The sequence below is a fragment of the Mesorhizobium sp. M0119 genome (genome assembly GCF_040322615.1).
Classification (GTDB): domain Bacteria; phylum Pseudomonadota; class Alphaproteobacteria; order Rhizobiales; family Rhizobiaceae; genus Mesorhizobium.
The window spans coordinates 112,309-227,651 of record NZ_JAMYTU010000001.1; the positions used below are offsets into that span (position 1 = coordinate 112,309).

Here is a 115,343-nt window from a genome sequence, read left to right on the forward strand (position 1 = left end):
ATTGCTGGCGACAAGGTTCTTGGGATACGCGTGCGCCGGATAGAGGACAAAATCCAGATCGATGTCAGCGACCGCGGCCCAGGAGTCGAACATCCTGACAAGATATTCGAGTCGTTCTTTACGACGAAAGGGAACGGAATGGGCATGGGGCTCGCGATCTCCCGTTCGATCGTCGAGTCTCACGGCGGACGCCTTTGGGCGGAGAATAGCGTGCCGCGTGGGGCGACATTCATCTTCACCCTCCCGGTTGAAGCGAAAGCTGCGCAATAACTGGCGGCGCTCAGTAAGCGCTTGGTTTTTTCGGCTCTCGGTGAAGGGGCGCCGCCGCCCCGTGCAATGCATGGATTTCCATGAGGTGCGGTTGGGGCGTGGCGGGACTAGGGTGGCGACGTGAGTCCGTCAGCCCAGTCCAGCTATCAAGAGCAAGTGCTACACGAAGCGCCGACAATCTCCAGATTTTGTTTGTCCGTCAGGGGCACCCGATGACGACAGCGCCCAACTCATTTGGCGAGACCGATTCCAACGCAACGCGCGCGTTAACGCATGACTTGGACCGATCCGGACCGGGAAGTGGCCGACCTTTCGCGACGAATGAACCGGGCCTGATTCGCGGCAACATGATCAGCGATCTTGAAAGAGGCAGGTTGTCGCGCGTCTGGTCGCACCGTCCCCAACTCTTGCATCTGGGGCTTTTTATTACGGCTTATGTCCTGGGCTGCGGATTCGCCCAGTCGCTCGCAATCATACCTGGAACAGGGATTTCCATTTGGCCTCCGAGCGGGCTGTTCATCGCTACGCTTGTCTTCGCCTCCAGGTATAGCTGGCCGTGGTGGGTGCTGGGGGCCTGTCTGGCAGAACTGTTCAGCAATTTCAGCCCGCGGCTTTCTTGATCTTTGCCGGCAACGCTCTTGAAGCGGTGGCCGGCGCATGGCTCGTGAACCAGACCTGCAAGCGCCCCGTTCGGCTGGAAACCTTGCGCGACGTTCTCGCATTCGTCGTACTGGCCGCTGGAATTGCGCCAGTCGCAAGCGCGACGGTGGGAAGTGCGGCGCTTGCGTGGTTTGGCATACAATCGCAAACCTTTGCGACGGCTTGGCCGCTGTGGTGGATCGGAGACGCGACGGGAGTCCTGATCGTAGCGCCACTGGCGCTGGTCGTATTCCAGAACTGGCGCGGCAAGGCGCAGCTCTCGGCAGCGCGGTGGATGGAAGCTTGCGTCCTGGGGCTGATCTTTCTTGGTATCGCCGCCCTTTCCTTGAGCGGCTATCTGCCCTTCGCCTACATCATCATGCCGCCTCTTCTTTGGGCCGCGGTGCGCTTTGAGTTCAGAGGCGCCGCCGTAGCATTGACCGTCCTCGCTCTGATCACGGCGGTATTCACGATATCCGGCGCCAGCCAATTTGCCGGCGATCCTGAGTCCCAGAAGCACAACCAGATCATGCTGCAGCTTTTTCTGGCCATCTCGGCATTTTCGGCGCTCGTCGTGGCCGCCATATCCCGGCAGCATCAGGCAGCGGTGCTCACCTTGCGTGAAAGCCTTGAGGCATTGGGCGACCGGGAGCGGGAGCTCTCGCAGCTTGTCGACATGGTTCCGAGCCACGTTTGGCGCCTGAGGCCCGATGGCGATCCGACCTTTTTCAACAAGCGCATGGTCGACTTTCTCGGCCTGGACGTAACGGATTTGGACAAACCGGGCATCAGCCGGCTGGCGGCGATGATAAAGGCCGGCGTCCATCCGGACGACGCAGCAGCATTCGGCGATACGCTCAGTCACTGCCTCGCCACCGGCGAGCGCTTCTCCATGAGGTATCGCTTGCGCCGCGCCGATGGCGTCTATCACTGGATGTCGAGCCGGGCAGAGCCGATGCGCGATCACGCTGGCCTGATCGTGCAGTGGTACGGCCTCTGTCACGACATAGACGATCAGATGCAAGCCGAAGAGGCGCTGCGGCGGAGCGAATTGCAGCTTCAGCAGATGATCGACGCTGTGCCGGTCCGCATCTGGAGCGCGGTGCCGACCGGCGGGCCGGTCTACTTCAACAAACGATACCAGGACCATTTCCGCTCGGTGATCGCCAATTTCGAAACACTCGGAGAGCCGCGCATCGAGGAATTGCTGCAAGAACTGGTTCATCCCGAAGATGCTCCCGAGGTGCTGCGCACGTTGCTTAACTGTTTCGAAACAGGCGGCGGTTCCGCGATGCGGTTTCGCTGGCGCGAAACAGATGGCTATCGCTGGGCGGAGTGCAGGGTTGAACCGCGGCGTGATGAAGACGGGGCGGTTGTGCAATGGTACGGAGTTTCCCTCGACATCGACGAAGAGGTGCGCGCGCGGGAAGCGCTGCGACAAGCCTCCGACGAACTCGCGCAAGCCACTCAGGCTGCAAGTCTCGCCGAGCTTTCCGCTTCGATCGCGCACGAGGTGAATCAGCCGCTGGCCGCGATCGTCGCCAATTCCCATGCATGCCACCGTTGGCTGGGCGCCGTCCCGCCGAACGTCGAACGTGCGAAGATTACGGCCGAGCGCATCATCCGGGACGCCAATTCGGCGGCGGACGTCGTCGGCCGCATCCGTGCACTGTTCAAGCAATCCACCGAGACTAGGACCAATGCGACGCTCAGCAGTGTCATCGCAGAGGCACGCGACCTCGTGGCCGAGGAAGCGATGCGGCGGGGCGTTCGCATCAGCGTTGATGTCGGAAGCGACATTCCGCTAATCGCGTTCGATCGCGTCCAAATCCAGCAGGTTCTGGTCAATCTCATCCGCAACGGCATGGAGGCGATGGACTCTGGTGCGGACGACGGAGCTATCAGCATCCGCGTGCGCCATATCGGGGATGTTGTCCAGACCGAAGTCAGCGATCGCGGCCGGGGCGTCGAGTTTCCCGACCGGATATTCGAACCGTTCTTCACCACGAAAGAGCAAGGGATGGGCATGGGACTGGCGATCTGCCGTTCGATCATCGAGTCGCATAGCGGGCGTTTATGGGTCGAGAAGAACGAACCACGTGGAGCGACGTTCATCTTCACGTTGCCGGTTGAAGCGAAAGCGGCGTGATGACGACGGACTGCCAAATTGTCTTCATCGTAGATGACGATGAACGCATCCGGGAGGCGCTCGGTGAGCTGCTGGCCGCACACGGTATGCGTGCCGTAGCGTTCGGATCGGCGGGCGATTATATCCGCGCTGACAAGCCGGACGTCCCCGCCTGCCTCATCCTCGATATCGAGCTGCCGGATATTAACGGCCTCGATCTGCAGCGGCAGATTGCCGAGGGCGATCATCCGCCGATCGTCTTCCTGACAGGACATGGCGATATCCCGTCCTCGGTGCGTGCGATCAAGCACGGTGCCGTGGATTTCCTGACTAAGCCCTTCAGCGATGCAGACCTCATGGCCGCAATCCATGCAGCGATTGCCCAGGATCGGGCACAGCGATCGGAGCGCGCCGAGCTGGGCGTGTTGAAGCAACGTTATCTCGAGCTGACGCCGCGCGAACGTGAGGTGCTGCCGCTGGTGGTCAGCGGCCTGCTCAACAAACAGGCGGCCGCTGAACTGGGGATCAGCGAAGTTACGCTGGAAATTCATAGAAGGAACGTCATGCAGAAGATGGTCGCGGCGTCGCTCGCCGACCTCGTGCGCATCGCCGAGCGATTGGGAATACCGATCACGCACTCGCGCCGGGCAGGGGGGAGCTGAGGGTGAGCAAGCGGAGGCCTGTCGTGGCGATTGTCGACGATGACCCAAGACTGCTCGAGTCGCTGGAGGACCTTCTGGAGTCCGCCGGCTATGTGGCCCGCAGCTTCTCGTCGGCGAGGTTGTTGCTGGTCAGCGGCCTGTCTGGATTGGACATGCTTATCACCGACATCGGGATGCCCGGCATGGACGGCTTTGAACTTCGTGACTTGGTCAAGAAGGCGCGTCCGGACCTGCCTGTGTTCCTGATCACCGGCCGCCACGAGATAGTGGATCAGCACCGCGCCAAGGGCATTGGCGGGCTTTTCCGCAAGCCGTTCGATGGCCAGGCACTGCTTGCGGCGATCGGCGACGCTTTACGCAACCCAGAAACGGAGGCTAAACATGAGAGTTGACCAATTGCCCTTACCGAGATCGACGCCGTCATCACAGCAGCGAAGGGCTGAAGCCGAGCAGCCGCTGGTCATTATTGTCGATGATGATGCCTCTGTTCGGGAGGCGCTGTCTGAACTGATCCTGTCGGCGGGTTTCCTGCCGGTGTGCTTTACCTCAACCCGTGAATTGCTTGACGCCGGCGTGTTGGAGAGCCCCGGCTGCTTGATCCTCGACGTGCGCATGCCGGGGACGAGCGGTCTCGATCTGCAGCACCATCTTGCGAAAAACGGCAACCCCAAACCCATCATCTTCCTGACCGGGCATGGCGACATCCCGATGACTGTCCAGGCGATGAAGGCCGGCGCCGTGGACTTTCTCACCAAGCCGGTGCGGGATCAGACGCTGCTTGACGCCGTGATCGCCGGCATTGCGGTGGACGCCAAGCGGCGGGCGGATGCCGTGATCGTCAAGCGCAACATCGAGCGCGTCGAGACGCTGACGCCGCGCGAGCGCGAGGTTCTGCGTGAAGTGGCGCGCGGGCGCCTCAACAAGCAGGTCGCCTTCGACCTCGGCATCAGTGAAGTGACGGTCAAGCTTCACCGCGGCAATGTCATGCGCAAGATGGAAGCCGCTTCCATCGGTGAGCTGATCCGGGCGTGGGAAACGCTGCCCGCGCCGATGCGCGAGGCCGGCGCGGCCAAGACTTTCGAATAGGGCCGAACCATGCCTCCGTCCGATAGGATCGCCCGGCGGCGGGCGCTTCTTCGCTAAGAAAAGCTTGCCCAGGACGATCCGGACTCAGGAAAACCTTTATAGAGCTTAGAGCGATAACCGCCGCGCGTAATCTGATGTTGACGCTGCACAGCCAAGCTTCTGCCGCGCATCGCCCGCTAGCAGCGACGCATTGGGAAAGCTTTGGAGCGGCCCTATCTCCATCACGACGACTATCGCTAATGCTGTGCCTTCAGGCATCAGCGAAGCTTAGTATGCTGGCGGCAGGAACCCGATCAGGGCCTTGGTGACGGCGGCTGGCTGCTCCTCCGGAACCCAGTGACCTGAGCCCTCGACTACTACGGCGCGTACGTTTTCGGCGACGTGGCGGAGATGGTCTTCGTACATCGATCCTAAGCCACCTGAGCCGCTTATTCCGAGTACCGGCATCGTTAGCTTGTGTTTTGCAAAGGCTTTGTTCTGCTCTTCGTCACGGGGAAAAGCCCGGTAGTACTCGAAGCCTGCGCGCAATGCGCCAGGCTGGGCATAGGAACGGCCGTAGACTTCGTCGGCCTCGTTGTCGAACGCGCGAGTATTTACCCCCTCTGCATTGTGAAACCACTTTAAATACTCAAGCTCGCGACCGGCAATGAGCATTTCCGGTACGTCGCGTACGGAATGGAAGCGAAAATGCCAAGTGCGAGGGCCTTGAATCAATTCGTTCCATGGTTCGATGCCTGGCAGTGGGACGTCAAGGATGGTTAGTGTGGTGACTTCCTCCGGGTGCTGCGCCGCATAGGAATAAACGACCATGCCACCCATATCGTGGCCGACAAGATTGACGACCGGACCAAGGTTCAACTGATTGACGAGTGCGTGAATATCCTCGGCAATCGACGCCTTTTCGTAGCCGGCCGCAGGCTTGGCGGTGTCCCCCAAACCGCGCAAATCGGGCGCAAGTACAGTGTAACCGCGCGCCACCAGTTGTGGCATTACAAAGCGCCACATGTATGAGGTCGTGCCCCAACCATGCAACAACACAACAGTTTTCGGGCCGCCTACCGCAAGCAAATAGTGATAGACCACGCCGTTAACATCGGCCTTGCCGTCGACGATACGTGCCGACAGGTCAGTCGATTGTCCGAGCGGCACGTCTGAGTGCGGAGCGTTGGCAGAAGTCGATGGTCCGGCAGCAAGGACCGCAATGAGGAAACCAGAAAGAAAGTTAAGGCGCATTAGAGCACTCCGGGATTGCGAGGTCCAAAGGGCTCCAAGAGCGGCAAATGCCGCTTAATGTCTATAAAACGAAAGCTAGCAGATCTTTGGCCTGATAATCATACGCAGTATACGTAAGTATATACGCCTCCAACTGGCGGTGAGTTGATTCCTCAATATAAGGACCACATTGGCGAATCTTGTCGCGGTCCGTTCGGGCGGTGACTTGCTCGTGATCAGCCGCTTCTCGTTTTGAGAAGCGGATCCTCATACGGATTGATAGGTTCTGTTTGTAACGGCCGCCGCACGAGCGGCGGGTCGCGCACGACACTAACGTCATGGCAATTTTAGCCCCACCTCGGCGACAGCTCCAGGACCTCGGCGTGCCTGCCCTGCACCTTGGCATCGTATGACAGATGCTTCCGTAGAATAGGCTCGCGGCCCGGATCGATGCATCCTGTTCCTCGCAAGCCATCACGACCGTCGGGTTTCGAGCGCTCCTCGCTCGCTCCTCCCCGAACGCGACCGCACAGGCCGACTCGACGGTCGTGATGGTGAGCAGGATGTTCAAAGCACATGGATGGACATGATGAACAAAGACGGACTTTTCTCCGTCGGCGGATCTCGCCGCGATGTCTTGTTGGCAGGCCTGATCTCTACGGTTGCCGCCGGACTGCCCCGCGCTGCTTCGGCAACGAGCCGAAAGCGAAACCTTTCCTCTTCCCCCTCAATCAAAGGAACCAAGACGATGAGCACCATCACGACCAAGGACGGCACCGAAATCTACTACAAGGATTGGGGCAAGGGTCCTGTCGTCACGTTCTCGCACGGCTGGCCGCTGAATTCCGACGCCTGGGACAGCCAGATGCTCTTTCTTGCCCATAACGGCTTTCGCGTCGTTGCGCATGACCGGCGCGGCCATGGCCGATCGAGCCAGGCCACGTCCGGTAACGACATGAACGGCTATGCCGACGATCTTGCAGCCGTGATCGAGGCGCTGGATCTCCGGGACGCCACGCTGGTCGGACATTCCACCGGAGGAGGCGAGGTTGCTCGCTATATCGGACGGCACGGGACGAAGCGGGTGGCCAAGGCTGTTCTTATCGCCGCTGTTCCGCCGATCATGGTGAAGACGCCGGCCAATCCGGAAGGCCTGCCGATCGAGGTATTCGACGGCATAAGGGCTGGCCTCGTCAAGGATCGTTCGCAGTACTACCGGGACCTCGCACCGTTGTTTTACGGCGCGAACAGGCCAGGCGCCAAGGTTTCCCAGGGGATTCTGGATCAGTTCTGGCTCTGGAGCATGCAGGCGGGTCTCGTGAACGCGTACGAAAGCGTCAAGGCGTTCTCCGAGACCGATTTTACCGAGGACCTTAAGAAGTTCGACGTACCAACCCTGGTCCTGCATGGCGAGGACGACCAGATCGTCCCCGTCAAGGACTCGGCAGTCAAGTCGGCACGGCTGATCAAGGGCGCAAAGGATGTCTATTACCCCGGGGCGCCCCACGGGATCACGGCCACGCACCAGGATCAGGTCAATGCTGACCTGCTCGCCTTCATCAAAGGATAGCACGCCCTCAGTCACGACCGCATGTTCTCCGCAATTCCCTGGAGCCGCCGATGACCACCTTTGGTAGTATTTCGCGCGCCCTGAACCGCATTTCAGGTGGCGCGCCAGGTCAAACCTTGTGCGCTCGCATAGCCGAGCGGTGGCCTGAATGCTGGTTCTGCCGGCTCATGTCCCGGATTGTGGAACCGAACCACTGCGCGATCGAGTTGGAGCGCTGGCAAAGGCGCGAAACATATGCTGCGCCACGGCTGCCATTCGGGCAACTGCGTCAGTGCAGCGCGGAGGCGATCGCCGGCGTTCGACACTACGTCGCGCTGTCGGGGGTCGCTGCCGCGCGCTTGTTCTGCCTTGAAGGCCAAAGCGCTCTCGAAGACGTCAAACTGGCTAAGCGCCGGGAGTTTACCAATCGGTAGCCGTTTGCAATTGCCGCTCATTTTGCGGTCTCAATTCGGCGTGAAATTTTCTTGGCCAGCAGTTGCGACTATCGCAGCAGCACCGGCGCTATTTTTCGAAGGCAGGAACGACATGGGCGCACTATCAGGCAAGATCGCGGTGGTCACCGGCGGAAACAGCGGGATCGGACTATCGGCTGCAAAAATCTTTGCGGCCGAGGGCGCACAAGTCGTCATTACCGGCCGCCGGCGGCAGGCGGTCGAGGAAGCGGTCGCACAGATCGGGGCAGGCGCGCTGGGCATTCAGGGAAATGTGGCCGACGTGGCGCACCATGATGAGGTAGCGCAGCAGATCCTCCAGAGGTTCGGGGCGCTCGACATCTATATGGCGAACGCCGGCATAAACACCATCACGCACTCGGCCGACGTCTCCGAGGCAGAATATGATGCGCAATTTGCCGTTAATACGCGAGGCGTCTTCTTCGGCGTCCAGAAGCTGATTCCGATCATGCGGAACGGCGGCGCAATCATCCTCACAGGCTCGCTGGCCAGCGAGAAGGTTCTGGACGGTCATGCTGTTTACGCGGGCTCGAAGGCGGCCATAAATGCCTTTGCGCGCGCTTGGGCGATCGAACTGAAGGCTCGCGGCATCCGGGTCAACGTGCTCAGCCCAGGTCCGGTGGATACGGCTATTCTCGATAAACTAGGCATACCGTTTGAGCAGCGCGGGCTGTTTGAAAAGGCGATGGCTGAGGCAATACCCTTGGGCCGGATGGGGCAGCCGGAAGAGCTGGCAAAAGGCGCCCTGTTCCTTGCCTCGGACGCGAGCAGTTTCGTCACGGGCATCAATCTCCGGGTCGACGGCGGGATGGCTGTGCTCTGAGCCACGACTGCGATGTCGTCGCGCCAAAAGACTGCCGGTTAACGGCTGAGCAATCGGTCTTCCGCACGAAGATTTTCCGGGACGTGCCGCACGAGTCGCGCCAAACAGGTCGGAGGCGAGACGTTTCGTCGACGTGGTGCAAATTGAGCCACGTAAGCGGCAAGTCGCATTGCAGGGATCGACGCGCAAGAGAGAAGTCGGCTCGCCGATACGGAAGGACCGAGGTCTCGCCCCGGTCCTTCAATTTTCTGTAGGTCGGGATCAGTGACCCCAGATGCCCTGGCCATATTCATCGTTGGGAACAGTCGGCTTGCGTACGGTTTTCGGCGCCCCGATATCGTTGTTCATTTTATTGATCGAGGATGTATACATGTTGTCAGACGCAGTCGCAGGCTGCTGGGCTCCGTTTGATCCATAGTGGTCGCTTCCGGCAATGGCGCTTCCTGCTGTAATAACAAGCGCGGCGACAGCAAGGACTGTCATTTTCATTTCAGTAACTCCATTAATCGCTTGGATGGTATTCACCCATACAAATATAAATGTCGTGACGCAGCGACACGATCAGACGGTCCGGCTGTTTGACCCATACCAAGGCATTGGGCGATGCGGGCCGAAGGCCAGGAACTATGTCGTTGACGAGAGGAGGCTTTTGCTGCCGGGCCGAGCATTGTCAGGCGGAAATCGTGTTCGATCCGGCCGGCTGACCAGCGCTCAACGGATCGACTGCGCCAGGTACTGGCCACGGCGGCAGCGGCGTCTTGCAAAGACAGCTCTCCGGCCGTGCGCCCTCCGTGTCTGTTCAGGCAGGTGCCGACAGTGCACACCCGGCATAGATACCTCAATCATGCTGCAGGGCACCTGATCTCCCTGGTGACCTACCCTGCACCTTGGCATTGTATGACAGACCCTTCCGCACAATAGGTTGGCGGGCCGCGTCGGCGCATTCTCCTGAGCATTGGTCACCACAGGCCACACGGAGAAAGCAAATGCGAAACATAACTCGAGTCCTGGCGCTCACTGCAGCGCTTGCCGCGTCGGGCGGCGGGATGGCGCAGGCCGCGAATTCTCAGCCCAAGCCGACGATCGTACTGGTGCACGGCGCCTTCGCGGAATCGTCGAGCTGGGACGCAGTCATCACCAAGCTCAGCAAAGACGGTTATGTAGCGATAGCCGCAGCTAATCCGCTCCGCGGCGTTGCCAACGATGCGAAAGCAGTCTCAGCCATCGTCCGGTCGGTTTCCGGGCCGGTCGTGCTGGTGGGCCATTCCTACGGCGGGCCGGTCATCACCGAGGCCGCCAATGGCAATCCCAATGTAAAGGCGTTGGTCTACGTGGCGGGTTTCGCGCCGGATACCGGCGAATCGAGCCTTACGTTGTCCAGCATGTTTCCCGGCAGCACCTTGGGGAGCGCGCTTGCTCCAGTCGCGTTGCCGGACGGCGGACAAGACTTCTTCATCGAGCCGGCCAAGTTTCGCGCCCAGTTCGCCGCCGACGTTCCGCAAGAGCAGACTTTGCTGATGGCTGCCACTCAACGCCCTGTTGCACAGGCAGCTCTGGCTGAAACCTCGGGCGTCGCCTCATGGAAGACGCTGCCGTCCTACATGATCTACGGCTCGGATGACCGGAACATCCCGGCAGCCGTCATGAGCTTCATGGCCAAGCGTGCGCACGCGGTAAAGACCGTCGTCATCGAGGGTGCGTCCCACGCGCTCATGGTTTCGCATCCCGACGAGGTCACGTCACTCATCGAGGATGCTGCAGCATCGGTCAGTCAGTAGCAGGCCGGAAACGCCAGCATCCGATCGAGCAACGAAAATAGACACGCAACACCAGGAGACTAGACATGAAGATCGTCGTCATCGGCGGAACCGGGCTGATCGGTTCAAAGACCGTGGAGAGACTGCGAAACAAAGGACACGACGTGCTTGCGGCGTCGCCGAATTCGGGCGTCAACACCGTTACGGGCGAGGGTCTGGCGGCCGCGCTTGCTGGTGCGCAGGTCGTCGTCGACCTCGCGAACTCGCCGTCGTTCGAGGAAAAGGCTGCCCTGGAGTTCTTCGAGGCATCCGGGCGTAATCTTTTTGCGGCCGAAACGGCCGCCGGCGTCCGTCATCACGTGGCGCTGTCGGTCGTCGGTACCGATCGGCTGCAGGGCATGGGCTATTTCCGCGGCAAGTTGCTTCAGGAAAAGCTGATCAGGGAGTCCGGAATTCCCTACACCATCGTTCACGCCACTCAGTTCTTCGAATTCACCGCCGCCATCGCAAACACGGGCGCCGTCGGGGATACCATTCATATGTCGCCGGCCTACTTCCAACCCATGGCGGCTGACAATGTTGCCGATGCGATGGCGGATGTCGCGGTTGCCGCGCCGTTGAACGGCATGATCGAAATTGCCGGTCCGGAGCGTGTTCGCATGAGCGAACTTGTCGAGCGCTTCCTGAAGGCCACCAACGACCCGCGCAAAATCGTTCCGGATCCGGGCGCGCTCTACTACGGCCAAGTGGCAATCGACGATCGAACGCTGGTGCCCGGCGACAACGCGCGCATCGGCGCCGTGCGTTTCGATGATTGGCTCAGCCGATACACGCCGCCGAAATAAGCAAACAAAAGCGAACGCCGATCCTCTGATCCATCAGATCAGCACTCTCTTACCATTCGTATTTCAACAAGGAGACCAGACATGATCAAAACACTTCTCTGCGCGGCGGCGCTCGCCGCCGCTTCTGTCACTGCAGCGATGGCCGATGATGCAAGCGTGAAGCTTGTCTACGACCAGGCTCTTCCAAACGTGCCCGGCAAGAGTATGAAAGCCGTGCTGGTCGAGTACGAGCCGGGCGGAACATCGCGGGCCCACACCCATCCCAAATCCGCGTTCATCTATGCCACCGTCCTGGAGGGAGCTATGCGAAGCCAGGTCAACGATGGCCCGGTGAAGACTTATCGCGCCGGCGAAAGTTTCTCGGAATTTCCGGGCGATCGTCATGCCGTCAGCGAAAACGCCAGTAAGACCGAACGCGCTCGCCTGCTTGCGATCTTCGTCGTCGACACCAGCGAGACGGAACTGACGACGAACGCGAAATGAAATCGTAGCCCCTGGGACCATCGGGGCGTACGCGAAGGGACGGTCAGTGACATGAATTCGATCGCCATCCGCACACTTGCGGGGATTTCGGTCCCCGATACACCGCTTGTTGGCCGGGCGATCGAACATGCCCGCCAGCGATGTGAACCCTACTTGTTCAACCACGTGGTCCGATCCTGGCTTTTCGCGGCCCGGATCGGACAGATTCAGAATATCCAGCACGACGCGGAGGTTGTTGCCGTTGCAACCCTGTTGCATGATGTCACGCTCAATGAGGACTTCGCCGGGCCGCGCCGTTTCGAAGTGGAAGGCGCCGATCTTGCCCGCACCTTCGTTCGGGAGGGCGGCTTCGACGAGCGGCGCGCCCAATTGATCTGGGACAGCGTTGCCCTCAACTCGACGCCGTCGATCGGCCTCTACAAGGAGGCTGAGGTGGCGCTTTGCACAGCTGGCATCTGCCTCGATGTCGTCGGCTTGCAATACAGCCTCGTTTCGTCAGCCGAGATTGCAAAGATCATCGGTGAGTTTCCACGCCTCCAAATGAAGCGACGGATGACCCGATGCTTTTGCCATATCGCCGAGGTCAGGCCGGAAACCACCTACGACAACTTTGCCCGGGACTTCGGCGAGCGCTTTGTTTCAGGCTACAAGGCGACTTCGGCAGTTAATCTTGTGATGAACGCTCCCTTCGAAGAGTGAACGCAGTTTCGATCCAGGTCTCTCGATCGACGCCGCCCAGCTCAGCCGAGCCCTTCATATGATCCAAACGCCGCGCGCCTGCCGCATGCCTGCGGCAAAGCGAATTGCCGAGGGCAGCGTTCAGGGTGCCAATTTCCACCTCCTATACTTCGGTTTAGGCGCCCCAAACCAATCGAGCGGCAATACATATCATAGGCACGATAGCAACAGTGTGGCTCACCGGTCATCCTTACGCTGCAATGGATTGCAAACACCTCAAGGAGATAAGTAATGAATATTGCAGCGTCACCGGTCGCTCCGAAAGGAAAAGCCGTCGCCCAACGCGCGAGTTATGCGGAGCAGTCGCCAGAACTTCTGAAGAAATTTATTGAATTTCTTGGTGCGACGCGAGAGGGGTCGATCGAAGAACCGATCCGCGACCTTGTTGCAGTCCGAGCCGCGCAGCTGAACGGGTGCACCTTCTGCCTCGATATGCACGTCAAACAGGCGAAGATCCACGGCGAGCGCGAACTGCGCCTTTACCACCTGGCAGCCTGGCGGGATTCGACCTTGTTCGTTCCTCGCGAGCGTGCAGCCTTGGCATGGACGGAAGTCTTGACCAAGCTGCCCGAGCAGGGTGTCCCGGACGAGATCTACGATCGGGTCAGGTCGCAGCTTTCCGAGAAGGAAATCTCCGATCTGACCTTCGTCGTCATGGCGGTCAACTCTTGGAACCGTCTTAACATCGGCTTCAAACCCGTCCCGGGCTCAGGCGATGCGAAGTTTGGCCTGAGCAAAGCAGCACTAAGCTAATCTTTGGAATGGGTCAGAATGGTGCTTGTTAGCGCGCCATTCTGACCGGCCAGGCGAAGGCGCCGAACTCGGCGACCAACACCGGAACCGATCCCAACCTCCCGGCCGCGGCCGCGAGGCGCTCTCAGGAGGGCGTCATGCGCATTGACAGTCTGCATCCAGTAATATCGGCCCGTCTCATGGTGATCGATGTCGACGCTCCACTCCGCAGTGCAGCACTCTCACTTTCCAGGCCCGCAATAGGCCTGGTCGTGGTGTGCCACGGCAGTGGGGAGGCGGCAGGCGTGCTGAGCAAGTCCGACCTTGTCCGCCATCTGGCGAATTCAGGGCCAACAGAAGCGCCGATTGCGGCATTGATGAGCCGGTCCATCGTGTCCTGTGGTCCCGATGACGACCTTCATTCAGTCTGGCAGACTATGGCCGCGCAAGGCCTTCAGAATGTGCCGGTACTCGGGGCTGACTCGAAACCGCTAGGCGTCCTCGATATCCGTGATGCGATGAGGGCGCTCTTCAAACAAGAGGAACTGCAGGAACGGCTGCTTGCCAACTATATCAGCGGGATCGGCTATCAATAGAGCATGATCTCGCGATTGAATATACAGAAGTATGTATCGGCGCCTCCTTAGATATAATGGACAATAAATGCCCTAAATTATAGCGTCTTGACGCAATAGGGACTGAGCAAACGGGGAATGAAATGTTTCGTCCGGACATAAAAGAAGATGTCTTCGACGGCCCGCTCGATGGTCCTGGAAGTGGTATGTCCGTGCAAATGTCGACCGCCGGCATCGTCCATGACCTGGGCAATCTCATTCAGGTCGCCTCGTCGGCGTTGAACCACCTGGCCCGCGATCCGATCATCCAGGCGGCTCCGGCGCTTGGGCCTGTAATTGCCGGCGCCAAAACGGCTTTGGAACGGGCCGGGGGCCTTGTCCGGCAAACCATCAGCCTGGCCCGAGAGAGCCACGCGGAAATCGAATACACAAACGTAGGTGCTTGCCTGGCTGAGATCGAAACTCTCGTGCGGAGCGCCTTGGATGCCAATTTCGATCTTGAGCTTCGGGTGGGGCCGGACCTGCCTTTGGTGAGATGCGATCGCTTTGGATTGCAAAATGCGGTTCTGAATCTTCTGTTCAACGCGCGCGATGCAATGCCTGACGGCGGTTTGATCTCGATCGATGCCGGCTTGGCCTCTGAAAGCTCTACCACCGGTCAGGTAGATATCCGTGTCGCGGACAACGGTATCGGAATGACCAGCGAGACAATGGTCTGCGCCTTCGATCCGTTCTTCACCACCAAAAGCGAAGGCCTCGGCGGCGTCGGGTTGCCTATGGTGAAGCGCTTTGCCGAGCAATCAGGCGGAAGCATCGATATTCAGAGCACGCCTGGGGCAGGCACGACCGTCACTCTGCGGTTGCCTGCGGTGCGATAGCGGCCGGCCAATCTGTCTCCGGTGACAGACGTGACATACAATCGAGAGATAAAGATGGATGCACAAGTCGTTGAAAACGTCCAACACCACCGTTTCGAGCTGCCGATCGCCGGCGATATGTTTGCGGCGGCCTACTATCGGCTCGAGGGCGGGAAGGTCGCGCTGATACACACCGAAGTCCCGTCGGAATTTTCCGGACAAGGGATCGCGTCGCGATTGGCCCAAGGGACCTTCGAACTGCTCCGCAAAACCGGCCGTAAAGCGATCTTGAAATGTCCCTTCATGAGCCGCTTTTTCGCCAAGCACCCGGACTATGCAGATGTCGTTGACGGCTAGTCAGGGCACGAATGTTGAGGGTTTCCCAAGGATCTATCCAAATGCCTGACGAGTATGATTTGCAGAGGTTCGTCAGCGCACAGGATCCGGTCTACGACGACGCGCTGGCCATTCTACGTCGAGGAATGATGTGCACTCCCTACATGGAGTTCATCTTTCCAAGGTTGGCCACCAGGCGAAGCGGTACTGCGCTTGAGCCATATGCAATCGCATCGCTCGACGAAGCCAGCGCCTATCTCTCATTTCCGATTCTCGGAGGCCGTTATCGGGAATGCGTTGGCACCCTGCAGCGGCTCTCCGGCCTAAGCGCTCGCGTTGTCTTCGGTGAGGTTGATGCGAAGAAGTTGCACGCGTCCCTCACGCTGTTTTCCGAAGCAAGCAACGACGAGTTCCTGCTCGAGACAATCTTCGACGTCTGGTTCGACGGTTTGCTCGATGAGGAAACGATGAACGATCTCTACTTGTTGTCGTAGTGGTCTGCCTGCGCCACCGGCGTAAAGCCGTCGCGGCGCTGAGGTCACCATTCGCTGCCTTATCCCTTACACGCTGCCATCTGGCAGAGGCATGAGCTCGTGCTCTCCCGGCACGCCGGGGAAGCGGCGTTCGCGCCAATCCGCCTTTGCCTGCTCGATCCGTTCGGCTGAAGAGGAGACGAAGTTCCAATAGATATGACGTGGCTCGGCCAGGGGCTCGCCTCCTATCAGCATCAGCCTCGCCGCATGGAAGGCAGGCGCCTGGAGGACAATCTCAGCGCCGGGCGCCAGAGCTATCAATTCAGCCTCATGAAACGTACCGAACTGGCCGACAATTCCAACCTCACCGGCGACGATGTAGATCGCACGCTCACGGTGTTCGGGTTTCACCTGGTATCGGGCGCCGCTCGTGAGCACAATTTCGGCATAGACCATGTCGGAGAACGTCCTTGCCGGCGAGACCAACCCGTCGGACGCGCCGGCGATCAACGTAAACTCGACGCCGTCGGCACAGATCCTCGGTATTTCGGGAGCGCCAAAATGTGCGACTTCGGCAGCAATTTCTTCATAGCGGGAGGGGAGGGCGATCCAAGCCTGAGCGCCGAAGAGATTGCTTCCCGAGGCCCGGACTTCCGGTGGCGTGCGCTCGGAATGGACGATGCCCGACCCGGCCGTCATCCAGTTGACCTCGCCAGGACGGATGGTCTGCACTTTACCGAAATTGTCCCGATGGACGATCTCGCCATCGATCAGGTAGGTCACGGCCGCAACGCCGATATGCGGATGCGGTCCCATATCGAAACCGTGACCTGCGTCGAATATGGCGGGGCCGAAATGGTCGAACAGGATGAAGGGCCCTATCATGAGGCGATTCGAGGAGGGCAATACACGCCTTATCTTCAGTCCGTCGGCAAAATCACGGACAGCCGGCTGGATGAGTGTATCGATGCCTGTGATATCGCTTTGGCGGGTGGTCATGGATCTCTGTCCTTCTGCATGCCTTGTCAGCCAGGTGCTCGAACGCGCTTGAACGGAGCGGCGCGAAAGACCGTCTGAATGGCATTGAGGAGCGCGAATTTGGAGCTCGCGTGGTGCTGTCCGGCGATGCCGCTTTCGTTAAAAGCCGAAACCCTCATCGACAGGATCGCGGCAAGATCTTCGGCCATTTCGGGCCGGTCGTGCAGCAGCGGCGCAAAGCTTTCCTGGTCTATCTCGTAAACCGTGACAGGGGTCATTGCCCGCAAACTCGACATCTCGCCAATGCCGGCGAGCAAGCCGGTCTCGCCGAAGAAATCGCCGGGTGCAAGCCGGCCGATCTCCTGCAGTTGATCATCGCCCTCGCCAATTTGCCGGACGATGACTCCCGTCCGTACGATCATGAGCGACGGCAGCATCTCTCCCAGTCGTGCGACGATCTCGCCCTTGTGGTAGCTGCGAACCGAAGCCGCTTTGGCGAGCGACTCCTGCTCGGTACCCGTCAGTGCCGAGAATACCGGTATGGAATTAATGAGTTCGATTGGGGTGTAGCCTTGCGACGCTGCCGTCTCGTCGCTCGGCCGGTTGGTCATGGCAATCGAAGCCGAAAGTGGCTGCGCCAGCAGCATGCCGGTCGACTTTGAATGGCGATAAATGAGATCGAAGATGTCGTTCCGAGCGGCACTTCGCTGGTCAATACTTGCGACGCGAAACGACAACTCTATCTCGATAGCTGCGGCATCCAGGCTTCTGATGGTAACCGAAGGCGGAAGGTCCTGGAGGATTGAATTACAGCTCAGCAAGACAGTGCGCATGAGATCTACGATGATCGCCGGCGTCTTCGTTGGCGCCACCTTGACGGTTACGGCAAGTCCATGGCTCTCGTCCGGACCGCTTAAATTTGTTACCCCGATCTTGGCGAGAAGGCTGTTTGGCAGCGCGACGACATTGTGGGTCGGGGTCAGGAGTTGAGTCGACCGCCAATTGGTCTCGACAACCCGGCCTTCGGTTCCGTCGCCCAGAATGATCCAGTTTCCAAGCACGTAAGGGCGGCCGAGGTTAAGCGCGATCCCCGAAAATACGTCACCAAGCGTATTCTGGAGCGCCAGTCCCAGGATGACGGCAAAGACGCCTGACGTGGCAATGAGCGTTCCGACCGGCACTGCAAAGACAAATGCCAGGATCGACAGGAACATTCCAGCGTAGACGACACCGACCACGACGTCCTGCAGGAGACGTGCCTCGCGCGGCTTTCGCTCAAAGACGAGATAGATACGGACAAATCCGATCAGCGCCCAGGCAAGGTGAACCCACCAGAGCAGCTTGACCGAGCCGATGAGGATCGCTCCTCCGCTTGTCTCGTTGTCCCCTACGGCCTCGTATGGCACGACGCGCAGGTCGAGAACCATGGCCGACATCGCGAGGAAAAAGCCAAGTTGGACGACCAGCTTCGCATTGGCGAAGCGTCTGGGGATGAGGGTCCAAACGACGATCCCGGCGAGGCCGAGCAGCACGATGTAGACCAGAGGAGAGTTCCACCAGTTCATGAACGATCACCGCCATGCCCAGTTCAACGTTTGGTCTCCGGCCCGGCGATCGGGCCTCTGCCGCTGGCCTTGTCTTTTTCGAGAACTGCTTCGGTGATCGAATTAGGCAGCCGTCGCGGCTTTTCGATCAGCCCGAGCACAGGCATGGCGATGATGAAGAACGCAAAATAGTAAAGCGTCGCCAGTTGGGACATGACGACGTATGCGCCTTCCGCCGGCCGGGAGCCGAGCCAACCGAGAAAGAGGGCGTTTGCAACGAACAGCCAGAAGAGCACCCTGTACCAGGGGCGATAGACCGCCGAGCGCACCGTCGAGGTGTCGAGCCACGGCACCAGGAACAGCACCGCGATCGAGCCGAACATCGCGAGCACGCCGCCGAGCTTGGAATCGATCGGCCCGATATTGAACGTGATGGCCCGCAGGATCGCGTAAAACGGCAGGAAGTACCATTCCGGCACGATGTGGGCCGGCGTCTTCAGCGGATTGGCGATGCTGTTGTTGTCGGGATGGCCGAGATAGTTCGGCAGGTAGAAGACGAAATAGGCGAAGAAGAACAGGAACACGAGGATGCCGAAGGCATCTTTGACGGTGGCATAGGGCGTGAAGTCCACGACATCGGTTTTCGATTTGACCTCTATGCCGGTCGGATTGTTCTGGCCGACGACGTGAAGCGCCCAGATATGCAAGGTCACCACGCCCGCAAGCACAAATGGCAGCAGGTAATGCAGCGCAAAGAAGCGGTTCAGCGTCGGATTATCGACCGCGAAGCCGCCGAGCAAAAGCTGCTGGAGCCAGTCGCCGATCAGTGGGACGGCCGTGAAGAAGTTGGTGATGACAGTAGCGCCCCAGAACGACATCTGTCCCCAAGGCAGCACGTAGCCCATGAAGGCCGTCGCCATCATCAGCAGGAGGTTGGTGCAACCGAGCACCCACAGCAGCTCACGCGGCGCCTTGTACGAACCATAGTAGAGCCCGCGGCAGATGTGGAGGTAGACGGCAATGAAGAAGAACGACGCGCCGTTGGAATGGAGATAGCGCAGCAGCCAGCCCGAATTCACGTCGCGCATGATCTTCTCGACCGAATTGAAGGCCAGCCCCGTATCCGGAGCGTAATGCATCGCCAGCACGATGCCGGTCAGGATCTGTGAAACCAGCATGATCGTGAGAATGCCGCCGAACGTATAGGCGTAGTTCAGGTTGCGCGGGACGGGATAGACGATGAAGCTGTCGTGCACCAGCCGCGGCAGCGGCAGGCGGGCGTCGAACCAACGTTCGATTCTGGTTTTGGGCGTATAGGTCGAGTGTTTGTCGCCGCTCATCGAAATGCCCCCTGCCTTAACCGATGCGGATCTTGGTGTCGGAAACGAACTGGAACACCGGTACCGCCATGTTCTCGGGCGCCGGCCCCTTTCGGATGCGGCCGGCGGTGTCGTATTGAGAACCGTGACAAGGGCAGAGCCAGCCACCGAAATCGCCTTCCTGGCCATGCGGGATGCAGCCGAGATGGGTGCAGACCTGGACCATCACCACCCAGGCTTCCTTGCCCGGCATAGTTCGGTTGGCGTCGGTTGCCGGCGCATCGGCCGGCAGGTTGGCGTTGCGGGCAATTGGATCCTTGAACTCGGCGAGGCTGACTGCCTGGCCGTCCTTCCTCTCTTTTTCGGTGCGGTTGCGTATGACCACCGGCTTGCCGTGCCAGTCGACGATCAGCGACGTTCCCGGCGTCAGCGAGGAGACGTCGATCTCGATCGCGGCGGGCGCTTCGACGCTCAATGTGTGCTCGGCTTTGGAGGTTTCGGAAAAGTCGGCCATGATGGCGACTCCTATTGTTGGAAGCTGCTTCATCGCGTTGGTGGCAATCGAGCAAAAGCAGGCCACGGCTTTCGCCTTTCCAGTCTGCTTATGTCGCGCGAAATATGCCGGCCGTGGCCGGGTGTGAGCCATCGTGCCAACGGCACGTGCGTCCAATACTTTCGTTTAGGATTTCCTGAGCGAAGGACTGGCCGGGCTGTCGTTGATGCCATCACGGAAAATTCTGGATTCCTCCAGATAACCGTTGGCCACTGAGCTGGGATATGCCCCGGCATTGCGCACGGCGATCCCGAACTTCAGCCCGACCATACCTCGGCATAGGCACGTCTAGCTGTCGGTGTCGTAGTCGTCGTCTCCGCCAAGTGCGAGTTTCTGGAGCGGTTGCCTCGCGTGGCGCGGGGCAGGTTTTCCGCCCGGCGACGACCAATTGCGGAATTCAATCGGGTTTAGAAAAGGGAAAAGCGGTGAAACTCTACTACAGCCCTCTCGCCTGCAGCCTAGCGGACCACATCGCATTGGAAGAGGCCGGTGTTTCCTTCGAGCGCGAAAGTGTGAACCTCAAGACCAAACGAACAGGCTCCGGGGATGATTTCACTACCGTCACGCGCAAGGGCTACGTTCCAGCCCTCGTGCTGGATAGCGGCGAAACGCTGACGGAAAATATCGCCGTCCTCGACTGGATTGCGTCGCAATACCCGCCACTGGGAGTGGCGGGGCCGTTGGGCCGTACCCGCCTTCTCGAAGCGCTGGCCTACGTCTCAACTGAAATACACCGAAGCTTCAAGCCGATGTGGCACCAAAGCAGCGATGCCGAAAAGGCCAAGGCGAGCGTGACGATTACGAGCCAACTCGAGTTCTTCGCTGACGGGCTCGAGACCGACTATCTGTTCGGCGACAAACCCACCGTCGCGGATTTTTATCTTTTCGTGATGCTGCTTTGGGCGGCGCGCTTCCACGTCCCTGTTCCCGCGCCTTTGCAAGCGCTTCGCGCCCGAATGGCTGCCCGACCGGCTGTGCGCATCGCAATGGATCGTGAGGGCCTCGTCTAAAGCCGGGGGTGGCTCCGAGCACAAGATCAGACGCAACATATTCTCTCGCCCCAACAGAAGGTCAGGAGTCATTGTCATGCTGCCGTTTCTGCGGATGCTACATCCAGCCGCTTCCAAGCGCGGGGGTGGCCTACGTCTCGAATTTCTCCGGAGGGAAATCGAGGATACGCTGGACCTTACCGACATTCAGTCAGAGCTCGCCGCACGGCCCCTGGCGGAGTGGTTACAATCCTGGATTCGCCGCAGTCACCGTCGAAATAAGCCCAATATTTCCTGTCGGCCGGTGTGGCGGCCGGTCTAGTCGTTCCCGCTTGTTGGTCATCATAGAGGCTTCATCATGAATGCGAGTAAGGCTCCCGAGACGGTCGATCATCGCCGCCGGCGCATTGTTGGTGCAACAGCAATGACGTTCGCCGCCACCGAACTCGGCTTGAGCGCGCCGGCAGCCACTTGGATGGTCGAGGCGAGGGCATCTGCAACGCAAGCCACGCTGAAATCATTCGGCTCGCTCAGACGGGTCAATGCCGGAAAACTGAGCGTCGGATATGCGGAGCTGGGGCCCGCCGAAGGTGCCCCTGTGATCCTGCTTCATGGCTGGCCTTATGACATTCACACCTACACCGACGTCGCTCCTTTGCTTGCCGCAAAGGGGTACCGCGTGATCGTGCCCTACCTGCGCGGCTACGGCACTACCCGCTTCCTGTCGGACGAGACGATGCGCAACGGCCAGCAGTCGGCGCTCGCCGCGGATACGATTGCGCTGATGGATGCGCTGGGGATCGAAAAGGCCACGATCGCCGGCTGCGACTGGGGCGCCCGAACGGCCAATGTCGTTGCCGCCCTCTGGCCTGAGCGTTGCAACGCGATCGTCTCGGTGAGCGGCTATCTCATCGGAAATCAGCAGGTCGGCATGGTGCCGCTGCCACCGGAGGCGGAGCTTCAATGGTGGTATCAGTATTACTTCGCCACGGATCGCGGCCGCGCCGGCTACGAGAAATACACGCGCGATTTCGCCAAACTCATCTGGCAACTCGCTTCGCCGCGGTGGAATTTCGACGATGCGATCTTCCAGCGTAGCGCCGCAGCCCTGGACAACCCGGATCACGTCAGCATCGTCATTCACAATTACCGCTGGAGGCTCGGCCTGGCGCAGGGCGAACCGGAATATGACGGTCTGGAAAACCGGCTGGCCGAAGCTCCCGTGATCACAGTGCCGACCATTACCCTTGAGGGTGATGCCAATGGCGCACCCCATCCCGACAGCAGTTCCTACGCCAAGAAATTCTCGGGCAGATACACGCACCGGATCATCACCGGTGGTATCGGCCACAACTTGCCTCAAGAAGCCCCGCAAGCCTTTGCCCAGGCTGTCATCGACGTCGGCGAATACTGATCAGGCAAGCTGAGTGAGCTGCTGATGCCTGCGCTGGATGGGCGGCGAGGGCTTGATGGTTGCGCATTGTGCTGAACGTCGAGGCGCGGCGCTGGTCCACATCGATGTTGCGCTTGACTTGTAATAAGTCATACATATTGCCTCGAAAAAAGACGGCAGGTCTGGGAGGACCAATGAAAATCACGGCCATCAAGGCGCGCGTCTGCAATGCGGAAATGCGCAACTGGGTCTTCGTTCGCGTCGAGACCGACGAGCCCGGCCTGTTTGGCTGGGGTGAGGCAACGCTGGAATGGAAGACCCGAGCCGTCGTTGGGGCGCTTCAGGATCTTGAAGCCCTGCTCATCGGGCAAGATCCGCGCAATGTGGAGCAGTGCTACCAGATACTTACGCGGCACGGCTTTTGGCGTCTCGGCGTTGAGGGAATGTCCGCCGTCAGCGGCATCGAGATCGCGCTCTGGGACATCCTGGGCAAGTCTTTGGGCGTCCCCCTCTGGCGCCTTTTGGGCGGCCAGGTCCGCAACTATCTGCGCACCTACACCCATCTCGGCCTCGGGGACATGAAGGCGGTCTATGAGACCGGATCCGTGGATGCCATCGTGGAACGCGGACGCATCGTGACGCAAGCAGGCTACGATGCGGTCAAGGTCGTCTGCATTCCCTACACCCACTACGTATCGCCCGCCAAGGCAGTCGACTCCGTTGCCAACATGGTTGGCTCACTTCGCGAGGCGGTAGGCCCGGATATCGACATCATGGTCGATTTCCACGGACGCCCTGCATCGGTTAACGCGGCGATGGATTACCTCAAGGCAATCGAGCCGGCCCGCATCATGTTCGCGGAAGAGCCCGTTCCACCCGAAGATGTTGCCGGACTGGCGCATATTACGGCGCGATCGGCCGTGCCGATCGCGTCCGGCGAGCGGCTGATCGGGCGCCGCGAATTCACGCACTCGATCGCAGCCCGCGCCTTCAACATTGCCCAGCCTGATATTTGCCACACTGGCGGTCTGCTCGAGACAAAGAAGATCGCGGCCATGGCGGAAACCGCAGGCATCGGCCTTGCGCCGCACAACCCGCTCGGTCCGATCGCCGGTGTGGCTGCTCTTCATTTCGGCATATCGACGCCAAACGTTGTCATTCAGGAGGAGATGTCCGGTGCCGTCTCCTGGTACGACGACGTCGTCACCTGGCCAATTCAGCGTAAACCAGGCCGCTGGGATCTGCCCGAACTGCCGGGCCTTGGCGTCACCGTCAATGAGGACGTGATCGCGCGCCACCCCTTCAAGCAGGAAGTGCTGCATGCCCGCAATGCCGTCATGCCGGACGGCACCGTGGTGGACTGGTGAATGCAATGGCGGGTCGGCTGCAAGGAAAGATCGCAATCATCACGGGCGCCGGCCAAGGCATCGGTGCCGCCACCGCCCGCGCCTTTGCAACACATGGGGCAAAGATCGTCATTGCTGAACTGAATGCGGCAAGCGGGAAAGCGGTCGCCGACGAATTGCGTGCCCAGGGCGCGGACGCCCTGTTCATCGAGACGGACGTCACCGACGCATCCGCAGTCGCGGACATGATCGCGCGGACGATCACGGCCTATGGCGGCGTCGACATTCTGGTCAACAATGCCGGTGCCAACGTCTTCTACGAACCATTGATGATGCCGGATGAGGAATGGGAGCGCTGCCTCAAGCTCGACCTCCAGGCCGCGTGGTTCTGCGCCAAGGCGGTTTTGCCGACGATGCTGGCGAACGGCTCGGGGTCCATCGTCAACATAGCGAGCTGTCACGCGTTCCAGATCATTCCCCATACATTTCCGTACCCGGTCGCCAAGCATGCGCTTCTGGGCCTCACCCGCTCGCTCGCCATTGAATATGCCGCGCGCGGCATCCGGGTGAACGCGATCGCCCCCGGCTATATCGAGACGCCGATCGCGGAAGCCTACTGGAACACATTCCCGAACCCCGCCGAGGAGAAGCGGCGAGCCTACGACCTCCATCCGCCCAAGCGTATTGGCCGGCCGGACGAGGTTGCAATGACGGCGGTTTTCCTCGCTTCGGACGAAGCGCCGTTCATAAATGCCGAGACGATCACCATCGATGGTGGGCGCTCGGTTCTCTACCACGACTAGCAACCACCATAGAGCTCAGGGAGGATCTTCATGAAAACCACAACAAAGGCTTTGGCGACATTTGCGGTACTGGCTGCCGGACTGATGAGTAGCGCAGCAAGCGCGGACGATATCAAGATCGGCTACATCAACAAGATGGGAGACCATCCATGGTTCGTCGCCGAAGTCGGCGGCGCCAAGAAAGCGGCGGAGGCGGCAGGGGCCGCGTTGGTGTCGCAGGACGTCCAGTTCGACGCCAATTTGACGATCACCACCTTCGACACGATGGTCGGCGACGGTGTGAAGGGAATCGCCATCGTCGTCCCCGACAAGGCGCTGGGACCGGTCATCGCGGAGAAAGCAAAGGCCGCAAAAATTCCCTTGGTGGCGGTGGACGACGATATCTACTACCAGGATGGCACCCAGGTCCCCTATGTCGGCATGAATGCCTACAACATCGGTGCGCGGGTGGGCGAAGAGCTTGCCAAGCTCTACAAGGCTGATGGCTGGGCGGGCAAAGAGGTGCGCATCGCTTCGATCGAGGACCGCAAGGCTGATACCTGCATGCAGCGCAACAAGGGCGCGGAAGAAGCGTTCTTGAAGGCGGTGCCCGATTTCAAGCCGGGCAACATCGTTCGCGTCCCCTACGATAACACGATGGTCAACGCCATCGACGTGATGACCACCACACTGACGGCCAATCCCAGCGTCACGAACTGGATATTCTATTCATGCAACGATGATGGCGTGCTGGGTGGTGCGCGAGCACTGGAGAATGCCGGCTATTCAGCAGACCAGGGCATGGGGATCGGCATCGACGGGAGCCGTGCCTGCGACGCTTTCGGATCCGGAAAGCCCTCGGCATTCCGCGGCACGATGTGGCTCAATTCGGCAAATCACGGCGCATTGGCGGTGAAGATCTTGTTGGCCTCCATCAAGGATGGAACCAAGCTACCCGTGCAATCCTTCACCGATCCGGAATACATCACTGCCGACAATTTTGCGTCGGACTACAAAGCCAAGCTCTGCCACTGAACCAGATATGCGTCATGCGCCGCAGGCGCATGACGCTTTTTGGGCCGGCAGTTCGTCCGCAGGCACACGGGATCGATCCTCGGGAGTGAGCTTTGATGCAATCGGATTTCTTCTCGCTCGATAGGATATCGAAGCGCTTCGGCGTCGTGCAGGCGCTCGACAATGTCTCGATTGCCTTTCGGCCAGGAGAGGTGCTTGCCCTGGTTGGCGAGAATGGCGCCGGCAAGTCGACAATGATGCGAATTCTCGAGGGCGTGTTCGCACCGGACACCGGCATCGTGCTGCATGGCTCCACGCCGATCGTTTTCAGCGAACCGCGCGACAGCCACAGAGCCGGAATACGCGTCATCCATCAGGAACCGGAGATCGTTCCGAACCTGACCGTGGCCGAGAACATTTTCGTCGGCGAACTGCCGCGGCTGGCAGGCGTCCTGCTCGACTGGCACAGGCTCGAGGACCAGACCGATAAGGTGCTTGCGACCTTCGGCATGCAGCAGGATATGCGGCCGCGTCAACTCTGCAGCACACTCGGTCCGGCACAGCGCCAGATGATCGAAATCATGCGCGCCATACGTGCCGGCGGCCGGCTGATCGCATTTGATGAGCCAACCTCGTCGCTGACCGACGACGAAGCGCGCCGTCTGTTTTCAGTAATTCGCCGGCTGCGCGAAGAGGGCACTTCGATCGTCTACATCTCTCACAGGCTGAACGAGGTCATCGACCTTGCGGATCGCATTGTCGTGTTGCGGGACGGCCGGCTGATCGATGATTCCCCCGCGGCCGGTGCCAGTGAGCAGACCATAGCCAAGCTCATGGTCGGCCGCGACATTGCAGATCTGTTTACGCGCGAGACGTGGCAATCGGGGCAACCGTTGCTGGAGGTGACGCGCCTGACCACCGACCACGTCACCGATGTGAGCCTCAAGGTCCGCCATGGCGAGGTGCTCGGCATTGCCGGCCTTATGGGTGCGGGTCGATCCGAGTTGGCAAAGGCGATTGTCGGCTATGACAGGCGTCTCGACGGAGGCATAATGATGAATGGGGTGCCCGTTGGCCCTAACAGTCCGCATGCAGCGATCGTGGCGGGCATCGGCTTTGCCCCAGAAGACCGCAAGCACGAGGCGCTGCTGTTGTTCCGAAGCATTCTTGATAACGCCTCGCTTTGCGTGCCCGACAGAACGTCGACCTTCGGCTTCTTCAACCGGCGCAAGGCACTGGAGATCGTCTCACCGCTTGCAGCAAAGATGTCGATCAAGGCGCCCAACCTCGACGAACAGGTTTCCAAACTGTCGGGTGGCAATCAACAGAAGGTCGTTCTCGCGCGCTGGCTTGCGCGGCAGCCGATGCTTCTCATCCTCGACGAGCCGACCCGCGGCATCGACATCGGCGCCAAGGCGGAAATCTACCGCCTGATCGACGAACTCGCCGCCAGCGGCATCGGCATAATCCTGATTTCCTCGGAAATGCCGGAACTGATCGGGCTCGCCGACAGGGTGCTTGTCATGGCTGGAGGTCGGATCACGGCCGAACTTTCCCGCCCTGACATCGACGAGACCACGATCCTGAAATACGCCATGCCGCAATCTGTAGCATCGCTCGGAGGACAAATTCAGTGAACAGCCTTGAGCTCACGACAGCAACAACACAAACCGGAAAAAGGCGCGCTTCCTTGCGCATCGCAGAGCGCATCGGCATTCACAACATAAGTCTTCTTGTTGCTCTCGCCATTCTCGTGCTCATTTTCGGCACCCTGAGAGGCGACGTGTTCTTCTCGAGCCGAAACCTGCTGAACATCGGTCTGGGCATCACCATCCTGGGCGTCCTGGCGATGAGTCAGACCGTGGTCATCGTCGCCGGCGGGCTTGATATTGCGGTCGGCGCAATTGTCGGTCTGACCACAGTATCGACGGCAATGGCCATCCAGGCCACCGGATCACCCGCCGCGGGCATTCTTGCCGGCCTGGTCCTGGGCGGTCTTGCCGGCCTCGTGAACGGCATCATCATCACCTATGGGCGCGTCAACGCTGTCATCGCGACTCTCGGTACGATGGCGATCTTCCGCGGCATCGCGTTCATCATATCCGATGGGCAATCGATCGCGATTTTCAGCGACACTTTCCGCTTCATCGGGATCGGACGAATCTTCGGCCTGCCTCTGCTGATCTGGATTCTTTTGCTGACCGCGATCGTGTTCCATCTCTTCCTTGCCCGCTCGATCGTTGGCCGCAACATCTATGCCCTGGGCGGCAATCCCGTTGTCGCACGCTTCTCCGGCATCAATATCAACCGCTACCGCGTCGGCATCTACATCATGAGTGGAGTGGCAGCCGGATTGGCCGGGATTCTGTTGGCTGCCCGTACCGGCTCGGGCCAGCCCGTATCCGGATCCCAAGGTCTGGAACTCGAGGCCATCACAGCGGCCGTGCTGGGTGGCTGCGCGTTGCAGGGCGGGAAGGGTACGATCATCGGCGCGCTGCTGGGCGTCGCCATCATTGGCGTCCTCAACAACGGAATGATACTGACGTCCGTGCCAACCTTCTATCAGTTGCTTGCCAAGGGCTCGCTGCTGATACTTGCTGTGGTAATTGCCGAGTACCACTTGAACAGGACATGACGATGGACGCGGCGATCGCTTCGACTGGCCAAGGCACGCAGGACATTCCTGCCGCAGAGGGCGCCACGTCATCGCTCAAGGATCGCATCGCACGCGATCTCGGACAGCGAATCCTCGCCGGCTCCTACGCGCAGCACTCCGTCCTGCCGACGGAAGCCGAACTTTGCGTCATCTACGGGGCGAGCCGCACCGCGCTTCGCGATGCTCTTCTGACGCTTTCGGCGAAAGGATTGATCGAGGCACGCAAGCGGGCCGGGACGCGTGTGCGCGTGTCGAGCGAATGGAACAGGCTGGATGCACAGGTTTTGGAATGGATGCGCGATATCGAGCCCGATCTCGATTTCGTCCGCGGATTGATCGAGGCGCGGCTGGTCATTGAACCCGCTGCCGCCCAACTTGCGGCCAAGATGGCGACGTCAGGCGATCTCGCAGTCATCGAAGCGGCGTATGAAGCCATGCGCATTGCTCCGCAGGATGACCTTGCTGCGTGTCTCGATGCCGACGTCAGGTTTCATACGGCCATCCTTCGTGCCAGCCGCAACCCGGTATTCGCCAATCTCGGCAATATGCTTGCGGCCGCCCTCAGCTTCTCCTTCCGCTTGACCACATCGGCCACCGCTAATTACCAGCAGACACTGAGCGCGCATGGCGACGTGCTGGAGGCAATTAGGATGCGCAGGGCCGACGACGCTCACGATCAGATGAAGGCGCTCATCGGGATCGCGTCGAACGACCTTCTTGCAGTGGCTCGCAAAGGCCGCCATCAACAGCCGATCGCCGCTGCCAAGGCCGATACCGTCTGAAGCTGATGGTCGGGACGATCAAGATCAGAAGCGGAGACCTGTCCGCTGAAATCGTCCCGTCGCTTGGGGCAGGTCTTGCGAGACTGGACTATGGGCGCGTGCCGATCTTCCGGCCTTGGCCAAACGGCGGGAGCAGCAACCCGGTCGATCTTGCCTGCAACTTGCTTTTGCCGTGGTCAAATCGCATCTCAGGCGGCGGATTCACATTCGACTCCAAATTCCACGAACTGCCTGCCAATGTTGCAGGCGAGCCATTTCCCATTCACGGCAATGGATTTTCGCGCGAGTGGGACGTCGACAGCGTAGCGCAAGACAACGCAAAGCTGTCCCTCATCAGCAACGGACCCGGCCCATATCGATATCGCGCCGAGGTGAGCTACGCTCTGACCGGACAGGGGCTCGAGCTGAAGCTTCGCATCGTCAATCGGGCATCGATCAGATTGCCGTTCGGGCTTGGCATCCATCCATGGTTCCCGAGAACGGCACGAACCGCGCTTCATGCGCCGGCCTCGCAGGTTTGTCTCGAACTGCTCAACCATCTCCCCGAACGGTTTGTGGATATCAAAACCCGTCCCGATTGGGATTTCGGCGCCCCAGTCGTGTTGCCGAGTGGATGGATAAACAATCTGTTTGCCGATTGGAACGGCGTCGCCACCATATCGTGGCCGGAGCACAGTTGCAGCCTGCGGATCGAAGCTTCATCGCCCTTGAATTTTTACCTGGTCTATTCGCCATCGAAGGAGAGCGACTTCTTCTGTTTTGAACCGCTCAGTCATGCTGTCGATGCTCACAATCGTGGTTCGATCGACAAATGGAATGGACTGTCGGTGCTTGGGCCTGGCGAGAGCCTGGCAGCCCGTTGCAGCTTCGCCGTCCGTTAAACCGATATTGGCTAGCCATCGGCAATCCAATCCGAGAGGCTGCGGGCAAAACTTCGCGGCACGAAGAGTTCGCACGCGGTCTCGCCGGTGCGCAGGAAGAGCACGGGCACGTGATGGAAGGATGTTTGCACGGCGCGGCCCGGAGCGGCGGTCGGCGCGTGCCAGTCGACGGCAATGCAGCCGGACAGAAGCCTTGCGATGTCAAGGCCGGCCATTTTCAAACGAACACGACCTTCGCCGAGGGGAACGGAACAGCCGAGATCGGGGTCGACGATAAGCGCGGGCGCTTGCGCGTCTTCGTCGAGAACCAGCCAGAGGCGGCGAGGTGCAACGCGGATAATTAGAAGCCCCTTGTGGCGAACCGTCTCTCCGACTGAAGCGGGAAGTTTCTTGCCGAGCGACGCCGAGACGCTCTTTTCGAATTGCGTCAGTGTCGCGTCCCAGCCCTCGATCTGGATAAGCGGACAATCTGCCACGGACAGGCTGAAATCCCGAGAAGAGGTCAAGCTAGCCATGCAGCCGTTCTCCCTGTGGATCGACGAATACCGGCGAGACAATGCGGGCGCGAACCGTTTCGGCCTTCATCGGATAGACCGCAACGACCTCGCTTCCTTCTGCCGCAACATCGCCGGCAAGCAGTGCCAGACCGACATAATGGCCGCGTTCGGGGCTGAAAGTGACGGAGGTGACGCGACCGCGCCCATGGCCGTAGGGTTTCTCATCCGGCAGGAACAGGATGGCGCCGCCGCGCAGGCGCTTTCCGTTCTCGACGCATTCCAGTCCGACCAAGCGCTGCCGGTTGGGCGCCTGGAGGGCAGGGCGCCGTCGCAGGACGTCGCCGACGAAGCTGCTGCGCTTGCCGACCATGCGGCCGAGGCCGAGATCGTCGAGTGTCGTGCGCCCATCGATCTCCGGTCCGGCGACATGGCCCTTTTCGACGCGCAGCGCGCCAAGCGCCTCGACGCCGTAAGGCTTCAGGTCGAACGGTCTGCCGGCTTCGAGCAGACGGCTCCAGAGCTGTTCGCCGGCAGTGGCGCCGACATAGACTTCGTAAGCGCGCTCGCCGGAATAACTGAGACGCAGGATGCGGAGCGCACGGTCCTCCCACTCGCTTTCGAGTAGTCTCATGTGCGGAAGTGCCTCATCGGAAACGTCAAGACCAGGAAAAGCAGCACCGAGGATTGCGCGGCTTTTCGGTCCGGCAACCGACATCGCTGCCCATTCGTCACTTACCGAGGTCACTGCCACACGCAAATCCGGCCAGGCCGTGTCGAGCAGGAATTCGAGACGCGACAGCACATCGGCGGCCTTGGCCGTCGAAGTGGTCATGAAGAACCGGTTTTCCGCGAGCCGCGTCGTGGTGCCGTCGTCGAAGACAATGCCGTCGTCGCGCAGCATGACACTGTAGCGGGCGCGGCCTACCGCCAGTTTGGCAAAGCCGTTGGCGTAGACGCGATCCAGGAACATCGCCGCATCCGGGCCCTGGACATCGATCTTGCCAAGGGTGGAAATGTCCATAAGGCCCGCCGCCTGACGTGCGGTACGCATTTCGGCGACATAGGCCTCGTTCACGTCGCGCCCCGACTGCCGGTAGAAATAGGGCCGCATCCAGAGCCCGACCTCGAGCATCTCGGCGCCGTTCGCCATGTGCCAGTCGTGCATCGGCGTGCGGCGGATCGGCTTGAAATGATGGCCGATGGCGCGCCCGGCAAGCGCACCGATGGAAACCGGCGTATAGGGCGGGCGGAAGGTCGTGACGCCGGTCTCGTGAATCGTTGCGTTGCGCAGCGCTGCGATGGTGGCAAGTGCGGGAAAATTGCTGGTCTTGCCCTGATCGGTGCCCATGCCGAGCGTGGTGTAGCGCTTCAGATGCTCGACCGATTCATAGCCCTCGCGATGGGCGAGTTCGATATCCCCGGTCGTCACATCCATCTGGAAATCGACGAAGGCTTTTCCGCGTCCGACCGACGGGATTTCGCGAAGTGAAATCGTGGCGGTCTCGCCGAGATCGAGTCTGGACGGATCGGGCACCGGCGCCGACTTGCCGCAGGAGACTGCCGCGTCGATGCCGGCGCGATGACCGTCCTCGATGGCTTCGGCAGTTGCATGGGCCCCCATCATCGCGCCGGCGCCGAACCGGCCGGCCGGAAACGCGCCCGGCACGAAGCCGCCGATGTCGTCGCGATAGACAGGTTTGACACCAAGGTGCGAGGTGAGATGCACGGTTGGCGACCAGCCGCCGGACACGCAGACCAGGTCGCAGGCGGCCGAGGACGGGCCGTCCGGCCCGTTGAGCGTTGTGTCCCTGACGGCATGGCCGCCACGCAGGTCGACGATCCGCGTCCCGGCCCGTATCATTACGCCGAGCCGTGCGGCTTCTGCGGCAAGTGCTGCGGGCGGGACTGCGCGCAGATCCGCAATCGTCACCTTCGCGCCGGCTACGGCATAGTCGAAGGCGGTGCGCCAGGCACCGTCATTGTTGGTGGCGACGACGATTTTTTTGCCCGGCAGGACGGCGAATCGATTGAGATAGGTCCGGGCGGCCGAGGCAAGCATGACACCGGGCCGGTCATTGTTCGAGAACACCATCGGCCGCTCGATGGCGCCGGTGGCGAAAACGATCGAACGGGCGCGCAGCATGGTGACCGTTTGCCGGGCCTCGCCATTCGGCAGCGGATCGGTTGGATCGCGCTGTTCGACCAGTCCAAGGACATTGCCGTCATAGCTGCCGAAAGCGGTCGTCCGCTTCATCAGCGCGACGGTTTCGAAGCCCTCCAACTCGGCCTCGGCCTGCCTCAGCCATGAGGCCGCTGCGCTGTCGGACGGTTCCGCCAGAAGCTGGCCGCCAAGCAGGAAATCCTGCTCGATCAGCGCGACCCGCGCGCCGGCCGCGGCGGCCGCCCGCGCCGCCGACAATCCCGCCGGGCCGCCGCCGACGATGGCGACATCGGCGAAGGCATGACGAACCTCGTAGCGGTCGGGATCAGCGTCGGTGCCGGCCCTACCCAGGCCGGCCGCCTTGCGGATGAAATGTTCGTAGAACATCCAGGCGCGGCGCGTCGGGCCCATGAAGGTCTTGTAGTAGAAGCCGGCGGACAGAAATGGTGCCAACAGCCCGTTGACGCTTTGCACGTCGAAGGCAAGCGATGGCCAGCGGTTCTGACTCTCCACGACCATGCCGTCGGCGAGTTCCAGTGTCGTCGCCGGCAGGTTCGGCTCGCGCCTGCCGGCGCTCCCGAGCGTAACCAGCGCATTCGGCTCTTCGGGCCCGGCGGAAAAAATGCCGCGCGGTCGATGATATTTGAAGCTGCGACCGACCAGGGTGACGCCATTGGCGAGCAGCGCGGAGGCAAGCGTGTCGCCGCGATATCCAGCCAGCTTGCGGCCGTCGAAAGTAAACTCGACCGGCTGCTCGCGGACGATGCGGCCACCCACCGACAGTCGTTTGCGGTTCGAACTCATGCCGGTGATTTCCTGAGAGTTGATTTCGTGGCCCGCAATTTTCTGGCGAAGTCGACGGCTGTGATGGCGTGGTTGCGTGTGTCGCGTTCGACCACCAGCCATTGCCGGCAACCGGTCACGTGTTGCCAGAATTCACGGTGCAGGCCGGCCGGGTTTGTCCTGACATAGACATAACGGTACCAGGCCTCCGGATCGGGATCGTCATGGGCCGGACGCGTGACCGAGGCATCGCCGCCATAGCGGAACTCGTCATGGTCGCGCGGGCCGCAGCAGGGGCATTCGATGCGCAGCATTTTGTTCCGCCTCCTATTGCAGCCAGGCGGAAGGACCGACGCCGGCTTCGTCGAGCGTGTGGCCGGTGCGGAAACGATCGAGCCCGTAGGCCGCGATCAAGGGATGCGACTTGCCGGTGGCGATCGTGTGGGCGAAGCACCAGCCGGAAGCCGGCGTCGCCTTGAAGCCGCCATAGCACCAGCCGCCGTTGAGATAGAGGCCGTCGATCGGCGTCGGGCAGATGATCGGGCTGGCATCGGGGGTCATGTCCATGACGCCGCCCCAGTGGCGCAGCAGGCGGACGCGCGAAATGCACGGCATCAGCGCAATGGCCGCCTCCGCCACCTCGCGCACGACGCCGAGATTGCCGCGCTGGGCGTAGGAATTGTAGCCGTCGAGACTGCCGCCAAAGACCAGCCCGCCCTTGTCCGACTGGCTGACGTAGAAATGGTCGGCACCGTAGGCGACGACGTGATCTACCAGCGGCTTCAGCGGCTCGGTGACGAAAGCTTGCAGCACATGGCTGTCGATCGGCAGTTCAAGCCCAGCCTTGGCGCCGAGCACGGATGTGTGGCCAGCGACCGCGAGGCCGACCTTGCCGGCGTTGATCCGGCCCTTCGTCGTTTCGACGCCGACGATGCTGTCGCCGTCGCGGACAAAGCCTGTCACTTCGCAGTTCTGGATGATGTCGACGCCATGGCCGTCGGCGGCGCGCGCATAGCCCCAGGCCACGGCGTCATGGCGCGCCGTGCCCGCCCGGCCCTGGAAAATGGCGCCATGGATAGGAAAGCGGGCGGTGTCGGAAAAATCGAGGTAAGGCACCAGCCGGCACACTTCTTCGCGGTCGAGGATATCGGCATCGATGCCGTTCAGCCGCATGACATTGGCGCGGTGGCTGAAGCTGTCGAGCTGATCGGCCGAATGCGCGGTGACGAGCTGGCCGCGCTGGGAAAACATGACGTTGAAATTCAGCGCCTGCGACATGCCCTCCCAAAGCTTCATCGAGAATTCGTAGAACTGGGTGTTGCCGTCGAGCAGGTAGTTGGAGCGGATGACGGTGGTGTTGCGGCCGACATTGCCGCCGCCGACATAACCTTTTTCGAGCACCGCGACGTTGCGGATGCCGTGGTTCTCCGCGAGGTAGAAGGCGGTAGCGAGGCCGTGTCCACCGCCGCCAACAACGATCACGTCATAGGACGGTTTTGGCTCCGCCGCACGCCAGGCGCGCTGCCAGTTCTTCTGGCCGGACAGCGCGTTGCGTAAAATCGAAAATGCCGAATAGCGCGCCATGCGTGCGGGCCTATCGAACGATCGGGCCGGCCGGCGTACGGGTGAGCACTTCAGCACCCGCATCGGTCAACAGCACCGTGTTGGAGACGAAGTCATTGCCGCGACCCGTTCCCATCAGCCACGACAGGATGTGGAAGCTCATCCCGGTCTCGATCTCGAGGTCGGAATCGTGTCTCAAGCCGGTCACAGAATTGCCGCCGGTCCATGACGGCGGCTGGCCGGCGCCGACCAGGTAGCCGCAGTGATGGCGGCGATAGTGGGAAAGACCGGCCTCGTCGGCGACAGCCTGCCAGGCGGCGTAGACATCGCGCGCCTTGGCGCCCGGCCGCAGCGCCTCGATGACCGCGTTGAACGCCTTGGCGGTCACCTCCGCCATTGCGGCGTCTTCGACGCTGATGTGGCCGATCCGAACAAGCCGGCCGAGCGGGGCGTGGTAGCGCGAGATGCACCCGGACAGTTCGACAAAGACCGGCTCGCCCTTGCGGTAGATCCCGTCGCCCCAGGTCGTGTGCTCTTCACCCAGGCGCGCGGCCGGGCGGATGAACGGTCCGAAGCCCGGCGCATGACCGCCGGCGCGGATCATTGCCGCAACACATTGGGCGGCGACCTCCTGCTCGGAAGCGCCATCCGAGATCGCGGCGATCGCGGCGCCGGCGGCGGCGTCCGTCACCTTTGCGGCACGCCGCATCAGCGCCTGCTCTTCGGCGCTCTTCACCCGCCGCATCTTGTCGATCAGACCGGAGACATCGCTCCACTTTGCATCGGCTTGCATCTGGAGCGCCACGGCAAGTCCATGGCTAAGGCCGGCCGTCCAGTATTCGAGGCCGATCCGCTTGCCGGACAGGCCAAGCTCTGTAAGCACCCGTGCGGCAAGGTCGGCCGCCGTTTCGCTGTCCGAGTGGCCACGGAATTCCGCTGCCTTCACCTGATTCTCGATCGTCACCTTTTCCATCGAGCGGGTGACCAGGACAGGTTTTCCCCGGAGCGGGACCATCAGCAGGTGAGGGGCAAAATACCCCCAGTGATCGAGCCCGGTGAGATAGAAGACGTTCTCCGGCGAGGCAAACACCGCTGCGTCGAGCTCGCGCTCAACCAGTGCAGTACGGACCTTTGCCAGGCGGCCGGCGATTTCGGCTTCGGAAAACGGATTGCGGTCCATCGGGCGTCCTCGTGCTTGTTGCCGGCTTGCTGGCGGGCATGGTCTTTTCGGCAGCCGGTTTCCCGGCCGCCATGTCAGTCGATGACGATGAGTTCGCGCGCCACGTCGCAGAGGCGTTCGCCGCCGCGTTCCGTGACGACGAACGATTCCGAAATGGCGATGCCGAAATCGTCGAGCCAAACGCCGGCCATGAAATGGAAGCACATCCCAGACTGCATCTCGGTGGTATCGCCGGGACGAAGACTTGCGGTGCGTTCACCCCAATCGGGCGGGTATGCCAGCCCGACCGGATAGCCGACGCGGCTGTCTTTCTTCAGCCCGCTCCGTCGCAGGACTGCCTGCCAGGCGGCTTCCACCTCTTCGGCGGTGTTGCCGGGGCGCGCCTTCTCGAGGCCAGCATCGACGCCCTCGACGATCACCTTGGCCATGTCGAGGATGGCTTGCGGCGGCTTGCCGAAATGTACCGTTCGGGTCAGCGCTGCATGATAGCGGCGCCGCACGCCGGCGATCTCCAGAATGGCGAGGCCGCTGTCCGGCAGCGGCGCGTCGGACCACGTGAGATGCGGCGTGCTGGTGCCCTCGCCAACGGGCATCAGCGGACAGATCGCGGCATAGTCGCCGCCCGCTCCGGGCACGCCCATGATCTGCGCGTGATAGATTTCCGCAATGACATGGTTCTGAGGCACGCCAGGCCGCATTTTCTCGATGGCGCGTTTCATGGCATGCGTGCAGATCGCACCCGCCTCGCGGATCAGCACCAGCTCGGCTTCGGATTTGACCAGCCGCGCCCAGTTGACGAGATCGTGGTTGTTAGCGAAGTGCGCGTCGGGCAGCCCCTCGACAAGGTGGGCGTGGCAGCGCGCAGTGTAATAGTGCGCGTCCATCTCGACGCCGATGCGGGCCTTTCCCCAGCCGCGCGACCGAATCAGTTGGGCGAGTTCGTCATAGGGGTGTTCGACCGGCTGCTGCACCAGCCGTTCCGAGAACGGCACGATGTTTGTCTCGGGCAGGCCGGTGGTCAGGCGTGCGCTCTTGGCGTCCTGCGCCCTGCCGAACCAGATCGGCCGGTCCTCCTCCAGATGGACGAGCACGCACTGCGGAACGTAGAACGACCATCCGTCATAGCCGGTCAGCCAGCACATGTTGGCGGGATCCTGACAGACGACGAGATCGAAGCCGGCTTTTTGCATGCGTGTCTTCACGCCGGCCAGGCGCTGCGCATACTCCGCTTGCGTGAATGTCCCGAAACCGCTCGCGCTCGCCACCGAATCCTGCCCACCGGTAAATTGTGCACAACTAGAACAATAATCTGTGGTTTGACCACGGATTATCGCCGAGTTTCTATGGTTTTTAGATCTTCACTTGCGAAATGTCTAGGGCAGTTGTATACGTCTGATCAAGCAGGCGTCGACCTCGAAGAAGGCCGCGCCCTGGGAACCATCCATCAGTTGTCCAATGGGAGAAAAGCATGTTCAAATCATCGATATCGCGCCGCATGGTCGTGAAAGCGGCTGCCTGCATCGCGCTAGCAGCGACGTCATTGACGTCGCTGTCCGCTCACGCGGAAACCACCCTCGAACGGGCCAAGAAGGACGGCTACATCCGCGTCGGTTTCGCCAACGAGGCGCCGTTCGGTTACGCCACGCCAGACGGCAAGCTGACCGGCGAAGCGCCGGAAGTCGCCAAGGCGGTGCTCGCCAAGATGGGCATACCGCAGGTCGACGGTGTTCTGACCGAATTCGGCTCGCTCATCCCGGGTCTCAAGGCCGGCCGCTTCGACATCATCGCCGCCGGCATGTTCATCACTCCGAAGCGCTGCGCAGAGATCAACTACTCCGAGCCGTCCTACGGCATCGGCGAGGCTATGCTGGTGGCTAAAGGCAATCCGAAAGGCATCAAGGATTTTTCCAGCATCAAGGACAATCCGGATCTCAAGCTTGCCGTGATGGCCGGCGCCGTCGAAGGCGGCTTCGCCAAGGAAGCGGGCGTTGCCGGTGGACAGATTGTCTCCTTGCCCGACCAGTCAAGCCTGGTCGCCGCTGTCCAGTCGGGCCGCGCCGATGCTGCCGCGCTGACCGCTCTTTCGATCGCCGACATGGCCAAGAAGGCCGACGGCGTCGAATCGACAAAGCCGTTCGGCGAGGTTGCCGGCAAGTCGGTGAAAGGCCATGGCGGCTTCGGCTTCCGCAAGGAAGATACCGATCTGCTGGAGGCGTTCAACGCCGAGCTGAAGAAGTTCCTCGGTTCGCCGGAGCACATCGCGCTGGTCGAGCCACTCGGCTTCGGCAAGGACTATCTGCCCAACAAGACCACCGCAGAGCTCTGCGCTGGCAAATAGGTTCCCAACTGCTGGCGGCGTGAAAGCGCCGCCCTCTTTTCCCGGGGGAATCGCATGGGAATCCGTACGCTCATTGCCATGCTGGTCATCGCGCTCGTCGTGATCGGCGCGTTGGCAACACAGGAAAGCTATAGAGTGTTCATGCCGGGGCTGCTGCAAGGCGCGGTCCTGACGGTCGAGATCGCCGTCCTCGGCAGCCTGCTCGCAATTGTCATGGGCGTGCTTGCAGCACTTGCACGGATGTACGGCCCGACGCCGCTCAGATGGCTGGCCACGGTCTATGTCGAGATCTTCCGCGGAACGTCGGCGCTGGTGCAACTGTTCTGGTTGTTTTTCGTGCTGCCGCAATTCGGCGTCACGATCAACGCTTTCGTTGTGGCGGTCCTGGCGCTCGGCCTGAATGTCGGCGCCTACGGGTCGGAGGTCGTGCGCGGCGCGATCCTGTCGGTCGCCCGCGGGCAGTGGGAGGCATGTACGGCATTGAACATGAGCCGCCCACAGATGTTGCGCCGGATCATCCTGCCGCAGGCCTTTGTCGCGATGATCCCACCCTGGGGCAATCTGTTCATCGAGCTTCTGAAGTCGACAGCGCTTGTCTCGCTAATCACGCTCTCGGACCTCGCCTTCAAGGCGCAACAAATGAACCAGAACACGTTCAAGACCATTCCGATCTTTACGCTCGTCCTTTTGATGTACCTGGCAATGTCGCTGGTTCTCACCATCGGCATGCGGCTTCTCGAAAGGCGGGCGTCGCTCGGACTGGCGCGGGGGAAGGCAGCATGATCTGGGACTGGGCATTTGCTTTTGAAATCCTGCCGGTGCTCGCCCGCGCTGCCATCGTCTCCATCGAGGCGACGCTGATCGGCTTTGCGCTTGCCGCCTCGCTTGGCTTGGTGCTGTCCGTCGTCCGCATCGCCGTGCCGTGGACCGGCTGGACAATTTCGGTGCTGGTCGAACTGATCCGCTCGACCCCGCTGCTGATCCAGATATTCTTTCTCTATTTCGTCTTTCCGAAATTCGGTGTCGTGCTCGACGCCTTCACCGCCGGGGTGCTTGCCATCGGCATCCACTACGCTGCCTATTGCTCCGAGGTCTATCGCGCCGGTTTCGACAACATCCATCGTGGCCAATGGGAAGCCGCGGTCGCACTCAATCTGTCAGCCTGGACGACGTTCCGCGACATCATCATTCCGCAGGCGATCCCGCCGATCGTTCCGGCGCTCGGCAACTATCTGGTTGCCTTGTTCAAGGAGACGCCATTGCTTTCCGCAATCGCCGTGCTGGAGCTGATGCAGACGGCCAAGATCATCGGCTCCGAAACCTTCCGCTACACTGAGCCGATGACGCTGGTCGGCCTGTTCTTCCTTGCCATGAGCCTGGTTTCTGCCGCGCTCATTCGCTCCCTCGAAGGCCTGCTCAACCGGAGGACCATGCGATGACGGAACAACCGATGGTCCGCTTCGACAATGTTTCGAAACGCTACGGCGCGCTGACCGTTCTCGACGGGCTCAATCTGGAAATAGCACGCGGCGAGAAGGTCTCCATCATCGGGCCGTCCGGCTCCGGCAAGACCACGGTGCTGCGCATGCTGATGACGCTGGAGACGATCAATGACGGCGTCATCTGGGTCGAAGGCGAGCCGCTCACCCACATGCAGAGGAACGGCAAGCTTGTTCCCGCCGATCTCGCACACATCCGCAAGATCCGCGCCAAGATCGGCATGGTGTTCCAGTCGTTCAACCTGTTCCCGCACATGACGGCGATCCAGAACTGCATCGAGGCCCCGATAACCGTGCTCGGCATGAAGCGGCCCGATGCCGAGGCGCGTGCTGCCGAGCTGCTCGACACGGTCGGTTTGTCGGAGAAGAAGGACCACTATCCCTCGCAGCTTTCCGGCGGCCAGCAGCAGCGTGTCGCCATCGCCCGCGCCTGCGCAATGCGGCCCAAGATCATGCTGTTCGACGAAGTGACCTCGGCACTCGACCCCGAACTCGTCGGCGAAGTGCTTGAAGTCATCCGAAAACTCGGTAGGGAACATGACCTCACCATGCTGATGGTCACCCACCAGATGGGATTTGCCAGGGAATTCTCCGATCGCGTCTGCTTTTTCCACGCGGGCAAGATTTGCGAGCAGGGACCGCCAAGCGAGTTGTTCGGCGCCCCCAAGAACGAGCGGACACGGCAGTTCCTGCACGCTGTCCTGGAGGCTGGATGACGCTTGAGACAGATGCCACCCCCATGGCCGTGACCGCCGCGCCGCCGCGCCCCCTCTCCGCACGGGAGCGGTTCGAGCGCATTTACCGGATACTGCGCGACCGCATCTGCCTGCTCGACTATGCACCGGGAAGCCATCTCTCCGAGGAAGAACTTGCCCAGGAGTTCCAGATCAGTCGCACGCCGGTACGACGCGTCCTGGCACGCCTTGAATCCGAAGGTCTGGTTCAGTCCGTCCATGGCGTCGGCACGATCGTCACCGATGTCGATATCGAGGAATTGCAACAGGTCTATCACCTGCGCCTGGAGCTGGCGCTGCTCGTCGGCAAGCTCTCGCCGATCCCGCGCACGGCGGACGATCTCGACCGGATAAGGGCGCTCATCGCGCGCTGCGATTCCGATATACTCAATCCCGACCAGCGCGCTTTCCTGCGCCTCAATATGGATTTTTTCTACGAGCTCACCGCGATGACCGGCAACCAGCCGCTACGCGAGATCAGCGAGCGCCTGTATTTTCAAGTCGCGCGCGTCGTCCTGAAGCTGATGCCGCAATTGGGCCTTGTCGAGGAATTCACTGCGTTCCGCCGCGAGATGGAAGAGGTTCTTGCCGCCGCCGAGATCGGCGACTGGGAGTCCATAGGGCACATCAGGCGGGCGCATATCTCAATGAGCTTTCGCCGCATGATGCGTCATGCAGGCGAGGCGAATCTGGATACAGCAACATAGTCAGCCCTTAAGATTGTGCTGGTGGCCTGCCGTCACACTGTCCTCGTTGCTTGGGAAAGCATGGCCGCTCGCCGCCCGATGCCGACAGAATTTGCCAGCGCCGGGGATGACTAACGCGGTTCGAGACTGCAGGCCCGCGCCGCCCTTAAAGAGGATCCTCACTCGGTATGTTGGCGGGGTTCCAGACGACCTCCCACAGATGTCCGTTCGGGTCGCGGAAGTATCCGGCATATCCGCCAAAGAACGTGTTCCTGGCAGGCATGATGATCTCGGCTCCGGCACGGGCGGCCTCATCCATCACTTGATCGACTTCCTCGCGGCGCACAACGTTGTGGCCGATTGTGAACGAGGTCGAGGTAATCGGCGCCTTGGGCAGGCCGGTGTCGTAGGCGAGGTCGTCCTGAGCCCAGATCGCGAGCTTCAACCCGCCGGACAACGTGAAGAACGCGACGGCGCCATGCTCGAACTCGCGGCCGATGATCCCTTCCGTTGGCAAGCCGAGACCGTCACGGTAGAACGCGAGAGAACTCTCGAGGTCGGCGACAGCGATGGTCAAAACCGAAATGCGCGGTTTCATGGCAGTCTCCTCTGATTGTCGGAGACACCAGGATAAAGTCGGGCGACAGTGAAGACTTGAACAAAACGGCCAAAAGCGTGCCGCCAAGTCGAAGAACGCGCCGAGGTTTCACTCGTTGTGCAGCAGGTGATGAATCTGTCGCGGGGTGCTTCCCGTCAGGCGGCGGCTCTCGCGGACAAGATGCGCCTGATCGGAATAGCCCGCCTCGGCTGCCAGCATGGCGGTGGAGCTGTTGGAGTGGCTCGAAAGCCGCAGAAAGCGCTGGTAGCGGAGGATACGGTCAAGCGTCTTGGGGCCATAGCCGAAGCTCTCGTCGAAGCGCCGGCGCAACGTCCTTTCGCTCATCTCGAGCGCGCGAATCAACCAAGGGACGAGCGGCGCGTCGGGTGGCGGCCCGCGCTCGATCAAGCGATATGCCGCCTGCATGGGAACGTCTGGCGAGTGGGAGGCCACCTTCTCGGCAACGACCTGTTCGAGCGAGCAGGCCAGATCCTCGAGATTGTCGCTGGCGCGCACGCGACTGGCGAGGCGCCGAGCTCGCGCCCCCCACAAATCGTCGAGCGACAGCCTCTTGCCGACCAGCTCGACTTGCGGCACGCCGAGCCATGCCGTCGCCGCGGCAGGATGGAAGCGCAAGCCGATCACGACCTCGTCCGCCGCCAGAACCTCGGTCTGCGGCTCCTTGTCGGGGCCGGCAATTCGGAAGCTGCCTCCGATCCATTGCAGATCGATCGTTGCGTCGGGCATGACGACGATCGGCGGTGAGCCCGCCGGGTCCATTCGATGCACCCACACCGAAGCGAAGCTTCCGCGAAGCCGCGCCGACACTGGACGTTGCTGAAATGAACCCGTTGCCTGCGCTGGGACGGGATCGCTCATCTCGCCCCTTCGGATTAGCGGCGGTGAACTTACGGTGCAGCGGCTGCGCCCGGCCGTCGCCCGAGACAACATTCTGCACGACCGACAACGTGTTCCAATCGAGAACGGTTGCAAGAATCGGTCGTTTTCTTCCGGCCGGAACGAAGAGGGCAGGTGAGGGGGGTGATGCCACTTGCATCGCCATCGGCAGCGCCGTGTGCGGCTCATACGTCGATAGCCGTTTTGTTCAATCAGGCAAGCGGAGATGCGTGCTTATCTTTCGGCGTCGTACATCACATGAGAGGTATGCGTCATGAGCAACAACAACGACCAACGGATCGACTACGTCGAATTCAACGTGAAAGACATTCAGCGGTCACGCGACTTCTACGGAAAGGCGTTCGGCTGGACCTTCACCGACTACGGCCCGCAATATTGCGAGTTCAACGACGGGCGCTTGTCAGGTGGCTTTGCCGCTGGCCCAGCGAGGTCGGGAGGAGGCCCGCTCGTCATTCTCTATGCCGATGATTTGCCGGGAACGGTCAAGCGTGTCGAGCAAGCGGGAGGCAAGATCGTCAGGCCGATCTACGGCTTCCCCGGCGGCCGGCGCTTCCATTTCGCTGACCCGGATGGTTACGAGCTTGCGGTTTACACCGAGGACGGCAGCAAGGAATGATCGCGTTCTTCCACCACCTCGGATTGGTTTTGCTCGGCGGCGTCTTTATCTGGGCGGGCGCCGAGCATTTCCTCAGGTTCCGGGCGGTCGCAGCGTCCCTGGCCGAGCGGGGCTTCCCTGCTCCCAGGCCTCTTCTCGCGGCCGGATCGGTGCTGGAGATTGCAGGCGGCTTTTGCCTAGCAACGGGCCTTGGTGGACCCTTTCCCGCCGTGGCCTTGGCCGTATTCACCATTGCGGCGTCTTTCATGGTCAACTTCTGGCGCTACGGCGGCGATGAACGCGAAGCGCTTCGTACCGGCTTCACCATCAATGTCGCCGTCTTGGGCGGGTTGATTGTCGCCGCGACCACTAGCCTGTGATCATCGTTTCGAGGCGGCGGGCCACTGGACCACGACAGAGCCATTCCACGACGCTGCGCTGCTTGAGCAGTTCATTGATGGCTTCCGCAAGGCCGATCTTCCGGCGTGACCTCCCAAACGGCCAGCATTGAACGCGGCGCTCTGTACAAAGCCTGCTTCAAGATCGCGACGATGAATCCCATCCCCTGCGATCCTCCTCTAAGGTAACGGCGCCTTGGCTGTCACGGGTCGCTTAGGCGCTCACGAATGCCTATGGGGCAATGTGGATGAAGGCAGCGCACCTTGTAAGCATGCAAGTTCACATTTTAGCGGCGTGAGCAGGCGGCCTCTGAAAATCCGTGTTCTGATGTCGTTGCCTCCTCGGCACCGTTCGTGCGACCTATTCCTCAAAGCGACCCGTGGCGTCACGATCGCGCTCGTATCGTCTGGTGAGCGGAAACGGCGGCAACCAGGACTCGCGACGGATGATCCAGCTTTCGTAGGTCGGCATCAGCTGGTCAGGCGCATCCAGCGATCCCAGGTTCACTTCGATTTCGTCGGCGGTGCGTCCGAAGATGGAGGAGCCGCAGCGGGGACAGAAAAACCGCCCGGCGTAGTCGCGTGTTTCGCCGTCGATCGTCACCGCATCCTCAGGAAAAATCGCGGAAGCGTGAAAAAGGGCGCCATGATGCTTGCGGCAGTCAAGACAGTGACAAAGCCCGACCCGGTATGGGCGCCCCGACGCGACAATTCGGACTTTGCCGCACAGGCAACCGCCGGTGAATCGGTCCATGCTGCGTCTCCTCCAAAATCAAGCGGCCGGAATGGTTACAACGACCGGCACTGTTGTTGCAATCGCCGCGCCGCGGACACGTCGTTCTTCCGTGACGATGGCATTGCGGCCGCCTCTCTATGCCTTACGCGAGCTTGCCTCCGAAAATAGGCTTTGGTTTGTCATATGGAACGAAACGGCGCGTTCCATTGAGCGGCCAACTCGGCGGCCGAGGCGATCTTGACGCCGCAGTCGGCGAGTATGCGTGCGACCGTCGCTACCGGTTCGGCGTTGGACGAGGCTATGCTGCCGTTCGGAAGGAAAAGATTGTTTTCGAAGCCGACCCGGACATGGCCGCCAAGCAATGCGGCGGCGGTCACGCACGCCGCTTCGTAGCGGCCGAAGGCGCAGACGCTCCAATGGTCGAAGTGCGGCATGTTCGCCGCGAGGAATGGCAGGAGATCGGCAGGAACGGACGTCTGTCCCGGCGTGTAGCGGCCTAGCACGTAGAGAACCGGTATGCTTGCCCAGGCGATCAGTCCGCGCTGCTGCATGTCCGCAAGCCTGACGGCCTCCTCGGGCGAATAGAGGATGATCTGCGGCGCAACCCCCTCGGTGTGCAGCCAGGCCATGAAGCGCACGAAGGCGAGTTCCGATCCGGCATCAGGAACGATTTCGCGAAGCGCCAGCGAGACAGCTTGCGGCTTCACATCTTGTACGACGGCCATCTGTTGGGCCGGCGAATAGATACCGAGCGCTTCGGAGGTGATCTGGATTACCAAGCGGTCGCCGGCAGCACCGCGGATGGCGGCGATCGCCTGGCGGTAGGCGTCGGCGTCGAGCAGATGATTGCCGCTTCTGTCGCGGACATGGACGTGGATCATAGCCGCACCGGCATCGGCGCATTCCGCGGCCGTCCTCGCAAGTTCGGCTGGTGTCAGCGGAATCGCCGGATGGTCGGCCTTGCTGCGACGTCCTCCGTTCGGCGCGACGGCTATGGCGATGCGGTCGAGACCATGGGCCGGCTTCATGGGGACGTTCTGTGAGTGACAAGATTCATATGAATCAATCTTTGATCACACTGAAACAGACGTTGCAATCGCTGGTCTGGCGAGCTAGCAATATCCATGGACCAGGGAGAGCTTGCTGGACAGATCGTCAGTGCCTTCGACGGCATGTCGGCGCAGCTTCGGTCCGCCGCGCGCTATGTCCTTGATAAGCCGTATGATGTCGCGCTGTTGTCCATGCGCGAGCAGGCCCGGCACGCAGGAGTGCAGCCGGCGACGATGACGCGGCTGGCCCAGCATCTCGGCCTTGATGGCTACGAGGCGGTACGCGATATCTACGCCGCCGCGATCCGGGACGGCGAAATCGGTTTCGCCGGCAAGGCAGGTCTTCAGGTGGCCAGCCAAAAGCTCAAGGGCGACCACGCGCTGGCGGCCGATATTCTGGATTCGATTTCCAGCCAGCTTGCCCATCTCGCCGAAGGCAGATCGATCGACCGTCTGGTCGAGACGGCCAGGGCGCTGAGTGCGGCAAGGCGCGTCTATTGCCTCGGCCTGCGCTCGAGCCACGCAGTCGCCTGGCATCTGCATTACATCCTGTCGCTGATCGGCGAGAAGTCGGTGTTGCTGCACGGCATCGGCGGAACCGATGGCGACGCTCTGGCCCATGCGACCAAGGACGACGTGCTGATCGCCGCCAGCGTCCTGCCCTACACGCGCTTCACCATCGAGCTTGTCGAGTACGCTGCCGGCCGCGGCGTACCGGTCATTGCGATCACCGACAGCGGCGTAGCGCCCTTGGCGCTGCTTGCCGATCACCTGGTCGTCGTGCCGACCGGCAGCCCGTCCTTTTTCCACACCATGACGCCAGCTTTCATCGTTGCTGAGGTCCTCGGTGCTCTTGTCGCAGGGCAGGCAGGCGAGGGCGCTGTTGAGTCGCTGCGACGTTTCGATGAGCAGGGCGCCGCCCTCAAGACCCATCTGAACCAGCGTCCGCCGAAGAAAATGCCCATGAGGGACCGTCGATGACACACATTCTTCATCGAACCATCCACTCGACGCTGCCGGTCGCCGCTCGCGGCCAAGGCATCGAACTGTTCGATGCCGAGGGCAAGTCCTATATCGACGCGTCGGGCGGCGCCGCCGTGTCCTGTCTCGGCCACGGCCACCCCGACGTGATCGCTGCACTGCACATCCAGCTTGACCGCATCGCCTACGCCCACACCAGCTTCTTCACCACCGAGGTGGCAGAGCGCTTGGCGGATCGGCTGGTCGAGGACGCGCCGAAGGGGTTGGACCATGTCTATCTGGTCAGCGGCGGCTCGGAGGCGGTCGAGGCCGCGCTCAAGATGGCCAGGCAATATTTTGTCGAGAAAGGTGAGCCGCAACGGCGCCATCTCATCGCACGCCGGCAGAGCTATCACGGCAATACGCTCGGCGCTCTCGCCACCGGCGGCAACGAATGGCGGCGCGCCCAGTTCAGGCCGTTGCTGATCGAGACCCACCATATCGACCCCTGTTACGCCTATCGCTATCAAAAGCATGGCGAAAGCGACGAAGCCTATGCGGCGCGCGCCGCCCAGCAGCTCGAAGACAAGATCCTCGAACTCGGCCCGGACGAGGTCATCGCCTTTGTCGCCGAGCCGGTGGTGGGTGCCACGCTCGGCGCCGTGCCGCCGGTCGCCGATTATTTCAAGCACATTCGCGCGATCTGCGACCGCTACGGCGTGCTGCTCATTCTCGACGAGGTGATGTGCGGCATGGGCCGTACCGGCACGCTGCATGCGTGCGAGCAGGACGGCATCGCTCCCGACCTGCTGACCATCGCCAAGGGACTCGGCGGTGGCTACCAGCCGATTGGCGCGGTGCTGCTCGGCCGGCATATCTTCGATGCCTTTGCCCAAGGCTCGGGCTTCTTCCAGCATGGGCATACCTATATGGGCCATCCAATGGCAGCGGCGGCCGGCCTTGCCGTACAGGAGGTCATCCGGCGTGACCGTCTGCTCGACAACGTCAGCGCAATGGGCGCGCAGCTGGACGAACGGCTGCACCAACGCTTCGATAACCACCATCACGTCGGCGACATTCGCGGGCGGGGGCTATTTAGGGGAATCGAGCTGGTGGTTGATCGCGCCAGCAAGGAACCGTTCGACCAGAGGCTTGAACTCAACGCCCGCATCAAGCGCGAAGCAATGGCCCGCGGCCTGATGATATATCCGATGGCCGGGACGATTGACGGTGTGCGGGGCGTTCATGTGCTTGTGGCGCCGCCTTTCATCATTTCCAAACAGGATATCGATCGGATCGTCGAACGGCTCGGCGAGGCGATCGACGCTGCGATCGCTTCAGCGGCCTGACCCGCACGACGCGGACCGCCTCAACCAGTTCCAACGCGTCATCGGCGACGGGCCGGGACACCCACCAGAGAGGTAACAACCATGTACAGTTCGATGAAAACCCTGATCGGCGCGGCGGCCTGCATGCTGCTGGCGCTGCCATCCGTCGGAGCCGAGCAGCGCTTCGTCACGGTCGGCACCGGCGGGGTCACCGGCGTCTACTACGCCGTCGGCGGCGCCATTTGCCGACTGATGAACAAGGACCGGCAAAAAACCGGCATCCGATGCTCGACGGAGTCGACCGGCGGTTCGGTGTTCAATGTCAACTCCATCCAGACCGGGGATCTCGATTTCGGCTTGACCCAATCGGACGTCCAGTACCAGGCCTATGAGGGCACCGGAAATTTCGACGGCAAGCCGTTCAAGGATCTGCGGGCCGTGTTCTCCGTCCATCCCGAGCCGTTTACCGTGCTGGCGCGGCCGGACGCCGGCGTCACCAAATTCGAGGACTTCAAAGGCAAACGCTTCAACGTCGGCAATCCCGGGTCAGGCACCCGCTCGTCGATGGAGGAGTTGCTCAAGCAGATGGGCTGGACGCTCGGCGATTTCTCGCTTGCTGCGGAGCTGAAGGCGGACGAGCAGGGCAGCGCGCTGTGCGACAACAAGATCGACGGTTTCTTCTACGGCGTCGGTCATCCTTCCGCCGCGATCCAGGATCCGACCACGGCCTGTGGCGCCAAACTCATCCCGCTGACTGGTCCGGCAGTGGACGCGCTGTTGGCAGCTCATCCGTACTATTCGGTCGCCACCATCAAGGGCGGCATGTACGCCAACAATCCGGACGACGTGACGACATTCGGCGTCCGCGCGACAGTGGTGACGAATGCCAGCACGCCCGATGAGGTGGTCTATGAACTGGTGAAGTCGGTCTTCGAAAATTTCGACGACTTCAAGAAACTGCATCCGGCTTTCGCCAATCTCGATCCCAAGGAGATGATCAAGACCGGTCTGTCGGCGCCAATGCATCCGGGCGCGGAGCGCTATTACAAGGAGAAGGGCTGGCTCTGAGGCCTTCAATGCGAGGCGCCAAGGGCGCCTCGCATCGCAAATAATTGTGGGGAACGATGACAGATCAAAGCCAGCGGGCGGCAGCGCCTGACCAACCCGTTATCGACATTGATAAGCTCAGCGAGATCGTCGCCGAGGCCGATACCGGTGGGCGCAAGCCGACCGGCCGCACCGCGAAGCTGATCCTCGGCGTATCGCTGGCATGGTCGCTGTTCCAGCTCTGGTATGCCTCGCCCCTTCCGTTCATGCTCAATTTTGGCGTCGTCAGCGACGGCATCGCCCGCTCCATCCATCTGGCCTTCGCCCTGTTTCTGGCGATGCTGACGTTTCCGGCCTTCAAGACCTCGTCGCGCAGCCGGGTGCCGCTGCCCGACTGGGTGCTAGGCATCGCCGGCGCGGCGTCCGCCCTCTATCTGTTGGTGTTTTACAGCGATATCGCCCATCGGCCGGGTCTTCCTACTACGGCTGACCTGGTCGTCTCGATCACCGGCGTCCTCATCCTGCTCGAGGCCGCGCGTCGTGCCGTCGGGCCTGCCATCACCGTCATCGCGGCGATCATGCTGATCTATATCTTCGCCGGGCCTCACCTTCCTGGCCTGCTTGGCCACAAGGGCGCGACGCTGTCGCGCGCAGCCTCGCAGATGTGGCTGACGTCAGAGGGGGTCTTCGGTGTTGCCCTCGGTGTGTCCACCAACGTCGTCTTCATGTTCGTTCTGTTCGGAACATTGCTGGAGCGCGCCGGCGCCGGCGGCTTTTTCATCCAGCTTGCCTTCTCGCTGCTCGGCAAATACCGCGGCGGTCCGGCCAAGGCCGGTGTCGTGGCTTCCGGCCTGACCGGCATGATTTCCGGCTCGTCGATCGCCAATGTCGTGACCACCGGAACCTTCACCATCCCGTTGATGCGACGGGTCGGATATTCTGCGGTGAAGGCGGGCGCCATCGAATGCGCGGCCGGCGTCAATGGTCAGCTGATGCCTCCGGTGATGGGCGCGGCCGCATTCCTGATCGCGGAATATGTCGGCATCTCCTATGCCGAGGTGGTGAAGCACGCCTTCTACCCAGCGCTGCTGACCTACGGCTCGTTGTTCTACATCGTCGATATCGAGGCGATGAAAACGGGGATGAAGGGCCTGCCGTCACGCAGCACGCACTCCGCATTTCAGGGTGCGCTGCGCGGGCTGATGGGCATATGCGGCTTCATCGTCCTCGCAGGGCTTGTCTATTACGGCATTGGCTGGACGAAGATCGTTTTCGGCTCGGCCGCGACCTGGATGATCACTGCCGCGCTGATCGCCGTCTACATCGGCCTTGTCGCCTACCGGGCGCGCTGTCCCGACCTGCCGCTGGAGGATCTGGAGGGCGAGATCGTCAGGATTCCGCACTTCGGCGAGACGGCGCGCACCGGCCTGCATTTTCTGCTGCCGGTGATCCTGCTGATCTGGTGCCTGATGGTGGAGGAGTTGTCGCCCGGCCTCTCGGCATTCTGGGGCGCTGTCGCCCTGATGGCGCTGATCGTGACGCAACGGCCGCTCACCGCCTTTTTCCGCAAGGACCGCGCGCTGGCACGGCATTGGCTTCACGGTTTCGACGATCTGGTCGGTGGCCTGTCCGCCGCCGCACGCAACATGACGACGGTCGGCATCGCCACTGCGACGGCCGGCATCATCGTCGGCACGGTTCTGCTCACCGGCATCGGGCTGGTGATGACCGAGCTGGTCGAATTCATCTCGGGCGGCAGCTTCATCGTCATGCTTTTGTTCACCGCGGTGATCTGCATCATTCTCGGCATGGGCATGCCGACCACTGCAAGCTATGTCGTCGTCGCCACCTTGATGGCGCCGGTCATCGTCGATTTGGCGGCGCAGAACGATCTTGCCGTTCCGCTGGTCGCCGTCCACATGTTCGTTTTCTATTTCGGGCTGATGGCGGACGTGACGCCGCCAGTGGGGCTGGCGGCTTATGCTGCTGCGGCAATTTCCGGCGCCGATCCGGTGAAGACCGGCATTCAGGGCTTCAAGTACGAGATCCGTACCGGCCTCTTGCCATTCATCTTCATCTTCAACACCGGACTGCTGATGATCGATCTCGAAGGTCCGTTCGATTTCGTCGCGATGGTGGTGACATCGACGCTGGCCATGGTCTCGTTTGTTGCAGCGACGCAGAATTGGATGCTCGTGCGCAACCGCTGGTACGAGACGATTGCGTTGCTTCTGGCCTGTTTCATCTTGTTCAGGCCGGGATTGTTGCTCGATCAGGTGAGCGAACCGTATCGGGCAGTACCCGCCACCGAACTCAGCCGTATCGTCGACGAGACAGCCGAGGGAGGCGCGGTTCGCTTGCGCCTGACGACACTGAACCTCAACGGCGATGAGATATCGAAGCTGGTTCGGCTACAACTCGGGCCTGCAAATTCATCGGCCGAACGCCTGAAGGCTGCGGGCCTGGACGTCAGTGCGCTTGGCGACAGCGTGACAGTCGGGGTGGTGCGACTGGGCAGCCAGGCGGCCAAATTCGGCCTGCAGCCCGGCGACGAAATCAACCAGGTGCTAGTCCCTGCGGAGCGGCCGTCGCGCTATTGGTTCGCGCTTCCAGCCCTGCTGCTGCTCGGTCTCGTCTTCTGGGTCCAGAAGCGGCGAAGGCAGACAGTCGGCCTGTAAGCGTCTTGTGAGCGGAAGAGTCTTGGCCAGCATGTCAGTAACACGAGAACCAAACGGCGCCGCAGAACCGGCTAACGCGGAAATGCGCATGACGACGCGCGACCGCCCCTTCGAACCCGTCGACTACGGGCTTTACGCGCTGACGGTCATTGCCTGGAGCGCATCTTGGTTCGCGATCGAACTTCAGGTCGGCAGCGGCGTGTCGAACGAGGTCAATCTGGTCTGGCGCTTTGCCATCGCCACGCTGCTGATGTTTGCCTGGGCGGGCCTTTCCGGCCGGCGGCTCCGCTTTCCGATCACCGATCATCTGCGCTTTGCTGTGCTCGGCATCCTCATCTTCTCATCGAACTTCCTGTTTTTCTATTACGGCGCCGGCTACCTCGTCAGCGGCTTGCTCTCGGTCGTCTTCTCGCTCGCCTCGGTCATCAACATGCTGCTCGGTGCCTTGATCATCGGCGAGCGCCCGGCGCCGCGCATTCTCGCCGGCGGCATCATCGGCTTCGCCGGAATAGCGCTGATGTTCTTTCCCGAAATCGCCGCCAACGGACTTTCCGGCGGCACCTTGGTGGGCCTTCTTCTGTGCCTCTGCGGCACGCTGAGCTTCTGCGCCGGCAATCTCGTCTCCGTCGCAAACCAGCGCCGCGGCCTGCCGCTCGTTTCAACCAGCGCCTGGGGCATGCTTTATGGCACTCTGTGGTCGGCGTTCCTGGCCTTCCTGCTGGGTGAGCCGTTCGTGTTCGCGACGACCGCCTCTTATATCGGCTCGCTGGTCTTCCTCGCCGTCATATCGACGGTCATGGCTTTCGCCGCCTACCTGACGCTGCTCGGACGCATTGGCGGCGCCCGCGCCGGCTATGCGACCGTCATATTTCCCGTCTTTGCGCTTTTGATCTCCACGGCGCTGGAAGGCTATGCCTGGACCGCTTACGCGATCATCGGGCTCGTCCTCGTTGCCGCCGGAAACGTCCTGGTCATTCGCGGAGGACGGCGCTGACGCATGCGATAGTTCGCAATGCGCCGCGTTCCGGTTGCGCGGGCCGCGGTGCCTATCGAGCTTGACTCTCTGCATCCTCTGTCTAAGCTGCGGTCAATGGGTCAGACCAATGTACCAGGGGTGGCCCGGGAGGGAACTAAACGCGCATGCCGATCCAGGCCGTTGAACCACGCCGGCTTTACCGACAGGTCGCCGATCAGCTTAGGCAGCTGATCGATGCCGGCGAGTTTTCCGTCGGCGACCGTCTGCCGACCGAGCGGGATCTGGCCGACCAACTCGGAATTTCCCGCCCGACGGTCCGTGAAGCGCTGATAGCGCTGGAGGTCGAAGGCCGCATACGCATCCGCGTCGGCTCGGGTATCTACGTTACCGATCCGCCGAGCGCCGCCTCCTCCGAACCCGAAATGGAGGAAGGCCCGTTCGAGCTGTTGCGCGCGCGCGAATTCGTCGAAGGCGCGATCGCCGCCGAAGCGGCCCTCCACGTGCGGCCTGCAGATATCGAACGGCTCGACGACGTGCTGCGCCGGATGGAGGCCATGCGTCACCCCAACAAGATGACCATTGCGCTCGACCGGGAATTCCACACCGCTGTCGCCGGCATTCTCGAGAACGCGGTGCTGGTGCGCTTCATCGGCGAGCTTTTCGACCAGCGCATGAACCCGTACTTCGAACGCCTGTCGATCTATTTCGAGACCAGCGATTCCTGGCAGGTCGCGGCAAAGGAACATCGTGCCGTGCGCGATGCAATTGCCGCGCGCGACCCCGAGCGGGCCAAGGCCGCCATGCAGCAGCACCTGCGCCAGTCGCAAATCAGATTCTCACGCAATTTCGATGAGAGAGCCGCAGCCAGGGAGGTTGCGGAATAGCAGTTGGCCGGGGGGAGATCCGGCCATCAAATTCAACCAGGGAGGAATTAGATGCTGAGAAAATACGCAGTTCTGCTCGGTGCGATCGCCGCAATTGCCATACCCATGGCGTCGGCCTCGGCGGAAACGGTCCTGAAATGGGCACATGTCTACGAGACGACGGAGCCCTTCCACACCGAATCCGTGTGGGCGGCCGACGAGATCAAGAAGCGCACCCAGGGCCGCTACGCCATCGACGTCTATCCGGCCTCGCAGCTTGGCAAGGAAGCAGACATCAACCAGGGCCTGATGCTCGGCACCGTCGACATCATCATTTCCGGATCGAGCTTCGCGGCGCGCGAATATCCACCGATCGGCGTCACCTATTTCCCATACACTTTCCGCGATGCCGACCATCTGCTGAAATACACCAAGAGCGACGTCTACAAGGCCCTGACGAAGGGCTATGAGGACAAGACCGGCAATCACATCGCCGCCACCACCTATTACGGTACGCGGCAGACCACCTCGAACCGGCCGATCGCCAAGTGCTCCGACATGCAGGGCTTGAAGATGCGCGTTCCTGACGTGCCGGCCTATCTGGCCATGCCGCGTGCCTGCGGCGCCAACACCGCGCCGATAGCCTTCGCCGAGGTCTACCTGGCCCTGCAGAACGGCACGGTGGAGGCCCAGGAGAACCCGCTGACCACCATCGAGGCGAAGAAATTCTACGAGGTGCAGAAGAACATCGTGCTGACTGGCCACATCGTCGATCATCTCAACACCATCATATCGGCGTCGCGCTGGGCCTCGCTGTCCGACGAGGACAAGAAGATCTTTACCGAGGTGATGCAGGAGGCCGCCGCCCGCGCCACGGCAAAGATCGTCGCCCGCGAAAAGGAACTGGTGCAGGTATTCAAGGACCGCGGCATCACCGTAACGGATGTCGACCGTGCCGACTTCGAGAAGAATGTGCTGGAGAAGGTCACCTTCGAGGAGTTCGGCTACAACAAGGCCGATTGGGAAGCGATCCGCGCCATCAAGTAGAGCATCGAAAACCGGATGCTCAATCAAGAGGTAGGGCGGCGATCGGATTCGCCGCTTTAACCTGCCCATCCGTCCGGCTTCAAATAGCGCCGGACGGCCTTTCCAATCCTTGACGATCCACCAGCTTCGGGAGTCCGCGCCAATGGCCGAGGAACACCACACCGAGATCACCGTCGAAGAGATTGCTCACGCCTTCGAGGAGGTGCCGGTACACGTCGACCTATCGGACCACGGCATCGAGGACTGGGTCACGCTTGCCGTGTTCTGGGGCATGGTCGTCTGTGTCTTCCTGCAGTTCTTCACCCGTTATGCGCTGAACAACAGCTTTGCCTGGACCGAGGAGATCGCCATCAACGCGCTCGTCGTCGTTGTCTTTCTCGGCGCCGCCATGTGCGTGCGCCTTTCGCGCCATATCCACGTCGACGTGCTTTACCACTATCTGCCGGAGCGTGTCGGCCGCTGGCTGGCGCTCGCCGTCGATATTGTCCGCATCGCATTCTTCGCCTACGGAACATGGCTGATGTGGCGCTACGTCACGATCGTGGCGCATGAGCGCATGGTCACCGTCAACCTGCCGCGGCGCTGGTTCTTCTACGCCGTACTGGCGGGCTTCGTGCTGATGCTTCTGCGCTCGATCCAGGTCTTCATCGGCAATTACCGGCGCGGCTATTCGGTGCTCGAGCGTCCCGGTGCGTTCGAGACGGCGGGGGTCTGAGCGATGCTGCTTCTGGTAGGGGGCTTTCTTGTCCTGATGCTCATCGGCGTGCCGGTCGCTGTTTCGATGGCGGCCGCCTCGATCCTTTACCTCGTCATCTACGGCGTCGCGCCCGATATCATCGCAGCCCAGCGCATGATCGCCGGGGTGGAGAGCTTTCCGCTGCTCGCCGTTCCTTTCTTCATCCTGGCCGGCAACCTTATGAACATCGCCGGCGTTACCGGACGCATCTATTCCTTCGCCCTTGCCCTGGTCGGCTGGATGAAGGGCGGCCTGGCGCAGGTCAACATCATCGGATCGGTGATCTTTTCCGGCATGTCGGGCACCGCGCTCGCCGACGCCGCCGGCATTGGCACGATCGAGATCAAGGCGATGAAGGACCACGGCTATCCTATCGACGCCGCGGTCGGCGTCACCGCCGCTTCCGCCACGCTCGGGCCGATCTTTCCACCCTCGCTGCCCTTCGTCATCTACGGCATGATGGCCAATGTCTCAATCGGCGCGCTGTTCATGGCCGGCATCCTGCCCGGCGTGGTCATGACCGTGCTGATGATGATTACGGTCGCTATCTTTGCCTACAGTCGAGGCTGGGGCTCCGACACACCTTTCGAGCTTCGGCGGCTCGCCGAAGCGGCGGGCGAGGTGCTGGTGGTGGCTGCCTTTCCGATTGGCTGTTACGTGCTTGTGCAGCTTGGCCTGTCGATCAACATCGCGGTCGGCATCGCGCTGCTGGTGCTGATCGCGGCGGACTGGTATTTCGATTTCTCCGCGGTCATGGCGCTGATGACGCCGGTCATCCTGATCGGCGGCATGACGATGGGCTGGTTCACGCCGACCGAGGCGGCGATGGCGGCTGTCATCTGGTCGCTTTTCCTCGGGCTGGTGCGCTACCGCACGATGACGCTGCGTTTGCTTGCCAAGGCCAGCTTCGACACGATCGAAACGACCGCGTCGGTGCTGTTCATCGTCACCGCCGCATCGATCTTCGCCTGGCTGCTCACCGTCAGCCAGGCAGCACATCTGTTTTCGAACTTCATTTTCGCGCTCACCGAAAACAAGTGGGTCTTCCTGATCCTGGTCAACATCCTGATGCTGGTGGTCGGCTGCTTCCTCGATACGATCGCCGCGATCACGATTCTGGTGCCGATCCTGCTGCCGGTTGCCGCCGTCTACGGCATCAACCCGGTGCATTTCGGGCTGATCATGACGCTCAACCTGATGATCGGGCTTTTGCACCCGCCGCTCGGCATGGTGCTGTTCGTGCTGTCACGTGTCGCCAAGCTTTCGGTCGAGCGCACCACCATGGCGATCCTGCCGTGGCTGGTGCCGCTTATCGTGGCGCTGCTTCTGATCACCTTCATACCCGCCATCACGCTTTGGCTGCCGACCGAGATGGGCTTGATCCGGTGAGCGGCCAGGTGATTGCGGCGACGCTGTTCGGCCCGCAGGACCTGCGCGTCGTGGAGCATCCGCTCGAAGCGCTGGCACCAGGCATGGTGCGGGTGCGCTTCGGGGCAGGGGGCATCTGCGGCTCCGACCTGCATTATTTCCGCCATGCCCGTACCGGCGACTTCGTCGTCACCTCGCCGCTTGTCCTCGGCCATGAAATCGCCGGCGAAATCGTCGAGATCAACGGCGCCGCGCCCGGCCTCGGCGTCGGCGACCATGTCGCGGTCAATCCGTCGCGCTGGTGCGGGCATTGCGCGCGATGCCTGGAGGGGCGCGCCAATCTCTGCGAAAACATCTATTTCATGGGCTCGGCATCGAAGACGCCGCATATGCAGGGCGGCTTCGCCAGTCTGTTCGACGCCACGCCCGCGCAATGTTTCAAGGTTCCATCTGACGTGGCCTACCAGGCGGCGGCACTTGCCGAGCCACTGGCGGTCAGCCTGCACGCCGTCGCGCGGGCCGGCGACATCAGGGGCCGCAACGTCATCCTGTTCGGTGCCGGCCCCATCGGTCTCTTGACCATGCTCGCGGCCAGGCTTGCTGGCTGCGCTGAACTGACCGTCGCCGACATCGCCGCCGCGCCGCTCGCCTTCGCCCGCAGGTTGGGCGCCGACAGGACGGTCGACATTTCCGGCGGCGACGCCGAGCTCCAGGCGCTCTCGGCCGGCGGTTCGCTCGACGTGGCGTTCGAGATTTCGGGCAGCGCGGCCGGCCTTGCCGCCGCAATCGCCAGCGTCCGGCGCGGCGGCACGGTGGTCCAGGTCGGCAACCTTCCCGGTGGCCAGATCCCACTGCCGGCCAATGCCGTGATGGCCAAGGAGATCGACCTCAAAGGCACCTTCCGCTTCGGTACAGAGTTCGGTCGCGCAGTCGACCTCATTGTGTCGCGGGAGGTGGACGTCCTGAAGCTGGTGACAGCGGAGCGCACGCTTTCTTCGGCCCCCGATGCGTTTCGACTTGCCGCCGACCGCACTCAGAGTGTCAAGGTCGTGCTGACCGCCGACTGATTGAGGATTTGCAATCCTGGCTGGCGAGGCAAATGGCCTTGAGGCAGCCGCCCTGAATCACGGATGAGGGAAATCACGCCGTGTGCAGTCCGCCAAAGATAGTCCTGGCTGTGAACTGCAGAACCAAGTTGTTATAGGTGGTTGGAAGCGACTGAGTGCCGCGTCCATCTCGGACAGCATATTCGCATCCGTTTTCTTGCAGTTATCTGGGGTGTCGTTACAGACGAGGATAGCGCCCGCGGCACGTTTCGACTGTTGGCCGGCCATCGTGCCGAACGCCGTTGAGAATTGAATTGCGCGAGCGACCGCGCTTTTCCACGAATATATGGGCTCAATCGCTATTGCATGTGTGTCGCTTACGCAGTCGGCTATGGTTTTGTCGCTCAGCCGCATCTGCGTCACCATTCCAGCACAGAATTGCGACTGTAGTTCCGCTTGCTCATCTCCGATTGCGAGCCCTGCAATCTCTGACTTTGCGCGGTCGGACAGTGACACGATGTAAGGAGGCCTCGGGCCGTACCGGTCAACATAAGAAAATTCACAGGTATTCATACCCGTGTCTGAATCGTGTTCTTGAGAACCGGTAAGCTTTCCGAAAGTGATGATCGACTGTCCGGCGTCCAAGGTTGGAAAAAACTTTCTCTGGGATTGGATGTCATAGAAGTCGAAATAATAATCCATGCCGGCGCGGTCAGAGGTCTGCAACGCGCAGCGAAAATTCGATCTGATCGAGGCGGTGGAGTAGCCGGTATTCTTTCCGCCGACGCGGATCAAAGAGATGTATTGCGTCACCCTGTCGGTTTGGTCGCTTACTCCGCGATCGTCCAGACCTACATTGACAATGTCGGGATTAAATAGCTCGGCCGTCACATAGGCTCTGTCTTGGTCGAACCAACTCAGCATGGCGGCGACCGTCGGGGTGAAGAATGCGGTTAGTAGCGCAGCCACGGCAGCAGGAAACCCGATCCAGTCGCGCACGAGTTTTGCGCCAAGTGTCACCTTTTGCCATCTGGTTTCCCCTCTGCCGAGATCTGCCAGGCAGTGAGGGCATCGAATGGCCTTCATGGAAATAGGCTCGTCACATTTCGGACATTGCCTCCCAGAGCCGAGCAATACAGGTCTCGGGTCGGCCGTCGCCGTTGCCTTCTCTGTGCCGTCTTCTGCCATGCTTGCCTCCAAATGATCCCGACGCCTTGCAGCCTTGTGATCATGGTTTGTTTGACACGACGTCGCCGATCTTGATGTAAGCGGGTGGCGGTGGTGGTACTCCTATTGCACGTTTCGAATCTGACTCGCCTGACGAGTCTGACGATGTAAGCACGAGTTCAGCTGGGCGTTTGCTCAGCAGCAACTCGCGTAATTGGCTGCCGGAGTATCGTTTGTTGCCATCGGCAAGTGCCTTCGCCTGAATCAACGATGCCAGGCCTGCAATCAATGCCGATGCGGCCGAGGTTCCGCCGAAGCGGGTGTAGAGAAGCCCGGTCGGCAGGGGTGTTATGTCGTCGATGACGTCCGCATCTCCGGCCAGGCGGGCAGGTACGTCAATCGCCAGAACGCTGAAGGGCGAATATTCGGCTCCGGCCTTCGCAATTGCTGGCCCAACCGAGCTGGCGATTGCCCTGCCCATCTCAGCGGCGAGGTCAATTCGTACGACCTGGTCGGTGATCATAGCCTCGTCGTCACTGGGGCCGTAGATCGTGACGCCAGAAGCGTAGGTGCCGCTTGAATAGGCGGAACGCCACCCCAGCTGATTGCCCGCGCCAACAACGATCAGAGATGTCGCTCCGAACGGTGCGTCCGTAGCAGTCGCCAGTGCCGCGGGGTAGGCCGGTTCGGCCATTCCGTCATTCCCGGCTGCGAGGACGACCGGACGATCCGCTGCGATCGCTGCCAGAAGATGCTCAAAGACCTTCTTGTCGGTGGCCAACGCCTGGTCGTCGTCGAACCGCGTCATGCGAACATCCGTCCCAGACGCGTTCTTCCCTCTGGCCAGCCTGCTGAGGTCGTTCACCGAGCGTGGCAGCAGAATGACATCGGCACGACAGGCGACCGCGTGCAGAAGCGCGGTGACAAGTGGAGCGATTTCATGGCTGTAGGGGGTGGCGACCGGAATAATCGTCGCAAACGGATTCACGCCAAAGTACGGCAGAACGGCGCCATCAAGCGCAGGCGCCGACCCCGCCGGCGTCTTCGTTAATGTCCGGCCTGCGATAAGGCCTGCGCAAGAGGTGCCGTGTCCGGCAAAGTGCTCTGCCGGATCGGCAGCTTTGACAAGCCGGGGCTCCCCTCCGGACATCGCTTTGACGCGCCGGGCAATATCGTCGCGAACGTCGTCGTCCGCGATCGTTTTCAATATTGGCGCCATCGCGGTTTCAAGGTTTTGCCAGCCATCTCGGGCGGCGCGCAGATCCTCTTTGCGATAGACTACTCCCTCGGTCGACACCGCCACGTCCAGCCGGGCTTCGATGCAGGCGGCTGGCAGATTTGGATGCCGTGATGTGCAGCCACTGTCGATAATGGCGACCCGGCTCTCAGGCAGGCCCTTTGACCAGATTGGCGGCACAACGCCTGGTCTTTGCGCGTCGAGCAAGCCAATGCTGACAAGATGCCAGAGGTAGAAAAGAGGGGACTGAGTCCGCTCCTGTCCTGGTGCAATATCCGGTTCCATAGCTTCCCTCCCTCAGTGCCATTCCAAGAGAGCTTGACGCATCTCGCGGCTGCACAAATCCATCAAAAACGGCGCGAACTGCCTGGCTAGGGCCTGTCCGGCCTCGGTATCCGAACGGTAATGTAGCCCCGCGTGCTCCCGGTTTTCGGCGACGCGCTCGGCAACGAAGAATAGTTCGGTTGTGCCGGGATGTTCTGGTATCAGGCGCGTGAGAACCTCTGCGATGCAGAACATTTGAAACGAATGGTTGCTTGGAAATGCTGCATGAGGCGGAACGGGAATGAATGGCCTCAACCGGGAGTCTACCTGGTTCGGTCGCTGGCGATTGAAGACGGCCTTGTAGAAGTAGCCAACGCGCTCGGCGACCTGCAGGATCAGTTCGATCAACCTTTCGGTACTGTCAAACCCGCCGCTTTCGATGCCAAGAGGAGCAAAGATGTCCGACAGATTGGCTGTGTCGGCTTGCGACAGGATCTCTTCCTGCCTGACGCGATCGTTGACAAGGCTCAGCTGGTGAGCATGAAGCGCCGCAATTTCGGTGGCAGTTTCCGACGGACCCCGCGGCGGTTTGATCTGCAAGGTCTCGAAAGGGTAGGTCCCGTCCGCCATCCCCGCAGCGTAAAGCCGCCTCACGATGTCCCAGGACGCGAGAACCTCGCCGACTGCGCCACCGCCCCGCTCCGCCTGCGCAGTTGATCTTGAACGTGATCGCGATCGTGACCTTGACCTTGAGCGGGACCGTGATCGCGAAAGGACTTCGAAGCTGCTGCGGGAACGCGATAGGGGATTCCCAGCAAGGGCCGCAGCAAAGTTGTTCGTATCGGGCAGATGTTTAAGAATATCCTTCAAGAGAGAGTTGTCTATTTGAAGAAAGCCGATTTCTCCACGTCTTGTCAGGATGATATCCGAACTAATATTCCGAAAATCTAGTTGGTCAATAGGTTGAAGTCCCATCTCTTTGTCCCCCATTCGCCCGGCAGCTTTTCTTCGAAGGCTGCCCCCGTGTTTAACTTTCTGCAAGCGATCGTCATGCCGGCTTCTGGAACATTGCCTTCAGTTGGTTGGCCGCATATGGAAGAAAGAGCGATGCGCCATAGAAAAGAAAATTCCCGACACTGGTGACGATTCCAGAAACCTGTTCGGGCCGCACGATCGCAAAGTAGAGGACTACGTTGCTCGCGCCCCAGAACAACGTAACCATCAAGGATGCCCCAAGCATGCCGGCCACACGACTGTAGCTCTCGACAGGAGCTACGCCGTTGTCGTCCGTGATATTCTTCTCTAATAGAATCGATTTATAGTCAATGCTGGTGAATACGGAGCGAAGAAGAAATATAGTCGCCCCGTTGAAAGCGAGCAAAAGTCCCCATACAGGATAATTGTCCATTTTATTTCTCCCACAGAGTGATCAGTTTCGAGTCTGGACGCCATCGCGACCGATGGCGTCCATTGATTTGCGGAATATCAGACAGAAGACGATTGAATGGCATCGAATATCCATCCGCCGCAGTTCGAGCGTCCGTTTCCGTCATCAGTGCCGTAGGCGCGCAATCGGAGAATCCCGTCGGGCCCGATGCTTAGGCGGCAGTCATGCGGCCGGCCTGCGAGGACTAGAAATGGCTTGGCGTCGGGCTGGGCGATTTTTTCGAGCATGTCGAAGACAGTGTCGTCACCGACCTGTTTGACCTTGCGCGCCTGAATGCGATTATTGGCGGCAAACAGCCCATGCTTGCTGTCCGGGAAGTCGAACAGATGCGTGTCGCTGATCGAGAGTCTGTCCTCATTGAGTTCGACGATTATTGTCTCGGGCGAGCCTGGCCTGATCGGCCGAGCTGGATCTTCACAGCGGCTGGAACTGAGTTGGTTCGCCATATGCGTGCGAAAGTTGTTCATTACATCATCTCCTTTGCTTTGGCGGCGAGCCCAGGCCCGAAAGATCCATCGGGGACGATCGCGTGCAGAGGCCCAACGGGGTTGGACTTCATGACGTCGATCAGGTTGCGGCCAAGACGCACACCTTCGACAGCGTCGATCTGCCAATGCACGCCGAGATAAAGACGGCTGACGGCATTCTCATGGATTGCCTGGGCAAGCGTCATTTGGCGGGCGTGGCGGGGACGTACGGAACCGTCCGGGTCGATGGCGCGACCATCATACTCATCGGATACGAAGGCAAAGACAATATCCTTGCCGTGCCCCAGCGCTTCAAGCAGTTCGCTTGCAAGCCCGAAGCAGGTCGAACCGAAGGTCGCGTGCCCCGACGGATAGGCCGGAAACTGCGGCGTTCGTGACTTCGGACCATCGCCGCCACGTGGAACGGAATTGGTCTGCGGCGCCCCGAGGGGGGCCCAGTGCGCATCCGAATCGACCAGCGAAGGTGTGTCGGGCAACAATTCGAGCCATGTCTTGATGGAGGTATAATCCGGTTTGCCGGCCCCTCCGGGAGGCATTGTGAGCCTGGCCTGATCGAAGGTCGGCACGGACGCGGTATCCTCCCTGAATCCGGCCTCGTTGGTGCGAAGCAAGGTTGCCGGCCGTGCGACATGATAGGTGAATTTTTCGCGCCACGCGGCAATGCCGGCATCGGCCATTCCCAGGTTGCAGATGGCCAGCAGAACGGCCAATGCCTCAGTGGAGAAGTTCGCCTGCTCCGCGATCGCGTGAAGGCATTGATTGTAGAGGCGCGGCGGCAAGCCAATCCCGCGGACCCCGTCATAGGCCCAGAAGGTTCCGATGAGCGTTTCCTCGGCTGTCCGTGTCAACCGGCCGGTCCCTGGAGCAGCGCCTTTGCCGGCGACCAGGTCCCGATCCGCCGGCCAGTTCATTGCTTCAAGAAACGAGCCCAGCGGCTCCGTCTGGCCCGGCTGCGGCGGCTGCTCTCCAAGGGCCTCGCTTGGCCCGACAAAACCTATCGTGCCGTCGGGGTATGTGGCGAAGGGGGTAACATCGAAACCCCATGTCGCACCCAGCACTGTGGTGCCCAGCGGCGAATAAGGGTCAGGGCTGAAGGTTCCTGGCAGGCCGAAGGCGCGGTATTGCCTATCCCGTGGTCCCGAACCGTCGACTGACCGAGCGTCCGCGAGCATCCGGCCGATGGCAGCGCCATACTCGAGCCCGGTTTCGATCGCCTGCGCCGACTGGCCCATTTCATAAAGATGCAGTCGGTATTCCGTAACGAGCTGCTCAACGATGGCGTCTTCGAACAACAGCCGGATCGTCACAGACGCAGCTCCGGCGACAGCGGCTTCACGGCTGATCACGGCAGGCGCGGCAGGGAGCATGGGCTGATATGCGGCCAGCCGAGCAAACCGATTATGGCTATTGTGGAATGAGGCCGGATCGGCCATGAGCAGGGCGTCGTACATAGCGATATGTACGATTGCCAGCGCGCGAGACGCACGCGTCGGCCCGCCCACTTTGGGCTCAAGTTTTGTTCGGCCTTTTTTGGCTTCGTCGATGCCCGTTCCATCGCCGAACGTATAGTCCTGGCGTTGCGCTTCGAGCGAAGCCTTGCTCCAGAACAAGATCGGATCAAATTGATCTAACATTTTTTTAGCCTCCATCTTGGTAGCGCAAGCAAGGTTTTTCATTTCAGTGCGCTGCCGACGCGGGTAATGACCATGCCCGCGTCCGAAAACCGTCCGAATTTCCGTCGTTGTTGCGTGAAAAATGCGTGAAAAGACCATCACTAAACGCTCGGCCGGGTGAGATCGTGTATTCTTTTGCGGCCTATGCTATGGAGATGGCCGGGGTTTTCGACGGTAGGCTGGAAATGGCCATGCAACTGATCGCGCGGCTTACGCTGCGGGGCATCTTTCGACTTGAAGATTTGCACGGCCACCAGATTGCCGTGCCAAGCAAGAAGGCACGTGCTTTGCTTGCAATTCTTGCGTTTTCCCGGAACGGGGAGCGCTCCCGCGCCTCGCTGCAGGACATTCTGTGGGGGCGATGCGAGAAAACGGAGGCCCAAAACAGCCTTCGGCGCGAGCTATCATCGCTGCGCGCGCTGCTTGCGGGGGACATGGCCGATCTGCTTCATATTGACCGCGAGACCGTCTGCCTTCGACTCCACTGCTGTGACGTCGACGCACTGCATGAAGGTCAAAGTGCTAAGACGAACGGAACGCTTCTTGAAGGCCTCGACATTGCTGGGGAGGAAGGGTTCGAGGAATGGCTGCGCGAGCGGCGAAGTCAGTTGCAAACGGCCGCGCCGGCAGTGGCCAGTCCAGGGGCAGACGAGACCCGACACAGTGGCGCTCAGCCCGACAGGCGTCTGGTCGTGAGCATCGGCTTGGACGCGTGGCACAACGGTGCGGTCGGCGCCATGATCTTGCCTGAACTCTTTCGGCAGGCAGTCATCTCTGGCCTGGAGGAAACGGGCTGCTTTCGCGTTTCCGTTCCGGATCCCGCTCGCAACGGGCCGCGAAATGCTGCCGATGCGCCGGATTTGGATCTGCTGATCAAGACGGAGAGCGCCTACGATACTTTGGCGGTTGCCATTATGTGTGTCGGTTCGACCAACCGCGATGTTATGGTCAGCATGAGTACGGTGGTAAAGCTTGGCGGCAAGACGCTGGCACTGGAGCGGGATCTTCAGACCTTCGCGACCAATTGTGTTGACCGTCTCTTGCACCGGAACATTCTCTCGCTCGACGCCATGGACGATTCCCATATCAGCCGAAAACGGCTTTTGACGGCTACAGCGCAGATGTTCAGCCTAAGCCCATCCAATGTCAGGGCCAGCCGCGCAACTCTGACCGAAGCAAATGCACTCAGCCGCCAGGGCATCTTTCATGCTTGGCGCGCCTATCAGGCTGTATTTCTCTTCGACCGCTCGCATGCCTACGACTATCGCCTTACGATCGAAGAGTGCAAGGACGACATGCGCGTGGCTATGGACCTTGATCCGTTTAATGGCGCAGCCCTGTCATTATGCGCCCACGTACACGCGTTCCTCCTGCAAGATTTTGCTACTGCTGGAGAATATTTGGAAAAAGCAAGGCAGACGGGCACACAAAGCGTCATGTATTACGATGCATTGTCTATGCTAAACTTCTATACTGGCAATTATTCAGCGGCCAAGACGGCAGCAAGGAAGGCAGAGGTACTTGGAAAGAACGTGACGTTCCGATATTGCTTCGCGACCTCACTGTGCATGATCGAAGCGATGTCGGGCGATTTCGAAGCGGCCGCCCGCGAGGGGCGTCGCGCGCTCGCGCTTGAACCGGGGGGGCACGAGATTTCGTATCCCCCGACACTCCGCTACTGCGGCGCCGCATTGGCGCATCTCGGCCTCAAGGACGAGGCCCGCGAACTGTTCGGCCAGCTTCGGATGAAGGATGCTGATGTCGCCAGCCAGAAAATCAGAAACAAATTCGGGCCATTTCCCAACCCACGAAGCGTAGAATTGATCAGTTCGGGTCTGGCTAGCGTCGGGTTTTAGGCGGCATTTTCATCGACGAGGAATCGACGTCGAACTTGGTTGTTCTGCCTGTGGTCTGACCCTTGGGCCGCCAGGGCGGCGGCGCTTACCGACCCGCTGGCGGCCAGCCTGCAGCCACTGCGCGGGCCGGCGATATGTGCGGCGGCAACGTCGTTCTGTTCGGGGCCGGCCGTGTCGGTTTGTTGACTATGCTCGCAACGAGGCTTTGCGGCTGCAGTAAACTTGCCATCGCCGACATCGCCGCCGCTCCGCTCGCCGGCTTGGCGTCGACAGGACAAACGACGCTTCCAGCAGCGACCTGCTCCTCCGATCCGATCACCCGATGTTTCGAGTTCGGGGTGCAAGATCAGGAGGAGCTGTCTTTGGGGACAGCGGTGAACCATCCGCCACTGCTGGGCCGTCAGATTGCTCGCCATGCTGAACCGATTTCTCGCGGCTCACGCCTTTGTGCAGCTCCGGAATGGTGAAAACCGGCACCTCACCCTTGAAACCCTGGAGCTCAAAGGCGCCCGCCTGGACGACCGGCATCGATGCTCCTTCCGCAAAGCCGGGGCCAAGCACCAGGGGGATGCCCAGCTTCTTGGTCGTCGACTCGAGCCGTGCCGTGCGGTTCACCGGCGAACCGATCGCGGTGTAATCGAAGCGCCGTTCGGAGCCGAAATTGCCTACCGAGCAGATGCCCGTCTCGATGGCGACGCCGATTTGGATGGAGGGGTGGCCATCCGCGGTGAAGGCGGCGTCTTCGCGCTTCACCCGTTCGATAAGGGCAAGCCCCGCGTCGAGCGCGCGCTCGCGATGATCCGGCTGATCGAGCGGCGCGTTCCAGAAGGCGAGCACCGCATCGCCCATGAACTTGTCGATGGTGCCGTCGCGCTTGAGGATCTCGTCGGTCGCAATGCCGAGGAAGTGGTTGACCACCTTTGCAATTTCTTGGGTATCGAGTCGTTCGCTCATCGTCGTGAAGCCGCGTATGTCGCTGAGCAGAATTGTGATCTCGCGCTTCTCGCCAGACAGGATCGCTTCAGTATCCGAGCTTGCGAGGCGCTGCACCACGGAAGGCGACAGGTATTGGGAGAACTGCCGTGCCAGAGTGGACCGGCGCTGCTCGCTACGCCTGTAGAGGACATAACCTTCGAAGCTCGCAACCAGGATCGTCGCAAGCGCCGGCTGCAGCGGGTCATAGAGTGCACCCTGCAGACTGTATTCGAGAGCGCCGAACACGAACGGCGTGACGGCCAGCAGCGCCAGGGCGAGGGCGCCAAGCACGACGCGCCCGGCGAGCACTCCGGAAAGACCGATGAAAACGACGGCACTGAGGACAAACCAGAGCCGCTCGAGCGTACGCGCGTGCGTTGGCTCGGCAAGATAGCGCCCGGCAAGCAACTGGCCGATTGCATCGGCGTGGATGTCCGCGCCTGGTCGCGCTGGACGCGTCGGGGTGGGTAGATACTGCGTCAGTCCCACGGCCGACAGATCGACAATGGCGATGGCGTCCCGCAGCCGCGGATCACTGTGGCCCGAAAGGATAGTGCCGGCAGATATGCGGGGCGTATCGGTGGCGGTTTCCCAGAGGCGGATGCTCCCCTCGGGCTCGAGCGGCACAATGGCGCCAGCCATCCTGAGTGCGTCGAACCCCGCGGCATTCAGGCGGGCTATGTAGCCGTCCTGCCCGGCATAAAGGCGCAGGAGCTCGAGCGCGAAGGACGGCCAGAGCTGCACGCCTTGAGCGGTATTGCGAAGCCAGAGCAGCGGCACATGGCGCAGTACGCCGTCGGGATCGGGCAAGGTGCGAATTACGCCGAGGCCCGCGGCGGCGTTCGAGAATTCGGCAAGCGAGCCGGTCAGGCCAGTGAAGCCCGGAAGTGTGTCGGGTACTTGCCCGACGATCGACCAGCCGGCTTTGGGCTCTGCTTCTGAAACCGTCGCCTCATTGCCCAGGCTGACGGCAAGCGCCGTTCGATTTTTCGCCAGTGCCGCTGCCAGGCGCTTGTCTCCGGCGATGCCCTCAGGCGAGGTGTCGGCCTCGGGCAGCACCAGCGCAAGCCCGATCACCGCGGCGCCGGATTCGGTGATGCCATCGACCAGATCGGCCAAGAGGCCCCGGTTCCAGGGCCATCGCCCATGTGCCTTGAGGCTGGCGTCGTCTATCGAGACAATCACGACAGGATTGCTCGTCGCCTGGCGCGGGGCGAGAAACTGGTAGAAGTCGTACGTGCGTTCGCGCAGCCGCGACAGCGGACTGTCGAAAGCTAAATGGCAAGCGAGCAGCAGGAACACGACCACAAGACCGGATATTTTGCGCCTGGCAGCTTGCCGCCAATCAGCCCAGCTCGACCCGGCCAAGAGGCTCATGTCGTGCCGCCGGGCTTAATTGCAGTAGTAGCAGCAACCCTCACCCTCACCCTCACACCCACCCTCATCCACGCCGCCGCCCACAGGTGGCGTTGGGCTGTCGGGGAACTCCATGACCACTCCCGGCAATGCGCCGTCGGTGGAGTCGCAGACTTTGAGCGAGCCGCCGAGTGCCGACGCACAAATCGCGCTTACGTCCAATCCCGGACCCGGTGCACCTGGCAGGCCGGTGCCGGCTATCCGGTCGATGCTGTCCAATATCGGGAAGGTGTCGATTCCGCCGTAGCCGGTCAGCAGCTTGCCATCTTCCGATGTGCAGGCGTAGCCCGGGTTTGTGATGACCAGCCGTTTGCCATTGATCGTGCAGGTCATGCGGCCCGCGCGCAGAATGCCCACGGTCTGGCCGGCTGCCACCAGCACTTCGATGATGCCGCCTCTGGCCCCGAGCACCATATGCGGCGTCGCAACCTGCATGACGCCACCTTTCGAAACCTGACCGCCATAGAAACGGGCCAGGCCGTTGTTCATCCCGATGTCGATCTTTCCCGATCCGGAGCCCGGATTGTAGACGAATTCATCGATCGTCAGGCTGGTGTTCGGACCAATCTTGGCGCTCGATTCGTCCCGGAACACCAGCATTCCAAGACCAGTGGGATCGCTGCGCAGCTGGTCGCCGAGTTCGACGCCGGCACCGACGTCCATTGTCCCGCCGTTGTTGCGGACGATGTTGGTCTGGTAGGCCGTCATCGACCCGACAGTCTCAGCGGCGGATGGTGCCGCAAAGGCAAGGCAGCCGATAAAAATGGCGATCTGACGGTACGGGGTCCTCATCGCGGCCTCTTTCAATTGAGCGTCAACGTATAGCTCATGAGCATTTCGAACGATTTTCGGTCGCGGTTGGCGATGTCGAAGTTGGTTTCGCGATAGGCGAGATCGACGCTGATCTTCTGCGCCTCCGTCAGCTGAAAATCGCTTTCCGAGGCAATGCGCCAGAAGTCGCTCTTGATACTTGTGCCGATGCCGACGGACAGGTCGGGAGCGTCGCTATGGCCGGCCGAGAAGGCGACCTGGTGCGACCATGCGAAAAGATCCGGTACGTTCATCAACAGGCCACCATAGCGGACCTCGCCCGTGTAGCTGCGGCCGATTTCAGATCCGGAGGCGAAGTCATTCGAGCCGACAAAGCGCAGTCCGAGCGCCTGGCCATTGCGGAAGCGGTAGCTGCCGCCTGCCTCATAGAAAACCCTGCTATCGGCGAAAATGCCTTGCGAGGCGCTTAGATCGATGTAGCCGCCACCGGCGAAGAGCGTCGTCTCGACCGTCGGGCGCACAAGAAAGCGCCCACTGACGCCGACGCCGGTTTCCTGGATATCGCTGTCGAAGCGATCCGTAACTGTGAAGGCGGAAAGCAGCAGGCGCAGCGAATCGATCCCACTATTGGGTAATCCCTTGTCCCAGGTGATCGCTGCGTTGCCGTGGATAAAGGTCTCCTTGCCACCCGGAACCGACAGGTCTGGCGTGAAAAAGCGCTGTGTCGCCGTCAATGACCCTGAAAGAACGAGAGCGTCGGCACTTGGCGTGCCGAGGTCCCATCGGACAAAGCCTTCCGCCCGCCCATAGGGCGAGACGAAGCTGTCGTCGTCTTGCGCCCCGCCGGGCTCAAAATCGGTAAATGCGCTGAACACGCCGCCGGTCAGGGCGAGTTCCCAGGTGACGCCACGCAACGCGCGCTCGATGCGGGCGAGCAGGCGAACAGCTTCCTGCTGCTCACCTGCGGTCAGGCCGCCGACTTCGATGCCGTACTGCACCTGCCGCCGAGCCAATTCATAAGAGCCGAAATGATAGTACAACCGGCTGGCCGCCAGCCGGGCGCGTGCATCGCGGGGATATTTGATCAGATACTGCTCGATTGAGGAGATCGCCTGATCGTACTGGCCGGCGTTGACGGCGACCGTGACAAACTGGGCGAGCGTTCCGTTGTCGGCCGGACTGGCGATGCGGGCCGAAAACGCATCGTCATAGGCCGAAAAAAGACCCTGCGCGCCGGCCGGCAATACGCCGGTACAAAGCAGCGCCGCAGCGCAGCCGACGATCATTCGAAACGAAGATTGCATGCCGAGAACCACCCCAAACCCGACCAGTGCGAAGGACTAGCACGACTACTAGAAAAAAGGCGACTGAACTTTGACGAAATCGTCCGAGTTTTCAACAGCTGTTGCAGCCGCGCAACAAACTATCGGGCTTATTCGTGCTTCGGATACGCCGGTTGGCCAAATATCTTATCAGCGTTGTTGTACATAATTGAAGTATTCGGCACCATTGCCAACTAACTCAAATCATCACCAGTGGCGGATAGCGCAGCCGACAAGATTAATATTGTTTGCGCGGTTCTGCGCATGTCTGGTCACCGCCTGACGCATCAAGCTCTCACATATGGCTCATCCAAAGGTCTTCCGTGGCGTTGCCCGCGCGATTGCGGCCTGGCCTTTGTTATCTCGGTGAGCGCCGACGAGGTTAGCATATGGGAACCCCAACTCACCAGGGCGCCCCCAAACTACAGCACGAGCATGGTGGCTAGCCCCAGCATCAGGCCCATGCCTACGATATCGGTGACGGTGGTGAGAAAGATCGCCGAAGCGACGGCCGGATCGGCGCCGACCCGCCGCAGGCCCAATGGGATCAGCACGCCGGAGATGCCGGACATGAGGCACGATCCGGACATGGCGAGCAGGATCACAAGTGCCAGCATGGGTGCCTGGGCTGCCGACTCCGGTTGCCGCGAGGCGTAGAACCACATGGCCGCAGCCGCCACAAGGCCGACGAGCACGCCGTTGGCGATCCCGAGCGCGCCCTCCCTCATCACCAGGTGCAGCTTCGGTCGTTTGTCCACATCGCCCAGGGCGAGGCCACGCAGCGTCATAGCCAGTGCCTGGCAGCCGGTATTTCCGCTCTGCCCGGCCAAGACCGGGAGGAACGCTGCCAGGGCGACAATCTTCTCGATCGTACCCGTGAACGAGCTGACCACGAAAGCGGCCATGAAGGCCGTCAGCAGGTTGAGCTGCAGCCACGGATGACGCTTCAGGAAGGCTGAAAACAGCGGCGTAAAAGAACGCTCCTCCTTCTGGACACCCACCATCTGGCCAGACTGGGCAGAAATCTCGATGATTTGCTGCTCGAACAGCCGCCAGCCGCGGACCTGCCCGAGCAGCCGGTTCTCCGCGTCCACCAGGGGATAGACAGGGTAGTGACGGCGTACCGCCGCCTTGCATGCGTCGCTCAAAGAGAGATCGACGTTAAGGGCGAACGGCCTGGGCAGCATGATCTGATCGACCATTGCGTCCGGTTCGCTCAGCATCAGATCGCGCAGGACCACCAGGCCAACCAGCTTATCGCCCCCCTCCGTGACGTAGAGATAAGTGAGCTCGGTCGGCACCTGGGTGCGTCTGACGGCCTCCACTGCGGCGGCTACCGTCGTGCCGACAGGAACGCTGGCGGGAATCGGGTCCATCAGCTCGACGAGCGACTCGGGGATCGCGAGGTCCTTGCCATCGCCATGAGGCTTAATAGGCCGCATATGCGGCGGCAAATGCTCCGCCACCTTACGGGCGTGCCGGTCCGGCAACAACTTTAGTGTGTCCCGAATGAACTCGGGAGACTCTCGGGCCAGCAATACCGCCGCGTCATCAGGTGCTCGAGCACGCAGCGTGCGCACCAGCTTCTCAACGTCGTTCTCTTCCTTCATCTGTTCCCCCAAATTGCGAGTGTCTTGCCTCTGAAGGTATGACACGAATCTGATCGCTCCGCCCTGGCGCAGTGACCTAAGCGCCTCGATCCGGGAATCTTCGCCTTCTCCAGGCGCCGAGTAGACCGTACCCAGACAAATCTGAGCCATTGCGGGTGCATACAGGCGGGCTGTAACCTCTGCGTGTCGCCGAGAATTCAACGTGTTGCGAACTTCACCGGTCTTTTCCTGGGCTCTGCGAGCACGCCGCACCAATAAAACTCAAAACCCGGAAACTCTGCAGAGGCAGGGCCTCCGGCGTTCGAATTGATTTGCCTCATCCGGCGCGTCTTGCCAGTTCCACCAGCTATCGACGCCATGGCCGGTTAAGATCTGCGACTGCTTGCACAGAAGTGGAGCACGAGCTCCATCGAGGACGATTCATGACTGTCTTGCACCAAGGCAAAAACTTCGGCAAGTTCGTTGCGTCTTGGGAGAGAGCCAACAACAATGAAATTATCTTGCATTCGCATGATGCCGGTCGCGGCAATGGTGATTTGCGCAAACTCGTTCGTTCCAACCGCCGCCCACGCCAACTCGGTTGCCTTCGATCATGGATATCAGATGGCGGCTTATTTGTTTTGCTCTCAATCGATCTATAACGACAGACGTTTTGGCGACTTTCTTATTGAGGATAGGAAGCATGACAAAACTAAAGAGTACAATCGTGGCGTTGCCGCTCTGAAAGCCGCACTCAAAGGCACCCACCCTAGCAAAGTGTGCTTCGATGCCGCTCGCGCCAGCGGTTGGTGGACCGACCGCTGACGGCTTTACCATATAACTCCAGCCTCGTCGAACTCGGCCTTTAGTTGGTTGCTTATCTGCACGCTTGATTCTGCGTCTCCCAGCGGCACGGGGAAATTACGGTGACAGCGCATTATTTCTTCGCCGCCTGCCTCATTCCTAAGTTTTATCATTGACGGTCTGACTTCACGTCTGGCCCGAGGGCGGCGTTCGCTACTGTTTCGCCCTACCGCGTAATTGGGGTCGGCTGTCTTAAGAGGGCCGCTGCCCAGGGTGCCTACTTCTTAACGCATTGGCGGACTGGTGCGGCCGAGCAAACTTCGCCCACGCCGCAGTCCAGGTCGCGTGAACAAGGTTTCGGCATTTGCGGTGGCTCCAGCGTGACGAAGGGCGTCCTTGGCTCTTCCCCCGGTCTCACCGTTCTCGGGACGAAGGCGCCGGGATCACCGAGCGACTTCACATATCGATAGAATGACCGAATGTCGCTCTCCGGCATGACGCGAACGTTGTACCAAGGCATCGGCGGCAATGTGCGAAGTGTCTTGATGTAGTTTACATACCCGTCTTCGCTAAGGTCTTGCACGCTCCATCTCAGATTGTTTGCATAGGTTGTGCCCCACGGCCCCCGCCAACCTATTGCTTTCCCTCTCAATGCCTTGGTGGGGTCGAGTGCGCCTTCGGCTTCCCTGTAGCCGTCAGTATGGCAGTCGTGACAGCTGCCGATGATGGAAACCAGCCGTCCTCTCTCGACAGACACCTCCTCTGCCGCAAACGCTGCCCCCGATGCTGTCAATATTGCTGAGCCAACCAGGACCTTAATGAAGTGCATGGTACCCTCCAGCGCCCTCACACCGCTCGCTCAAAGCCAATAACAACGTCGAGACTTTACCACAATTTTGAAAGTTGGGGTGGGGGCAGCAACGGATCGTTGGAACCATGGGTTCCTAAGAGGCTCCTGGGACACTGTGGACAATCGCAGCACAGCACTACGTTCGACAACTGGGCGCTGCTCGCCTCCATCGTGGCCACCTGCAGGCTCAACGACGTCAACCCGGTCGCCTACCTCGCCGAAACCCTCGACGCCATCATCAACGGCCATCCGCAGACCCAGATCGAGGAACTCATGCCCTGGAGATTCCGGAAAACGTCAAGCCCAAATCCATAGGCGATCCGCGAGGCGCTTACGCCTCATTTGTGGTTTGACGGGCTTTGCCGATCGCCTCAGCCAGGGGCATCGAAAGTCAGGACGTCGGTGACAGGGAGCTGGGCGTCTTGGTAAGAGTGCACTGTCACCGTAATTCTTGTAATTCTTGGTAATTCTTGCGCGCCTGCACACGGTACATCCAAGCGTAGGTTACGCGCTCCTGGCCGTTCTTGGCTACGGCCATAATAATTCCCGCCATATGGATTGGCCCCAAGGCAGACATCTACCGGTAACTATCTGGGTCCTTGGCCTTCGCGGCCTGGCAATCAACCTTACTCAGAGCAGCCTTACGGTAAGCGCCTTCAAACACGCGGAGAGCCCTCTCGAATTTAGCCGGATTAGGCGCCAAATGTTTATCTAGCCCGTCGTACAAAAGGATGGAGACAGCCATCATGGCTTTTCCACTTTTGCTTGGTCTCAGCGCCGGGCACCTTTTCAACACGCCATAGATGTTACCTGAAATTGCTGCAGCCCGATGCAATTTGCCATCTGCCATACGTGCCAGGTAATTGATGTTTTGCTGCTCTCCCTGCCCGGCTGAAGCAGTCGATATTGTGAAGCAGATTGCTGCGATGACCGTTACCAAAATGCGGCTCAAACGTTTCCCCCTCTTCTTGCAGTCAACTCGCCCTACTAATCACCCCCTTATCATAGCTTAGCCTGAGCTTAAAAAGCTCGCCAGCCGGCGCCAGCGGGGAACAATTTGGGACATTAGATTCGGTCTTAGGAAAAATTTGAGGAGGCATCGACCTTCTGGCTCGCGGGTGCCTCGCCGGTCGTGAACGTCAGCACGAGAGCCACCCTATAGTTCTACGTGCGAACGGCGGCTATGCGCCTCATGTCGGCCGTAGAGGTGATCTTCGCTGTTGCTCGATAGCGGACGTTGCCGGCGACCACCTTGGACATCGTTGTTGCGCCATTTCCAGACATTCCCGACGCGTTTCAGGAGCGGACCTTCGCTTATCGTCCGGTTCTGACCCGTTGACGACCTTGGGCGTTGCAGACTTGAACCTCCAAATCGAGGTCGGGAACCTGACCTTCAGCGCAAGAGCATTCGGGAGTGCGCTCGCGTAAGGTAATTCACCACATTTGGCGGCACCCGCAGATGCTTTTTCGTGTTATGATAGGCAACGCGCGTAATCTCGACCTCGGCAATATGGCAGAGGTCGAAAGCTATTGCCTTGGCACAGGAAGCTTTCGCCCCAGCACTTGATCGCCTCCGAAACGCTGGGTGTGCTGCTTTCCCTGACTGACCCCGGGGCGAGGAGGTTGTCCATGTCCACGAGTAGTGTTGACCGCCCGCTGCAGCCGGGCGACCGGGCACCGAATGTTGTGCTCAATGCGATCTCACGCGAAGGCAAGATCGCGCTCGATGATTTTCGAGGCCGTAGCCCGTTGTTGATCGGTTTGTTCCGAGGCCTGCACTGTCCGTTCTGCCGGCGCCATGTCGCGGCGATGGCGCAACTCAAGCCGGCCCTGCGTGAGAAAGGCGTCGAATGCCTGGCTGTGGTCAATACGCCGGTCGAGCGGGCGCGGCTCTATTTCCGTTACCACCCGGCACCCGATCTTCTCGCCGCATCCGACCCGGAGCGAGCCTCGCACCGTGCTTTCGGCTTGCGCGAGGTCGGGATGGACACGGTCATGGCGATACCGTTCCATCTCCCGGGCGAGTTGCCCGAGCCTATGGACGTCATGGCAATGAATGAATTTCTTAACAAGAAGGAAGGATATGAGATTACGGAAGCCGATCAGCAGGCGATGGCTTCCAGCCAGGCGCAGCTTGTCGGTCAGTTCCTAATCGACCGGGCGGGCATCGTACGCTGGAACTTCACTGAAGTTCTGGAGGATGGCCTCAACACCTTCAGAGCGCTGAATCCCGAGGAATTGATGTCGGCAGCTTCCCAAGTTGCACATTAATAGGCTGCGGAAATGGGCTGCTGAAAACTCGCTCGACGGCCACCGTCCTGTGGTGATTCTTTGGATTTAACAATCATCGAAATGCTCAGCGCAGGAGGCTAAGGTCTGCCCGTGGGCTTCGTAGCGATTTCGATTCAACGGTCTGCGGACCGCCCCGACGCTAGAGTGAGCAAGCCGCATAGGCGGGGCGACGTCCGCTCCATGAACAGGCGATCCTGCGGTGTCAGGCGCAGTTCAAGCGACTCGAAGACGGCCTTCGTATCGACAATGCTTTCTATGATCGCATGTCGGCGCAATGGCGAGTGGAACAGACGCGACTGCTACGCGAGATCGAGCGGCACAGCGAGGCGCAAGAATCATACATGGAGCACGGCCCGCGGCTCCTGGAACTGGCCCGTGATGCCAGCCGACTATTTGCGAAACAGGCCGCGAACGAGAAAAAACGGCTCCTGAATTTAGTGCTGTCGAACTGCGAATGGGATCGCGGCGAAGTTCGCGAAACTTCCGGCAACCTTTTGACTTACTTGCTGAATCGGCAGCTGCATCGGCGCCGATCGATGCCACCGGAGCGATCGTCCACAGGGCATCCAGTTTGGCTGGGGCGCCAGGATTCGAACCTGGGAATGTCGGTACCAAAAACCGATGCCTTACCACTTGGCGACGCCCCAACAGCCGGAGCGTGCCCGCTGTGCGCGCGGCCTTATAGGACGAGCCGCGAGAAAGCTCAATGCCGACATATCGACTATGCACGACCGACCCGCCAGTTTTACAATCGCTACTTTGAACGGATCTATTCACCCCACACCGCCATTTCATTGCCGGCCGGATCGACGAAATGGAACCGCCTGCCGCCGGGGAATGAAAAGATCGGCTTGACGATGGTCCCGCCGGCATTCTCGACGGCGCTCAATGTTTCCTCCAGCCTTTCGGAATAGAGCACCGGCAGCGGCTTGGCCGGCGCATCTTGGCCATCCGCCTGAAAACCGCCGTCCAGCCCTTCGGCAAAGGCTGAATAGGTCGGCCCGTAATCGGTGAACGACCATGAGAAGGCCGCGCTGTAGAAAGCCTTCACGCTGTCCAGCGTTCCGCCTGTCGCCGGCATTTCCAGATAATCGAGCTTTCCGGCCATTCTCATCGTTCTGCCCTTTTGTTCTCGTTATGTTCTACAGCAAAGCTTTCCAAAAAGCAAGTCTTTTCGGCGGAGCTTTTCCTTAATCGATTGTAGAGGCCGGCCGGCTTGGTCGATGCCTTGCCTTTCGCACTGCAGCATCATATCGCTCGATTTGCCAACCTTTCCAATCTCCTGCAACCGGGGAGCAAGCATGACCAAATGGGTCTACACCTTTGGCGACGGCGCCGCGGAAGGCCGTGCCGGCGACCGCAATCTGCTCGGCGGCAAGGGTGCCAACCTTGCCGAAATGTGCAGCCTGGGCCTGCCGGTGCCGCCGGGCTTCACCATCACCACCGAAGTCTGCAACGCCTATTACGCCAACGGCCACACCTATCCGGCCTCACTGGAGACGGATGTTGCGGTCGCCCTCGACCATATCGGCCGGCTGACCGGGCGCCGTTTCGGCGATCCCTCGAAATTGCTTTTGGTATCGGTGCGTTCCGGTGGCCGCGCTTCCATGCCCGGCATGATGGACACCGTGCTCAATCTTGGCCTCAACGATGAGACGGTCGAGGCGCTGGCCGCCGATTCAGGCGATCCGCGCTTTGCCTATGACAGCTACCGGCGTTTCATCCAGATGTATTCCGATGTCGTCATGGGCCTCGACCACGAGGTGTTCGAGGAAATCCTCGAAGACCAGAAGGGCGGGCTCGGCCATGAGCTCGACACCGAGCTGACAGCCATCGAATGGCAAGGGGTAATCGCGCTCTACAAGGCCAAGGTCGAGGAGGAGCTCGGCAAGCCGTTTCCGCAGGATCCGCACGAGCAGCTCTGGGGCGCCATCGGCGCGGTGTTTTCCAGCTGGATGAACAACCGCGCGATCACCTATCGGCGCCTGCACGACATTCCCGAAAGCTGGGGCACGGCAGTCAATGTCCAGGCCATGGTCTTCGGCAATATGGGCGACACCTCGGCCACCGGCGTTGCCTTCACCCGCAATCCGTCGACCGGCGAAAAGCAGCTTTATGGCGAGTTCCTGGTCAACGCCCAGGGCGAGGATGTCGTTGCCGGAATTCGTACGCCGCAGAACATCACCGAGGCGGCGCGCATTGCCGCCGGTTCCGACAAGCCGTCGCTGCAGAAGCTGATGCCTGACGCCTTCCAGGCTTTCGTCAGCATCTCCGACCGCCTGGAAAAGCACTACCGCGAGATGCAGGATCTCGAATTCACCATCGAGCGCGGCAAATTGTGGATGCTGCAGACCAGGTCGGGCAAGCGCACCGCCAAGGCAGCGCTGAAGATTGCCGTCGACATGGCCAGGGACGGGCTGATTTCAAAGGAGGAGGCCGTCGCCCGCATTGATCCGGCATCGCTCGACCAATTGCTGCATCCGACGATTGATCCGAAGGCGGCGCGCGACATCATCGGCGTTGGCCTGCCGGCCTCTCCAGGTGCTGCCACCGGCGAAATCGTGTTTTCCTCGAACGACGCCGAGGAGGCCAAGACACAAGGCCGCAAGGCGATCCTGGTGCGCATCGAGACCAGCCCCGAAGACATCCATGGCATGCATGCAGCCGAAGGCATCCTGACGACGCGCGGCGGCATGACCAGCCACGCCGCCGTTGTGGCGCGCGGCATGGGCAAGCCTTGCGTTTCGGGCGCAGGCTCGCTGCGCGTCGACTACAAGGCCGGCACGCTGATGGCGATGGGAGCGACCTTCCGCAAGGGCGAGATCATCACCATCGACGGCGGCAACGGCCAGGTGCTGAAAGGCGCCGTACCGATGCTGCAGCCGGAACTCTCGGGCGATTTCGCCGCCATCATGGAATGGGCCGACGGCGCGCGCCGCATGAAGGTGCGAACCAATGCCGAGACGCCGCTGGATGCGCGCATGGCGCGGTCCTTCGGCGCCGAAGGCATCGGCCTTTGCCGCACCGAGCACATGTTCTTCGACGGCGACCGCATCGTTGCCATGCGCGAGATGATCCTGGCCGATACGGAAAAGGACCGGCGAACGGCGCTGGCCAAGCTGTTGCCGATGCAGCGCTCGGATTTCCTCGAACTGTTCGAGATCATGGCCGGGCTGCCGGTGACGATCCGCCTGCTCGATCCGCCGCTGCACGAATTCCTGCCCAAGACCGAAGAGGAGGTGGCCGAGGTCGCCGCCGCCATGGACGTGTCGCCGGACAAGCTCAGGCGGCGCACCGAAGCGCTGCACGAGTTTAATCCGATGTTGGGCCATCGCGGCTGCCGGCTTGCCGTCTCCTATCCCGAAATCGCCGAGATGCAGGCACGAGCCATCTTCGAGGCGGCCGTGGAGGCCGGCAGGAAGGCCGGCGCGCTGGTGGTCCCGGAGATCATGGTACCGCTGGTCGGGCTGGTGAAGGAGCTCACCTTCGTCAAGGCACGCATCGATGCGGTCGCCAAAAGCGTGATGGAGGAGACCGGCGTCAAGATCGAGTACCTGACCGGCACGATGATTGAACTGCCGCGTGCCGCGATCCGCGCCCACGTCATCGCCGAGGCGGCCGAATTCTTCTCCTTCGGCACCAACGATCTGACCCAGACCACTTTCGGCATTTCACGCGACGATGCGGCCTCGTTCCTCGAGACCTATCGCCAGAAAGGCATCATCGAGCAGGATCCGTTCGTGTCGCTCGACATAGAGGGTGTCGGCGAGCTGGTGCGGATGGCGGCCGAAAAGGGCAGGGCGACGCGGCACGACATCAAGCTCGGTATTTGCGGCGAGCATGGCGGCGACCCGGCCTCGATCCATTTCTGCGAAAAGGTCGGCCTCGACTACGTCTCGTGCTCGCCCTACCGGGTGCCGATCGCTAGGCTGGCCGCCGCGCAAGCGGCGGTGCAGGCTGCGAAGGAGGGTCGCGGATAGGAACCGCGCGATCCTTTCACGTACGGTTAAGGACGTGGAGCACGCATTGTGACCTCGCGCTTGCCAAAGGTCAGGCCGGCGGTCAAATTGCCGCTGCCGACGCTTTTGCAGGGGCATCGTCCCGATTTCCGCCTTGATGCCGGTCTTGGGGTCGCCGCTTCAACTTTGATCCGGCCGACCTGGAAATAATCGATGCGCCTGTTCCAAAAGTATTTTTGCGCCGTTGCGATATCGCTGTGGGCTGTCTCTCCTGGCAACGCCCAGTTGCTCATCGCACCGACGCTGCACATCAAGGCCGAGGTGGGCAGCGGCCGCGTCGCGCTGACGCTCGATGCGTGCGGCGGAAGGACCGACACACGGATTCTCTCGGCGCTGGTGGAAAACAAGATTCCCGCCACCATTTTCGTCACCGGCGTCTGGCTGAGGCACAACGCCGCCGCCGTCGAGATCATGCGGGCGCATCCCGAACTGTTTGAATTGGAAAACCATGGCGGCCGCCACGTCCCGGCTGTCGACACTCCGCAAAAGATCTACGGCATTCGCAGTGCCGGCAGCCCGGAGGCCGTGCTGGCCGAGGTCAAATCGGGTGCTGCCGCTCTTGCCGTGACCGGCGAACCGGCGCCGAAATGGTTTCGCGGCGCAACCGCCGAATACAGCCCGTCGGCAATCGCGATGATACGCAAGCTTGGCTTCAAGATCGCGGGATTCTCTGTCAACGGCGATGGCGGCTCATTGCTCGGTGCAAAAGAGACCGCCCGGCGCATTGCCGCAGCAAAGGACGGCGACGTCATCATCGCCCACATCAACCAGCCGACCCATGCCGCCGGCGAAGGCGTGGTGCAGGGACTTCTGGCGCTGAAGGCCAAGGGCCTCACCTTCGTGCGTCTCGACGATGCCGACGGCGTCGGCGATGAAGGCACCACCGACTGATCAGTCGAGCGTGGCCTCGATGGTCACCTTGTTTGGATAGAACGCGCCGTGATCGCGGATATCGGCCATCTCGTCGAACGGCCGCTCATAGGCCCACATCGCATCCCTGCCTGCATCGCCGGCGGGCAGCACGCTCCAATAGCTGGCATCGCCCTTGTAGGGGCAATGGGTCGAGTGTTCGGTCTTGCCAAGCTGTTTGAAGTCGATGTCGCCGAACGGAATGTAGAAAACCGGAGGGTAGGGCGATTCGGTCAGCACTTTGACCTTGCTGGACGAAGCGATGACGACATCGCCGGCGCGCACCGTTACGGTACCCTTGTAAGGCTCGACGGTGATGACCTTGCCCGGATTGCGCTGAAAGCCTGGTGCCGGGTTTGCGATCTGGTCCATGTCGGATCTCCTTGCCTCAACCCAAGATGTGTCTGGCAAGAGCCTTGCGCAAGAGCTGCCTGCCACCAGGCGGGTGTCGCCCGCAGGCGGCAGTCTTGCGCTCTCCTCCGGTATCCCGCCTGGAAATCAGGCCGCGGCCTGGAATGCGTCCATCAGCCCGGCATAGGCGGCGGCAATGCCGGCCACCGGGTTGGTGCTTTTCGAGGTGGTCTCAACCTTCAGCGCACCACCGGTGGCCGGCAAGGTGAGCAGCAGGAACTGGCGATTGCCGCCGTCGCCGACGCAGGCGGCAGCGACGTGCTGGCTTTCGCCCTCGTTCTCGACGCACATCTTGAACAAGAGCGTGCCGCCGACCGCCTCGAGGGCGCCACCGACGACCTCGACGAATTCATCTTCGGAAACGGTTTTGGCGTCGGGCACCAGATCGGCCTGCGCGACATCGGCTGCCACCAGATCGGCCAGACTTTCGGCAAGCGTATTTTCGAGGGCTTTGTCGTCGAACTGCGGGTCCATGCGAACCTCTTTCATTCGCCAATCGCGCCCCGCCCGTTAATCAACGTTAACGCCGAGCATGGCCGGATTGTGGCGAATTCCGCCTCATTTCGCTCCATGCACCGCTCCAGCCCCAGTCCTGGCTGGACAATCCGCCGGTTCGTCCCACAATGGCGAAAAAAATAACGGGAGGAACAAGATGCTCGGGCTGATGCAGGAATGGCCGCTGCTTTGCCACAAGCTGATCGACAACGCCGAAAGGCAGCACGGCAGCCGCGAGATCGTGTCGCGCTCGATCGAGGGGCCGATCGTGCGCAGCACATATGCCGAAATCCATAATCGTGCCCTGAAGGTTGCCGAGCGGCTCGAGCGTGACGGTTTCGCGCTTGGCGACCGCATCGCGACCCTGGCCTGGAACACCGCGCGCCACATCGAGGTCTGGTACGGCATCATGGGTGTCGGCGCGATCTATCACACGCTCAACCCGCGGCTCTTTCCCGAGCAGATCACCTGGATCATGAACAATGCCGGGGATAAGGCGATCTTCGTCGACCTGACCTTCCTGCCGCTGCTTGAAAAGATCGCCGGCGCGGTCAAGTCGCTGAAGCAGGTTATCGTGCTGACCGACAAGGCGCATTTGCCGGAGACTGCGCTGCCCAATGTCGTTGCCTACGAAGAATGGCTCGCTGAAGCCGACGGCAACTTCACCTGGAAGACATTCGACGAAAACACCGCCGCTGGCATGTGCTACACCTCGGGCACGACGGGCGACCCGAAAGGCGTCCTCTACAGCCATCGTTCGAACGTGCTGCACGCCATGATCGCCGCGATGCCCGACGCCATGGGCCTATCGTCGCGCGATACAATACTGCCGGTCGTGCCGATGTTTCACGCCAACGCCTGGGGCCTTGCCCAGAGCGCGCCGATGATCGGCGCCAAGCTGGTCATGCCCGGTTGCAAGATGGATGGCGCTTCGCTCTACGAGCTGCTCGACATCGAGAAGGTGACCTTCAGCGCCGCCGTGCCGACGGTGTGGATGATGCTCCTCCAGCATCTGGAAGAGACCGGCAAGAAATTACCCTATCTGCAGAAAGTCGTCATCGGCGGCTCCTCCTGTCCACGCGCGCTTACGACGAAGTTCCAGGACAATTACGATGTCCAGGTCGTCCACGCCTGGGGCATGACCGAGATGTCGCCGCTTGGCACGCTGTGCACCCTGAAGCCGAACTGTGCCGGGCTGAAGGGCGAGGCCCGCCTCGACGTCCAGCAGAAGCAGGGCTTTACGCCGTTCGGCATCGAAATGAAGGTGACGGACGACGCCGGCAACGAACTGCCATGGGACGGCAAGACCTTCGGCAGGCTCAAGGTCCGCGGGCCGGCCGTCGCGCGCGCCTATTATGGCGGCATCGGATCCGAGCAGTTCGATGAACAGGGCTGGTTCGATACCGGTGACGTCGCGCATATCGACCCCGGCGGCTATATGCAGATCACCGACCGCGCCAAGGACGTGATCAAGTCGGGCGGTGAATGGATCTCGACCATCGAGCTCGAGAACCTGGCGGTCGGCCATCCCGATGTGGCGGAGGCCGCCGCCATCGGCATTCCGCATTCGAAATGGGGCGAGCGGCCTTTGCTCGTGGTTGTGCGTAAGCCGGGCAGGGAGCCGACCAAGACGGACATCCTCGCTTTCATGGACGGCAAGGTGGCGAAGTGGTGGATGCCGGACGACGTCGCCTTTGTCGGCGAAATCCCGCACACCGCTGCCGGCAAGATCCAGAAGATTACCTTGCGCCAGCAGTTCCGGGACTATCGCCTGCCGACGGATTGACCGGAGATGCGGCGTCTTTGCGCCTTCAAGCCGCCGCTGAAAGGCATTATGCCTTTGTTCGGGTTGGGGCAGCGCGGAAAACAATGACGGGAATTCCCGAGCGACAAACGTCGAGGGCTGCCGGTTGGTCGCGGCGCACCGGCACTTTTTCGGCGGTCCTGCTGCTGACGGTTCTTATCGGCCACCGATATGACCTCGTCGAGACGCCGGCATTCCTGTGGGTGCTTGGTATTGTCGCGTTGCTGGCCGCGGTCGCGCTTTTGTTTGCCGGGTTTGCCTTTGCGCGACTGTGGAATTTCGGCGATCGCGGCGGCCATGACCTGACCGCCGGCGCCTTGCTGGCGCTTCTGGTGCTCATCCCTTACGCTGTCGCGGCCTATTGGGCGGCGACCTATCCGCCGCTGCGCGACATCTCGACTGATTTTGACGACCCGCCGGCGCTCGATATTTCTACCCGGACAAAGGACATGAACGAGCTTTTGCCGCCGACGCCCGGCGAGCAGCGCCTGCAAATCGAAGCTTATCCGCTTGTTACCGGACGCAGCTACACCTTGCCTTTCGATCGCGTTCTGGAGGCGGTCAAAACCGTGCTCGATCGGCGCGGCTGGCAGCTCACGGCGCCATTTCCAGAGGCAGCAGGGCAAAGCGACGTGACGGTCGATGCGCTAGCCAAGAGCTTCCTGCTTGGCCTTCCCGCCGATGTCGCCATCCGCGTGACCGATGACGGCGATGCGGTCATCGTCGATATGCGCTCGGCCTCGCGTTACGGCCGCTACGACCTTGGCGACAATGCAGCGCGCATCACCGACTTCCTTGCCGAACTCGACCAGGAAGTCGCCGGCCAGGTGGGCGTGGCGCCGGCGGAATGATATCGGAAGGGTACTACTTTGCCGGCGAATAGATGCCGTCGACAGCCGGCGCGCCATCGGTGTGAACCAGGCCGCGCGCCACCAGGTCTTCGAGATGGGCAAGCACCGACAGGCCGGCTGCGCCATGCAGGCGGGGGTCGGTGTCCCGATAGATCGCGTCCACCATGTCCTTGATTGTCCGGTCGCCGCTGTTGATCCGCTCCAGAATTGCCCGTTCGCGCATTTTGCGATGCGTTTTCAATCCGCGCATGAAGCTGCGCGGCTCGGTCACCGGCCCGCCATGACCGGGCAGCAGCAGCCGGTCGTCACGTTCGATCAGCCGATCGAGCGATGTCATGTAGTCGGCCATCGCGCCATCCGGCGGCGCGACGATCGTGGTTGCCCACGCCATGACGTGATCGGCCGAGAAAAGGATGCCGGTTCCCTCCAGCGCGAAGGCCGCGTGATTGGCGGTATGGCCGGGCGTCAGCACCGTCCGGATCGCCCAACCGTCGCCGTCGATCACCATATCGTCCGGCAGCGCGATATCAGGAACAAAGTCGGTGTCGGCGCTGGCATCGAGCGGATTGACCTCGCCGGTGCGCAACGGCCGCGCCGGGCGATGCCGGCCCTCCGCCAGAACCACCGCACCGGTATGCTGCTTCAACCGCGCCGCCAGCGGCGAATGGTCGCGATGCGTGTGGCTGATGAAGATATGGCTGACCGGCCTGGTCCCGATCGCTTCGAGCAGTGTTCCAAGATGTGCCTCGTCATCCGGTCCGGGATCGATCACCGCCAGCGTCTCGTGCCCGACGATATAGCTGTTGGTCCCGTGAAAGGTGAACGGGCTTGGGTTCCTGGCGGTGACGCGTTGAATACCAGGCGCAACGGCTACGCCCTGGCCGTAGGCAGGATCGAAGCGTGTATCGAATTTCAGCGCCATGCGAACGTCGCGACCTTTTCTGGGGCGAGGGCAAAACCGATTGCCGCATAGCACGGAAGCCAATATAGGAAAACGCAAGGCCGCGTTCGGCGGCAATCCGGAACGGGGAAGACCATGGCAATTGCAACGACGATGCGTCCGCTCATTTCTCTCGCTTTGCCTGAAAGGGGCGCGGCCCGGCTGGCAGGACAGCTTTTGCTGGCGATCGCCGGAACGCTGCTGCTGATCTTGTCTGCCAAGACCAAGGTCATGCTCGGACCGGTCGATATCTCGATGCAGACGCTCGCCGTCTTCCTGATCGCTGCCTCCTTCGGCATGCGCCTTGGCGTCGCCACGCTGCTTCTCTACATGGCTGAGGGCGCATCGGGCCTTCCGGTTTTCCAGAGCACGCCCGAAAAGGGCATCGGTATCGCTTACATGCTCGGTTCGACCGGCGGTTATCTAGCCGGCTTCGTCGTCATGGCGGCGATCGTCGGCTGGGCTGCCGACCGTGGCTGGGATCGCCATCCTATCAAGCTCTTCAATGCCATGCTGGTGGCCGAGATCGTCATGATGGCAATGGGCTTTGCCTGGCTGGCGCTGTTGATCGGCCCGGAAAAATCCTGGCAGTTCGGGGTGTTGCCCTTTATCGTCGGTGATCTGATCAAGGTTGCGCTGGCCGCGAGCCTGGTGCCGGCTGTCTGGTCGCTGCTGAAGCGGTCGTGAAGCCGGTCGAGCGGAACTGAAGTCAGAACAGAACTGCACGTTGCATCGCTGTCACCATGTTGTTGCCTGAACCCCATGACTCGATGGTAACCTGTTCTGCGCGACAATGGTTTTTCGCCGTAGTTGGTGTGGCCGTGCAGGATCTTTCTCGCTGGCGGCAGGCTTGTGCGCGACGCCATCCGTCACATTAGCTTCAAGTCGACGGACTAAGTACCAGAACCAACGGGCGATTCGTCACGACCAGCGTAACCAAGCACCTACGTATGGAAATAAATTGCTCGACATAGCATCTCAGCCAGCTGAAAAAGAAAGCGGCTCGATGATTATTTAGGCACAGCTAAATTTCTGGACAATGTGTAGGAAATTCTTAACCCAACGGCCTTGACTCTAGTGGCTTGGTTGCTTGCTGGTATCCAGACACTGTCGTAACCGTTGACCTGAGATCATGCCGCCGACCGCCGAAGGAAGACACGTGAGTAGCGCGGAAAAAACAACGAGCAAGGCAACAACCCTGTCGCCTGAGCCGACGGCCGCGCCGGCAACTCGCTGGTACGCGGCCAGCGTCTTTCCCGGGAAGGAGCATGTCGCCGAGCGGCATCTCCGGATCCAGGGATTCCAGCCCTTTGTGCCTCGCTGCGAGAAAACCGTGCGTCATGCCCGGCGGCTCGAAACACGAGTTGCGGCTTATTTCCCCGGTTATATGTTCATCGCCATCGACATCGCGTTGCAACGTTGGCGCTCGATCAACGGAACGTTCGGTGTGCGTTCCCTGGTCATGCAGGCCGACCGGCCTTTGCCTGTCCCCTCCGGTCTGGTAGAGCGCTTCATTGCGTTGACCGGCAGGCACGGCCTGCTCGATTTCAGCGGCGGCCTCGCAGCCGGTGCTTCGGTTCGGATCCTTTCCGGCCCTTTCGCGGAAATGATCGGTCGCCTTGACCGGCTCGATCCAGCCGGAAGGGCTCGGGTTCTGGTTGCCATCATGAATGGCGAGATACCTGTCGACCTTGATGCCAGGGAGCTCGTCGCCATCGCATAGTCGTAAGCATCGAAGTGCGGCGAGGCGATGCAAATTGTTGTAGGATCGGCTCTCGGGTTTTCACCCGGGAGTGCGGTAGCCGTCTTTCGGTAGGGAGTGGGCGCTGTCTGGCGAGATCGTCTCGTCGGCGCTGATTGAGAGTACGCGATATGCGGATAACAATGATTGGTGCCGGCTATGTGGGGCTCGTCTCGGGCGCCTGCTTCGCCGATTTTGGCCATCAGGTCTGCTGCGTCGATCGTGACGCGGAAAAGCTTGCCATGCTCAAACTTGGCAAGATACCGATCTATGAGCCAGGGCTCGACGACCTCGTTACGACCAACACCGCGCAAGGTCGCTTGCGTTTCGATGACAATCTGGCCGATGCGGTTTCGCAATCGGATGTCGTCTTCATTGCCGTGGGCACGCCGTCGCGGCGTGGCGACGGCCATGCCGATTTATCCTTCGTCTACGACGCGGCCGCCGAAGTTGGCCGCGCGCTCAAGGGGTTTACGGTTGTGGTGACGAAATCGACCGTCCCTGTCGGTACCGGCGATGAGGTGGAACGGATCATCCGCGAGCAAAATCCCGCCGCCGATTTTGCGGTGGTCTCCAATCCGGAATTTCTTCGCGAAGGATCGGCAATCGAGGACTTCAAACGGCCCGACCGCATCATTGTCGGGACCGATGCCGAACGGGCCAAAGCCGTCATGGGCGAGATCTACCGTCCACTCTCGCTGAATGTCGCACCGATATTCTATACGAGCCGGCGTACGGCGGAGCTTACCAAATATGCCGGCAACGCGTTTCTGGCCATGAAGATCACCTTCATCAACGAAATTGCCGATCTCTGCGAACGGTTGGGAGCCGATGTGCAGGACGTCGCGCGCGGCATCGGCATGGACAACCGCATCGGCGCAAAGTTCCTTCACGCCGGGCCGGGCTATGGCGGTTCCTGTTTCCCGAAAGATACGCTGGCACTGGTCAAGACCGCGCAGGACGCGGCAAGCCCGGTGCGGCTGATTGAAACGACGGTCTCGATAAACGACCAGCGTAAACGGGCGATGGCGCGCAAGGTGGTTGAGGCCTGCGGCGGCTCTGTGCGCGGCAAGTCCATCGGTATCCTCGGCCTTACGTTCAAGCCGAACACCGACGATATGCGCGACGCCCCCTCATTGGCCATCATTCAGGCACTCCAGGACGCAGGCGCTTCGATCAAGGCCTATGATCCGGTCGGCATGGAGCAGGCGCGCAAGATGATAGAGGGCATTGAATTCGGAGAAAGCGCCTACGCGGTGGCCGATGGCGCGCACGCGATCGTCATTGTCACCGAGTGGAACGCGTTTCGGTCACTGGATCTGAAGCGGCTCCGTGCAGTCATGGCGACGCCGGTGATGGTCGACCTGCGAAACGTCTATCGCGGCGAGGACGTCGTCAGGGAAGGGATAACCTATTCCAGCGTTGGCCGAGAGCGGCATCTTGTCAGGTGAACGTCCGGGTTGATTCGCGGGATTCAAATTGATCGCCACCACCATCCATTTACCCAACAAACGGCATCTCCTGCTCCGGATGCGCTTTCAGCTGCTTGGCGGATTGACATTCGCGATTCTGCTGCCGGCGCTGATCCGCCTGTCGGTCGATCAGGATGTGATCCGGTCACCGAACCTGCAGGTCACGATCTTTGCGGCGCTTATCGCTCACACGACAGGTTATTCCTTTTATAAGCGCATCGGCAATTTCCCGGGCGTTGCAGCGGCTGGCTACATCCTGCCAACCTTCGCCCTGACCTACGGCCTGGTGTTCGCGACGATCTTCTTCTTCAGGTTCGATTACAGCCGGTTCCAGGCAGCGGCGAGCTTCATTCAATCGACATTGTGGTATTTTGGTTTGAGCTTGGCCACCCGGCGGCTCGATGCACACCGACTGGCGATCATTCCCGGCGGAGACGTCAACAGGCTGGAGAGCATACCGGGCGTTAGCTGGCACAGGATTCATTCGCCTGACACGGTCGTCGAGTATGCGACCGGCGTGGTGGCCGATCTTCGAGCCGACCTTTCAGATGAGTGGGAGCGGTATATTGCCGACAGCGCGCTCTCGGGAACGCCGGTCTATCATGTCAAGCAAATAAGCGAGTCGCTCACAGGCAGGGTGGAGATCGAGCATCTTTCTGAAAATACTCTAGGCTCCTTGAATCCAAACCAGGCTTACCTGAAAATAAAGCAGGCGATAGACTGGGCTTCTGCGCTATTTGTGCTTGTTGTTTTCTCACCATTGCTGTTGTTCGTGGCGATTGCTGTAAAGATCGATTCGCCTGGACCGGCGCTATTTAGACAGAAGCGAATGGGCTATAGAGGTCATCCCTACGAGGTCTACAAGTTTAGAACGATGAAGCTCAGCGAGACCGCTGTCGACGAGAAGGAAGCGGCCATCACGAAAGCCGGCGACACACGCATCACCCGTTTGGGACAGTTCTTGAGAAAGTCCAGGATCGACGAGTTGCCGCAGGCCTTCAACATCCTGCGCGGCGAGATGAGCTGGATCGGACCGCGGCCGGAAGCACTTGTACTGTCGAAATGGTACGAGGCGGAGCTGCCATTCTATCGCTACCGCCACATCGTTCGGCCTGGCATTACCGGATGGGCGCAAGTCAACCAGGGCCATGTTGCAGCCGTCGACGACGTCTTGGAAAAGCTTCACTACGACTTCTACTACATCAAGAATTTCTCCCCTTGGCTCGACGTGCTGATCGTGTTTCGTACCATCCGAACCATGCTGACGGGATTTGGCGCGCGTTGACAAGGCGGTAAAGATCGCTAGTCGACGTAGCCAAGCCGCGGCCCACAAGCTTCGCGGGATGAGGATAACCACCAGCTGTTTTGAAAATGGTTATTTGCAATGTCTAAAGTTGCGCTGATCAGCGTTGAAAATACCGTCGTATCGACCTCGGAGAAAGCACAATGACTAGGAAGACCGCGCTCATCACCGGCATCACCGGCCAGGACGGCGCCTATCTGGCGGAACTTCTCTTGGCAAAGGGCTACAATGTCCATGGCATCAAGCGGCGGTCGTCGTCGTTCAACACTGGTCGCATCGATAATCTCTATCAGGATCCGCATGAAAAGAACGTAAGGCTGTCGCTGCATTATGGCGATATGACGGACGCCACCAACCTCATCCGCATCGTCCAGGAAGTGCAGCCAGACGAAATCTACAATCTTGCCGCACAATCGCATGTCCAGGTGAGCTTCGAGACTGCCGAATACACGGCGAATGCCGACGCGATCGGCACATTGCGCCTGCTCGAAGCGATCCGGCTGCTTGGCCTGACAAAAAAGACGCGTTTCTATCAAGCATCGACGTCCGAGCTCTACGGCAAGGTGCAGGAGATCCCGCAACGGGAGACGACGCCCTTTTATCCCCGGTCACCCTATGCGGCGGCAAAGATCTATGCCTACTGGATCACAGTGAACTACCGCGAAGCTTACGACATCCATGCATCCAACGGCATCCTGTTCAATCACGAGAGCCCGATGCGCGGCGAGACATTTGTCACCCGCAAGATCACGCGCGCGGCTGCCGCGATAAGCCTCGGCCTTCAGGACAAACTCTACCTCGGCAACCTGTCGGCTGAACGCGATTGGGGCCATGCCCGCGACTATGTCGAAGGCATGTGGAGAATTCTTCAGCATGATGTGCCCGACGATTATGTCCTTGCAACTGGGGTCAAGAACTCGGTCCGCCGTTTTGTCGAGCTTGCATTCAATGAGGTCGGGACCGAGATCCAATGGGTTGGTTCCGGCATAGATGAAAAAGGCATCAATGCGAAATCCGGTGCTGTTCTGGTCGAGGTGGACCCGCGCTATTTCAGACCGACCGAAGTTGAGCTTCTGATCGGCGACGCTTCGAAAGCGGAGCGCGTTCTCGGTTGGAAGGCAACAACGTCGCTGGCGACAATGGTCCAGGAAATGGTCCAGTCCGACCTCGAAACGGTACGGCGGGAATCCGAACATCGGCGCCTCGACGAGGATCGCATTCGCGTTGCGGCACAGTAAGCGGCGCTGGACCGGGTCGGCATGAAAATTTCGGTCTTGACCGTCTGTTGGAACTCCGCGGCCACGATCAGGCATACGATCGACAGCTTCCTGGCCCAGGATCATGGCGATAAGGAACTGGTGATCATCGACGGCAATTCGTCGGACGAGACGCTGGCAATAGTCCGGTCTTACCCACAGGACCAGATCCGGCTGGTCAGCGAGCCCGACAGCGGGATGTATGATGCGCTAAACAAAGGGCTGCGCCTCTATACCGGAGATGCGGTTGGCGTGCTGAATTCAGACGATTGCTTCCACGATCGTACGGCGCTGGGACGGATCTCGGCAGGGCTCGAACAGGCCGACATCGTGCATGGCCATCTGGATTTTGTCGAAGACCATCTGAGCAAGCGCGTGGTACGACGTTGGCGTGCCGCGGCCCGACCCGCCAAAGGTTTTCGCGCCGGCTGGATGCCGGCCCATCCAACGTTCTACGTCAAGCGGAAGGTGGCGGACGCGGTCGGTGCATTCGACCTCAGCCTCAAAGTGGCATCGGATTATGATTGGATGTTGAGAGCGGTTGAGCTCCATGGTTTCCGAATCGCTGCGACTAGCCATGTGCTTGTGGATATGATGGTTGGCGGGGCCAGCACGCGAAGCCTTGCCTCGCATATCGGCCACAATCTGGAAGCGCTGCGGGCACGCCGCCGGTGGCTCGGATCGGGTCCTCTCGACTACGCGCTTGTTGCCAAACCGGCGCGGAAAATCGGACAATTTTTCTCAAAGCCGCACTCTGGCAACGATCATCTCGCTTAGAGGCCGGCGATCTCGGTTGCCGGTCATCAAGGCGTGGTGGCCTCGAACACCAAGGCGCGACACCTAGCGGGCGCGCCCTTGGATCTATATGCATCGAGACTTGCGTCCATCGAGTCTCGCGATCCACGGTGGTCGCGCGAATGAGTAACGACATCCGCAAGAACTCCATCGATGGACAACCCAAGAACAAGACGGATCGGAGCTTATATCCTGAACCTCGTTACGGAACTGCCTAGCACGGGAAATTGGCTCTTCCCCATGGTTCGGCAATTTGCCGGCCAAGCTTTGCGTCAGGCGAAAATTGTCCCCATTCTCACACTTGGCAGTTCGGAATGTTTCGAAGCATCCTGACCGTCCTGTCGGGTTCGGTTGTAGCGCAACTTATTGCGATTGCAGTTCTCCCTGCCTTGACGCGCTTGTACGACTCCGAATCGTTCGGTCGATATCAGATCTATTTGTCCATAATGAACGTGGCGATCATGTTTTCCGCGTTTCGGTACGAGGTCGCGATTCTTGGAGCGAGATCAGGCAGGATCTTGGACAATCTGCTGAAGTTCACGTTTCGACTATGCATTTTGACGGGGGTGGGGGGTGTTCTTGTCGCCTGGGTGGTCGATCTGTGGATGCCCAGTGGCGCATCGCCTCTGCGAGACATTATCTTTATCGTGCCCGCTGCGATGATTGTCGCTGGCATCTATCAAATGCTGACCTTTCTGCCGATTCGGGAGCGCAACTACAGTCTCAGCGCCCGTTCGAAGATTTCGCAGTCGATCGGCTTTTCGATCGGCGCGCTCGGATGCGCGGTCTTGCCTTTCTTCGGAGTTGGCCTCGTCTTGGCCGACGCGTTTGGGAGAATTGTCGGAAGCCTCGCTATTTTGCGCGGCAGCGGCAAGCTCTGGCGGACCCTGGTCTCTCCGATCTCCGTTGCGACGATGAGACTTACCGCGGTTCGCTTCAAGAAATACGGCTTTCTCACATTTCCGGGGGCGCTGTTGTCCGCGCTTAGCGCGGCGGTTCCGCCATTCGCCTTTCTGGCACTGTTCGATCTGAAAGTCGCAGGGCAGTATGCCCTCGTCGAACGGTTCATCCTGATGCCGGTCGCGATCATCGCGCTGGCCATTTCGCAGGTCTTTACCGGGGAATTCTCGACACTTTACCGTACTGATAAGCAAGGTTTGAACAAGGCATTTCGACGTTCGCTCCTCTACCTTCTTGCTATCGGCTTGGTGCCAACGCTGATTGGAATGGTACTGTCGGCAAGTGTAGTCCCGCTCGTCTTCGGCGCCGATTGGGCGTTGGCAGGCAGGCTTTGCGCCATCGGATTTCCAATCGCTTATGTGCGTTTCGTAGCCATCGCGCTGACGATGACCCTTGTCGTTGTCGACCGTCAGTCGCTTCAGTTCACGTGGGAGTTGAGCCGGTTTATTTTCACTTTGTGTGTTTTCGGCTGGCTCGGTTGGGTGGGCATCGACAATCCGATGAGTGTCATGATCTGGTACGGTGTAGCCACTGCCGTCAGCTATGCTCTTCACCTTGCATTCTGCGACCGGGCAACGAGAGCGGCAAGCAGGCAAGCCGAAAAGGGCGAACCGGTCGTGGCATGAAGCTCAGGGTCGCAAAGTAAATGTTGTCTTCCAGCAAAACTGTTGGCGCGAAGGGTGGTGCGGTGGTTCTCAGGTCGTTTATTGGTTGGAACAGGGATGCCGCAGCATGGCTGGAACGCCACTTTCCCCGAATTTTCGGCGCGCCGTCTTATAAGGCGGAGCTCGAGCGACGCATTGCCGAGGATGTTGCGCGCCTAAAGCCGTCGGCCATCCTCGAGGTCGGCGGGATCGACCGGCCGCTTCTGGAGCAGGGTAGGGGGTTCACTTATATCGGTCTCGATATCGAGGAAAAGCCGGACTGCTACCGCATCTACGATCGGTTTGTCGTCCAGTCTATCGAGCAGCCCGTTGATGTCGAGGCGGACATGCTCATTTCGATCACATTGATGGAGCATGTGCCTGATAACAAGGCTGCGGCGCGCTCCATGTTCCTGGCGCTGCGGCCAGGTGGCGTGATGCATCACTATATCCCGTCGAAGTGGCATCCCTATTCGGTGGCATTGCGGATCGTCGGACCCGTTATGCAAAGATGGTTGATCCCGTACCTCAGGCCAGCGGCCGTCGGCGTTACCGGTTATCCGGCCTTTTTCGACCATTGCTCCCCTTCGGACATGACGAAGCTGTTTCGGAATCAGGGATTTGAGCAGGTAGACGCCAAGTCGTTTTACCGTGCCAGCGACTATTTTGCTTTCTTCTTGCCGGCGTACCTTTCCGTCACTCTGTTCGAGAATCTTTGCGCACTGCTGAAATGGCGCTTCTTCTGTTCCGGGTTCGTCATCAGCGCTACAAAACCCACGCAATAGCTAGAACGGGACCATGCGACTTTTTCAGAATTCTGGGATTACCCCAAGCTATCGGCCTCGACTTGCCGGCCTCGTCGCAGGAATCAGCGGCTTCGAACGGCAAAAGGACGTGTTCTTAAATGATCGTTACGGCGCAGCACATATCCTTTCGCCGGTACTCGGCGGTCATCCGGAGGCGTTCTTTACGAACGGCGACGATGAATTGCTGCAGCGGGCTTGGGCACGCGAAAACGGGCTTGGCCAAGATACGCCGCTGGCCGATATCCTTCTTGCCCAGATCGAGCATCACAAGACGGATATCTTCTATAATCTCGACCCATTTCGCTACGACGCCGCTTTTGTGAGCCGCTTGCCTGGGCACGTGAAACGAAAGATTGCCTGGCGAGCCGCGCCAGGCAAGATTGACTTTTCCGGCTATGATCTCGTGCTTTGCAATTTTCCGACCATGCGACAGCTTTGGGAGGAGCAGGGCGCCAGGACGGCTCACTTCTTCCCCGCCCACGATCCGGAACTGGACGGTGTGGCCGCGAATCGCAACAGGGACATCGATGTCCTTTTTTTCGGCGGCTACAGTCGCCATCACCAGCGTCGGCGGCAGATATTGGAAGCGGTCGCACGTCTGGCCAGCCGCCACCGCGTTGTTTTCCATTTGGACTTGTCACGTTATACGCCACTCGCCGAGACGCCGCTCGGCTGGTTCGGCCCTCTGAAAGCGGTGCGCCGCCCGCCTGCGATCCGCAACGTTAGCGCGCCCCCTGTGTTCGGGCGCGCCATGTACGAACAACTTGGAAGGGCCAAGGTCGTGGTCAACGCTTCGATCGACATGGCAGGCCCTGACCGAGGCAACATGCGCTGTTTCGAAACGATGGGAGCTGGGGCTCTGCTGGTCTCTGATTCCGGCATCTACCCCGCACCGATGCGCGATGGGGAAACCATGGCCGTTTATGAGCAGCCGCAGGACGCGACGCAAAGAATCGAACGGCAATTGAATGATGGAAGTTGGAACGCGGTTGGTTGGGCCGGGCACCGCGCGATTCGTGAAGAATATAGCAAAGAACGACAATTTGAGCGGTTTCTCGAGCTGGTTTAGCGGATGATTCGATCGCTGAACCGCCTTGCCGGCGCGCCGCAGCCCGACTGCACCGAGGCCGAGCTGCCGGTCCGCGCCGGTAGGTTCCGGGTAGTCTTTGCCGAATTGGTGAAATGGCCGGCCACGGCGCCAATCTGTTTTCTCGGAGCGTCGAGAGGCTCCGATGCAGGCTTTTACGGCTGGGCCGAAACCGTGCCGTTGATTCGGTTGCGGAAGGCCACCGTCCTTCGCTCGAAGAGCAGATAGAAAACCAAGCACACTGCAAAGCAGACGGCACCTTTGAGGACCAGCGAAGTGATGCCTCCTCCGCCCAATCCAAGCGTCGCAGGCATGTAGTTGGCGGTCAGGTATACGAGCACCGGATAGTGAAAGATGTAGAGCGAATAGGACATCGCGCTCATGCCCCGGATCGGCCAGGCCGCGGGCTCCAGAAGTCGGTTCACCCGCTCGTGGCAGAGAGCCGGCAGGAGCGCGGCGAGGCCAACGCACAGCATCGTGTCGGCCGGGCCTGTTGCATAGCCGGCCCATGGTCCGCCATCCGAAACCATCTGCGAGAAGAACACGCCGCCAACAAATGCCGCGAACCCTGCATAGGCGACCCACAATGAGCGCGGCGGGTAGGCGGCGACAAGCGCGCCGAGCAGCCAGAACAGCAGGTAGCTGCTCTCCAGCACGCTGAAGACCAACGCGACGGCGGCCAGTCCGGCAAACGACCCGATCGAGAAAGTGCGGCGCGAAATCGCATATCCGATACAGCCCATGAGCACATAAAACCAGATCTCGTACGCGAGGCTCCATAGCGGCGCATTGGCCCGTGCGGTGGGCGTCACCACACCGTTGAGGGCGACGATATGCGCTACAATGTCCTGGATTGGGAAAATGGAACCGACACTGACCGCGACGAGAGCCGTCAACAGCAAAGCGGGAACCAGCGGGATGAATATCCGCGTCGCCCTGTCGACGGCGTAGCGCTGGAAGTCGAAACGACCCTCCCGAAGGTGCCGGATGGCTTGCCCGCCCACAAGAAAACCGCTCAGGACGAAGAAAACCATCACCGCCGGATGTCCGGGACGGGTGACGGCATAGAACAGGGCGGTGATCATGCCCTTGTCGGATGCCGGAAGCGCACCGTAAGCCGGCAGAGAATAGCCGCGCAGGTGCGCCATCATGACGACCAGTGCTGCGCCCGCGCGCAGCAGATCGAGCGCCAGGAATGAGGGACGAGAGGGCGAATTAGCTATGGACGCACCTTTTTGGTGGCAGTAAGGCTTGGGCGACACAGGCCGCATATCAGCTCGACGGAGATGGAGCAATTGGAATACCTGCGACCGGAGAATATTAGCTACACGCGGGTGTTCGTCCTGTTTTGGGTGGCGGTGTACGTCATCTTGTTTGTGGATATCTACGTCGATTGGGCGACTGTTAATTTCTACTATTTAGGCTTCCCCTACGTCGATAATCCAGATCGCATGACGCTTGCCTACTGTATTGTAGGTGTATTCGCTTTTATTATGCCTATTTCAATAGCAAAGTATTCTGATTTTTTTTGCTGGATGTTGTATCTAACGATTTTTGTCCCTTCTATTCTTGTCGTAGCGATGCAAGGGTACATCAGTTTTGACGCGCCATCGCTGATGCTTTCTTTAGCTGCGTCGTTCTTTTTGATAATATACATCCCGAAACTGATTCAATTCAAATCGTATTCTCTAATTCGCCAAGTGTCGGCCAATGCTTTTTTCTTTGTCTTTTTTTCTGTCTATTTAGCCGCCATCGTTTTCTACATCGGAACATACAGGGGAATGATGTCGTTCTCCGGAATGCGCGAACTCTACGAGCAGCGCGCCCGGTTCGGCGACACCCAGACGAGCACGCTCGCGCTGTATCTGACGGGATGGCTCTCGAATGCAATGAACCCGTATCTTATCGCGGTTGGCTTGTTCGACCGTACACGGCGGTGGGCGATCGCAGTCGGTGCCGCGGGGCAAGTCGTCGTGTTCATGGCGTTCGCGGGCAAGATAATGCTGGTGATCATTGTGGTGACGTTCGGCTTTTACTTTTTCGCGCTTGCGAAAGGCCGCATTTCGACTCCGCGACTTGCATTCGGCTTTGCCGCGCTGACGTTTGTTGTTCTCGGGCTTCTTGCAGCCACCCACTACCAGCCTGGCGAAACAATGCTGGACATTGTCACGTTGATCTACATACGAACCCTCGGCATCCAGGGCGCCATGACCGGCGTTTATGCTGACGTGTTTTCCAGCAGTACGCTGACCTATTGGTCGCATGCCAACATCCTGAACCTGATCGTTGACTATCCATACAAGGCGCCGCTTGGATACGTTGTTGGTGCCCGTCTCGTCGGCGGCACTGGGTTCAATGCCAACTCCCATTTCTGGGCCACGGACGGAATAGCGGCCTATGGGATGATGGGTGTCGTCATTATCGGTATTGTTGTTGGCGTGCTTCTCAGCCTTGCAAACAAGGTCGTTACCCCTGACAGGCTGCCGTTCGCGGCGACGGTCTCGATCCCGTTCATCATGGCGATGGGAAACACATCACTGTTCACCAGTCTCGTCACCGGCGGAGGCCTGATAATGGTGCTGATGATAGCCTATGGCGCGCCGCCGCCTCGGATGCCGCGCAAGCCTTGGCGCTTGCCCTATCGGGAACCGGCAAGCCCATCCAGACTGTTGAGGTGAAGGAACTGATCGCCGGACCCGCCGAAGTTGCAGTCGGATCCCGCCGCAAGACTCTAAGGGCTGGCGGGCGCGTTTTTTGGCGGTATAAGTTACGAAGCGTGTCGCATTCCAAGGGGTTATGCGTGCGCTTGCCTTTGCTTGATGCGTCTTGACGTCCCAAACCGCTGCGCAGTTTGGGCGCATGCATTACGATACAGACGAAATCGAAGGCAAAGATGGTCTTTGTCGGGTGACTGGTTTTGGAGATGTATATGCTTGGAAAGATTGCCGACGAGGTCGAACGACGCCTGGCAGTTTGGGGGCTTCCTGTCGCAACTTGGGACATGGCGCGGTCGTGCGGCAAGCTCTACGCGGGCCGGCTGACGCGTAATCTTCCGCAGTTCCACACACACATAGGACTGACGCCGTTCAGCCCGTCCCCGCGTAATATCCACCACGACGTGACCCAGCCGATGCCGCTGGAGGAATGCATCGATATCTATCAATCCGAGGACGTTTTCGAGCATATTTCCTATGAGAAACTGCCTCATATCTTAACGTATGTTCACGCCGTGCTGAAGCCGGGTGGATTGCTCCGGATGAGCATGCCTGACTACGGTTGCGATATCTACCGGGATCGCTCGATCAAGGAGGGGGACCGGCTTGTCTTTGATCCCGTCGGCGGTGGAAAATATGAGAATGGCGTCGTCACCGGCGGCGGGCATTTATGGTTCCCCACCTACGAAAGCGTTACCGCGCTGGCATCCGCGAGTCCGTTCTCGAAGTGGGACGTGCTTGAGGGGTACCGACAGGACGGCAGCGCGATCATCAAGCCCGTCGACGAATCCTATGGCAGGGTGTTGCGGACGTCCTACAGGGATGCTCGCGTCTCCAGCCGCCCACGCCCGCTTTCCATCATGGTGGATCTATGGAAATAGCCGGGCAGCGGAGCGCATCTATTCGCCGAAAGGGATGGGCGGCGCTGTAGCCGCTCACTCAACCTCGACCCATCCGTGGCCGCCCCATTGCCACTCGCGGTACCCACCGGCACCCGGCGCCAGGTTCTGGATGCGAGCGCCTGGAAAGCCGGGGGATGTCGGTCGGGCCGTTCCTGCCGAAGCGGAGACGGGCTTGGTGGTGGAGTTCTCCGAGCGGATGTTCGTCAGGGACCCAAAAAAGTCCCGCGTGTCCATGGTGGTGCCCAACCTTTGACCGACGATGGTCAGGCCATCGACGATCATCGTGCCGGCTCCAAAACAACGGAAGGCGCTGTACCCTGCCGTTCCACCACCCGACAGCACCAGCCGCATGTTTCGGATGGTCACCCGCCCGCCAAATTGAATGGCCTGGAAAGCTGTCCCGCGCGACGTGCAGGTCACGTCGCGGAACATCCAATTGCGAGCCGGAGTGGGTGAGGAGGAGATACTCACCGCAGTGAGGTTGGTGGTCGCGAAATCGCTATCGGCGACCCGGACATTGTTGACGTAATGGACAGTGTCGTTTGGCGAATAGAGTGCAAGCCCCGTTGCACCGGCGGTAACACGCGCCCCGGTGATCGTCGCACCGCCGACATCAGCCTCGGCGCCTTGCACCCAGATGCCAGCCTTGGAAGCGCCGGCGCATCGCACATTCTGGACGCTGACGTTAGCCTCGGGGCCACGTATCCCCAAATAGAGGTCGGTCACGTTATCACTGAATATTCCTCCGGAAATCACCAGGTGCTGCACGCTGTTGGCGGATACACCGGCCTTGGGCAGCGTCGTGTCGGCGGTGCTGGTCTGTCCGCGTACCGTGGTGTTCTGGATGACCAGGCCGGAGCCGTTGACGGCATAGATGCCATTGTCGCGTGGCGAGATCAGGACCGCATCCGTTATGCGCGTGTTGCGGTTGTTGGCGCCATACACCTGCAGAGCATAGCAGCCGGTGCCGTCGTGGCCTCCCATCTGCCCGGCATTATGGACCACGGCGCCGCGCATCTCGCTGTCGTGGACGTTGTAGTCGAAGATGATGCCCTGTTTGATGTGTGCCGCTTCGGCGTAGAAGTTGGTCACAAGCACATCGCGGATGATTGCCTGCGCGGCGTCCGCCGGCTCCTCGGCCCTGCTGACGAAGGCTACGACCGCGGCGTTCATGCCGATGTTCGTCGGGTCCAGTGAGTTGCCCGGCCGTGAAATGCCCCGCAGGCTGTTGACGCGTACGTGCTGGATCTCGAGGCTCGAGGGACTTTCATTGTAGACGAACACCCACCAGGGAGCCTTGAAATTCTGGAGTTCGACGGTGTCCAACGTGAAGGAGTCGATGCCTGCCTTCGCGGTCGCGCTGAGGGCGAACTTCATAAAAGCGCCGTTGTTGTAGCCGGTCGACACGCCGTTGCCGATGACCGTCAGGTCGGCGACGGTGACCCGGGAGACGTCGATGGCGGTGAAGACATAGGAGATCTGGTCCAACCCGGTGATATTGATGACCGATCCGCTACCGTCGATGGTGCAGTTGGCCGGGACCGCAATCCCCGGATGCCCCAGCGCCTTCAGGTCCGTCGAGGACCAGTTATAGACCCCGCGTGGGAACGTCAGGGTTCCACCTCCCATGGATTCAATCCGGGCCATGGCGCGAACGCAAGCGGCGACGTCCGTACCATCGTCGCCGAAGACGACAAGGCCGCCTGACGCTCTCGTGCTTCCGGCCCGGGGGTACCCGACGTGACCGACGGGCGAGGCGGTCGATCCGGCAGCAAAGGCAGTCGCGGCACCAAGTGCCAAGGTTCCTGTCAGCAGACGGCGGCGGGACAGGGAGAACTTTTCATTGGGAATCATGCGACGCCAACGCCTCCCTTCAATCGCACTTTCGTTCGTCATCTATAGCCATCAATTGAGGGTCTCTCATGGCGACGGTCGAGCCGATCGCTCCATCCGACGGGACGGCTAGGCCCGCGCTCCCGGCCGGCGAACCTTCCCCGGATAGACAATCGGCATCGATGCCCTGAGATGGCGGCGAGCTGAAGGCCTGCGAATTGCCGCCACTGCTCGGTATCCTGTTTCGCCAGCAAGTTTTGCGCGGTCGAAATCCACGCGGTTCGAATTCTCGTGATCGGAACTTGACGAGTCCGGAAACGGTAGCGTAGCTGAACGCTCAGAACAACCTCCTGACTAAAGCGTGATCGACGCGTTGCTGCAAAAGTGACAGAAGCTTGAGCCGTGCTTCTCACCGACGCTGAAAACTATCCTGGAACGGTGGAAGGGCGAAGCATGCGGGCTTATGACCGAAGCGCTATCTCACTCGTCAAGCTAAGCCTTGGCGGTGGCCGTCGTGGGCAATCTGATCTGGCGGGAGAGCGAGATCATTGTGATCAACAACGCGCCACCTCACGCGGTTGTCGCCGGAAAATCACGGGGATGATCCAGCATATGGTTTCTCTCCATGCCTGAAGCGGCCATGACTTGGGAAGATGCTGTCCGCTGGTGCATGAGCGAGCCGTCGATGAAAGAGCTCGCCCGCGCTGCCTATTTCGACGATCCGGTCGTGGCCGCACAGCGCTATCACGAATCCGCGGAGTTCGACGAGGTCCGCAGCATGATCCCGCGCAAGGCAGGCCGTGCCCTCGACCTCGGCGCTGGCAACGGTATCCTCTCCTATGCCCTGGCGCGCGAAGGCTGGTCGGTAACCGCCGTCGAGCCCGATCCAAGTGCACTCGTAGGTGCCGCTGCAATCCGGACGCTTGCCGAAAAGACCGGCACGCACATCGATGTGATCGAAGCCTTCGGTGAGGCGATCCCGTTGTCCGCCGCAGGCTATGATTTGGTCGTCGCACGGCAGGTGCTTCATCATGCCCATGACCTTCCAGCTTTCTGCCGCGAAATGGTGCGTCTCTCTCGCGACGGAGCAACGATCCTGTCGTTGCGCGACCACGTGGTCTCAGGGCCGCAGCAACTCGAGCCTTTTCTGCGCGCTCACCCGCTTCATCATCTCTACGGTGGAGAGAACGCCTTTACCCTGGCGGCCTACCGCGCTGCGATTCAGGGGGCAGGGCTGATGATCGATCGCGAATTGATCTCGTTCCAGTCTGTCGTGAATTACGACCCAATGACACCATCTGAGATTCGCGAGAGGCTCGCCAAAATCTTTGGTCCGTTTTCCCCGCTTGTTCGCTTGGCACTTTCGCCTGTGCCTTTTGGTGCCGTCGCCAGTGTCGCGGCATCACTTGACCGTCGGCCTGGGCGCCTGGTCTCTTTCCTTTGCCACAAACACGGGGAAGGACTGACTTCTTGACGCAATCAAAAGAGTCTAAGCCTGTCTGGGTGACTGGCGCCGGCGGTTTTATCGGCCTGCATCTGTCGCGATTTCTTGCCCAGCAAGGCCAGCTTGTCCTCGGCTTCGGCCGAAGCGAAGCGCCTGGTTTCGCCATCGCAACTGGCGGCGCTTTTTTTTCCGGCGGCGTGACCGCGGAAACGATGGGCGCTGCTCTGGCCGCATATGGTCGCCCGGCGGCCCTATATCATCTTGCGGGCGGTGCGACGGTTGGGCAGTCAATCGCCGAGCCGCTGAAGGACTTTGAACAAAGCGTCGGTTCCACTGCTTGTGTCCTCGATTTCTTGCGCCATCACGCACCCGATGCACCTGTCGTTCTTGCATCTTCCGCTGCGGTCTATGGTGGCGGGCATGTCGGCTCGATCAGGGTCGACGCCACGCTCGATCCCTACTCCCCCTACGGCTACCACAAACGCATGGTTGAGGAGCTTGGCCGATCACATTGTGCCTCATACGGGCAGCCGGTCTCGGTAGCCCGGCTTTTCTCCGTCTATGGCGAGGGGCTGCGCAAGCAGCTTCTCTGGGACCTCTGCGGCAGGCTCGCGGCCGGCGAAACCGACATTGTGCTTGGTGGCACCGGAGCGGAAATGCGCGATTGGCACCATGTCTCGGATGTCGTGCGATTGATCCATCGCGTCTTGCCCGCCAGTGCGGCAAGCTTTGCCGTCTATAATGGCGGTGCCGGCGCCGCTGCATCCGTCGGAACGATTTCCAGCATGGTTCTGAAGGCTTGGGGAGGGAACCATCGCCTCTCGTTTTCTGGAGAGTCCCGGCCCGGCGACCCCGTCAATCTGATCTCCGATCCCTCCGGCGTCCCGGACGGGCTCCAGTTGCAGGTGCCGCTCAGCAAGGGCATTGGCGGCTATGTCGATTGGTATCGTGCTGAAATTCTCGCCGAACCGGTCGGCCGTCTGCGACGCGCCGCGCCTTGATTACCGTCGGCTTCACGCTCATTGGCCGCGGATCCTGGTCAGGCGGCGAGTCCTATCTACGCAACATGTTGAGCGTCATCGCCTCCGAGTTGGGCGGTAAGGTTCAGGCGAAGCTGTTTCTCACACCTGAGCAGCATTCAACTGTTGGCGCGTCCTTCGATCATATGTTGGCTGCGCCTGCTATCGTTGATGAGCGGGTAATAGGCGCCGGGCTCGGCAAGCGAGGGCTGATCGCACTTGCTGGGGGAAGTGATCGCGCATTCGCGGATATTGTCGTTGCACAAGACATCGATGTTGTCTTTGAGGTCGCTCAGTGGTTCGGCAATCGGTTTCCGCTGCCCGTCATTTCCTGGATACCTGACTTTCAGCACCGTCGCCTGCCGCATCTGTTTCCACGCCGCGACTGGTGGCGCAGAGATCTCGGCTTCCGTCTGCAGACGTCCGGCAACCGCACCATAATGCTCTCGAGCGAGGATGCGCTCGCCGATTGCGAAACATTCTACCCGGCTTCGCGCGGCAAGACCGCCGTGGTGCGCTTCGCCATCGATCTCGATCCAGGCGCCGTCATGGCGCGCACCGAAGCCGCACGCCGGGCGCATGATCTGCCCGAGCGCTTCCTTTTCCTGCCCAACCAGTTTTGGATCCACAAGAATCACGGACTGGTCGTCGACGCGTTGAGGCATATAGACCGGCTTGGGGCGTTGGGCTCAGTGCCGCCAATAGTCCTCACGGGGCGCACGACCGACCCACGTGACCCGACCTTGTTCAAGCGTCTGATGGGCCTTGCGCAAACGTATCGGGTTGAGAGCCATTTTCGACACCTCGGATTGATCCCCTATGACGACGTCGTCGCCCTGATAGGTGCAACGGACTGTCTGATAAACCCGTCCCATTTCGAGGGGTGGTCGACCACCGTTGAAGAAGCGAAATCGCTGGGCGCGCCCATGTTGCTGTCCGACATCCGGCTGCATCGCGAGCAGGCTCCGGACGCGCTCTTCTTCCCGCCGGACAACGCCGAAATCCTGGCGCAGCGTCTCCTTGAAATCGGGCGGCACCCGACTGTTGCCCGCGACAGTGTCATCGCGCTGCAAGGCCGGCAACAGGTCCGCCGACGGGATTATGCGGCAGCACTCCTCGCCTTGTTTGAAAAGACCAAAACCGCCGCGCGTTGACTTATTGAATCGGGAGTGGGGGATTGTCGATCGGGAAGATGGCCGTATTGCGTTCATAGCGCTGGCGTTTGCGGGCGGCTTTCTTTTCATCGTCATCAACAAGGGAACGAATATTCGCGCACAGGCGCCGAAGCCGGTGGAAGTTCCCACATCGTTCGATGGCAAGCTTGCCGTCCAATCAATCGACGATCTGCGGGTCGACGGCCGCAAGATCGTGCTGTGCGGCGTCGCATTTACCAAGCCCCCGTCAATGCGCGCAATGGTCACCGAGGCCGTGCGCCGGGACTATCAAGGACTCGCCTTGATATGCAAATCCGTAGGCTTGGGGACACCGTGCGACGGCAATGTCGCGCCGAAATTCCGTGACGCCGTCGTCGTGCAGTGCCCCACCTCCGACGGCACGGATCTGGCTGCGAAGCTCGTCGAGGCAGGCATTCTGTGCGGGCAGCCCACGCAGGCGGGCTCGACTACAAGTCTTGCGCGCCAGGTTCATAGTTCTTGCCTCGAATGGAAGAAGGCTGGACGGACGATGTCACGACATTGTCGATTGCAAGGGTTTGTGTAGTGTGTCTGAGCGACTGTAGCGGCAGATCATTCCGCCGCTAGCCCGCTAGTAGCCGGCTGTAAAGATGGTTCGTTGCGATATTCTGACGGTGTGTTCAATCAACCACACCGAAACCAAAAATTATCTCGCAATTGCGAAATGGGTTGGAATTGGCGCAGAAAGCTGTTACGCGCTTTTGAGTATCTTAGCGGTTGGGTGGGCCTCAGGTAACGTGGGACAGAAGGATTGATGCGGATGAACCTAGTTTTGAAAAGTGCGTTGGCCGGAGTTGTTGTGTTGGCCGGCTTCGCCCCGGTGTCGTCTTTCGCGCAGGATGGGTCGTGCACCTGTGCAACCGCCTATAACGGCGTAAATCCGATTGGATCGCTCGGCAGCGTCAATGGCGACGTGATGATCTCGCAGGTGGCTGGCTATGGCCCGGCGCAACCGGGCGGCGCGCTTGATTTCGGCAGCCGTGTCGTGGTTGGCTCCAAGGGCTCGGCTTCGGTTCAGGTCGGTGGCTGTAATCTGAGCGTCCCGGCGAATTCGACGCTCGATATCTCGCGTGTCGAGAATAAGATCTGCCTCAATGTCTTGGGTTCTGAGAAGACGGCCCAGACGGGCAATACCAACAGCACCAACTACACGCCGGCCCTTATTTTTGGCGGCATGGCTCTTGGGGCTGGTGTTCTGGCTGCAACGGCGGACAAAGATCACGGCGTCAGCCAGTGAGCTGGCTGTAGGCGGCAGGATAATGGCAGCGGAGGTGGGGAACGCTTCTGCTGTTGGTCTGTTGTCGGCGACAGGAGTGCCTTGGGCTAAACGTTGGTGTGATCGGAGAGGCTTAGGCCCAAGGCGACGTGCGGATGTCTGATGCCGGCGGACGGGATGAGGGCCGGAGCGCCTGCCCATCCGGGCATTTGTACGCGACCGGGCCGAAATCTTCGGTTTTGCGGCGTGTAGGCGTGAATTGCAGGCTCGCATTGTGGCGACGATCAAAGTCGATCCAGTTGTAGGCGGCATGAGCGGAGCGCTGGATACATTAGGCGTAAAACTTGGCCTTGCTCCAGTTCTGTTGGGCGGCGCTGATATCGGTGGTGCGGCGGTGATCATCGGCCTGCATGATGGCGACTCTGTCAGCCAGTAGCTGGAACCTGGCATTCATCCTATTGCATGAGCTTGACAAGCGCGTCGCTCGCAGCCCTGCGGGTGACGCATTTTCGGTTTTTTGCGATGACGCCGCCATGTTGCTTCGTTGTAGTCACAAACGCCCATGATCGATCTGCACTCCCATATCTTGCCTGGCCTCGACGACGGCTCGCCCAGCCTTGCCGAATCGCTGGAAATGGCTCGACTGGCGGTGGCCGACGGAACAACCCACATGGCGTGCACACCGCACGTGACGCCCGGCGTATACGAAAACGGAACATCGAACATTGTTCGGGCGGTTCAAGAGTTACACCAGGCGCTGCGCGACGCCGCCATACCACTTGCTCTCTACGTCGGTGCAGACGTTCACATAGCGCCGGATCTTCCGGACCAATTGGCGGCGGGCAGCGTGCCGACCTTAAACAGGTCCCGCTATTTTCTGTTCGAACCGCCGCATCATGTTCTACCTCCACGAATGGAGGATCTTGCTCTACGCCTGATAAATGCCGGCTTTATCCCGATTCTTACTCATCCTGAGCGTTTGACCTGGATCAAAACGAATTACGACGTTATCGAGAGATTGAATGCGGTCGGCTGCCTCATCCAGCTTACCGCGGACTCGATTGTTGGTGCTTTTGGACGCACGGCGCTTTATTATTCGGAAAAGCTGATTGACGAGGGCAGGGTGGATATCATCGCATCGGATACTCATAGCGCAACGCGCCGCCGTCCTGGGCTTTCTAAGGCGGTTGCTGCTGCTGCCAAGCGATGTGGGGAAGGCGAGGCCCGCAACATGGTGTTGAAACGTCCAGGCGAAATATTGGCGAACCGGCCCATTGAGCCGATCGGAAAAGCACGTCCGAAAAACCCAACCGCCGGTAACGCCGGCCGTTTTGGAGGGTTGGGCCGCCTATTCAAGGGCGGGACCGCGTGATGGGCATTTTTCATTTGGTAAAAGGCCACATAGGCATGGCACTCGTCTTGCTAGCTTCGCTTGCAATGTCGGCATGCACGAGCACCTCGTCGACGACACCTACTTCCTCGAGTGCGGCCGATGCGCTGCAATTGACGTCGTCATCGACGCCACTTTCGGGCGGCGGGGCTCTAAAGGTAGTGAAGGATCTGCCTGCGCCGCAAAACACCCAGAACGGCAGCGAGCAGCCCTTGTCTCCGAACGATGTGCTCGAGGTGAATGTGTTCCAGGTCGATAATTTGAACAGAACCGTTCAAGTCGATGCCGGCGGCCAGATATCGCTTCCGCTTATCGGAACCATTACCGCGGCAGGCAAAACCGTCCGGCAGTTGGAGCAGGAAATCGAAACTGCTTACGGTTCCAATTATCTACAGTCGCCTGACGTAACGGTTTTCGTAAAGGAATCGATCGGACAACGCATAACCGTTGACGGAGAGGTCAATAAGGCCGGCATATATCCGGTCTCGAGCAATTCCTCGCTTCTCGACGCAATCGCTCTGGCAGGAAATTTCAGTCCGATAGGAGACGCAAAGAAGGTCTTCATCTACCGAAATATCGGCACGAATACGCTGGTCGCCAATTACAATGTGGAAGCCATTCGTGCTGGCAAGGCCCGTAACCCGCGCATCTACGGTGGCGACAAGGTCGTCGTCTTCGCATCAAGCTCGAAGATAGCGGTGAACAATCTCAAGGACGCGCTCGGCATAGCCTCCAGTGCCGCGCGAATTGCCGTCATCCCGGGAATATAGCGCTCAGCCGGTCAGTCGAATAGGATCACCTCGCACTATGCTCGATCGCAACAGGCAGCATCAAATTGCAGGTCCAGGACACAGCCAAGCTGTGTCCGCCGACCTCTATTATGACGGTGGGCAAAACTACAGCCCCTACGGTCGCGATTATTCGGAGCAGGAACAGGGTTTCAATCCGCTCAAGCTGCTCTTCTACGTCGTCCAGTATAGGTGGCTGTTCGTCATGATGGTGGCAGCCGGGCTTGTCGCAGGCCTCATTGTTACGATGATGCAGACGCCAAAATACCAGGCAACGACGCAATTGGAAGTGCTGGTCCCCTCCGCCAAGGTTTTCCAGGACATCGAGGTCGTTTCTGAAAATGCGGATGTACGGGCCTTTCTCACCGCACGTGAGAAGCTCAAAAGCCGCGCATTGGCGCAGCGCGTTGTGTTCCAATTGGGCCTGAGCGAAAAGCCGGACTTCCTTTTCCCTACGCCGAACTTCTCGCTCTCCAATATCTTCTATCGCGCCTTCGGAATCTCCAAGTCACCTTCCATCGAACAGAAGACGCCGGAAGAACGTGAAGAGATCGCGATAAAGCGCATTCTGAATGAGCTCACGGTCAATCTGGTCACCAACACGAGTCTGCTGTCGATCACTTTCGCCGATCAGAACCCGAAATACGCAAGCGATGTCGCCAACCAGGTCGCGCAAAGCTTTATAGATCAGCGCCTCGACCAGACCAGCGAAACGTCCGACCTGGCGCGCCAGTTCATCCAAGAGCAAGTCTTGCAGGTGAAGCAAAAGCTTCAGAAATCGGAAGAGGAACTGGTAGCCTACGCCAAGGATGCCGGCATCACGGTAACCGGCGACGACAAATCCTTGATAGGCTCGAATATCGAGGCCCTGAACGAGGCACTTGCGAAAGCAATCCAGGACCGTCTCGATGCAGGACGGGCGGTGGACCAGATCGATAAAGGCCGCGGCTCGAGCCTCGGGCCGGTCTTGGAAAGCGAAGGCCTGCAGAAGCTGAGCGACAAGCTTGCGGACTTGACGAGCCAGTACCAACAGAAGCTGGGTATTTTGAAGCCGGGCTTTCCTGAAATGCAGCAACTTCAGGCACAGATCAAAGAGTTGCAGCGGCTCTACAGCAATGGCGTTCTGGCCATTACGGATTCGCTACGCTTGAAATATCAGGAGGCGCAGAACAAGGAAGCTGACCTCAAGAGCAAGCTTGCTGAAATGGAAAAGCAGCAGGTCGTGTTCAACGATAAGAACATCAAATACACGATCTTGAAGCGTGAGGTTGATTCAAACCGGTCGCAATACGACAGTCTTATTTCCAAGCTCAACGAAGTCGGCGTCAGCTCGGAGTTGAAGACGCAGAGTGCAGCCATCGTTGATTTTGCTGCGCTCCCGGATCGCCCATACTCTCCACGTCTCAGCATCAATCTTGCTATCGCGCTGTTTCTTTTCCTTGTCCTGACCGCGACGATAATTTACATCATGGAGTTGTTGAACAACACCTTCACCAATCCCGAGCAGATCGAAAAGGAACTCGGGCTCCCGATGCTCGGCATATTGCCGCTCGTCGACGACCGCGAACTCATAGCCAGCATCACCGATCAGAAATCCGGGCTCTCTGAGGCTTACCGCTCGCTTCGAACGTCGTTGCAATTCTCCGGCGCCGAAGGAGCACCGCGTTCATTGCTGGTGACAAGTTCCGAGCCCGCGGAGGGCAAGTCGACGACGTCGTTCAAGCTCGGGCAGGACTTTGCAGCACTCGGTGCAAGGGTTCTCATTGTCGATGGGGACCTTCGGAAACCGAATCTTCATCGCCTGTTTGGTCTCGACAACACAATCGGCCTGAGCAATTTGCTGACGAACACTGTCCGCAAAGAGGATCTGGCGAGCATTTTCAGGGCAACGAAGTATCCAAACGTCACCGTTTTGACTTCTGGGACGATTCCCCCAAATCCCGCGGATCTGCTCTCGTCACCGAAGATGGCTCTGATTATTACCAATCTCGGGAAGCGGTTCGATGTTGTAATCATCGACGCGCCGCCGATCGTCGGTCTCTCGGACGCGCCCATCCTCAGCCGCCTTGCCGAGGGTACATTGATGGTCATCTCCACCAATCAGGTGACACGCAAGTCTGCGAAGGCGGCGTTGAAGCGTATGCGAGCCGCTGGTGCCAACGTTGTTGGAGCCGCGATGTCAAAATTCGCGGTAAACAAGTTCGACTACAACTACGCCTACAAGTACATGAACTACCAGTATTACGACTACGGGGCGGATACAGCGAAGATTGAGGGCAAAGTGGATGATGGAGCAGACCAGCCCGCTTATGCAAAATCTCCGGCGTTCAAGCGTTTGGTTCGTCGCATCCGTTCTAGTGTTAGCGGCTTCGTCGATCGGGCTAAGTCGGCTACTTGAAACGGAAACACCAGCCGTTTCTCTAGCGCTGGATCCGCTGAACGTCGATGCGCTGATAAGCGAGATTACCGATGATCTGAGCGATACGAATAGCACTCCGGATCTCGAGGCCTTGCTTGCTAAGGCCAAGGACACGCTTCGTTTCAACTTGGCCGACGCACGTCTCTACAGCCTGATCGGCGAGATCAAATATCGACAAGGCGAGAAAGACGAAGCCTATGAGTTGTTCGACCAGGCTCGTAAGTTATCCAAAACGGAAATCCATGCGCTCCAGAGGTCTATTGGCCATTCGACGGAGACGAGCGATTTGTCGAAGGCCGTCGGCGAAATCGACATATTGCTGCGGCGGTGGCCAGACCAATTTCCGGCGATCGCCGATGGCCTGCCGGCGATCCTTTCGAATCCCGACGGATACCAGGCCATGCTGACGGCTATTACGGCGGAGACGCCCTGGAGACCCAGCCTCTTCGTTGCACTGGCCAATAATCCCAAGGGGCTCGACTACGCAAACCGACTCCTGCTCGATCTGACTGGATCGAACGCGCGACCGAAATTGGGTGAGTTAGCCATTGTGATCAACGGTTACCTCCGTCAAACGGAATTTGAACAAGCGTATCGGCTGTTTCTTTTCACCTTGTCTGACCAGGAGCGTAAGTTAGCTGGCTACGTCTTCAACAGCACATTCGAACCGATCCCCAGCGGCAGGCCGTTTGATTGGCAGGTCCACGATCAGTCCGGCCTGGAGGTGACGTTTGCGACATCCCAGGATGCGGTGGAGGGTGAGGGCGGGGCGACAGTCCGGTTCTTGAACACGCCGGTGAAGAATTCCGCTCTGCAGCAGTATATCGAGCTGCCTCCTGGATCCTATAGGATCTCTCTGGTTGCGTCAGCGAGAAATCTCAAGCTTCCGAAGGAATTATTCTGGTCAATAAGATGTCCCGGCGGTGAAATCGCGCGCTTCAATATTCCCGAGGGCACATTCAATCGCCAGACCATGAGCCAAGATTTTTCGGTTGGTCCGGACACATGTCGAATGCAAGTGTTGAGGCTGGAGACCGCCGCCATTGCCGAGAGCTGGCGATTTCGATATGTCGGCACCTTGGTAATGCACAAATTGAGCGTTGAGAGACTTCCATCTTGAATGACCGGCCGTCGGAATGGGATAAATATCTCCTCGGCACCGTCTTATTTGTATCGCTGCTGATCGGCGGGGGTACTGCGAGCGGCCTTTACACAGACACTCTGATCGAGGTCGCGGCAATTGTTTCGGCGGCGGCCGTCTTTTCGCAAACCGCCGGCCAGAGAATCCCCCGGCCTGTTCTGTGGCTGTTGGTCTTCGCCGTGGCGTTGACCGTTTTGCAAATCGTTCCATTGCCGGCGGCCATATTCAACAGATTACGGCCGGAGTTGCTGCTCGGAAATCCCTGGGCTGGAGAAAGCCGATTTCGCTTCGTCAGCGTTGGGGTGGGCCGCACGGTCGAATGCCTGCTTTATCTTCTGGCCACTGCAGCGTTTTTTTTGGCCGTATTACGTTTGCGTGCTGAACAGGTCAGCGCGCTTCTTCCGTTCTTCTTCATAGGCGTGATCTGCAATGGATTGGCAGGAGCGATTCAATATTCGCTCTCAGACGATGTCGCTATTAAGGGACTGTTGCCTTTCACGATCAACGCCGGGCTTTTTGCGAACCGGAATCATTTCGCGGCTTTGCTTTTTGTCTCGATCCCCTTCGTCGTTTATCATGGTCTCTTCCGTGGGCGACTTTTGTCCGGCTCGCTTGGATTGGTCACACTTTTGCTGCTGCTTTTGGCAGCTGGGTCGCGTGCCGGTGTTCTGATCGGGTTGGCGATCACCGTATTGTCTGTGATCTTTCTCTCAGCTCGTTCAAGGGCGAGCGGGTTCAGCGTTCTGCTGATTTTTGTTGGGCTTTCGATCTACACGATGGGCGCGTGGACGAAGATCGACGTGGAGGCAATCGATCCGGCGTTCGGGCGCGGAGAATTCGCCCGAACGACGATCGAGGGGATCAAGGACAACTGGGTGACGGGCGTCGGATTTGGGAATTTTCAAAACGCCTATCAAATATACGAAAGGGAGGGCATGATTTTCAGGCAATACGTCAATCATGCCCATAATGAATATCTTGAAATAGCTTTCGAAGGTGGAATTCCGGCTATCCTGCTGATGGCAGGCTATTTTGCACTGCTTTTCGCTGCACTGGCCAGGGTCCGCCGTGCCCCCCTTCAGAAGGCGGCATTCCTCTCGGTGTTTTTTCTTCTCATTCATTCGCTGGTCGATTATCCGCTGCGAACCGGAGCGCTGGCGATCACCTTTGCCTATATGAACGCCATTATATTTCACAAAGGATTTGCCGAACGCTTGAGCCGCAAGAGCGAGATGATCGAGATCGATCACAACGGTGACAAGCTGTTTGTTCCCATCGGAACTTCGTCCTAGCGACCTCGTCGCCACGGCTGGCGTCGCCAGGGCATGGCGGACCGCTGTGAGGCGTGTCGGCTCCTGGCTCTCGGTTCCGAGGCTCAGGCAACATTTTGCTGCCCCTACCAAGCGCAATCGCTCACTGAGCAGAAATTTCCTGATTTTGCTGGCCGTACGGAAAATTCATTCCCGAACCATTCGGCCGCAAGCCTGTCTTGCATTGTTCTGGACCGGAACGATCTGCTAGAACGCCCGCACGAGGATAGATTGTCCAGAAGTGCAGTTTGAATCGGGCGGCTGAAGGTCGCCTCCGATACAGGCCCTTCCGTGGATCGGTACGAAAGAACGCTCGCAGTCCATGAACATCGCACTTACGCACCTTCAGCGGCTTGAGGCCGAATCCATCCATATTTTTCGCGAGGTGGCCGCGGCCTTTGCCAAGCCGGTCATGCTCTATTCGGTCGGCAAGGATTCGTCCGTGCTCATGCACCTGGCGATGAAGGCATTCTATCCGGCCAAGCCGCCCTTTCCGTTTCTTCATGTCGACACGACCTGGAAATTCCGCGAGATGATCGCCTTTCGCGACCAGATGCAGCAAAAGCTCGGTTTCGACCTCCTGGTCCATGTCAATGAAGACGGCGTGCGTGACAACATCAATCCGTTCGACCACGGCTCCAACACCCATACGCATGTGATGAAGACGGTGGCGCTGCGGCAGGCGCTCGACAAATACGGGTTTGACGCTGCCTTCGGCGGCGCGCGACGCGACGAGGAGAAGTCGCGCGCCAAGGAGCGCATCTTCTCGTTCCGCAACGCCCAGCATGTCTGGGATCCGAAGAACCAGCGGCCGGAGATGTGGAAGATTTTCAACACCCGCATCGCTGCCGGTGAATCGATCAGGGTGTTCCCGTTGTCGAACTGGACCGAGCTCGACATCTGGCAGTACATTCTCCAGGAAGACATCCCGATTGTGCCGCTGTATCTGGCCAAGGAGCGGCCGGTCGTCGAGCGTGACGGCATGCTTATCCTGAGGGATGATGAGCGCATGCAGCTGCGGCCCGGCGAAACAGTGGAGAACCGGATGGTGCGGTTCCGCACGCTCGGCTGCTATCCGCTGACCGGCGCGATCGACTCGGAGGCCGACACTCTGGAGGCGATAGTCGGCGAAATGCTCACGGCGCGCACTTCCGAGCGGCAAGGTCGGCTGATCGACCGCGACGAAGCCGGCTCGATGGAAAAGAAAAAGCGCGAGGGGTATTTCTGAGTATGCGCCACATCATGGCCAAGAGCCTCGCCCCAACCGACGGCGTCCGCGACTATCTGGCGGCGCAGGAACGAAAGTCGCTGCTGCGCTTCCTGACCTGCGGCTCGGTCGATGACGGCAAGTCGACGCTGATCGGGCGCCTGCTTTCCGACACCAAGCAGATTTTCGAGGACCAGTTGGCCACGCTCGAGCGCGATTCGCGCAAGCACGGCACCACCGGCGACGACGTCGACTTCGCGCTGCTGGTCGACGGCCTCGAGGCCGAGCGCGAGCAAGGCATCACCATCGACGTCGCCTATCGCTTCTTTGCCACGCCAAAGCGCAAGTTCATCGTCGCCGACACGCCCGGCCACGAACAATACACGCGTAACATGGCGACAGGTGCATCGACCGCCGATCTCGCCATCGTGCTGATCGATGCCCGTCAGGGCGTACTGCGTCAGACCAGGCGGCATTCGATCATTGCCTCGCTGCTTGGCATTCGCCACATCGTGCTCGCCGTCAACAAGATCGATCTTGTCGGCTTCGACGAGGCAGTTTTTAAACAGATCGTCGCGGATTACGGGCAGTTCTCACGTGAGCTCGGCTTCCAGACGATCGTGCCCATTCCTATGTCGGCCCGCTACGGTGACAACGTTACCGGCCGATCCGACAGGACGGATTGGTATTCCGGCCCGACGCTGATCGAACATCTCGAAACCGTCTCGGTCGATGAAGCCGTGGTCGAATTGCCGTTCCGGTTTCCGGTCCAATATGTGAACCGTCCCAACCTCGATTTTCGCGGCTTCGCCGGCACCATCGCCTCCGGCTCGGTTGCGCCGGGCGACGAGGTGGTCGTCGCCAAATCGGGCAAATCCTCCCATGTCAGGCGCATCGTTTCGCAAGGCGGCGACCTTCAGCAGGCTATCGCCGGCCAGGCCGTGACCCTTGTCCTCGACGACGAGGTGGAAGTCTCGCGCGGCAATATGCTGGTATCGTCGGCAGCGCGGCCGCAGGTCGCCGACCAGTTCGCCGCCAACATCGTCTGGTTCGACGAACACGCGCTGCTGCCCGGCCGCTCCTACATCCTGCGCACCGAGACCGACCAGACCAGCGCCACCGTCACTGACCTGAAATACCGGGTCAACGTCAACGACTTTGCCCATGAGGCGGCCAAGTCGCTTGAAATGAACGAAGTCGGTATCTGCAACATCTCGACACGCTCGCCGATCGCCTTCGATACTTTTGCCGAGAACCGGACGACGGGTGCCTTCATCCTGATCGACCGCATAACCAACGCCACAGTCGGCGCCGGCATGATCCTGCACTCGCTGCGTCGCGCCGAAAATATCCACTGGCAGTCGCTCGATGTCGGCAAGCACGCCCGCGCCGATATGAAGAACCAGCGACCCGCCGTGTTCTGGTTCACCGGGCTTTCGGGCTCGGGCAAGTCGACCATCGCCA

General features: G+C 60.3%; 107 protein-coding genes, 1 tRNA gene and 2 pseudogenes (2 of these 110 only partly in view). 76 read left to right on the top strand and 34 right to left on the bottom strand.

The genetic code is table 11. The features are described 5' to 3' along the window. The 6 genes and pseudogenes from NKJ40_RS00530 to NKJ40_RS00550 all read left to right on the top strand — a co-directional run. Positions 1–270, top strand: the 3' end of a protein-coding gene (locus tag NKJ40_RS00530; protein WP_352463938.1) for a PAS domain-containing protein. It extends 3,549 nt beyond the left edge of the window; only the last 270 of its 3,819 coding nucleotides appear in the window; the start codon falls outside the window, past its left edge; it ends in the stop codon at positions 268–270. A gap of 347 nt (positions 271–617) precedes the next feature. Beyond that, positions 618–1,888 (top strand): annotated as a pseudogene (locus NKJ40_RS31835) (MASE1 domain-containing protein); the annotation flags it as partial. Between the two features lie 87 nt (positions 1,889–1,975). After that, positions 1,976–3,058 (top strand): sensor histidine kinase, encoded by a 1,083-nt coding sequence (locus NKJ40_RS31840; protein ID WP_502903680.1) that lies wholly within the window; start codon positions 1,976–1,978, stop codon positions 3,056–3,058. Then, positions 3,058–3,699 (top strand): response regulator transcription factor, encoded by a 642-nt coding sequence (locus NKJ40_RS00540; protein WP_352464251.1) that lies wholly within the window; start codon positions 3,058–3,060, stop codon positions 3,697–3,699. The genes NKJ40_RS31840 and NKJ40_RS00540 overlap by 1 nt, the downstream gene beginning before the upstream one ends. A 2-nt stretch (positions 3,700–3,701) precedes the next feature. Beyond that, positions 3,702–4,091 (top strand): response regulator, encoded by a 390-nt coding sequence (locus NKJ40_RS00545; protein WP_352463939.1) that lies wholly within the window; start codon positions 3,702–3,704, stop codon positions 4,089–4,091. Continuing rightward, positions 4,081–4,785 (top strand): response regulator transcription factor, encoded by a 705-nt coding sequence (locus tag NKJ40_RS00550; protein ID WP_352463940.1) that lies wholly within the window; start codon positions 4,081–4,083, stop codon positions 4,783–4,785. Before NKJ40_RS00545 ends, NKJ40_RS00550 begins: the two co-directional genes overlap by 11 nt. Positions 4,786–5,052: 267 nt before the next feature. Here NKJ40_RS00550 and NKJ40_RS00555 read toward each other — a convergent pair whose 3' ends face one another. Further along, positions 5,053–6,018 (bottom strand): alpha/beta fold hydrolase, encoded by a 966-nt coding sequence (locus NKJ40_RS00555; protein ID WP_352463941.1) that lies wholly within the window; start codon positions 6,016–6,018, stop codon positions 5,053–5,055. 565 nt (positions 6,019–6,583) lie between these two features. On the opposite strand from NKJ40_RS00555, the gene NKJ40_RS00560 reads away from it, so the two are divergent. The 3 genes from NKJ40_RS00560 (at position 6,584) to NKJ40_RS00570 (ending at position 8,842) form a co-directional block, all read left to right on the top strand. Then, positions 6,584–7,567 (top strand): alpha/beta fold hydrolase, encoded by a 984-nt coding sequence (locus NKJ40_RS00560; protein WP_502903681.1) that lies wholly within the window; start codon positions 6,584–6,586, stop codon positions 7,565–7,567. 50 nt (positions 7,568–7,617) lie between these two features. After that, the gene (locus tag NKJ40_RS00565) at positions 7,618–7,980 is read left to right on the top strand and encodes a hypothetical protein (RefSeq protein ID WP_352463943.1); all 363 of its coding nucleotides are present in this window, start codon (positions 7,618–7,620) and stop codon (positions 7,978–7,980) included. Between the two features lie 112 nt (positions 7,981–8,092). After that, positions 8,093–8,842 carry a glucose 1-dehydrogenase gene (locus NKJ40_RS00570; protein WP_352464252.1) on the top strand — a complete coding sequence of 250 codons (750 nt, stop codon included), beginning with the start codon at positions 8,093–8,095 and terminating at the stop codon, positions 8,840–8,842. Positions 8,843–9,103: 261 nt separating this feature from the next. On the opposite strand, the gene NKJ40_RS00575 is transcribed toward NKJ40_RS00570, so the two are convergent. Next, positions 9,104–9,331, bottom strand: coding sequence for a DUF680 domain-containing protein (locus NKJ40_RS00575; protein ID WP_352463944.1), 228 nt, complete (start codon positions 9,329–9,331; stop codon positions 9,104–9,106). A gap of 497 nt (positions 9,332–9,828) precedes the next feature. Here NKJ40_RS00575 and NKJ40_RS00580 point away from each other — a divergent pair, with 497 nt between their 5' ends. The 9 genes from NKJ40_RS00580 (at position 9,829) to NKJ40_RS00620 (ending at position 15,659) form a co-directional block, all read left to right on the top strand. Next, positions 9,829–10,620 carry an alpha/beta fold hydrolase gene (locus tag NKJ40_RS00580; RefSeq protein WP_352463945.1) on the top strand — a complete coding sequence of 264 codons (792 nt, stop codon included), beginning with the start codon at positions 9,829–9,831 and terminating at the stop codon, positions 10,618–10,620. Positions 10,621–10,685: 65 nt separating this feature from the next. Then, the gene (locus NKJ40_RS00585; protein WP_352463946.1) at positions 10,686–11,444 is read left to right on the top strand and encodes an SDR family oxidoreductase; all 759 of its coding nucleotides are present in this window, start codon (positions 10,686–10,688) and stop codon (positions 11,442–11,444) included. Between the two features lie 81 nt (positions 11,445–11,525). Beyond that, positions 11,526–11,927, top strand: coding sequence for a cupin domain-containing protein (locus NKJ40_RS00590; protein WP_352463947.1), 402 nt, complete (start codon positions 11,526–11,528; stop codon positions 11,925–11,927). A gap of 51 nt (positions 11,928–11,978) precedes the next feature. Beyond that, positions 11,979–12,626, top strand: coding sequence for an HD domain-containing protein (locus tag NKJ40_RS00595; RefSeq protein WP_352463948.1), 648 nt, complete (start codon positions 11,979–11,981; stop codon positions 12,624–12,626). Between the two features lie 270 nt (positions 12,627–12,896). Further along, positions 12,897–13,418, top strand: coding sequence for a carboxymuconolactone decarboxylase family protein (locus tag NKJ40_RS00600; RefSeq protein WP_023674208.1), 522 nt, complete (start codon positions 12,897–12,899; stop codon positions 13,416–13,418). A gap of 137 nt (positions 13,419–13,555) precedes the next feature. Beyond that, entirely contained in the window at positions 13,556–13,993 is a 438-nt protein-coding gene (locus NKJ40_RS00605; protein WP_352463949.1) for a CBS domain-containing protein, read from the top strand. 122 nt (positions 13,994–14,115) lie between these two features. Then, positions 14,116–14,850 (top strand): sensor histidine kinase, encoded by a 735-nt coding sequence (locus tag NKJ40_RS00610; protein WP_352463950.1) that lies wholly within the window; start codon positions 14,116–14,118, stop codon positions 14,848–14,850. Positions 14,851–14,904: 54 nt separating this feature from the next. After that, a complete protein-coding gene (locus NKJ40_RS00615; protein WP_352463951.1) occupies positions 14,905–15,186 on the top strand; it encodes a GNAT family N-acetyltransferase in 282 nt (93 codons plus the stop codon). Positions 15,187–15,227: 41 nt separating this feature from the next. Continuing rightward, the gene (locus NKJ40_RS00620; RefSeq protein WP_352463952.1) at positions 15,228–15,659 is read left to right on the top strand and encodes a DUF1810 domain-containing protein; all 432 of its coding nucleotides are present in this window, start codon (positions 15,228–15,230) and stop codon (positions 15,657–15,659) included. A 66-nt stretch (positions 15,660–15,725) separates the two neighbouring features. On the opposite strand, the gene NKJ40_RS00625 is transcribed toward NKJ40_RS00620, so the two are convergent. Genes NKJ40_RS00625 through petA form a run of 4 tightly spaced genes read right to left on the bottom strand, consistent with a single transcriptional unit; the run spans position 15,726 to position 19,993 of the window. Further along, the gene (locus NKJ40_RS00625) at positions 15,726–16,637 is read right to left on the bottom strand and encodes a pirin family protein (RefSeq protein ID WP_352463953.1); all 912 of its coding nucleotides are present in this window, start codon (positions 16,635–16,637) and stop codon (positions 15,726–15,728) included. Between the two features lie 26 nt (positions 16,638–16,663). Beyond that, the gene (locus tag NKJ40_RS00630) at positions 16,664–18,181 is read right to left on the bottom strand and encodes a mechanosensitive ion channel family protein (protein ID WP_352463954.1); all 1,518 of its coding nucleotides are present in this window, start codon (positions 18,179–18,181) and stop codon (positions 16,664–16,666) included. 23 nt (positions 18,182–18,204) lie between these two features. After that, complete coding sequence (locus NKJ40_RS00635; RefSeq protein WP_352463955.1) at positions 18,205–19,500, bottom strand: cytochrome b; 1,296 nt, start codon at positions 19,498–19,500, stop codon at positions 18,205–18,207. Between the two features lie 16 nt (positions 19,501–19,516). Beyond that, positions 19,517–19,993 carry a ubiquinol-cytochrome c reductase iron-sulfur subunit gene (gene petA, locus NKJ40_RS00640; RefSeq protein WP_352463956.1) on the bottom strand — a complete coding sequence of 159 codons (477 nt, stop codon included), beginning with the start codon at positions 19,991–19,993 and terminating at the stop codon, positions 19,517–19,519. Positions 19,994–20,457: 464 nt separating this feature from the next. Here petA and NKJ40_RS00645 point away from each other — a divergent pair, with 464 nt between their 5' ends. From NKJ40_RS00645 to NKJ40_RS00685, 9 genes are all read left to right on the top strand, one after another. Then, entirely contained in the window at positions 20,458–21,042 is a 585-nt protein-coding gene (locus tag NKJ40_RS00645; protein WP_352463957.1) for a glutathione binding-like protein, read from the top strand. Positions 21,043–21,379: 337 nt separating this feature from the next. Further along, on the top strand, positions 21,380–22,435 hold the full coding sequence (locus NKJ40_RS00650) for an alpha/beta fold hydrolase (RefSeq protein WP_352463958.1): 1,056 nt from the start codon (positions 21,380–21,382) through the stop codon (positions 22,433–22,435). Positions 22,436–22,503: 68 nt separating this feature from the next. Next, on the top strand, positions 22,504–23,781 hold the full coding sequence (dgoD, locus tag NKJ40_RS00655; RefSeq protein ID WP_352464254.1) for a galactonate dehydratase: 1,278 nt from the start codon (positions 22,504–22,506) through the stop codon (positions 23,779–23,781). Between the two features lie 5 nt (positions 23,782–23,786). Beyond that, complete coding sequence (locus NKJ40_RS00660) at positions 23,787–24,563, top strand: SDR family oxidoreductase (RefSeq protein ID WP_352463959.1); 777 nt, start codon at positions 23,787–23,789, stop codon at positions 24,561–24,563. A gap of 30 nt (positions 24,564–24,593) precedes the next feature. Continuing rightward, the gene (locus NKJ40_RS00665; protein WP_352463960.1) at positions 24,594–25,577 is read left to right on the top strand and encodes a substrate-binding domain-containing protein; all 984 of its coding nucleotides are present in this window, start codon (positions 24,594–24,596) and stop codon (positions 25,575–25,577) included. Between the two features lie 95 nt (positions 25,578–25,672). Then, on the top strand, positions 25,673–27,193 hold the full coding sequence (locus NKJ40_RS00670; protein WP_352463961.1) for a sugar ABC transporter ATP-binding protein: 1,521 nt from the start codon (positions 25,673–25,675) through the stop codon (positions 27,191–27,193). Next, positions 27,190–28,191, top strand: coding sequence for an ABC transporter permease (locus NKJ40_RS00675; RefSeq protein WP_352463962.1), 1,002 nt, complete (start codon positions 27,190–27,192; stop codon positions 28,189–28,191). The genes NKJ40_RS00670 and NKJ40_RS00675 overlap by 4 nt, the downstream gene beginning before the upstream one ends. 2 nt (positions 28,192–28,193) lie before the next feature. Then, complete coding sequence (locus NKJ40_RS00680) at positions 28,194–28,994, top strand: FadR/GntR family transcriptional regulator (RefSeq protein ID WP_352463963.1); 801 nt, start codon at positions 28,194–28,196, stop codon at positions 28,992–28,994. 5 nt (positions 28,995–28,999) lie between these two features. Further along, the gene (locus tag NKJ40_RS00685; protein ID WP_352463964.1) at positions 29,000–29,875 is read left to right on the top strand and encodes an aldose 1-epimerase; all 876 of its coding nucleotides are present in this window, start codon (positions 29,000–29,002) and stop codon (positions 29,873–29,875) included. A gap of 11 nt (positions 29,876–29,886) precedes the next feature. Here the strand turns inward: NKJ40_RS00685 and NKJ40_RS00690 are convergent, their stop codons facing one another. From NKJ40_RS00690 to NKJ40_RS00715, 6 genes are all read right to left on the bottom strand, one after another. Beyond that, positions 29,887–30,390, bottom strand: coding sequence for a sarcosine oxidase subunit gamma family protein (locus NKJ40_RS00690; protein ID WP_352463965.1), 504 nt, complete (start codon positions 30,388–30,390; stop codon positions 29,887–29,889). Further along, complete coding sequence (locus NKJ40_RS00695) at positions 30,383–33,337, bottom strand: sarcosine oxidase subunit alpha family protein (RefSeq protein WP_352463966.1); 2,955 nt, start codon at positions 33,335–33,337, stop codon at positions 30,383–30,385. The genes NKJ40_RS00690 and NKJ40_RS00695 overlap by 8 nt, the downstream gene beginning before the upstream one ends. Beyond that, a complete protein-coding gene (locus NKJ40_RS00700; RefSeq protein WP_352463967.1) occupies positions 33,334–33,630 on the bottom strand; it encodes a sarcosine oxidase subunit delta in 297 nt (98 codons plus the stop codon). Before NKJ40_RS00700 ends, NKJ40_RS00695 begins: the two co-directional genes overlap by 4 nt. A 13-nt stretch (positions 33,631–33,643) precedes the next feature. Next, entirely contained in the window at positions 33,644–34,900 is a 1,257-nt protein-coding gene (locus NKJ40_RS00705) for a sarcosine oxidase subunit beta family protein (RefSeq protein WP_352463968.1), read from the bottom strand. A 10-nt stretch (positions 34,901–34,910) separates the two neighbouring features. Beyond that, complete coding sequence (locus tag NKJ40_RS00710; RefSeq protein WP_352463969.1) at positions 34,911–36,059, bottom strand: M24 family metallopeptidase; 1,149 nt, start codon at positions 36,057–36,059, stop codon at positions 34,911–34,913. 74 nt (positions 36,060–36,133) lie between these two features. Then, positions 36,134–37,324 carry a M24 family metallopeptidase gene (locus NKJ40_RS00715; RefSeq protein ID WP_352463970.1) on the bottom strand — a complete coding sequence of 397 codons (1,191 nt, stop codon included), beginning with the start codon at positions 37,322–37,324 and terminating at the stop codon, positions 36,134–36,136. Positions 37,325–37,527: 203 nt separating this feature from the next. On the opposite strand from NKJ40_RS00715, the gene ehuB reads away from it, so the two are divergent. From ehuB to NKJ40_RS00740, 5 genes are read left to right on the top strand one after another with little or no spacing between them, the layout of a single operon-like run. After that, entirely contained in the window at positions 37,528–38,397 is an 870-nt protein-coding gene (ehuB, locus tag NKJ40_RS00720) for an ectoine/hydroxyectoine ABC transporter substrate-binding protein EhuB (RefSeq protein ID WP_352463971.1), read from the top strand. A gap of 54 nt (positions 38,398–38,451) precedes the next feature. Beyond that, a complete protein-coding gene (gene ehuC, locus NKJ40_RS00725; protein WP_352463972.1) occupies positions 38,452–39,180 on the top strand; it encodes an ectoine/hydroxyectoine ABC transporter permease subunit EhuC in 729 nt (242 codons plus the stop codon). Then, positions 39,177–39,836 (top strand): ectoine/hydroxyectoine ABC transporter permease subunit EhuD, encoded by a 660-nt coding sequence (ehuD, locus tag NKJ40_RS00730; RefSeq protein ID WP_352463973.1) that lies wholly within the window; start codon positions 39,177–39,179, stop codon positions 39,834–39,836. The genes ehuC and ehuD overlap by 4 nt, the downstream gene beginning before the upstream one ends. Further along, on the top strand, positions 39,833–40,612 hold the full coding sequence (gene ehuA, locus NKJ40_RS00735) for an ectoine/hydroxyectoine ABC transporter ATP-binding protein EhuA (protein WP_352463974.1): 780 nt from the start codon (positions 39,833–39,835) through the stop codon (positions 40,610–40,612). The genes ehuD and ehuA overlap by 4 nt, the downstream gene beginning before the upstream one ends. Further along, the gene (locus NKJ40_RS00740) at positions 40,609–41,337 is read left to right on the top strand and encodes a GntR family transcriptional regulator (RefSeq protein ID WP_352463975.1); all 729 of its coding nucleotides are present in this window, start codon (positions 40,609–40,611) and stop codon (positions 41,335–41,337) included. Before ehuA ends, NKJ40_RS00740 begins: the two co-directional genes overlap by 4 nt. 145 nt (positions 41,338–41,482) lie before the next feature. Here NKJ40_RS00740 and NKJ40_RS00745 read toward each other — a convergent pair whose 3' ends face one another. Together NKJ40_RS00745 and NKJ40_RS00750 are read right to left on the bottom strand one after the other, a co-directional pair. Then, entirely contained in the window at positions 41,483–41,914 is a 432-nt protein-coding gene (locus tag NKJ40_RS00745) for a VOC family protein (protein ID WP_352463976.1), read from the bottom strand. Positions 41,915–42,022: 108 nt separating this feature from the next. Then, on the bottom strand, positions 42,023–42,793 hold the full coding sequence (locus tag NKJ40_RS00750; protein WP_502903672.1) for a helix-turn-helix domain-containing protein: 771 nt from the start codon (positions 42,791–42,793) through the stop codon (positions 42,023–42,025). A gap of 292 nt (positions 42,794–43,085) precedes the next feature. On the opposite strand from NKJ40_RS00750, the gene NKJ40_RS00755 reads away from it, so the two are divergent. Together NKJ40_RS00755 and NKJ40_RS00760 are read left to right on the top strand one after the other, a co-directional pair. Then, complete coding sequence (locus NKJ40_RS00755) at positions 43,086–43,448, top strand: VOC family protein (RefSeq protein WP_031211108.1); 363 nt, start codon at positions 43,086–43,088, stop codon at positions 43,446–43,448. Further along, on the top strand, positions 43,445–43,807 hold the full coding sequence (locus NKJ40_RS00760; protein WP_352463978.1) for a DoxX family protein: 363 nt from the start codon (positions 43,445–43,447) through the stop codon (positions 43,805–43,807). Before NKJ40_RS00755 ends, NKJ40_RS00760 begins: the two co-directional genes overlap by 4 nt. A 379-nt stretch (positions 43,808–44,186) precedes the next feature. On the opposite strand, the gene NKJ40_RS00765 is transcribed toward NKJ40_RS00760, so the two are convergent. Beyond that, positions 44,187–44,579 carry a GFA family protein gene (locus NKJ40_RS00765; RefSeq protein WP_352463979.1) on the bottom strand — a complete coding sequence of 131 codons (393 nt, stop codon included), beginning with the start codon at positions 44,577–44,579 and terminating at the stop codon, positions 44,187–44,189. A 161-nt stretch (positions 44,580–44,740) separates the two neighbouring features. Further along, entirely contained in the window at positions 44,741–45,589 is an 849-nt protein-coding gene (locus NKJ40_RS00770; protein WP_352463980.1) for a beta-keto acid cleavage family enzyme, read from the bottom strand. Between the two features lie 96 nt (positions 45,590–45,685). On the opposite strand from NKJ40_RS00770, the gene NKJ40_RS00775 reads away from it, so the two are divergent. The 10 genes from NKJ40_RS00775 (at position 45,686) to NKJ40_RS00820 (ending at position 57,680) form a co-directional block, all read left to right on the top strand. Continuing rightward, entirely contained in the window at positions 45,686–46,591 is a 906-nt protein-coding gene (locus NKJ40_RS00775; RefSeq protein WP_352463981.1) for a MurR/RpiR family transcriptional regulator, read from the top strand. Then, positions 46,588–47,919, top strand: a complete 1,332-nt coding sequence (locus NKJ40_RS00780) for an aspartate aminotransferase family protein (protein ID WP_352463982.1) — start codon at positions 46,588–46,590, stop codon at positions 47,917–47,919. Before NKJ40_RS00775 ends, NKJ40_RS00780 begins: the two co-directional genes overlap by 4 nt. Positions 47,920–48,012: 93 nt before the next feature. After that, on the top strand, positions 48,013–48,966 hold the full coding sequence (locus NKJ40_RS00785; protein ID WP_023674270.1) for a TAXI family TRAP transporter solute-binding subunit: 954 nt from the start codon (positions 48,013–48,015) through the stop codon (positions 48,964–48,966). A gap of 56 nt (positions 48,967–49,022) precedes the next feature. Beyond that, positions 49,023–51,623, top strand: coding sequence for a TRAP transporter permease (locus tag NKJ40_RS00790; protein ID WP_352463983.1), 2,601 nt, complete (start codon positions 49,023–49,025; stop codon positions 51,621–51,623). Positions 51,624–51,711: 88 nt separating this feature from the next. Beyond that, positions 51,712–52,617 carry a DMT family transporter gene (locus tag NKJ40_RS00795; protein ID WP_352463984.1) on the top strand — a complete coding sequence of 302 codons (906 nt, stop codon included), beginning with the start codon at positions 51,712–51,714 and terminating at the stop codon, positions 52,615–52,617. 146 nt (positions 52,618–52,763) lie between these two features. Beyond that, positions 52,764–53,483 carry a FadR/GntR family transcriptional regulator gene (locus NKJ40_RS00800; RefSeq protein ID WP_352463985.1) on the top strand — a complete coding sequence of 240 codons (720 nt, stop codon included), beginning with the start codon at positions 52,764–52,766 and terminating at the stop codon, positions 53,481–53,483. 51 nt (positions 53,484–53,534) lie between these two features. Continuing rightward, on the top strand, positions 53,535–54,509 hold the full coding sequence (locus tag NKJ40_RS00805; RefSeq protein WP_473553546.1) for a sialic acid TRAP transporter substrate-binding protein SiaP: 975 nt from the start codon (positions 53,535–53,537) through the stop codon (positions 54,507–54,509). Positions 54,510–54,651: 142 nt separating this feature from the next. Beyond that, positions 54,652–55,224: a TRAP transporter small permease gene (locus NKJ40_RS00810; protein WP_352463986.1), complete on the top strand. Its 573-nt coding sequence runs from the start codon at positions 54,652–54,654 to the stop codon at positions 55,222–55,224. A 3-nt stretch (positions 55,225–55,227) separates the two neighbouring features. Continuing rightward, positions 55,228–56,634: a TRAP transporter large permease gene (locus tag NKJ40_RS00815; protein ID WP_352463987.1), complete on the top strand. Its 1,407-nt coding sequence runs from the start codon at positions 55,228–55,230 to the stop codon at positions 56,632–56,634. Beyond that, on the top strand, positions 56,631–57,680 hold the full coding sequence (locus NKJ40_RS00820) for an L-idonate 5-dehydrogenase (RefSeq protein WP_352463988.1): 1,050 nt from the start codon (positions 56,631–56,633) through the stop codon (positions 57,678–57,680). The genes NKJ40_RS00815 and NKJ40_RS00820 overlap by 4 nt, the downstream gene beginning before the upstream one ends. A 57-nt stretch (positions 57,681–57,737) precedes the next feature. Here the strand turns inward: NKJ40_RS00820 and NKJ40_RS00825 are convergent, their stop codons facing one another. The 6 genes from NKJ40_RS00825 to NKJ40_RS00850 all read right to left on the bottom strand — a co-directional run bounded on the left by NKJ40_RS00825 (position 57,738) and on the right by NKJ40_RS00850 (position 64,034). After that, the gene (locus NKJ40_RS00825; protein ID WP_352463989.1) at positions 57,738–58,847 is read right to left on the bottom strand and encodes a hypothetical protein; all 1,110 of its coding nucleotides are present in this window, start codon (positions 58,845–58,847) and stop codon (positions 57,738–57,740) included. 40 nt (positions 58,848–58,887) lie between these two features. Next, positions 58,888–60,348, bottom strand: coding sequence for a S8 family serine peptidase (locus NKJ40_RS00830; RefSeq protein WP_352463990.1), 1,461 nt, complete (start codon positions 60,346–60,348; stop codon positions 58,888–58,890). 12 nt (positions 60,349–60,360) lie between these two features. Further along, entirely contained in the window at positions 60,361–61,302 is a 942-nt protein-coding gene (locus tag NKJ40_RS00835) for a phosphatase PAP2 family protein (RefSeq protein WP_352463991.1), read from the bottom strand. A gap of 73 nt (positions 61,303–61,375) precedes the next feature. Continuing rightward, the gene (locus tag NKJ40_RS00840) at positions 61,376–61,735 is read right to left on the bottom strand and encodes a hypothetical protein (RefSeq protein ID WP_352463992.1); all 360 of its coding nucleotides are present in this window, start codon (positions 61,733–61,735) and stop codon (positions 61,376–61,378) included. A 77-nt stretch (positions 61,736–61,812) separates the two neighbouring features. Then, on the bottom strand, positions 61,813–62,241 hold the full coding sequence (locus NKJ40_RS00845; protein ID WP_352463993.1) for a hypothetical protein: 429 nt from the start codon (positions 62,239–62,241) through the stop codon (positions 61,813–61,815). Next, entirely contained in the window at positions 62,241–64,034 is a 1,794-nt protein-coding gene (locus tag NKJ40_RS00850) for a vanadium-dependent haloperoxidase (protein WP_352463994.1), read from the bottom strand. The genes NKJ40_RS00845 and NKJ40_RS00850 overlap by 1 nt, the downstream gene beginning before the upstream one ends. Positions 64,035–64,126: 92 nt before the next feature. Between NKJ40_RS00850 and NKJ40_RS00855 the strand changes: the two genes are divergently transcribed. Beyond that, on the top strand, positions 64,127–65,791 hold the full coding sequence (locus NKJ40_RS00855; protein WP_352463995.1) for an AfsR/SARP family transcriptional regulator: 1,665 nt from the start codon (positions 64,127–64,129) through the stop codon (positions 65,789–65,791). Positions 65,792–66,106: 315 nt separating this feature from the next. Here the strand turns inward: NKJ40_RS00855 and NKJ40_RS00860 are convergent, their stop codons facing one another. From NKJ40_RS00860 to NKJ40_RS00875, 4 genes are all read right to left on the bottom strand, one after another. Further along, positions 66,107–68,068 carry a CHASE2 domain-containing protein gene (locus tag NKJ40_RS00860; protein ID WP_352463996.1) on the bottom strand — a complete coding sequence of 654 codons (1,962 nt, stop codon included), beginning with the start codon at positions 68,066–68,068 and terminating at the stop codon, positions 66,107–66,109. Between the two features lie 90 nt (positions 68,069–68,158). Continuing rightward, the gene (locus NKJ40_RS00865) at positions 68,159–68,989 is read right to left on the bottom strand and encodes a FecR family protein (RefSeq protein ID WP_352463997.1); all 831 of its coding nucleotides are present in this window, start codon (positions 68,987–68,989) and stop codon (positions 68,159–68,161) included. Beyond that, positions 68,986–70,257, bottom strand: a complete 1,272-nt coding sequence (locus tag NKJ40_RS00870) for a tetratricopeptide repeat protein (RefSeq protein ID WP_352463998.1) — start codon at positions 70,255–70,257, stop codon at positions 68,986–68,988. The genes NKJ40_RS00865 and NKJ40_RS00870 overlap by 4 nt, the downstream gene beginning before the upstream one ends. A gap of 440 nt (positions 70,258–70,697) precedes the next feature. Continuing rightward, positions 70,698–71,885, bottom strand: a complete 1,188-nt coding sequence (locus NKJ40_RS00875) for a magnesium transporter (RefSeq protein WP_352463999.1) — start codon at positions 71,883–71,885, stop codon at positions 70,698–70,700. Between the two features lie 489 nt (positions 71,886–72,374). Here NKJ40_RS00875 and NKJ40_RS00880 point away from each other — a divergent pair, with 489 nt between their 5' ends. Continuing rightward, positions 72,375–72,689 carry a hypothetical protein gene (locus tag NKJ40_RS00880; RefSeq protein ID WP_352464000.1) on the top strand — a complete coding sequence of 105 codons (315 nt, stop codon included), beginning with the start codon at positions 72,375–72,377 and terminating at the stop codon, positions 72,687–72,689. 1,000 nt (positions 72,690–73,689) lie between these two features. After that, the gene (locus NKJ40_RS00885) at positions 73,690–73,833 is read left to right on the top strand and encodes a transposase domain-containing protein (RefSeq protein WP_301942484.1); all 144 of its coding nucleotides are present in this window, start codon (positions 73,690–73,692) and stop codon (positions 73,831–73,833) included. A 262-nt stretch (positions 73,834–74,095) separates the two neighbouring features. On the opposite strand, the gene NKJ40_RS00890 is transcribed toward NKJ40_RS00885, so the two are convergent. Further along, positions 74,096–74,470, bottom strand: coding sequence for a hypothetical protein (locus tag NKJ40_RS00890; protein WP_352464001.1), 375 nt, complete (start codon positions 74,468–74,470; stop codon positions 74,096–74,098). A gap of 677 nt (positions 74,471–75,147) precedes the next feature. On the opposite strand from NKJ40_RS00890, the gene NKJ40_RS00895 reads away from it, so the two are divergent. Then, the gene (locus NKJ40_RS00895; RefSeq protein ID WP_287319684.1) at positions 75,148–75,789 is read left to right on the top strand and encodes a peroxiredoxin-like family protein; all 642 of its coding nucleotides are present in this window, start codon (positions 75,148–75,150) and stop codon (positions 75,787–75,789) included. Between the two features lie 593 nt (positions 75,790–76,382). Here the strand turns inward: NKJ40_RS00895 and NKJ40_RS00900 are convergent. After that, positions 76,383–76,457, bottom strand: a tRNA-Gln gene (locus NKJ40_RS00900). Between the two features lie 122 nt (positions 76,458–76,579). Then, positions 76,580–76,924, bottom strand: a complete 345-nt coding sequence (locus NKJ40_RS00905) for a VOC family protein (RefSeq protein WP_352464002.1) — start codon at positions 76,922–76,924, stop codon at positions 76,580–76,582. A 187-nt stretch (positions 76,925–77,111) separates the two neighbouring features. On the opposite strand from NKJ40_RS00905, the gene ppdK reads away from it, so the two are divergent. Together ppdK and NKJ40_RS00915 are read left to right on the top strand one after the other, a co-directional pair. After that, the gene (ppdK, locus tag NKJ40_RS00910; RefSeq protein ID WP_352464003.1) at positions 77,112–79,790 is read left to right on the top strand and encodes a pyruvate, phosphate dikinase; all 2,679 of its coding nucleotides are present in this window, start codon (positions 77,112–77,114) and stop codon (positions 79,788–79,790) included. 192 nt (positions 79,791–79,982) lie between these two features. Continuing rightward, positions 79,983–80,720, top strand: a complete 738-nt coding sequence (locus NKJ40_RS00915; protein ID WP_352464004.1) for a polysaccharide deacetylase family protein — start codon at positions 79,983–79,985, stop codon at positions 80,718–80,720. Here the strand turns inward: NKJ40_RS00915 and NKJ40_RS00920 are convergent, their stop codons facing one another. Together NKJ40_RS00920 and NKJ40_RS00925 are read right to left on the bottom strand one after the other, a co-directional pair. Continuing rightward, the gene (locus NKJ40_RS00920) at positions 80,721–81,110 is read right to left on the bottom strand and encodes a DUF427 domain-containing protein (protein WP_352464005.1); all 390 of its coding nucleotides are present in this window, start codon (positions 81,108–81,110) and stop codon (positions 80,721–80,723) included. A 126-nt stretch (positions 81,111–81,236) separates the two neighbouring features. Beyond that, the gene (locus NKJ40_RS00925) at positions 81,237–81,623 is read right to left on the bottom strand and encodes a hypothetical protein (RefSeq protein WP_352464006.1); all 387 of its coding nucleotides are present in this window, start codon (positions 81,621–81,623) and stop codon (positions 81,237–81,239) included. Between the two features lie 178 nt (positions 81,624–81,801). On the opposite strand from NKJ40_RS00925, the gene NKJ40_RS00930 reads away from it, so the two are divergent. Continuing rightward, positions 81,802–83,430, top strand: coding sequence for a fatty-acid--CoA ligase (locus NKJ40_RS00930; RefSeq protein ID WP_352464007.1), 1,629 nt, complete (start codon positions 81,802–81,804; stop codon positions 83,428–83,430). Positions 83,431–83,513: 83 nt separating this feature from the next. Further along, positions 83,514–84,299 carry a DUF1499 domain-containing protein gene (locus NKJ40_RS00935; protein WP_352464008.1) on the top strand — a complete coding sequence of 262 codons (786 nt, stop codon included), beginning with the start codon at positions 83,514–83,516 and terminating at the stop codon, positions 84,297–84,299. 13 nt (positions 84,300–84,312) lie between these two features. On the opposite strand, the gene NKJ40_RS00940 is transcribed toward NKJ40_RS00935, so the two are convergent. Further along, complete coding sequence (locus NKJ40_RS00940) at positions 84,313–85,221, bottom strand: MBL fold metallo-hydrolase (RefSeq protein WP_352464009.1); 909 nt, start codon at positions 85,219–85,221, stop codon at positions 84,313–84,315. 114 nt (positions 85,222–85,335) lie between these two features. On the opposite strand from NKJ40_RS00940, the gene NKJ40_RS00945 reads away from it, so the two are divergent. From NKJ40_RS00945 to NKJ40_RS00985, 9 genes and pseudogenes are all read left to right on the top strand, one after another. Next, positions 85,336–85,926 carry a biotin transporter BioY gene (locus NKJ40_RS00945; RefSeq protein WP_352464010.1) on the top strand — a complete coding sequence of 197 codons (591 nt, stop codon included), beginning with the start codon at positions 85,336–85,338 and terminating at the stop codon, positions 85,924–85,926. A 445-nt stretch (positions 85,927–86,371) separates the two neighbouring features. Then, on the top strand, positions 86,372–86,962 hold the full coding sequence (gene nusG / locus NKJ40_RS00950) for a transcription termination/antitermination protein NusG (RefSeq protein ID WP_352464011.1): 591 nt from the start codon (positions 86,372–86,374) through the stop codon (positions 86,960–86,962). A 149-nt stretch (positions 86,963–87,111) separates the two neighbouring features. Next, entirely contained in the window at positions 87,112–88,431 is a 1,320-nt protein-coding gene (locus NKJ40_RS00955) for a UDP-glucose dehydrogenase family protein (RefSeq protein ID WP_352464012.1), read from the top strand. Between the two features lie 28 nt (positions 88,432–88,459). Continuing rightward, on the top strand, positions 88,460–89,737 hold the full coding sequence (locus tag NKJ40_RS00960) for a sugar transferase (protein WP_352464013.1): 1,278 nt from the start codon (positions 88,460–88,462) through the stop codon (positions 89,735–89,737). 161 nt (positions 89,738–89,898) lie between these two features. After that, a pseudogene (gene gmd, locus NKJ40_RS00965) lies at positions 89,899–91,018 on the top strand (GDP-mannose 4,6-dehydratase). After that, entirely contained in the window at positions 91,015–91,788 is a 774-nt protein-coding gene (locus NKJ40_RS00970) for a glycosyltransferase family 2 protein (RefSeq protein WP_352464014.1), read from the top strand. Before gmd ends, NKJ40_RS00970 begins: the two are co-directional and overlap by 4 nt. 332 nt (positions 91,789–92,120) lie before the next feature. Next, complete coding sequence (locus NKJ40_RS00975) at positions 92,121–93,392, top strand: lipopolysaccharide biosynthesis protein (protein WP_352464015.1); 1,272 nt, start codon at positions 92,121–92,123, stop codon at positions 93,390–93,392. A gap of 20 nt (positions 93,393–93,412) precedes the next feature. Continuing rightward, positions 93,413–94,195 (top strand): methyltransferase domain-containing protein, encoded by a 783-nt coding sequence (locus NKJ40_RS00980; RefSeq protein ID WP_352464016.1) that lies wholly within the window; start codon positions 93,413–93,415, stop codon positions 94,193–94,195. A gap of 13 nt (positions 94,196–94,208) precedes the next feature. After that, complete coding sequence (locus NKJ40_RS00985; protein ID WP_352464017.1) at positions 94,209–95,285, top strand: glycosyltransferase family protein; 1,077 nt, start codon at positions 94,209–94,211, stop codon at positions 95,283–95,285. A 173-nt stretch (positions 95,286–95,458) separates the two neighbouring features. On the opposite strand, the gene NKJ40_RS00990 is transcribed toward NKJ40_RS00985, so the two are convergent. Beyond that, positions 95,459–96,574 (bottom strand): acyltransferase family protein, encoded by a 1,116-nt coding sequence (locus NKJ40_RS00990; RefSeq protein WP_352464018.1) that lies wholly within the window; start codon positions 96,572–96,574, stop codon positions 95,459–95,461. Between the two features lie 24 nt (positions 96,575–96,598). Here NKJ40_RS00990 and NKJ40_RS00995 point away from each other — a divergent pair, with 24 nt between their 5' ends. Together NKJ40_RS00995 and NKJ40_RS01000 are read left to right on the top strand one after the other, a co-directional pair. Then, the gene (locus tag NKJ40_RS00995; RefSeq protein WP_352464019.1) at positions 96,599–97,981 is read left to right on the top strand and encodes a hypothetical protein; all 1,383 of its coding nucleotides are present in this window, start codon (positions 96,599–96,601) and stop codon (positions 97,979–97,981) included. A 251-nt stretch (positions 97,982–98,232) separates the two neighbouring features. After that, positions 98,233–98,898, top strand: a complete 666-nt coding sequence (locus NKJ40_RS01000; protein ID WP_352464020.1) for a class I SAM-dependent methyltransferase — start codon at positions 98,233–98,235, stop codon at positions 98,896–98,898. Positions 98,899–98,952: 54 nt separating this feature from the next. On the opposite strand, the gene NKJ40_RS01005 is transcribed toward NKJ40_RS01000, so the two are convergent. Continuing rightward, a complete protein-coding gene (locus tag NKJ40_RS01005; RefSeq protein WP_352464021.1) occupies positions 98,953–100,773 on the bottom strand; it encodes a right-handed parallel beta-helix repeat-containing protein in 1,821 nt (606 codons plus the stop codon). Between the two features lie 604 nt (positions 100,774–101,377). On the opposite strand from NKJ40_RS01005, the gene NKJ40_RS01010 reads away from it, so the two are divergent. The 13 genes from NKJ40_RS01010 to cysN all read left to right on the top strand — a co-directional run. After that, the gene (locus NKJ40_RS01010) at positions 101,378–102,226 is read left to right on the top strand and encodes a class I SAM-dependent methyltransferase (protein WP_352464022.1); all 849 of its coding nucleotides are present in this window, start codon (positions 101,378–101,380) and stop codon (positions 102,224–102,226) included. Next, positions 102,223–103,197 carry an NAD-dependent epimerase/dehydratase family protein gene (locus NKJ40_RS01015; protein ID WP_352464023.1) on the top strand — a complete coding sequence of 325 codons (975 nt, stop codon included), beginning with the start codon at positions 102,223–102,225 and terminating at the stop codon, positions 103,195–103,197. Before NKJ40_RS01010 ends, NKJ40_RS01015 begins: the two co-directional genes overlap by 4 nt. Continuing rightward, a complete protein-coding gene (locus NKJ40_RS01020) occupies positions 103,194–104,369 on the top strand; it encodes a glycosyltransferase family 4 protein (protein ID WP_352464024.1) in 1,176 nt (391 codons plus the stop codon). Before NKJ40_RS01015 ends, NKJ40_RS01020 begins: the two co-directional genes overlap by 4 nt. Before the next feature lie 4 nt (positions 104,370–104,373). Next, positions 104,374–104,934, top strand: a complete 561-nt coding sequence (locus tag NKJ40_RS01025; protein ID WP_352464025.1) for a hypothetical protein — start codon at positions 104,374–104,376, stop codon at positions 104,932–104,934. 234 nt (positions 104,935–105,168) lie between these two features. Further along, entirely contained in the window at positions 105,169–105,645 is a 477-nt protein-coding gene (locus NKJ40_RS01030) for a hypothetical protein (protein ID WP_352464026.1), read from the top strand. Between the two features lie 253 nt (positions 105,646–105,898). Continuing rightward, the gene (locus tag NKJ40_RS01035) at positions 105,899–106,060 is read left to right on the top strand and encodes a hypothetical protein (RefSeq protein WP_352464027.1); all 162 of its coding nucleotides are present in this window, start codon (positions 105,899–105,901) and stop codon (positions 106,058–106,060) included. A gap of 126 nt (positions 106,061–106,186) precedes the next feature. Next, positions 106,187–106,996 carry a tyrosine-protein phosphatase gene (locus NKJ40_RS01040; RefSeq protein ID WP_352464028.1) on the top strand — a complete coding sequence of 270 codons (810 nt, stop codon included), beginning with the start codon at positions 106,187–106,189 and terminating at the stop codon, positions 106,994–106,996. Continuing rightward, positions 106,996–107,784 (top strand): polysaccharide biosynthesis/export family protein, encoded by a 789-nt coding sequence (locus tag NKJ40_RS01045; RefSeq protein WP_352464029.1) that lies wholly within the window; start codon positions 106,996–106,998, stop codon positions 107,782–107,784. Before NKJ40_RS01040 ends, NKJ40_RS01045 begins: the two co-directional genes overlap by 1 nt. Before the next feature lie 37 nt (positions 107,785–107,821). After that, positions 107,822–110,200 (top strand): GumC family protein, encoded by a 2,379-nt coding sequence (locus tag NKJ40_RS01050; protein WP_352464030.1) that lies wholly within the window; start codon positions 107,822–107,824, stop codon positions 110,198–110,200. After that, entirely contained in the window at positions 110,088–111,341 is a 1,254-nt protein-coding gene (locus NKJ40_RS01055) for a tetratricopeptide repeat protein (RefSeq protein WP_352464031.1), read from the top strand. Before NKJ40_RS01050 ends, NKJ40_RS01055 begins: the two co-directional genes overlap by 113 nt. Continuing rightward, positions 111,338–112,654, top strand: a complete 1,317-nt coding sequence (locus NKJ40_RS01060; protein ID WP_352464032.1) for an O-antigen ligase family protein — start codon at positions 111,338–111,340, stop codon at positions 112,652–112,654. The genes NKJ40_RS01055 and NKJ40_RS01060 overlap by 4 nt, the downstream gene beginning before the upstream one ends. Before the next feature lie 340 nt (positions 112,655–112,994). Beyond that, positions 112,995–113,900: a sulfate adenylyltransferase subunit CysD gene (cysD, locus tag NKJ40_RS01065; protein ID WP_352464033.1), complete on the top strand. Its 906-nt coding sequence runs from the start codon at positions 112,995–112,997 to the stop codon at positions 113,898–113,900. 2 nt (positions 113,901–113,902) lie between these two features. Beyond that, positions 113,903–115,343 carry the 5' portion of a sulfate adenylyltransferase subunit CysN gene (gene cysN, locus NKJ40_RS01070; protein ID WP_352464034.1) on the top strand. 497 nt of this gene lie beyond the right edge of the window, so 1,441 of the gene's 1,938 nt are visible here — the first part of the coding sequence; the start codon lies at positions 113,903–113,905; its stop codon lies beyond the right edge, outside the window.

Coding starts and splice junctions, on each gene's coding strand:
- NKJ40_RS31840 (WP_502903680.1), top strand. CDS start 1,976: ATGATCGACGCTGTGCCGGTCCGCATCTGGAGCGCGGTGCCGACCGGC.
- NKJ40_RS00540 (WP_352464251.1), top strand. CDS start 3,058: ATGACGACGGACTGCCAAATTGTCTTCATCGTAGATGACGATGAACGC.
- NKJ40_RS00550 (WP_352463940.1), top strand. CDS start 4,081: ATGAGAGTTGACCAATTGCCCTTACCGAGATCGACGCCGTCATCACAG.
- NKJ40_RS00555 (WP_352463941.1), bottom strand. CDS start 6,018: ATGCGCCTTAACTTTCTTTCTGGTTTCCTCATTGCGGTCCTTGCTGCC.
- NKJ40_RS00560 (WP_502903681.1), top strand. CDS start 6,584: ATGATGAACAAAGACGGACTTTTCTCCGTCGGCGGATCTCGCCGCGAT.
- NKJ40_RS00565 (WP_352463943.1), top strand. CDS start 7,618: ATGACCACCTTTGGTAGTATTTCGCGCGCCCTGAACCGCATTTCAGGT.
- NKJ40_RS00570 (WP_352464252.1), top strand. CDS start 8,093: ATGGGCGCACTATCAGGCAAGATCGCGGTGGTCACCGGCGGAAACAGC.
- NKJ40_RS00575 (WP_352463944.1), bottom strand. CDS start 9,331: ATGAAAATGACAGTCCTTGCTGTCGCCGCGCTTGTTATTACAGCAGGA.
- NKJ40_RS00580 (WP_352463945.1), top strand. CDS start 9,829: ATGCGAAACATAACTCGAGTCCTGGCGCTCACTGCAGCGCTTGCCGCG.
- NKJ40_RS00585 (WP_352463946.1), top strand. CDS start 10,686: ATGAAGATCGTCGTCATCGGCGGAACCGGGCTGATCGGTTCAAAGACC.
- NKJ40_RS00590 (WP_352463947.1), top strand. CDS start 11,526: ATGATCAAAACACTTCTCTGCGCGGCGGCGCTCGCCGCCGCTTCTGTC.
- NKJ40_RS00595 (WP_352463948.1), top strand. CDS start 11,979: ATGAATTCGATCGCCATCCGCACACTTGCGGGGATTTCGGTCCCCGAT.
- NKJ40_RS00600 (WP_023674208.1), top strand. CDS start 12,897: ATGAATATTGCAGCGTCACCGGTCGCTCCGAAAGGAAAAGCCGTCGCC.
- NKJ40_RS00605 (WP_352463949.1), top strand. CDS start 13,556: ATGCGCATTGACAGTCTGCATCCAGTAATATCGGCCCGTCTCATGGTG.
- NKJ40_RS00610 (WP_352463950.1), top strand. CDS start 14,116: ATGTTTCGTCCGGACATAAAAGAAGATGTCTTCGACGGCCCGCTCGAT.
- NKJ40_RS00615 (WP_352463951.1), top strand. CDS start 14,905: ATGGATGCACAAGTCGTTGAAAACGTCCAACACCACCGTTTCGAGCTG.
- NKJ40_RS00620 (WP_352463952.1), top strand. CDS start 15,228: ATGCCTGACGAGTATGATTTGCAGAGGTTCGTCAGCGCACAGGATCCG.
- NKJ40_RS00625 (WP_352463953.1), bottom strand. CDS start 16,637: ATGACCACCCGCCAAAGCGATATCACAGGCATCGATACACTCATCCAG.
- NKJ40_RS00630 (WP_352463954.1), bottom strand. CDS start 18,181: ATGAACTGGTGGAACTCTCCTCTGGTCTACATCGTGCTGCTCGGCCTC.
- NKJ40_RS00635 (WP_352463955.1), bottom strand. CDS start 19,500: ATGAGCGGCGACAAACACTCGACCTATACGCCCAAAACCAGAATCGAA.
- petA (WP_352463956.1), bottom strand. CDS start 19,993: ATGGCCGACTTTTCCGAAACCTCCAAAGCCGAGCACACATTGAGCGTC.
- NKJ40_RS00650 (WP_352463958.1), top strand. CDS start 21,380: ATGAATGCGAGTAAGGCTCCCGAGACGGTCGATCATCGCCGCCGGCGC.
- NKJ40_RS00660 (WP_352463959.1), top strand. CDS start 23,787: ATGGCGGGTCGGCTGCAAGGAAAGATCGCAATCATCACGGGCGCCGGC.
- NKJ40_RS00665 (WP_352463960.1), top strand. CDS start 24,594: ATGAAAACCACAACAAAGGCTTTGGCGACATTTGCGGTACTGGCTGCC.
- NKJ40_RS00670 (WP_352463961.1), top strand. CDS start 25,673: ATGCAATCGGATTTCTTCTCGCTCGATAGGATATCGAAGCGCTTCGGC.
- NKJ40_RS00680 (WP_352463963.1), top strand. CDS start 28,194: ATGGACGCGGCGATCGCTTCGACTGGCCAAGGCACGCAGGACATTCCT.
- NKJ40_RS00685 (WP_352463964.1), top strand. CDS start 29,000: ATGGTCGGGACGATCAAGATCAGAAGCGGAGACCTGTCCGCTGAAATC.
- NKJ40_RS00690 (WP_352463965.1), bottom strand. CDS start 30,390: ATGGCTAGCTTGACCTCTTCTCGGGATTTCAGCCTGTCCGTGGCAGAT.
- NKJ40_RS00695 (WP_352463966.1), bottom strand. CDS start 33,337: ATGAGTTCGAACCGCAAACGACTGTCGGTGGGTGGCCGCATCGTCCGC.
- NKJ40_RS00700 (WP_352463967.1), bottom strand. CDS start 33,630: ATGCTGCGCATCGAATGCCCCTGCTGCGGCCCGCGCGACCATGACGAG.
- NKJ40_RS00705 (WP_352463968.1), bottom strand. CDS start 34,900: ATGGCGCGCTATTCGGCATTTTCGATTTTACGCAACGCGCTGTCCGGC.
- NKJ40_RS00710 (WP_352463969.1), bottom strand. CDS start 36,059: ATGGACCGCAATCCGTTTTCCGAAGCCGAAATCGCCGGCCGCCTGGCA.
- ehuB (WP_352463971.1), top strand. CDS start 37,528: ATGTTCAAATCATCGATATCGCGCCGCATGGTCGTGAAAGCGGCTGCC.
- ehuC (WP_352463972.1), top strand. CDS start 38,452: ATGGGAATCCGTACGCTCATTGCCATGCTGGTCATCGCGCTCGTCGTG.
- ehuD (WP_352463973.1), top strand. CDS start 39,177: ATGATCTGGGACTGGGCATTTGCTTTTGAAATCCTGCCGGTGCTCGCC.
- ehuA (WP_352463974.1), top strand. CDS start 39,833: ATGACGGAACAACCGATGGTCCGCTTCGACAATGTTTCGAAACGCTAC.
- NKJ40_RS00740 (WP_352463975.1), top strand. CDS start 40,609: ATGACGCTTGAGACAGATGCCACCCCCATGGCCGTGACCGCCGCGCCG.
- NKJ40_RS00745 (WP_352463976.1), bottom strand. CDS start 41,914: ATGAAACCGCGCATTTCGGTTTTGACCATCGCTGTCGCCGACCTCGAG.
- NKJ40_RS00750 (WP_502903672.1), bottom strand. CDS start 42,793: ATGAGCGATCCCGTCCCAGCGCAGGCAACGGGTTCATTTCAGCAACGT.
- NKJ40_RS00755 (WP_031211108.1), top strand. CDS start 43,086: ATGAGCAACAACAACGACCAACGGATCGACTACGTCGAATTCAACGTG.
- NKJ40_RS00760 (WP_352463978.1), top strand. CDS start 43,445: ATGATCGCGTTCTTCCACCACCTCGGATTGGTTTTGCTCGGCGGCGTC.
- NKJ40_RS00765 (WP_352463979.1), bottom strand. CDS start 44,579: ATGGACCGATTCACCGGCGGTTGCCTGTGCGGCAAAGTCCGAATTGTC.
- NKJ40_RS00770 (WP_352463980.1), bottom strand. CDS start 45,589: ATGAAGCCGGCCCATGGTCTCGACCGCATCGCCATAGCCGTCGCGCCG.
- NKJ40_RS00775 (WP_352463981.1), top strand. CDS start 45,686: ATGGACCAGGGAGAGCTTGCTGGACAGATCGTCAGTGCCTTCGACGGC.
- NKJ40_RS00780 (WP_352463982.1), top strand. CDS start 46,588: ATGACACACATTCTTCATCGAACCATCCACTCGACGCTGCCGGTCGCC.
- NKJ40_RS00785 (WP_023674270.1), top strand. CDS start 48,013: ATGAAAACCCTGATCGGCGCGGCGGCCTGCATGCTGCTGGCGCTGCCA.
- NKJ40_RS00790 (WP_352463983.1), top strand. CDS start 49,023: ATGACAGATCAAAGCCAGCGGGCGGCAGCGCCTGACCAACCCGTTATC.
- NKJ40_RS00795 (WP_352463984.1), top strand. CDS start 51,712: ATGACGACGCGCGACCGCCCCTTCGAACCCGTCGACTACGGGCTTTAC.
- NKJ40_RS00800 (WP_352463985.1), top strand. CDS start 52,764: ATGCCGATCCAGGCCGTTGAACCACGCCGGCTTTACCGACAGGTCGCC.
- NKJ40_RS00805 (WP_473553546.1), top strand. CDS start 53,535: ATGCTGAGAAAATACGCAGTTCTGCTCGGTGCGATCGCCGCAATTGCC.
- NKJ40_RS00810 (WP_352463986.1), top strand. CDS start 54,652: ATGGCCGAGGAACACCACACCGAGATCACCGTCGAAGAGATTGCTCAC.
- NKJ40_RS00815 (WP_352463987.1), top strand. CDS start 55,228: ATGCTGCTTCTGGTAGGGGGCTTTCTTGTCCTGATGCTCATCGGCGTG.
- NKJ40_RS00825 (WP_352463989.1), bottom strand. CDS start 58,847: ATGGCAGAAGACGGCACAGAGAAGGCAACGGCGACGGCCGACCCGAGA.
- NKJ40_RS00830 (WP_352463990.1), bottom strand. CDS start 60,348: ATGGAACCGGATATTGCACCAGGACAGGAGCGGACTCAGTCCCCTCTT.
- NKJ40_RS00835 (WP_352463991.1), bottom strand. CDS start 61,302: ATGGGACTTCAACCTATTGACCAACTAGATTTTCGGAATATTAGTTCG.
- NKJ40_RS00840 (WP_352463992.1), bottom strand. CDS start 61,735: ATGGACAATTATCCTGTATGGGGACTTTTGCTCGCTTTCAACGGGGCG.
- NKJ40_RS00845 (WP_352463993.1), bottom strand. CDS start 62,241: ATGAACAACTTTCGCACGCATATGGCGAACCAACTCAGTTCCAGCCGC.
- NKJ40_RS00850 (WP_352463994.1), bottom strand. CDS start 64,034: ATGGTCTTTTCACGCATTTTTCACGCAACAACGACGGAAATTCGGACG.
- NKJ40_RS00855 (WP_352463995.1), top strand. CDS start 64,127: ATGCAACTGATCGCGCGGCTTACGCTGCGGGGCATCTTTCGACTTGAA.
- NKJ40_RS00870 (WP_352463998.1), bottom strand. CDS start 70,257: ATGCAATCTTCGTTTCGAATGATCGTCGGCTGCGCTGCGGCGCTGCTT.
- NKJ40_RS00875 (WP_352463999.1), bottom strand. CDS start 71,885: ATGAAGGAAGAGAACGACGTTGAGAAGCTGGTGCGCACGCTGCGTGCT.
- NKJ40_RS00880 (WP_352464000.1), top strand. CDS start 72,375: ATGAAATTATCTTGCATTCGCATGATGCCGGTCGCGGCAATGGTGATT.
- NKJ40_RS00895 (WP_287319684.1), top strand. CDS start 75,148: ATGTCCACGAGTAGTGTTGACCGCCCGCTGCAGCCGGGCGACCGGGCA.
- NKJ40_RS00905 (WP_352464002.1), bottom strand. CDS start 76,924: ATGAGAATGGCCGGAAAGCTCGATTATCTGGAAATGCCGGCGACAGGC.
- ppdK (WP_352464003.1), top strand. CDS start 77,112: ATGACCAAATGGGTCTACACCTTTGGCGACGGCGCCGCGGAAGGCCGT.
- NKJ40_RS00915 (WP_352464004.1), top strand. CDS start 79,983: ATGCGCCTGTTCCAAAAGTATTTTTGCGCCGTTGCGATATCGCTGTGG.
- NKJ40_RS00920 (WP_352464005.1), bottom strand. CDS start 81,110: ATGGACCAGATCGCAAACCCGGCACCAGGCTTTCAGCGCAATCCGGGC.
- NKJ40_RS00925 (WP_352464006.1), bottom strand. CDS start 81,623: ATGGACCCGCAGTTCGACGACAAAGCCCTCGAAAATACGCTTGCCGAA.
- NKJ40_RS00930 (WP_352464007.1), top strand. CDS start 81,802: ATGCTCGGGCTGATGCAGGAATGGCCGCTGCTTTGCCACAAGCTGATC.
- NKJ40_RS00935 (WP_352464008.1), top strand. CDS start 83,514: ATGACGGGAATTCCCGAGCGACAAACGTCGAGGGCTGCCGGTTGGTCG.
- NKJ40_RS00940 (WP_352464009.1), bottom strand. CDS start 85,221: ATGGCGCTGAAATTCGATACACGCTTCGATCCTGCCTACGGCCAGGGC.
- NKJ40_RS00945 (WP_352464010.1), top strand. CDS start 85,336: ATGGCAATTGCAACGACGATGCGTCCGCTCATTTCTCTCGCTTTGCCT.
- nusG (WP_352464011.1), top strand. CDS start 86,372: ATGCCGCCGACCGCCGAAGGAAGACACGTGAGTAGCGCGGAAAAAACA.
- NKJ40_RS00955 (WP_352464012.1), top strand. CDS start 87,112: ATGCGGATAACAATGATTGGTGCCGGCTATGTGGGGCTCGTCTCGGGC.
- NKJ40_RS00970 (WP_352464014.1), top strand. CDS start 91,015: ATGAAAATTTCGGTCTTGACCGTCTGTTGGAACTCCGCGGCCACGATC.
- NKJ40_RS00975 (WP_352464015.1), top strand. CDS start 92,121: ATGTTTCGAAGCATCCTGACCGTCCTGTCGGGTTCGGTTGTAGCGCAA.
- NKJ40_RS00980 (WP_352464016.1), top strand. CDS start 93,413: ATGTTGTCTTCCAGCAAAACTGTTGGCGCGAAGGGTGGTGCGGTGGTT.
- NKJ40_RS00985 (WP_352464017.1), top strand. CDS start 94,209: ATGCGACTTTTTCAGAATTCTGGGATTACCCCAAGCTATCGGCCTCGA.
- NKJ40_RS00990 (WP_352464018.1), bottom strand. CDS start 96,574: ATGCGGCCTGTGTCGCCCAAGCCTTACTGCCACCAAAAAGGTGCGTCC.
- NKJ40_RS01000 (WP_352464020.1), top strand. CDS start 98,233: ATGCTTGGAAAGATTGCCGACGAGGTCGAACGACGCCTGGCAGTTTGG.
- NKJ40_RS01005 (WP_352464021.1), bottom strand. CDS start 100,773: ATGATTCCCAATGAAAAGTTCTCCCTGTCCCGCCGCCGTCTGCTGACA.
- NKJ40_RS01010 (WP_352464022.1), top strand. CDS start 101,378: ATGCCTGAAGCGGCCATGACTTGGGAAGATGCTGTCCGCTGGTGCATG.
- NKJ40_RS01030 (WP_352464026.1), top strand. CDS start 105,169: ATGAACCTAGTTTTGAAAAGTGCGTTGGCCGGAGTTGTTGTGTTGGCC.
- NKJ40_RS01040 (WP_352464028.1), top strand. CDS start 106,187: ATGATCGATCTGCACTCCCATATCTTGCCTGGCCTCGACGACGGCTCG.
- NKJ40_RS01045 (WP_352464029.1), top strand. CDS start 106,996: ATGGGCATTTTTCATTTGGTAAAAGGCCACATAGGCATGGCACTCGTC.
- NKJ40_RS01050 (WP_352464030.1), top strand. CDS start 107,822: ATGCTCGATCGCAACAGGCAGCATCAAATTGCAGGTCCAGGACACAGC.
- NKJ40_RS01055 (WP_352464031.1), top strand. CDS start 110,088: ATGATGGAGCAGACCAGCCCGCTTATGCAAAATCTCCGGCGTTCAAGC.
- cysD (WP_352464033.1), top strand. CDS start 112,995: ATGAACATCGCACTTACGCACCTTCAGCGGCTTGAGGCCGAATCCATC.